The 104,184-nt window shown below is 71.7% G+C and carries 94 protein-coding genes, 2 tRNA genes, 1 other RNA gene and 1 riboswitch (1 of these 98 cut by a window edge); of the genes, 32 read left to right on the forward strand and 65 right to left on the reverse strand.

Annotated elements, in window-relative coordinates; all coding sequences use genetic code 11:
• On the forward strand, positions 1–170 hold the 3' portion of the coding sequence (locus ACWCSV_RS15820; RefSeq protein ID WP_451142488.1) for a heme-degrading domain-containing protein. It extends 316 nt beyond the left edge of the window; only the last 170 of its 486 coding nucleotides appear in the window; its start codon lies beyond the left edge, outside the window; it ends in the stop codon at positions 168–170.
• A gap of 83 nt (positions 171–253) precedes the next feature.
• Here ACWCSV_RS15820 and ACWCSV_RS15825 read toward each other — a convergent pair whose 3' ends face one another.
• The 5 genes from ACWCSV_RS15825 to ACWCSV_RS15845 all read right to left on the reverse strand — a co-directional run bounded on the left by ACWCSV_RS15825 (position 254) and on the right by ACWCSV_RS15845 (position 4,581).
• Positions 254–1,114, reverse strand: a complete 861-nt coding sequence (locus ACWCSV_RS15825) for a fumarylacetoacetate hydrolase family protein (protein WP_451142490.1) — start codon at positions 1,112–1,114, stop codon at positions 254–256.
• A 203-nt stretch (positions 1,115–1,317) separates the two neighbouring features.
• On the reverse strand, positions 1,318–2,088 hold the full coding sequence (locus ACWCSV_RS15830) for a YidC/Oxa1 family membrane protein insertase (RefSeq protein WP_451142492.1): 771 nt from the start codon (positions 2,086–2,088) through the stop codon (positions 1,318–1,320).
• 241 nt (positions 2,089–2,329) lie between these two features.
• Complete coding sequence (locus tag ACWCSV_RS15835; protein ID WP_451142494.1) at positions 2,330–2,689, reverse strand: DUF6412 domain-containing protein; 360 nt, start codon at positions 2,687–2,689, stop codon at positions 2,330–2,332.
• A 207-nt stretch (positions 2,690–2,896) separates the two neighbouring features.
• Positions 2,897–4,426, reverse strand: a complete 1,530-nt coding sequence (locus tag ACWCSV_RS15840; RefSeq protein ID WP_451142496.1) for a sodium:solute symporter family protein — start codon at positions 4,424–4,426, stop codon at positions 2,897–2,899.
• Positions 4,423–4,581: a DUF3311 domain-containing protein gene (locus ACWCSV_RS15845; protein ID WP_327180007.1), complete on the reverse strand. Its 159-nt coding sequence runs from the start codon at positions 4,579–4,581 to the stop codon at positions 4,423–4,425. Before ACWCSV_RS15845 ends, ACWCSV_RS15840 begins: the two co-directional genes overlap by 4 nt.
• Before the next feature lie 366 nt (positions 4,582–4,947).
• Between ACWCSV_RS15845 and ACWCSV_RS15850 the strand changes: the two genes are divergently transcribed.
• Both ACWCSV_RS15850 and ACWCSV_RS15855 read left to right on the forward strand, forming a co-directional pair.
• The gene (locus ACWCSV_RS15850) at positions 4,948–5,955 is read left to right on the forward strand and encodes an SEC-C metal-binding domain-containing protein (protein ID WP_451142498.1); all 1,008 of its coding nucleotides are present in this window, start codon (positions 4,948–4,950) and stop codon (positions 5,953–5,955) included.
• Positions 5,956–6,144: 189 nt separating this feature from the next.
• Positions 6,145–9,282 carry a DUF3427 domain-containing protein gene (locus ACWCSV_RS15855; protein ID WP_451142500.1) on the forward strand — a complete coding sequence of 1,046 codons (3,138 nt, stop codon included), beginning with the start codon at positions 6,145–6,147 and terminating at the stop codon, positions 9,280–9,282.
• A 78-nt stretch (positions 9,283–9,360) separates the two neighbouring features.
• On the opposite strand, the gene ACWCSV_RS15860 is transcribed toward ACWCSV_RS15855, so the two are convergent.
• Positions 9,361–10,368 (reverse strand): YDG/SRA domain-containing protein, encoded by a 1,008-nt coding sequence (locus ACWCSV_RS15860; RefSeq protein ID WP_451142502.1) that lies wholly within the window; start codon positions 10,366–10,368, stop codon positions 9,361–9,363.
• 180 nt (positions 10,369–10,548) lie between these two features.
• Between ACWCSV_RS15860 and ACWCSV_RS15865 the strand changes: the two genes are divergently transcribed.
• The gene (locus ACWCSV_RS15865) at positions 10,549–10,941 is read left to right on the forward strand and encodes a hypothetical protein (protein ID WP_451142504.1); all 393 of its coding nucleotides are present in this window, start codon (positions 10,549–10,551) and stop codon (positions 10,939–10,941) included.
• A gap of 359 nt (positions 10,942–11,300) precedes the next feature.
• Positions 11,301–11,774 (forward strand): peptidoglycan-binding domain-containing protein, encoded by a 474-nt coding sequence (locus tag ACWCSV_RS15870; protein ID WP_451142506.1) that lies wholly within the window; start codon positions 11,301–11,303, stop codon positions 11,772–11,774.
• On the opposite strand, the gene ACWCSV_RS15875 is transcribed toward ACWCSV_RS15870, so the two are convergent.
• On the reverse strand, positions 11,753–12,469 hold the full coding sequence (locus ACWCSV_RS15875; protein WP_451142508.1) for a TetR/AcrR family transcriptional regulator: 717 nt from the start codon (positions 12,467–12,469) through the stop codon (positions 11,753–11,755). The genes ACWCSV_RS15870 and ACWCSV_RS15875 overlap by 22 nt on opposite strands.
• Positions 12,466–14,001, reverse strand: coding sequence for an MFS transporter (locus ACWCSV_RS15880; RefSeq protein WP_451142510.1), 1,536 nt, complete (start codon positions 13,999–14,001; stop codon positions 12,466–12,468). The genes ACWCSV_RS15875 and ACWCSV_RS15880 overlap by 4 nt, the downstream gene beginning before the upstream one ends.
• 222 nt (positions 14,002–14,223) lie before the next feature.
• Here ACWCSV_RS15880 and ACWCSV_RS15885 point away from each other — a divergent pair, with 222 nt between their 5' ends.
• Positions 14,224–14,526 (forward strand): hypothetical protein, encoded by a 303-nt coding sequence (locus ACWCSV_RS15885; protein ID WP_451142512.1) that lies wholly within the window; start codon positions 14,224–14,226, stop codon positions 14,524–14,526.
• Between the two features lie 93 nt (positions 14,527–14,619).
• Here the strand turns inward: ACWCSV_RS15885 and ACWCSV_RS15890 are convergent, their stop codons facing one another.
• Positions 14,620–16,035, reverse strand: a complete 1,416-nt coding sequence (locus tag ACWCSV_RS15890; protein ID WP_451142514.1) for a DUF445 domain-containing protein — start codon at positions 16,033–16,035, stop codon at positions 14,620–14,622.
• A 389-nt stretch (positions 16,036–16,424) separates the two neighbouring features.
• Between ACWCSV_RS15890 and ACWCSV_RS15895 the strand changes: the two genes are divergently transcribed.
• Positions 16,425–17,603 carry an SGNH/GDSL hydrolase family protein gene (locus ACWCSV_RS15895; protein ID WP_451142660.1) on the forward strand — a complete coding sequence of 393 codons (1,179 nt, stop codon included), beginning with the start codon at positions 16,425–16,427 and terminating at the stop codon, positions 17,601–17,603.
• Positions 17,604–17,666: 63 nt separating this feature from the next.
• Here ACWCSV_RS15895 and ACWCSV_RS15900 read toward each other — a convergent pair whose 3' ends face one another.
• The 4 genes from ACWCSV_RS15900 to ACWCSV_RS15915 form a co-directional block, all read right to left on the reverse strand.
• A complete protein-coding gene (locus ACWCSV_RS15900; protein ID WP_451142662.1) occupies positions 17,667–18,377 on the reverse strand; it encodes a DUF1707 SHOCT-like domain-containing protein in 711 nt (236 codons plus the stop codon).
• A gap of 69 nt (positions 18,378–18,446) precedes the next feature.
• Positions 18,447–19,436 carry an ABC transporter ATP-binding protein gene (locus ACWCSV_RS15905; RefSeq protein ID WP_451142664.1) on the reverse strand — a complete coding sequence of 330 codons (990 nt, stop codon included), beginning with the start codon at positions 19,434–19,436 and terminating at the stop codon, positions 18,447–18,449.
• 155 nt (positions 19,437–19,591) lie between these two features.
• Positions 19,592–20,395, reverse strand: a complete 804-nt coding sequence (locus ACWCSV_RS15910; protein ID WP_451142666.1) for an ABC transporter permease — start codon at positions 20,393–20,395, stop codon at positions 19,592–19,594.
• A gap of 172 nt (positions 20,396–20,567) precedes the next feature.
• Entirely contained in the window at positions 20,568–21,368 is an 801-nt protein-coding gene (locus ACWCSV_RS15915) for an ABC transporter permease (RefSeq protein WP_451142516.1), read from the reverse strand.
• A gap of 190 nt (positions 21,369–21,558) precedes the next feature.
• On the opposite strand from ACWCSV_RS15915, the gene ACWCSV_RS15920 reads away from it, so the two are divergent.
• Entirely contained in the window at positions 21,559–24,123 is a 2,565-nt protein-coding gene (locus tag ACWCSV_RS15920; protein WP_451142518.1) for a transglycosylase domain-containing protein, read from the forward strand.
• A gap of 82 nt (positions 24,124–24,205) precedes the next feature.
• Here ACWCSV_RS15920 and ACWCSV_RS15925 read toward each other — a convergent pair whose 3' ends face one another.
• From ACWCSV_RS15925 to ACWCSV_RS15935, 3 genes are all read right to left on the reverse strand, one after another.
• Complete coding sequence (locus tag ACWCSV_RS15925; RefSeq protein WP_266704822.1) at positions 24,206–24,526, reverse strand: DMT family transporter; 321 nt, start codon at positions 24,524–24,526, stop codon at positions 24,206–24,208.
• 39 nt (positions 24,527–24,565) lie between these two features.
• Positions 24,566–24,632, reverse strand: a riboswitch (guanidine-III (ykkC-III) riboswitch).
• Positions 24,633–24,683: 51 nt separating this feature from the next.
• Complete coding sequence (locus tag ACWCSV_RS15930) at positions 24,684–25,025, reverse strand: GroES family chaperonin (RefSeq protein ID WP_266704824.1); 342 nt, start codon at positions 25,023–25,025, stop codon at positions 24,684–24,686.
• Positions 25,026–25,172: 147 nt separating this feature from the next.
• Complete coding sequence (locus ACWCSV_RS15935; protein ID WP_451142520.1) at positions 25,173–25,505, reverse strand: DUF3618 domain-containing protein; 333 nt, start codon at positions 25,503–25,505, stop codon at positions 25,173–25,175.
• Positions 25,506–25,633: 128 nt separating this feature from the next.
• Between ACWCSV_RS15935 and bcp the strand changes: the two genes are divergently transcribed.
• From bcp to ACWCSV_RS15960, 5 genes are all read left to right on the forward strand, one after another.
• Positions 25,634–26,101: a thioredoxin-dependent thiol peroxidase gene (gene bcp, locus ACWCSV_RS15940; RefSeq protein ID WP_451013424.1), complete on the forward strand. Its 468-nt coding sequence runs from the start codon at positions 25,634–25,636 to the stop codon at positions 26,099–26,101.
• A gap of 173 nt (positions 26,102–26,274) precedes the next feature.
• Positions 26,275–27,771, forward strand: a complete 1,497-nt coding sequence (gene proP, locus ACWCSV_RS15945; protein WP_451142522.1) for a glycine betaine/L-proline transporter ProP — start codon at positions 26,275–26,277, stop codon at positions 27,769–27,771.
• A gap of 155 nt (positions 27,772–27,926) precedes the next feature.
• On the forward strand, positions 27,927–28,550 hold the full coding sequence (locus ACWCSV_RS15950; RefSeq protein ID WP_451142524.1) for an HNH endonuclease: 624 nt from the start codon (positions 27,927–27,929) through the stop codon (positions 28,548–28,550).
• On the forward strand, positions 28,547–29,386 hold the full coding sequence (locus tag ACWCSV_RS15955) for an HNH endonuclease signature motif containing protein (protein WP_451142526.1): 840 nt from the start codon (positions 28,547–28,549) through the stop codon (positions 29,384–29,386). The genes ACWCSV_RS15950 and ACWCSV_RS15955 overlap by 4 nt, the downstream gene beginning before the upstream one ends.
• Before the next feature lie 13 nt (positions 29,387–29,399).
• Positions 29,400–29,474, forward strand: a tRNA-Leu gene (locus ACWCSV_RS15960).
• A gap of 55 nt (positions 29,475–29,529) precedes the next feature.
• Here ACWCSV_RS15960 and rdgB read toward each other — a convergent pair.
• The 4 genes from rdgB to ACWCSV_RS15980 all read right to left on the reverse strand — a co-directional run bounded on the left by rdgB (position 29,530) and on the right by ACWCSV_RS15980 (position 32,059).
• Complete coding sequence (rdgB, locus tag ACWCSV_RS15965; protein WP_327176006.1) at positions 29,530–30,132, reverse strand: RdgB/HAM1 family non-canonical purine NTP pyrophosphatase; 603 nt, start codon at positions 30,130–30,132, stop codon at positions 29,530–29,532.
• Between the two features lie 117 nt (positions 30,133–30,249).
• A complete protein-coding gene (locus tag ACWCSV_RS15970) occupies positions 30,250–30,639 on the reverse strand; it encodes a hypothetical protein (RefSeq protein WP_451142529.1) in 390 nt (129 codons plus the stop codon).
• A gap of 170 nt (positions 30,640–30,809) precedes the next feature.
• Positions 30,810–31,556, reverse strand: coding sequence for a ribonuclease PH (gene rph, locus ACWCSV_RS15975; RefSeq protein WP_451142531.1), 747 nt, complete (start codon positions 31,554–31,556; stop codon positions 30,810–30,812).
• 269 nt (positions 31,557–31,825) lie between these two features.
• Positions 31,826–32,059, reverse strand: coding sequence for a PTS glucose/sucrose transporter subunit IIB (locus ACWCSV_RS15980; RefSeq protein WP_266704842.1), 234 nt, complete (start codon positions 32,057–32,059; stop codon positions 31,826–31,828).
• A gap of 215 nt (positions 32,060–32,274) precedes the next feature.
• On the opposite strand from ACWCSV_RS15980, the gene ACWCSV_RS15985 reads away from it, so the two are divergent.
• Together ACWCSV_RS15985 and ACWCSV_RS15990 are read left to right on the forward strand one after the other, a co-directional pair.
• Positions 32,275–33,534 carry a PTS transporter subunit EIIC gene (locus ACWCSV_RS15985; RefSeq protein WP_451142533.1) on the forward strand — a complete coding sequence of 420 codons (1,260 nt, stop codon included), beginning with the start codon at positions 32,275–32,277 and terminating at the stop codon, positions 33,532–33,534.
• Positions 33,535–33,664: 130 nt separating this feature from the next.
• The gene (locus ACWCSV_RS15990) at positions 33,665–34,576 is read left to right on the forward strand and encodes a DUF7916 family protein (protein WP_451142535.1); all 912 of its coding nucleotides are present in this window, start codon (positions 33,665–33,667) and stop codon (positions 34,574–34,576) included.
• Positions 34,577–34,625: 49 nt separating this feature from the next.
• Here the strand turns inward: ACWCSV_RS15990 and ACWCSV_RS15995 are convergent, their stop codons facing one another.
• Complete coding sequence (locus ACWCSV_RS15995; RefSeq protein WP_451142537.1) at positions 34,626–35,378, reverse strand: MBL fold metallo-hydrolase; 753 nt, start codon at positions 35,376–35,378, stop codon at positions 34,626–34,628.
• Between the two features lie 237 nt (positions 35,379–35,615).
• Here ACWCSV_RS15995 and ACWCSV_RS16000 point away from each other — a divergent pair, with 237 nt between their 5' ends.
• Positions 35,616–36,125, forward strand: coding sequence for a type II toxin-antitoxin system PemK/MazF family toxin (locus ACWCSV_RS16000; protein WP_451142539.1), 510 nt, complete (start codon positions 35,616–35,618; stop codon positions 36,123–36,125).
• Between the two features lie 151 nt (positions 36,126–36,276).
• Here the strand turns inward: ACWCSV_RS16000 and ACWCSV_RS16005 are convergent, their stop codons facing one another.
• The 7 genes from ACWCSV_RS16005 to clpS all read right to left on the reverse strand — a co-directional run bounded on the left by ACWCSV_RS16005 (position 36,277) and on the right by clpS (position 41,422).
• A complete protein-coding gene (locus ACWCSV_RS16005) occupies positions 36,277–37,227 on the reverse strand; it encodes a PLP-dependent cysteine synthase family protein (RefSeq protein ID WP_451142541.1) in 951 nt (316 codons plus the stop codon).
• Positions 37,227–37,505 (reverse strand): MoaD/ThiS family protein, encoded by a 279-nt coding sequence (locus tag ACWCSV_RS16010; protein WP_451142543.1) that lies wholly within the window; start codon positions 37,503–37,505, stop codon positions 37,227–37,229. Before ACWCSV_RS16010 ends, ACWCSV_RS16005 begins: the two co-directional genes overlap by 1 nt.
• A 93-nt stretch (positions 37,506–37,598) precedes the next feature.
• Positions 37,599–37,727, reverse strand: coding sequence for a putative leader peptide (locus ACWCSV_RS16015; protein WP_451142545.1), 129 nt, complete (start codon positions 37,725–37,727; stop codon positions 37,599–37,601).
• Between the two features lie 201 nt (positions 37,728–37,928).
• The gene (locus ACWCSV_RS16020; RefSeq protein ID WP_451142547.1) at positions 37,929–38,351 is read right to left on the reverse strand and encodes a Mov34/MPN/PAD-1 family protein; all 423 of its coding nucleotides are present in this window, start codon (positions 38,349–38,351) and stop codon (positions 37,929–37,931) included.
• 197 nt (positions 38,352–38,548) lie between these two features.
• Positions 38,549–39,979, reverse strand: a complete 1,431-nt coding sequence (locus ACWCSV_RS16025; protein WP_451142549.1) for an amino acid permease — start codon at positions 39,977–39,979, stop codon at positions 38,549–38,551.
• 492 nt (positions 39,980–40,471) lie between these two features.
• Complete coding sequence (locus ACWCSV_RS16030; protein WP_451142551.1) at positions 40,472–41,056, reverse strand: DUF2017 domain-containing protein; 585 nt, start codon at positions 41,054–41,056, stop codon at positions 40,472–40,474.
• A gap of 48 nt (positions 41,057–41,104) precedes the next feature.
• Positions 41,105–41,422 (reverse strand): ATP-dependent Clp protease adapter ClpS, encoded by a 318-nt coding sequence (gene clpS / locus ACWCSV_RS16035; RefSeq protein ID WP_327176020.1) that lies wholly within the window; start codon positions 41,420–41,422, stop codon positions 41,105–41,107.
• A gap of 80 nt (positions 41,423–41,502) precedes the next feature.
• Here clpS and ACWCSV_RS16040 point away from each other — a divergent pair, with 80 nt between their 5' ends.
• Entirely contained in the window at positions 41,503–42,831 is a 1,329-nt protein-coding gene (locus ACWCSV_RS16040) for a nicotinate phosphoribosyltransferase (protein ID WP_451142553.1), read from the forward strand.
• 127 nt (positions 42,832–42,958) lie between these two features.
• On the forward strand, positions 42,959–43,546 hold the full coding sequence (locus tag ACWCSV_RS16045; RefSeq protein WP_451142555.1) for an isochorismatase family protein: 588 nt from the start codon (positions 42,959–42,961) through the stop codon (positions 43,544–43,546).
• A gap of 52 nt (positions 43,547–43,598) precedes the next feature.
• Here the strand turns inward: ACWCSV_RS16045 and ACWCSV_RS16050 are convergent, their stop codons facing one another.
• Positions 43,599–43,943 (reverse strand): hypothetical protein, encoded by a 345-nt coding sequence (locus ACWCSV_RS16050; protein WP_451142557.1) that lies wholly within the window; start codon positions 43,941–43,943, stop codon positions 43,599–43,601.
• A gap of 123 nt (positions 43,944–44,066) precedes the next feature.
• Positions 44,067–46,415 carry an immune inhibitor A domain-containing protein gene (locus ACWCSV_RS16055; RefSeq protein WP_451142668.1) on the reverse strand — a complete coding sequence of 783 codons (2,349 nt, stop codon included), beginning with the start codon at positions 46,413–46,415 and terminating at the stop codon, positions 44,067–44,069.
• Positions 46,416–46,831: 416 nt separating this feature from the next.
• Between ACWCSV_RS16055 and ACWCSV_RS16060 the strand changes: the two genes are divergently transcribed.
• Positions 46,832–47,119 carry a hypothetical protein gene (locus tag ACWCSV_RS16060; RefSeq protein ID WP_451142559.1) on the forward strand — a complete coding sequence of 96 codons (288 nt, stop codon included), beginning with the start codon at positions 46,832–46,834 and terminating at the stop codon, positions 47,117–47,119.
• A gap of 55 nt (positions 47,120–47,174) precedes the next feature.
• Here the strand turns inward: ACWCSV_RS16060 and ACWCSV_RS16065 are convergent, their stop codons facing one another.
• On the reverse strand, positions 47,175–47,843 hold the full coding sequence (locus ACWCSV_RS16065; protein WP_451142561.1) for an RDD family protein: 669 nt from the start codon (positions 47,841–47,843) through the stop codon (positions 47,175–47,177).
• Positions 47,844–47,981: 138 nt separating this feature from the next.
• Complete coding sequence (locus ACWCSV_RS16070) at positions 47,982–49,475, reverse strand: RDD family protein (protein ID WP_451142563.1); 1,494 nt, start codon at positions 49,473–49,475, stop codon at positions 47,982–47,984.
• A gap of 213 nt (positions 49,476–49,688) precedes the next feature.
• Between ACWCSV_RS16070 and ACWCSV_RS16075 the strand changes: the two genes are divergently transcribed.
• The gene (locus ACWCSV_RS16075) at positions 49,689–50,180 is read left to right on the forward strand and encodes an SsgA family sporulation/cell division regulator (protein ID WP_451142565.1); all 492 of its coding nucleotides are present in this window, start codon (positions 49,689–49,691) and stop codon (positions 50,178–50,180) included.
• Positions 50,181–50,203: 23 nt separating this feature from the next.
• Here the strand turns inward: ACWCSV_RS16075 and ACWCSV_RS16080 are convergent, their stop codons facing one another.
• Positions 50,204–51,580: an FAD-binding oxidoreductase gene (locus ACWCSV_RS16080; RefSeq protein WP_451142567.1), complete on the reverse strand. Its 1,377-nt coding sequence runs from the start codon at positions 51,578–51,580 to the stop codon at positions 50,204–50,206.
• 97 nt (positions 51,581–51,677) lie between these two features.
• Here ACWCSV_RS16080 and ACWCSV_RS16085 point away from each other — a divergent pair, with 97 nt between their 5' ends.
• Entirely contained in the window at positions 51,678–53,423 is a 1,746-nt protein-coding gene (locus ACWCSV_RS16085) for a tetratricopeptide repeat protein (protein WP_451142569.1), read from the forward strand.
• Positions 53,424–53,450: 27 nt separating this feature from the next.
• On the opposite strand, the gene ACWCSV_RS16090 is transcribed toward ACWCSV_RS16085, so the two are convergent.
• The 3 genes from ACWCSV_RS16090 to hppD form a co-directional block, all read right to left on the reverse strand.
• Positions 53,451–54,869 (reverse strand): endonuclease/exonuclease/phosphatase family protein, encoded by a 1,419-nt coding sequence (locus ACWCSV_RS16090; RefSeq protein WP_451142571.1) that lies wholly within the window; start codon positions 54,867–54,869, stop codon positions 53,451–53,453.
• Positions 54,870–55,008: 139 nt separating this feature from the next.
• Entirely contained in the window at positions 55,009–55,824 is an 816-nt protein-coding gene (locus ACWCSV_RS16095; RefSeq protein ID WP_451142573.1) for a DUF4097 family beta strand repeat-containing protein, read from the reverse strand.
• Positions 55,825–55,964: 140 nt separating this feature from the next.
• On the reverse strand, positions 55,965–57,110 hold the full coding sequence (gene hppD, locus ACWCSV_RS16100) for a 4-hydroxyphenylpyruvate dioxygenase (RefSeq protein WP_451142575.1): 1,146 nt from the start codon (positions 57,108–57,110) through the stop codon (positions 55,965–55,967).
• Positions 57,111–57,244: 134 nt separating this feature from the next.
• Here hppD and ACWCSV_RS16105 point away from each other — a divergent pair, with 134 nt between their 5' ends.
• The 5 genes from ACWCSV_RS16105 (at position 57,245) to ACWCSV_RS16125 (ending at position 61,611) form a co-directional block, all read left to right on the forward strand.
• Positions 57,245–57,718: an Lrp/AsnC family transcriptional regulator gene (locus ACWCSV_RS16105; RefSeq protein WP_451142670.1), complete on the forward strand. Its 474-nt coding sequence runs from the start codon at positions 57,245–57,247 to the stop codon at positions 57,716–57,718.
• A gap of 18 nt (positions 57,719–57,736) precedes the next feature.
• Positions 57,737–58,384 carry an ABC transporter permease gene (locus tag ACWCSV_RS16110; protein WP_327176034.1) on the forward strand — a complete coding sequence of 216 codons (648 nt, stop codon included), beginning with the start codon at positions 57,737–57,739 and terminating at the stop codon, positions 58,382–58,384.
• Positions 58,377–59,642, forward strand: a complete 1,266-nt coding sequence (locus ACWCSV_RS16115; protein ID WP_451142577.1) for a betaine/proline/choline family ABC transporter ATP-binding protein — start codon at positions 58,377–58,379, stop codon at positions 59,640–59,642. The genes ACWCSV_RS16110 and ACWCSV_RS16115 overlap by 8 nt, the downstream gene beginning before the upstream one ends.
• Positions 59,639–60,514 carry an ABC transporter permease gene (locus ACWCSV_RS16120; RefSeq protein WP_451142579.1) on the forward strand — a complete coding sequence of 292 codons (876 nt, stop codon included), beginning with the start codon at positions 59,639–59,641 and terminating at the stop codon, positions 60,512–60,514. Before ACWCSV_RS16115 ends, ACWCSV_RS16120 begins: the two co-directional genes overlap by 4 nt.
• Positions 60,515–60,672: 158 nt before the next feature.
• Entirely contained in the window at positions 60,673–61,611 is a 939-nt protein-coding gene (locus ACWCSV_RS16125; RefSeq protein ID WP_451142672.1) for a glycine betaine ABC transporter substrate-binding protein, read from the forward strand.
• Positions 61,612–61,861: 250 nt separating this feature from the next.
• Here ACWCSV_RS16125 and ACWCSV_RS16130 read toward each other — a convergent pair whose 3' ends face one another.
• The 5 genes from ACWCSV_RS16130 to ACWCSV_RS16150 all read right to left on the reverse strand — a co-directional run bounded on the left by ACWCSV_RS16130 (position 61,862) and on the right by ACWCSV_RS16150 (position 68,748).
• On the reverse strand, positions 61,862–62,650 hold the full coding sequence (locus ACWCSV_RS16130; RefSeq protein WP_451142581.1) for a S16 family serine protease: 789 nt from the start codon (positions 62,648–62,650) through the stop codon (positions 61,862–61,864).
• A 146-nt stretch (positions 62,651–62,796) separates the two neighbouring features.
• Positions 62,797–63,441, reverse strand: coding sequence for an IclR family transcriptional regulator (locus ACWCSV_RS16135; RefSeq protein ID WP_451142583.1), 645 nt, complete (start codon positions 63,439–63,441; stop codon positions 62,797–62,799).
• A gap of 611 nt (positions 63,442–64,052) precedes the next feature.
• Positions 64,053–65,834: a DEAD/DEAH box helicase gene (locus ACWCSV_RS16140; protein ID WP_450773887.1), complete on the reverse strand. Its 1,782-nt coding sequence runs from the start codon at positions 65,832–65,834 to the stop codon at positions 64,053–64,055.
• 215 nt (positions 65,835–66,049) lie between these two features.
• Positions 66,050–67,576, reverse strand: a complete 1,527-nt coding sequence (locus ACWCSV_RS16145; RefSeq protein WP_451142585.1) for an MFS transporter — start codon at positions 67,574–67,576, stop codon at positions 66,050–66,052.
• Between the two features lie 182 nt (positions 67,577–67,758).
• The gene (locus ACWCSV_RS16150) at positions 67,759–68,748 is read right to left on the reverse strand and encodes a LysR family transcriptional regulator (protein ID WP_451142587.1); all 990 of its coding nucleotides are present in this window, start codon (positions 68,746–68,748) and stop codon (positions 67,759–67,761) included.
• A gap of 127 nt (positions 68,749–68,875) precedes the next feature.
• Here ACWCSV_RS16150 and ACWCSV_RS16155 point away from each other — a divergent pair, with 127 nt between their 5' ends.
• The gene (locus ACWCSV_RS16155) at positions 68,876–69,856 is read left to right on the forward strand and encodes an alpha/beta hydrolase fold domain-containing protein (RefSeq protein WP_451142589.1); all 981 of its coding nucleotides are present in this window, start codon (positions 68,876–68,878) and stop codon (positions 69,854–69,856) included.
• A 352-nt stretch (positions 69,857–70,208) separates the two neighbouring features.
• Positions 70,209–70,280, forward strand: a tRNA-Cys gene (locus ACWCSV_RS16160).
• A 153-nt stretch (positions 70,281–70,433) separates the two neighbouring features.
• Here the strand turns inward: ACWCSV_RS16160 and ACWCSV_RS16165 are convergent.
• The 7 genes from ACWCSV_RS16165 to ACWCSV_RS16195 form a co-directional block, all read right to left on the reverse strand.
• A complete protein-coding gene (locus ACWCSV_RS16165; RefSeq protein WP_451142591.1) occupies positions 70,434–72,779 on the reverse strand; it encodes a xanthine dehydrogenase family protein molybdopterin-binding subunit in 2,346 nt (781 codons plus the stop codon).
• The gene (locus ACWCSV_RS16170) at positions 72,776–72,943 is read right to left on the reverse strand and encodes a hypothetical protein (protein ID WP_451142593.1); all 168 of its coding nucleotides are present in this window, start codon (positions 72,941–72,943) and stop codon (positions 72,776–72,778) included. Before ACWCSV_RS16170 ends, ACWCSV_RS16165 begins: the two co-directional genes overlap by 4 nt.
• Positions 72,940–74,937, reverse strand: coding sequence for a 2Fe-2S iron-sulfur cluster-binding protein (locus ACWCSV_RS16175; protein WP_451142595.1), 1,998 nt, complete (start codon positions 74,935–74,937; stop codon positions 72,940–72,942). Before ACWCSV_RS16175 ends, ACWCSV_RS16170 begins: the two co-directional genes overlap by 4 nt.
• Positions 74,934–75,830 (reverse strand): FAD binding domain-containing protein, encoded by an 897-nt coding sequence (locus tag ACWCSV_RS16180; protein WP_451142597.1) that lies wholly within the window; start codon positions 75,828–75,830, stop codon positions 74,934–74,936. Before ACWCSV_RS16180 ends, ACWCSV_RS16175 begins: the two co-directional genes overlap by 4 nt.
• A 424-nt stretch (positions 75,831–76,254) precedes the next feature.
• On the reverse strand, positions 76,255–77,943 hold the full coding sequence (locus tag ACWCSV_RS16185) for a beta-N-acetylhexosaminidase (protein ID WP_451142599.1): 1,689 nt from the start codon (positions 77,941–77,943) through the stop codon (positions 76,255–76,257).
• A gap of 197 nt (positions 77,944–78,140) precedes the next feature.
• Positions 78,141–78,428, reverse strand: a complete 288-nt coding sequence (locus ACWCSV_RS16190; protein WP_026250415.1) for a DUF3039 domain-containing protein — start codon at positions 78,426–78,428, stop codon at positions 78,141–78,143.
• Positions 78,429–78,458: 30 nt separating this feature from the next.
• Positions 78,459–79,019, reverse strand: a complete 561-nt coding sequence (locus ACWCSV_RS16195) for a YqgE/AlgH family protein (protein ID WP_451142601.1) — start codon at positions 79,017–79,019, stop codon at positions 78,459–78,461.
• A gap of 283 nt (positions 79,020–79,302) precedes the next feature.
• On the opposite strand from ACWCSV_RS16195, the gene murA reads away from it, so the two are divergent.
• Positions 79,303–80,643, forward strand: coding sequence for a UDP-N-acetylglucosamine 1-carboxyvinyltransferase (murA, locus tag ACWCSV_RS16200; protein ID WP_450773880.1), 1,341 nt, complete (start codon positions 79,303–79,305; stop codon positions 80,641–80,643).
• A 288-nt stretch (positions 80,644–80,931) separates the two neighbouring features.
• Here murA and ACWCSV_RS16205 read toward each other — a convergent pair whose 3' ends face one another.
• From ACWCSV_RS16205 to ACWCSV_RS16250, 10 genes are all read right to left on the reverse strand, one after another.
• Positions 80,932–81,213 (reverse strand): HU family DNA-binding protein, encoded by a 282-nt coding sequence (locus ACWCSV_RS16205; protein ID WP_003968811.1) that lies wholly within the window; start codon positions 81,211–81,213, stop codon positions 80,932–80,934.
• A gap of 401 nt (positions 81,214–81,614) precedes the next feature.
• Positions 81,615–83,051, reverse strand: a complete 1,437-nt coding sequence (locus ACWCSV_RS16210; RefSeq protein ID WP_451142603.1) for a malic enzyme-like NAD(P)-binding protein — start codon at positions 83,049–83,051, stop codon at positions 81,615–81,617.
• A 475-nt stretch (positions 83,052–83,526) separates the two neighbouring features.
• A complete protein-coding gene (locus ACWCSV_RS16215) occupies positions 83,527–85,941 on the reverse strand; it encodes a HelD family protein (protein WP_451142605.1) in 2,415 nt (804 codons plus the stop codon).
• A 120-nt stretch (positions 85,942–86,061) separates the two neighbouring features.
• Entirely contained in the window at positions 86,062–86,625 is a 564-nt protein-coding gene (locus ACWCSV_RS16220) for a GNAT family N-acetyltransferase (RefSeq protein WP_451142607.1), read from the reverse strand.
• A 43-nt stretch (positions 86,626–86,668) separates the two neighbouring features.
• Entirely contained in the window at positions 86,669–87,811 is a 1,143-nt protein-coding gene (locus tag ACWCSV_RS16225) for a uroporphyrinogen-III synthase (RefSeq protein ID WP_451142609.1), read from the reverse strand.
• A 156-nt stretch (positions 87,812–87,967) separates the two neighbouring features.
• Positions 87,968–89,299: a nitrate/nitrite transporter gene (locus tag ACWCSV_RS16230; RefSeq protein ID WP_451142611.1), complete on the reverse strand. Its 1,332-nt coding sequence runs from the start codon at positions 89,297–89,299 to the stop codon at positions 87,968–87,970.
• Positions 89,300–89,445: 146 nt separating this feature from the next.
• Positions 89,446–90,912 (reverse strand): acyltransferase family protein, encoded by a 1,467-nt coding sequence (locus ACWCSV_RS16235; protein WP_451142613.1) that lies wholly within the window; start codon positions 90,910–90,912, stop codon positions 89,446–89,448.
• Complete coding sequence (locus tag ACWCSV_RS16240; RefSeq protein ID WP_451142674.1) at positions 90,909–93,044, reverse strand: glycosyltransferase; 2,136 nt, start codon at positions 93,042–93,044, stop codon at positions 90,909–90,911. The genes ACWCSV_RS16235 and ACWCSV_RS16240 overlap by 4 nt, the downstream gene beginning before the upstream one ends.
• 63 nt (positions 93,045–93,107) lie before the next feature.
• A complete protein-coding gene (locus tag ACWCSV_RS16245) occupies positions 93,108–93,749 on the reverse strand; it encodes a hypothetical protein (protein ID WP_451142615.1) in 642 nt (213 codons plus the stop codon).
• A 220-nt stretch (positions 93,750–93,969) separates the two neighbouring features.
• Positions 93,970–94,941, reverse strand: a complete 972-nt coding sequence (locus ACWCSV_RS16250; protein ID WP_451142617.1) for a LysR family transcriptional regulator — start codon at positions 94,939–94,941, stop codon at positions 93,970–93,972.
• Positions 94,942–95,024: 83 nt separating this feature from the next.
• On the opposite strand from ACWCSV_RS16250, the gene ACWCSV_RS16255 reads away from it, so the two are divergent.
• The gene (locus ACWCSV_RS16255; RefSeq protein WP_451142619.1) at positions 95,025–96,371 is read left to right on the forward strand and encodes an MFS transporter; all 1,347 of its coding nucleotides are present in this window, start codon (positions 95,025–95,027) and stop codon (positions 96,369–96,371) included.
• 153 nt (positions 96,372–96,524) lie between these two features.
• The gene (locus ACWCSV_RS16260) at positions 96,525–97,775 is read left to right on the forward strand and encodes an alginate lyase family protein (protein WP_451142621.1); all 1,251 of its coding nucleotides are present in this window, start codon (positions 96,525–96,527) and stop codon (positions 97,773–97,775) included.
• A gap of 245 nt (positions 97,776–98,020) precedes the next feature.
• On the opposite strand, the gene ACWCSV_RS16265 is transcribed toward ACWCSV_RS16260, so the two are convergent.
• The 6 genes from ACWCSV_RS16265 to ftsE all read right to left on the reverse strand — a co-directional run bounded on the left by ACWCSV_RS16265 (position 98,021) and on the right by ftsE (position 102,759).
• Positions 98,021–98,623: a gamma carbonic anhydrase family protein gene (locus ACWCSV_RS16265; protein ID WP_451142623.1), complete on the reverse strand. Its 603-nt coding sequence runs from the start codon at positions 98,621–98,623 to the stop codon at positions 98,021–98,023.
• A 164-nt stretch (positions 98,624–98,787) separates the two neighbouring features.
• Positions 98,788–99,174: a transfer-messenger RNA gene (gene ssrA, locus ACWCSV_RS16270) on the reverse strand.
• Between the two features lie 166 nt (positions 99,175–99,340).
• Positions 99,341–99,829, reverse strand: a complete 489-nt coding sequence (smpB, locus tag ACWCSV_RS16275) for an SsrA-binding protein SmpB (RefSeq protein ID WP_327176063.1) — start codon at positions 99,827–99,829, stop codon at positions 99,341–99,343.
• Between the two features lie 18 nt (positions 99,830–99,847).
• Positions 99,848–101,035, reverse strand: coding sequence for a S41 family peptidase (locus tag ACWCSV_RS16280; protein ID WP_451142625.1), 1,188 nt, complete (start codon positions 101,033–101,035; stop codon positions 99,848–99,850).
• A gap of 68 nt (positions 101,036–101,103) precedes the next feature.
• Positions 101,104–102,021, reverse strand: a complete 918-nt coding sequence (ftsX, locus tag ACWCSV_RS16285) for a permease-like cell division protein FtsX (RefSeq protein WP_451142627.1) — start codon at positions 102,019–102,021, stop codon at positions 101,104–101,106.
• A gap of 48 nt (positions 102,022–102,069) precedes the next feature.
• The gene (gene ftsE / locus ACWCSV_RS16290) at positions 102,070–102,759 is read right to left on the reverse strand and encodes a cell division ATP-binding protein FtsE (protein ID WP_358760345.1); all 690 of its coding nucleotides are present in this window, start codon (positions 102,757–102,759) and stop codon (positions 102,070–102,072) included.
• Between the two features lie 412 nt (positions 102,760–103,171).
• Between ftsE and ACWCSV_RS16295 the strand changes: the two genes are divergently transcribed.
• Positions 103,172–103,369, forward strand: a complete 198-nt coding sequence (locus tag ACWCSV_RS16295) for a hypothetical protein (protein ID WP_451142630.1) — start codon at positions 103,172–103,174, stop codon at positions 103,367–103,369.
• Between the two features lie 249 nt (positions 103,370–103,618).
• Here the strand turns inward: ACWCSV_RS16295 and ACWCSV_RS16300 are convergent.
• Positions 103,619–104,184: LPXTG cell wall anchor domain-containing protein (locus tag ACWCSV_RS16300; RefSeq protein ID WP_451142632.1), on the reverse strand; the 566-nt coding region annotated here is incomplete at its 5' end.

The following is a 104,184-nucleotide window of genomic DNA, read 5'->3' on the forward strand; positions in this document are numbered from 1 at the left end:
CCTCCCGTCTGCCGCTGGGCACGTACGCCGCGCACGGCGGCTCGTTCCCGATCACCGTCGACGGTGCGGGCGTCATCGGCACCGTCACCGTCTCGGGCCTCCCCCAGGCCGAGGACCACGCCCTGGTGGTCCAGGGACTCGAGGAGTTCCTGGCCACGCTGGAAGGCTGAGCCGGACCCGTATCCGTGACTACGCCCCGGGGGCTCCGCGCATCGACAGCCGCGCGGGGCCCCCGGGGCGTTCGTACGGCGTGTTACGCGTCCTTCAGCACCTGGCGCTGGCGCCCCAGGCCCTCGATCTCGAGCTCGACCACATCGCCCGCCCGCAGGTACGGCTTCGGGTCCGGGTGGCCCATCGCGACGCCTGCCGGGGTGCCCGTGTTGATCACGTCGCCCGGGTAGAGGGTCATGAAGTGGCTGAGGTAGCGGACGACCTCGCCGACCGGGAAGATCTGCTCGGCGGTGGTGCCGTCCTGCTTCAGCTCGCCGTTGACCCAGAGCTTCAGGGGCAGCGCCTGCGGGTCGGGGATCTCGTCGGCGGTCACGAACCAGGGGCCGAGCGGGTTGAAGGTCTCGCAGTTCTTGCCCTTGTCCCAGGTGCCGCCGCGCTCGATCTGGAACTCGCGCTCGGAGACGTCGTGCGCCGTGGCGTAACCGGCGACGTGCTCCAGCGCCTCCTCGGCCGAGTCGAGGTAGCGGGCGGTGCGGCCGATGACGACCGCGAGCTCGACCTCCCAGTCGGTCTTCACGCTGTTGCGGGGCACGAGGACGGTGTCCTCGGGGCCGACGACCGTGTCGGGCGCCTTGAAGAAGAGGATCGGCTCGGCGGGGATCTCCGCGCCGGTCTCCTTCGCGTGGTCGTGGTAGTTCAGCCCGATGCAGATGATCTTGCCGATGCGGGTGAGCGGCGCCCCGGTCCGCAGCCCCTCCGGGTCGAGCTCGGGCAGCGAGGCGGGGTCGGCCGCGGCCGCGCGCACCCGGTCGAGCCCGTGCTCGTCGGCGAGCAGCGCACTGTCGATGTCGGGGACGACCCCCGACAGGTCGCGCAGTGTTCCGTCCTCCGCGAGCAGAGCCGGACGCTCCGCTCCCGCCGTGCCGACTCGAAGCAACTTCACGGGTGCCACTCCCTGGGTAGAGATGCCTGGGTGGAGATGGGTAACGGTCGCACGAGGTGCGACCGGCCGGCAGCCGAAACCGCACCCGCGCAGCCCGTTCTCACTTGTCCAGACTGCAAGACATCCGATCACTTGGCAAGGTGCGCCCAGTCCCTGGACGCAGCTCGGACCGCATGATCCCATGCAGGAATTGACTTCAAGGGTCAGACGACGGAGGCCATCGCCGCTCCGGCGGCCGGTGCGTCGCGGTAGAGGTAGGCCCTTTCGATCGCGGTCCAGGTGGTGCTGGTGACGACGTACAGGGCCGCCGCGAGCGGCACCACGGCCACGGTGAAGAGGGTGAAGAACGACATCAGCGGCATCACCTTCGCCATCGCGCCCATGCCCGGTACCGGCTGCCCGTCCGGGCCGGTGGTGGGAGTCACCGGGTTGAGGGCCATCTGACGCTTCGTACGCCGGTAGTTGAAGGTGGCCACGACCGCGACGATCGCGAAGAGGCCGAGGTAGACCAGCCCCTGGCCGCCGAAGAGGCCGCCCTCGGCGAGGGCGTGGTGCCAGCGCTCTCCGAGCGGCGCCCCGAAGAGCTGGTGACCGAGGAGTTCGTTGGCGTCGCCGCCGATCCGCGTGCTGGAGAAGAGGTGGTACAGCAGGAAGAACGCGGGCATCTGGAAGAGGCTCGGCAGGCAGCCGGAGAGCGGCGAGACCTGCTCCTCCTTGTGCAGCTCCATGAGCGCCTTCTGCATGCGCTCGGGGTTCTTGCCGTGCTTCTTGCGGAGCTCGGCGATCTGCGGCTGGAGGCGCGTACGGGCCTTCTGCCCGCGCGCGGCGGCCCGCGACAGGGGGTGCACGGCGAGCCGCACGAGGGCGGTGAAGAGGATGATCGCCGCGGCGGCGGACGCGGACTGGAAGAGCGGGTGGAGCAGGTCGGCGAACGCGCCGACCAGGCTCGCGAAAGCGGACATGAACGCGGACATGGGGAGCCCTCCGAGGGGTCTCGTCGTGCCGGTGAGGTGCGGAGTCGGAACGCGGGGCGTTCGGCGCGGGCACGGCGGCATGCCGGCGCGCGCGGGTACGGACGCGGCGCGGGGACTTCGTACGGGATCGGCGGACGGGACCGACGGGACGGGCACCCGTGGAGGGGTGCGTCCGCGTCGGGACCGGAGGCCCGGAGGCCCGGGGTTTCCGAAGTTCCTGATGCCCGAAGGGGCGGAAGCCTTACGCGGCGGCCGTGCGGAGCACGGCACGCCCGGGTGCGCGGGGGCGGGTGCGCCCCTTGGCGTCAGGATCGCGCTGCGGCAGGAACGCGGTGCGTCGCGCCCGGTCCCGCAGCGCGGTACGGACCCGCGTCCGGAGTACGGGCACGGCGCAGCGCGCGCTGATCACCGAGCAGGCGAGGAGCGCGGAGCCCGCCGCGGCGGTGGCGGCGAGCGCGACGGCCGCGGAGAGGCTGCCACCCTCGGTGAGGAGGATCTCGGCGACGAAGAGGACCAGCAGGCCCGCGGGCCGGAGCAGGCGCGCGAAGGAACCGCGGAGACGACCGGGGTGCGTGCAGGTGCTCGGGTACGCGTCGCTCATGTCTCCTCCTGTCCCGCCGCTCGTGCCGCTCGTGTCTCCGGTTCCGGGGGTCCGCCGCCGGACACTTCGCGGCCACGGACCTCTCCAGCCGTTATACACGATGACCTGGATCACACCGGGCGGCCGGAGGGGGGCCGGTGCGGGGCCGGAGGGGGGCGGTGCGGGCCCCCTCCGGCCCCGGAGCGGCTCACCCGGCCCCGGAGCGGCTCACCCGGCCCCGGCGGACGCCTCCAGGTGCGGCCCGGTCCCGCCGTCGGTCCCGTCGCCGATCTCGTCGCGGGCGAGCACCTCGTCGTCCGGCCGCTCGTCCCGGTCGCGCGGCCCCGCGTACGTCACCGCCAGCGCGACCGCCAGGTTGGCCGCCAGCGCGACGAGCCCTGCGTTCACGCCCCACACCGGGTCGTTCCCGTTGAAGACGAGCACGCAGACCACCGCGACACCGACCGCGAGTCCGCTGAACGCCCCGGTGAAAGTGAGCCGCCGCCACACCAGCGCCAGCAGCACCATCGGGAGCAGCTGCGCCATCCCCTCGTACGAGATGAGCGAGAGCCGCACGAGGGTGTTGGGCGCGGTGTAGGTGAGGAGCAGCGCGAGCCCGCCGGCCACCACGACCACGATCTGCGCCGCCCCCTTCTGCCGCTGCTGCCAGCGGGGGACCAGGGAGAGCACGCTGCGCCCCCACATCGTGCCGATGACCAGCATGAAGACGGCCATGGGCACGATCGAGGAGAGCGCGGCGGCGACCCCGATGACGCCGACGGCCCAGGCGGGCAGCGAGTCGGTGACGAGCTTGAAGAGGGCGAGGTTCGAGTCCGCCCCGACCAGCCCCGGTACGACGAACAGTGCGGCCATGCCGAGCAGCATTGGGACGAAGAGCAGGACGTTGTAGGCGGGCAGCCACATGGCGTTCCGCCGCAGGACGTCCGCGTTCCGGGCGCCGAGGTACCCGGCGACGGTGGTCGGGAAGATCACCACGGTGAGCGAGTTCAGGAACGACGTACTGATGAACCACGCCTCGCCGAGCCCGCTGTCCCCGTGCCCGGGGAACGTCAGCCAGTCGCTCTTCTCGGTGACGAGCCGGTCCAGAAAGGGGCCGTACCCGTCGAAGTAGTGGAGCGGTACGTAGAACGCGAGGAAACCGAGGGTCCCGATGACCATGACGTCCTTCAGCACCGACACCCAGGCGCTGCCGCGCAGGCCGCTGACGACGACGAAGCCGGTGGTGACGGCGAAGGCGATGAAGTAGGCCCAGTTGAGGCTGATCGCGCCGTAGGAGATCGTCGAGACGACCACGCCCATGCCGGTGATCTGGAGCTGGATGTACGGCAGCAGGAAGACGGTCGCGAGGACGGCGACGAGCGCGCCGAGCCAGGGCCGCCGGAAGCGGTGGGCGACCATGTCGGTGATCCCGACCAGGCCGTGCCGGCGCGCGTACCCCCAGAGGGTGGGGCCGACCAGGTACCCGAGGGCGTACCCGCAGGACATGTACGCGACGACGTACAGCACGGGCGCGCCGTAGTTGTAGCCCCAGCCGGCGGCGCCGAGGTAGCTGAAGCTGGTGTAGCCCTCGCCCGCCATCAGCACCCAGATGAAGACGGCCCCGAGGCTCCGCCCGCCCACGGACCACTCGGCCAGCCCGCCCCCTCCGCCCCCGCGCCCGCGCAGGGCGAGCAGCCCGAGCGCGACGGTGAGCACCATGAAGCCGGCGAAGACGGAGGTGGCGACGACGGCGTTCACCGGCGGTCCCCCCGCCGGGTCAGCCAGACGGCGACGGGCGTCAGCAGGGTCGCGCCGAGCATCCAGAGGAAGAGGAACGGCAGCCCGAACACGACGGGCTCCACCCGGTTCACCCACGGCAGGGCCCCCAGGTACAACACGTACGGGACCAGCAACCACCACACCTGCGGACGTCTTCTCAGCACCCGGGGACTTTACCGCCGCCCGGGTCCGGGGCCGGGGGCACGTCCCGGCGCGTCCGGGGTCTCCCGGTGCGTCCGGGGTCTCCCGGTGCGTCCGGGGCGTCCCGGGGGCCTGGGGCCGGGAGCCGGAGGGCCGTACTCGGGTACGGCCCCGGTACGACCCTGCTACGGCCCCGGCGGGTGTCCCCCGTGCGCGCCCGCTGTGAACCGGCTGTGCACCCCTCGCGTACCCGGTACGTACCCCTGGCGTACCCCCTGCGCACCCCTGTGTCCAGGCGCACTCCGGCCCCCTCGCCGGTTGCTCCCGCAGGCCCTCCCCGCCGCAGTACCGTGTGTGACATGCGCCCCGACACGCCTGCCGAGCACATCACCGAAGCCGAGCGACTGCTGCGCACCGCGGTGCGCTACCCGGAGGACCGCGAACCGCTGCTCCTCCAGGCGGCGGCCCACCTGGAACTCGCCGGCGAGCGCGCCCGCGCGGCGACCCTCTACGACGATTTGCTCACCGCCGAGGACGTTCCCGCCGAGGACCCCCACCTGGTGAAGGCCCTCAAGGCCGCCAACCTCTGGGAGTACGGGCACGAGGCCGAGGCCCGCGCGATCATCGAGGGCCTGCGCGTCGCGGCCCCCCGCGCGGCGGGACCGTGGACCATCGCCGCGGAGACCCTGGAGGCGCACGACGAGCTGGAGGCCGCCCACGACCTCTTCTCGACCGCGCTGGCCCTGCTGCTGACGCCGGGCGAGGAAGTCCCGTACGCCACCCAGTCCCTGCTCACCGGCCGCCACCGCGTCCGCCGGCTGCGCGGCTCGGAGCACGACGACTGGGACCGGCTCGCCGACACCCTGCACACGGCCGAGGTCCCCCTCGACGAACTGCACGACCCGAAGCGGCTCTGGTCCCTCGGCTCCTCGGACCCGGGCGAGCTGAAGGCGGAGATCACCCGCCTCCGCGCCGAGCTGGGCGTCTACCGAACGGCCCTCTCCCGCCCCTTCCCGGTCGCCGTCCTGCACTGGCCCGCGACCGAGCTGGCCGAACTCCTCGCCGCGTACCCGGCCCTGGCCGCCGAGTACCCCGACCACCCCGGCCACCTGACCGCGGTGGAGAACGCCCTGCGCGACCTCCACGCGGCCGGCACCGCCAACCTCGGCATCGTCACCGGCACCATCCCCTCCTACGAGGCCTTCGCCGCCTCCGAGGCCACCACCCCCGCCGACCCCGACCTCCTCCCCCTCTACGCCACCACCCTCGCCGCCCGAGGCCGAGCCCTCCCCTGGCCCCCGGCCAGGTCGGCGGCGTGCTGGTGCGGGTCGGGGGACGTGTACCGGGAGTGCCACGGGGTGGGGTGAAGCGACTCGGTCCCCACGACAGGCATACATACGGCAGACGAAAGGCGCGGGCACCCCAGCGAGGGGCCCGCGCTTTCGCATACGCGCCCGCGCGCGGCCTCTTCCGGCAACCATGGCTCACTCAGACCGTGTCAGCCCTGCTTGATACAACTACTTCGGTAGTGAGCCACGAGACAGGGGAAGTCGACCGTGCCCAAGGATTTCTCGGAGGCAGCTCCGGTGGTGGGGTTGTACGAAACGCTCATCACTCGACGCCTAGCGCAGCGCATCGGAGAGCTTGAAGCTTCCGGACACCGTTCCGTTGAAGCGGAGGTGGGCCAGGAGTCAGTACCGCATGTCCTCACCAGACACATCGCCACGACGGTTCGACAGGTGCTCCAGGGCTTGACGCCCACGGAGCAGGTCATCGCAGCAAACCACATACTTGAATCACTCAACTCCATTGAGGGCGCCGCCCCGTGGATCGATCTCGTCACGGACGGACCGCGGCAGTTGCTTGCAGTTGCCGAGCAAACGGCTCCGGGCGTCTACTCCATCCGCCCTGCTACGCCTCTGTCAGACACTGCTCTGATCACCAATGCACCCGAAGACCCCAGTCTTGGCTTCGAGTTGCGATCCGAGCTCGCCACCGCGGATCGCGTCGACCTCCTCTGCGCCTTCGTGAAGTGGCATGGCCTCCGTGTCCTTGAACAGGCACTGACCACAGCGCATCAGCGTGGGGTGCCCATCCGTGTTCTCACCACTACCTACATCGGCGCCACGGAACGACGAGCGCTCGATCGACTGGTCCGCGACTTTGGCGCGGAGGTGAAGGTCAACTACGAACTGCGCTCCACACGCCTCCACGCGAAAGCCTGGCTGTTCCGTCGAGAAAGCGGCTTTGACACGGCCTACGTCGGCAGCTCAAACCTCTCCAAGGCGGCGCTACTCGACGGCCTCGAATGGAACGTACGCCTCTCCTCCGTCGCCACCCCGGCCGTCCTTCGCAAGTTCGAAGCGACGTTTGACGCCTACTGGAGCGAGCGCTCCTTCGAAACGTACAACCCCGACGAGGACGCACAGCGGCTGGATGAAGCCCTGTCGCACGCCAGTGGATCGACCGAGCCTGCGCGCAACACCATCTCGCTCTCGGGGCTGGAAGTACGGGCCTACCCGCACCAGCGCGACATGCTCGAACGCCTCGAAGTAGAACGCACCGTGCATGATCGGCACCGCAATCTGCTAGTAGCCGCAACCGGCACAGGCAAGACCGTCATGGCTGCGCTCGACTACAAGCGATTGCGTCAACAGCTAGGGCGCGACCCTCGCCTTCTGTTCGTTGCCCACCGTAAGGAGATCTTGGAACAGTCTTTGCGCGTCTACCAAAATGTTCTGGTTGACGCCAACTTCGGTGAGCTCTGCTACAGCGGCGAGATCCCCGAGGACTGGACCCATGTCTTTGCTAGCGTCCAGTCACTCACTTCACAGCGGCTTGACCAACTAGACCCGGCCCACTTCGATGTCATCGTCATTGACGAGTTCCACCACGGCACGTCACCCACTTACCGACGGATCCTCGATCATTTCACCCCGAGCGAACTTCTCGGCTTGACTGCTACTCCCGAGCGCATGGACGGCCTCACCATCCAGGACGTCTTTTTCGATGGGCGGATCGCGGCGGAGATGCGCCTCTGGGAGGCGCTAGAGAACAACCTCCTCAGCCCCTTCCACTACTTCGGCATCACGGACAATACCGATATGACCGCCGTCGCATGGAAGGCCGGGGCGTACGACCGCGGCTCGCTTGGCGACTTGTTCACCGGCAACGAAGCCCGTGCTCGCCTCGTCGTTCAGGCAGTGAAGGACAAGGTCACCGACCCCGGAAGCATGCGTGCTCTTGGGTTCTGCGTGACGGTCTCACACGCACATTTCATGGCCGACTTCTTCCGGCGGGCAGGCCTCAACGCAGTTGCCCTCTCCGGGGAGACGTCGCGCGAGGAGCGCAAGAGAGCACTTGATGGGCTGCGTTCTGGCTCACTGCAGATCATCTTCTCCGTAGACCTCTTCAACGAAGGGCTCGACATCCCCGATGTGGATACCCTTCTCCTGCTGCGACCCACCTCTAGCGCGACTGTCTTCCTGCAACAGCTAGGCCGAGGCCTGCGCAGAACTGAGGGCAAGGCGGTGCTCACCGTTCTGGACTTCATCGGCCAACACCGCAAGGAGTTCCGATTCGAAGAACAGTTCCGGGCACTAACTAACCTGACACGCAACAGGCTTCTGCACCACGTTGAGCAAGACTTTCCCCAACTGCCGTCCGGTTGTCAGATCATCCTGGAGTCAAAGGCCAAGGATTTGATCATTGACAACATTCGCAACCAAATCTCTGTTAACGTCACGCACCTAGCACGCGAGGTGGCTTCGTACGCGGAGCCCCGCCTTGCGGGATACCTGCGCGAGAGCAGGCGCGAGATCAAGGAGTTGTACCGCGGCAACGGCAACTCCTGGACAGGACTTCTGCGTAGAGCTCACCTGCTGCCCTCAGATGGCCCAGAGGGTGAAGCTTCGCTCCTCAAGCGCGTCACCGCCTTCCTCCACATCGACGATCCGCTGCGGGCCCAGGCGTACTCGACGCTGCTCGCCGAAAGCCCGCCTAAATATGCCGAAATGACAGAGCAGGAGCAGGCGTTCGCTCGTATGCTTTTCTTCTCCCTGTGGCCGCTCGGCGGTGGATTTGCAAGCTACCAGGAGGGATTTGATGCCCTCAGCGACCAGCCAGCATTCCGTAGCGAGGTTTGCCAGGTATTGGAGCACGTTCTCGACCGGGTTGATCATGTTCCGATCCCCCTGTTTGGCACCCACAGCAGCCTCCCCCTCGCCATTCACTCCTCGTACAGCCGCGAGGAAATACTGCCCGCTCTGGGACAGTCGACAATGGGCGGATTCATGCCCGGAAACTTCCGCGAAGGCGTCAAGTGGTGCGAGCGCATCGCTACCGACGCATTGCTCATCACTCTAGAGAAGGATGAGAAGGACTTCTCACCCGAGACACGCTACAAGGACTACGCGTTGAATGACTTCCGATTTCACTGGGAGTCCCAAAACCAAACATCGGAAACATCACCCACCGGCATCCGATATCAAAAGCACAAGGAACTCGGAACTCAGGTACTACTCTTCGTGCGCCGCTACAAGAAGACTGATATCGGTGGACCGCAGCCCTGGATGCTACTGGGCCCCGCCGAATACATCGAACACACCGGCAGCAAGCCCATGGGCATCGTTTGGAAACTGCGTCATGAGATTCCTGCCGATGTGCTGACTTATTCGGCGATCGCGGCGGGGTAATTGAGCTTCCCGCCTATCCTCTGGCGGATCGATTCCCACCAACCGATGAATCGATCCGCTAGAGGATATCGATAATTCTCAGAAAATCCGTCCCGCGGCAGTTTCATCCTCGACACCCCAGCGACGACGATGTGCACGGACGAATCTTTCCCGTATGCGATGTTCAGGAACTTGCCAGAGAGGAGCACTACGGGGAGTTCCGGTCGCCGGGAATCGATCTATAACCGAGAGATCATCGGTGAGGTACAGGGCGCCTCGATCAAACCGGACATGGCAGTTCGGGCAGAGACACAGCACATTTCCCTCAACGTCAGGACCGCCATCGGGACCACCAAGAGCGTGTATGTGCGCGCCCTCTGCGTAGCTCTTCCCCCCTTCCCCTACGGCCAGGGAGAGACGGCAGACCTGACAGGCGTAGCCGTGCCATGCTTTCACCCGTCGCGCGACCTCGCTGTCGCGAACGATTCTTTCGACCGTAGTCGTACGCCTCCGGACTGGACCCTCCACCCGTTCCTCAGCCTGCCCCCGCCTCTCGCCAGGCCCTTGGTCGGCGTCGGCCAGGATGACCCGGAGTTGATCCTCAAGGGGAATCACCTCCTGTCGGGCAGACGGAAGTCGCCGAAGCAGGAACCGGCAGATCATAAAGCCCGCCCTGCCGGTTTCATCCCACTTTCTTACGATCTCATACAGACCGTCATAGCGATAACCATTTAGAGGTGAGTAATCCTTTTCACCAGAACTACCCCTGATAACACGAATAGGGTGCCCCGCGATAAAGCTCTCACTAAGTCCGGCATTACCCGGCTTAGTCCAGTCCTGGTCTGAAGTCTGCTGCCGCGAGTCCCGGGTTCGCCCACCGACGCCCGTGTACGTGATCTCGTCCCAGGCATCGACATCATCCTCGTACCCATTGTTAAGAACGATCGCGTCTGCCTGAACTCGCCCGTGTTTGTCCCGACCCCAGGAGATTCCATCCTCTTCAACCTTGTGCAGTTTGACTGCTTTAACTTCCTTACGCGAAGCGAAGAGAGCACCCGGCTCAACCCCGTCCACGTGTCCAAATACGGGCCTGTATTGCTGCTTCATGCAGCCATATTGCCGAGAGCCATCTCGGGGCAAGTTGAATTCCACACATCGAGACGCACACCGCTAGCCGGTCGGATCCCCCTGTCCGCTGCGGCCGCCTGACCAGCACAAGGCTCCAGGCGAAGCCTTCAGCAGGGAATCCGATGGCCCCGCCCCCGACCCCCATGCTGCACTGCCGACATGACCCTGATGGTGAGCGTGTTCGTGCTGGACGACGCCGGCGAGTCGCACGTGCTGGACACCCCCGAGGACTGTTCGGACCTGGCAGGGCCGGAGGTGTGGCGGACGAGCGTCTGGGCGTCGGAGGCGGTACGGGAGCTCGGGGCGCGGTTCTTCCCCGCGCTCGCGGAGGGGTGGCTCGTGGCGCAGCCCGAGGAGGTGGCCGAGCTGCTGGACGAATGCGCGCTGCTCCGGGGGAGCCTCGTGTCCGTCGCGGGCCGGAGGGCGGAGGAGGAGACGGCGAGGGACGTGCCGCTCGCCGACGCGGTACGGAGCATCGGGGACCGGCTGGCGAACGTCGAGGATGCATGCCGGCGGGCCCTGGCGGTCGGCGGGGGCGTCCTCGTCTGGTGAGAGAGCAAGCGGATGAGGGCAGGTGGGAGCGCGGCCGTAACCGGAATCCGGTGGCCCGAGCCGCCCCGGCCCCGCGCCCCGCCCCGCCCCCGCCCCTGGCTCCCCGTCCCCGCACCGCCCCCGGCGCCCCGCCCGGCGTGCGCGGCCCCCGCACAGCCCCCGCGTGGCCCGTGCGCCTCCCGGCGCGCCGCCGCACGCCCTGCCCGCCGCGCTCACCTGTGGTTACGTTGATGGACGCACCGCGGACCGCCGGGGCTCCATGTGGGGAGTCCGGTCCGGATCGCGGCGCGTGCTCCACCGGGGCGGCTGTTGTGGCCGGTCCGTGGGAGCCCGGCGTACCCCGAACCGGAGGTTCCGGCATGACCGTCTCCCGTACCGCCGCCTCGCCCCTCCCCTCCTCCCCGGAGCCCCCGAAGCTCCCGGAGCCCCTGACGCCTCTGAAGCGGCGCGTCGTCGCCCTCGCGGGGGCCGCCGCGCTGACGTTGGGGGCCCTCGCGGTCGCGCCCGGGGCCTCCGCCGCCTCACCGGAGACGGCCGCGCCCGCCGTGGCCGCCGTGCCGGGCGGGTGCGCGTACACCGCGACCTCGAACCGGCCGGTGCTCCGGGCCGGCAGCAGCGGGGCCGCGGTGAAGCAGGCGCAGTGCCTGAGCAACGTGTGGGGAGGGCTGGTGCCGAAGCTGGACGTCGACGGGAAGTTCGGGGCCGCCACCCAGGCGAAGGTCAAGTGGATCCAGGGGTGCCACGGGCTGCCGGAGGACGGCGTGATCGGTGCCCGGACCTGGGAGGCGCTGTACTACCCGGTGCCCGACTGCTACGACCCGTATCCGGGCTGATCCCGGTCCGCACCCCCACCCGCACCCGTCCCCGTCCCCGTCCCCATCCCCGCCCCCGTGAGCAGGGCCTGGAGCGCCGGCGCGTAGAGGTCCGCGAGGCGCTCCGGGGTGGTGCGGGAGCCTTCCCCCTCGGGGTGCAGGCTCAGGGCGGCGCCGAGGCCGATGAGCTGGCCCGCGGCGAGTTCGGCGCGCAGTGCGCCGTCGGGTCCGGGGAGCCGGGCGGCCAGCCGCTGGGTGACCTGCTCATGGAAACGGTGGCGCAGCAGGACGCGTTCGTCGCGGTTGCCGAGCGAGAAGACCACCCGCAGGAACGGGTCGGTGCCGTAGGCCCGGCGGCGGCGGACGAGGGTGAGCACCATGTGCCGGCCCAGCCGGTCCAGCGGGGCGTCGAAGATCGCGTCGGCCTCGGGGCCGAAGTCGGCGACGGCGCCGAAGAGCTCGTCCTTGCGGCCGAAGTGCTTGATCACCAGGGACGGGCTCACTCCGGCGTCGGACGCGATGCCGCGGATGGTGACCTCGGCGTACGGGTTCCGCATGAAGGCCCGCCGGGCCGCCAGCAGGATCGCCGCCCTGCCGGTACCGGAGTCCGGCGCCCCGGACACATCGGACGCCCCGGACACGTCGTGCGCCCCTGGTGACCTGTGCGAACCGTGCGATCCCGGCGGTACGGCGTGCGCTGCGGCCCGGCCGGTCATGCGCCCTCCTGGATGGCTCTGGCCGGCGCACCTGCCTTCCGGTCCGCCCGCTTCTTCGTCCCTGCGACCGTACCCGCCTTCGCGCGGCCCGCTCCCGGCAGCAGCAGGGTGACCAGCAGCGCGAGCAGGGCCGCGGCCCCCGCGATCACGAAGACCAGCTGGTACGCGTGGAGCGTCGGCGCGGTGAGTCCGCCGGCCCGGAAGGTCACGTTGCTCAGTACGGCGGCGACGGCGGCGCTGCAGAAGGCCTGGCCGACCGAGCGCATCAGGGTGTTCAGGCCGTTCGCGGCGCCCGTCTCGCTGACCGGTACGGCCCGCATCACGAGGGCGGGGAGCGCGGAGTAGGCGATGGCCGTGCCCGACGCGACCACGGTCGCACCGGCCACGATCGTCCAGAGGCTGTGGCTGGTGAAGTAGCGGACCCCGTACCCGACGGCGATGATCACCGAGGCCACCGCCAGGCTGACCTTCGGCCCGTACGCGGCGGAGATGCGCGCCGACACGGGCGACAGCAGCACCATCGCGACCCCGCCGGGCAGCAGGCAGAGCCCGCTGACGACGATCGACGCGCCGAGCCCGTACCCGGTGACCTTCGGCTCCTGGACCATCTGCCCGGTGACCAGGGAGTTCGCGTAGAAGGCGAAGCCGATGAGGAGCGCCGCGAGGTTGGCATGGAGGACGGCGGGGCGGGCGGAGACCCGGAGGTCGACCATCGGGCTCGGTGAGCGGAGTTCGTACGCGCCCCAGAGCAGCCCGGTCAGTACGGCGGCCACCAGGAGGCCGAGGGTGAGCGGGGAGGTCCAGCCCCAGTCGCCGCCCTGGGTGACGGCGAGCAGCAGGCAGACGAGTACGGCGGCGAGCCCGAGCCCGCCGACGGCGTCGAAGCGGCCGCGGTTGCGCACCGGTGACTCCGGTACGAAGAGCAGCACCAGCACGAGGTCGAGCAGGGCGATCGCGCCCGAGACCCAGAACATGGTGTGCCAGTCGAAGTGCTCGACGACGAACGCGGCGACCGGTACGCCCACCGCGGCGCCGATGCCGAGGGTGGAGCTCATCAGGGCGACGGCGGGCAGGACGCGTTCCGGGGGGAGTTCGTCGCGCAGGATGCTGATGCCCAGCGGGACGACGGCGAGCGCCGCGCCCTGGAGCGCGCGGCCCGCGATGAGGACGCCGATGTGGGAGCTGATCGCGCAGAGCACCGAGCCGGCGAGGAGCGAGCAGAGCGAGGCGAGCAGGACGCGCCGCTTGCCGTACATGTCGCCGACGCGGCCGAGGACCGGGGTGAAGACCGCGCCGGTCAGCAGGGTGATGGTGACGAGCCAGCTCGCGGCGGACGGAGTGGCGCCGGTGAGTTCCGGGATGTGCGGCAGCAGCGGGACGACGAGCGTCTGCATGACCGCGACGACCACGCCGCAGAAGGCGAGGATGCCCATGGCCAGGCGCGGGGACGACGGTGTTCCCGCGTCCCGGCCGGCCGCGGGGGTGGTGGGCCGGGCGGGCGTCGGGGGCGGGGTGGGTATGTCCGCTGGCATACGTGCTCCGGGAACGGTGAGGGCGCCGGAAGGCGGTGAGGGCGGCACGCCCGGTGGGTGCACAGGCGTTCACCTTCAGGGTAAACGCCTGTGCACCCCCCTGTCCCCGGGGTCCGTGGATCGGGCACGTATCGGCGCGTTAGCCTCGGAATCCCCCGGACGCCGACGCGGGACGCGTCGCGACGGGGCTCGGACGACAACACGAAAGCGAAGGTGCCTGCCATGGCGAAGATTCCGGCAGCGGCAGTGGCGGCGAGCGGTCTCGTCGGCGGTTACGGGGTGGCCCGGTGGACCCGGAAGCGCCCCCTGGGCGGCGCCGCGCTCGCCGTGGCCGGGGCGGTCGCCGCGTACGAGTGGAACCGGACGGCAGGCCCCCGCGCCGCCACCGGCCTGACCACGGCGTACGTCGCCGCCTTCGCCGGATCGCACGTGCTCGCCAAGAAGCTCGGCGCCTGGCCCGCCGTCCTCACCGTGGCCGGCGGGGTCGCCGCCGCGTCCTGGGCGGTCACCCGCCGCGCGGCCTGAGGGACGCAGGATGCCGGGCGGGAGCACGAAACCCGCCCGGCACCGGAGCCCCCGCCGCGCCCGGGGTCTCGCGTTCGATCCGGACGAGGGGCCCTATCCCCCCAGCGCCCGCGACACCGTGTAGATCGCGAGTCCGGCCAGCGCGCCGACCACCGTGCCGTTGATCCGGATGAACTGGAGGTCGCGGCCGATGTGGGCCTCGATCTTCTTCGAGGTCTGGTCGGCGTCCCAGCCCGCGACGGTGTCGCTGATCAGCGAGGTGATCTCGGTGCGGTACGTGGTGACGACATAGGCCGCCGCGTCCTCCAGCCAGCCCTCGATCTTGTCCTGGAGCCGCTCGTCCGTGGCGAGGCGGGCTCCCAGCGACATCAGCGAGGCCCGCGCGCGCAGGCGCAGTTCGCTCTGCTCGTCCTCGGCCGCCGTGATGATCATCGTACGTACGGAGGACCAGGCGGAGGCGATCACGTCCTGCACCTCGCGGCGCCCCAGGATCTCCGACTTCAGCCGCTCCACGCGTTCCCGGGTGTCCCGGTCCGTCTGGAGGTCGGCGGCGAAGTCCGCCAGGAACGTGTCGATGGAGTCGCGGGCCGGGTGGCCCGGCATGTCCCGCATCTCCGTGACGAACCGCAGCAGCTCCTTGTAGACCCGCTCCCCCACGCGCTTGTCGACGAACCTCGGCGTCCAGCCGGGCGCCCCGCCCTGCACCGCGTCCATCACCGCGTCGCCGTGCAGGACCAGCCAGTCGTGCGCGCGGACACAGACCAGGTCCACGACCCTGCGGTGACCGCCGTCGGCCACCACCTTCTCCAGCATCTTCCCGAGCCCGGGGCCGATCTCCACCGCGTCGGCCCGCCGGGTGATCGCCTCCCCGACGATGGCCTGCACATCGGCGTCCCGCAGCACGGTCAGCGCCCCGCGCAACGCGGTCGCCAGCTCGGCGGTGACCCGGTCGGCGTGCACCGGCTCCGCGAGCCAGGCGCCGACCCGCCCGCCGATGCCCAGCGCGTGGATCCGGCCGCGGACCACGTCGGCGGAGAGGAAGTTCTCGCCGACGAACGACCCGAGCGAGGCCCCCAGCTGGTCCTTCTTCGTGGGAATGATCGCGGTGTGCGGGATGGGCAGGCCGAGCGGCCGGCGGAAGAGGGCGGTCACGGCGAACCAGTCGGCGAGCGCACCCACCATGCCCGCCTCGGCCGCGGCGGCGACGTAACCGGGCCAGCCGCCCACTCCCGCGTTCTTCGCCCAGGTGGCGAGCGTGTACACGAGCGCGACCAGCAGGAGCAGCCCGGTCGCGGTGGTCTTCATCCGGCGCACCCCGCGCCGCTTCTCCTCGTCGGCGGCGGTGTACGCGAACGAGGCCAGAGGTGCGGCGGCCCGCCCGGCGCCGCGCGGAGCCCGTGCCGTACGGTCGGAACCCGGCGGAGTGTCCGGGCCCACCGCAGCGCCCGGACCGACCGGGGCGTCCGGACCCGCGGGAGTGTCCGGGCCCGCGGGAGCACCGGCACCCACCGGAGCGTCCGGATCCGGGTCTCTGTCGTGTTCCGGCCCCGTGCTCGCGCCCGGTTCATTACGATCCACCGCGTCCCGCCTCGCTTTCCTGCCGTGCTCCGGTCCGCCGTGCGCCCGGTCCCGTACGACCGCGCCACCCGTTCACGTACACGTCTTCCCCCGTCGTACGCATTGTCCCCACTGTCCTACTCCCGGGCCGCCCGTCCAGTTCCCGGCGGCCCGTCGCGCACCGTTGCCCCGGGATTCCGGGCCGAGCAGGAGGAGCCGTACCGCACATGTCCAGGGTCGTCCACAGTGACCAGGCCGGGCCGGGCCCCGGCCCCCGCGAGCCCGGCGGGAGCGCCGGGCCGGGCGCCCGGCGGCGCAGGCGCGTCCTGCTCCTGGTCCTCGTGACCGCCACCGCCGTACTCGCCGCGGCCCTCGCCGTCGGCACGGCACGGCTCACCGGCCCCCGCGACACCGGGCTGCGGGCGGCCGGCCGGCACCCGGCCGGCGACGAGCCCTCCGGCGCGAGCGGCCGGTGGGTCGCCACCTGGACCGGGGCGCCGGTGCGCGCCGCCCCGGACACGGCGGACGACCTGGCGGGCACGACCGTACGCAACTCCGTGCACAGCAGTACCGGCGGCGAGGCGGCGCGCATCACCCTCTCGAACCTCTTCGGCACCGGTCCGCTGGTGGTCGACCGGGCGCGGGTGAACTCCCGCCCGGTGACCTTCGGGGGCGCGGGGAAGGTCGCCGTCCCGGCCGGCGGCCGGGTCGTGAGCGACCCCGTGCGGACGAGGATCGCGGCCGACTCGAACCTGGTGGTGTCCTTCCGTACGCTCACCACCGGCGGGCACATCACCCAGCACCCGGCCGCCTTCCAGACCTCGTACCTGGTCCGCGCCCGCACCACCTGGCCCGTCCAGGACTGGCGCTATCTGACGGCCGTGGACGTGTTCAGTACGACCGCCTCGGGCACGGTCGTGGCGTTCGGCGACTCGCTCACGGCGGGCAGCGGCTCCACGCCCGGCGCCAACCGGCGCTGGCCGGACCTCCTGTCCGACCGCCTGAAGGGCCGCTGGGGCGTGGCCAACCAGGGCATCTCGGGGAACCGCCTGCTCTCCGACGGCCGGGGCGGCATCGCGGGCACCACCCGTTTCTCACGCGACGCGCTGGGCGTCGCCGGCGTGCGCACGGTGATCGTCGCGCTCGGCATCAACGACGCCCAGACCGCCGCCGACCACCTGGACCCGCAGCGGGTCGTGGACGCCCTGCGCCGCCTCACCGCCCAGGGCCACGCCCGGGGGCTGCGGGTGATCGGGGTGACGCTGACGCCCTTCGAGGGCATCGGCAACTACACGCCCGCCCGCGAGGCCATCCGCCAGGAGGTCAACGAACAGATCCGGGCCGGAGGGGTGTTCGACGGGTACGTGGACTTCGACGCGGTGGTCCGCGACCCCGCCGTACCGCAGCGCATCCGGGCCGACTACGACAGCGGCGACCACCTGCACTTCAACGACACGGGGTACCGGTCCCTCGCCGACAGCATCGACCTGGGCCTGCTGACCGGCCCCCCGAAGGGATAGCTTCGCGCGGCCGGACCTGACCCGGCAACGGCACGAGCGCCCGCACCGGCACCCGCACGCACCTCAGCGCACGTCCTTGCCGCCTCCGGGCTCCTGCGCCTCACCCGGTCCGCCCACCGGCCGGGGAGCTTCCGCCCGGCCCACCGTGTCCGCCGCCGCCTTCGCCCCGGCCTCCTTGCGGCGGCGGCGCTCCGCCCTGCTCCACTTGCGTTCCACGCCGACGCCGCCCATCAGCGCGAAGCCGGTGACGGTCACCCTCGGCGCATCGGGGGCGGGTTCGCCCTCATCCTTGGACCGCTCGTCGAACCCGCCCATGAAACCGGTCCCGTTGACCCGCACATGGACGTCCGGCGGCACGGTGACGCCCATCCCGCCCATGATCGCGACGCACCGGATCGTCACCTCACGCTCCGCGAAACGCGCCTCGCGCAGATCGACGACCCCGCCGCCCCACATCACGAACGAGGTGAACGTCCGGCCGACGGTCCATCGCCCCTTGCGGCTGAAGCCGCCCCAGAAGGCGAACCCGCCCGTCGACGTCGGCTCCCCACCGATCCGCTCCGACCACGCCGTCACCGCAGCGCCGCCCACGTCCGGCAACGGCGCTCCGGAGACCGGAAGGTCACGGACGAGCGGTGTCAACTCGCCCCGGGTGCGCGCCGTATAGGCCGACTCGAGCCGCTGCTCGAACTCCGCCATGTCCAGGCGGCCTTCGGCCATGGCGTCCCGCAGGATCTCCGCGATCCGTTCCCGCTCGGCGTCGGAGGCGCGCATGTCGGGGAGTTCGCTCGTCATGACGCACACCCTATGCACGGCGCGCACCACGGACCAGAGCCCCCGGCGCTACGCGGCGGGGTGCGGCCCCGCCGCATACATCCGCGCGATCACGTCCTCGATGTCGGGCTCCCGTACCGAGAGGTCCTTCAGCGGGTACTCCGCCGCGATCCGCGCCACCAGCGGGGCCACCGAGGCGCCGGCCGGGAGCGCCAGCCACTGGCGCGGCCCCTCCGTCTTCAGTACCCGTGCCCGCAGCGCCCCCTCCGACTCCACGGCGATCGGCGGGAGTTCGCGCTCCAGGTCCACCACCAGCACGCGTTCGCTCCCGCCCGCCTCGTGCAGCCCGGCGAGCGCGCCGTCGTACATCAGCCGGCCGTGGTCGATCACCATCACCCGGCGGCACAACTGCTCGATGTCGGTGAGGTCGTGGGTGGTGAGCAGCACGGTGGTGGACCGCTCCTCGTTGAGGTCCTTGAGGAACTGCCGCACCTTGGTCTTGGAGATGATGTCGAGCCCGATCGTCGGCTCGTCCAGGTACAGCACCTCCGGATCGTGCAGCAGCGCCGCCGCGATGTCGCCGCGCATCCGCTGCCCGAGGGAGAGTTGCCGCACCGGCTTGTCCAACAGGGCAGCCAGATCGAGGAGTTCGACGCACCGGTCTAGGTTTTCGCGGTACCGCACGTCCGGGATGCGATACATGCGGTGCATCAGCCGGTACGAATCCTTCAGCGGCAGGTCCCACCAGAGCGTGGTGCGCTGCCCGAACACCACCCCGATGCGGTGCGCCAGCCGGGTGCGCTCCCGGGACGGGTCGACGCCCGCGACCCGCAGCCGGCCGCCGCTCGGGGTCAGGATTCCGGTGAGCATCTTGATCGTCGTCGACTTGCCCGCACCGTTCGGGCCGATGTACCCGACCATCTCACCGCGCGCCACCCGGAAACTGAGACCGTCCACCGCGCGCACCTCGCGCCGCTCGCCCCGCAGGAAGCCCGTCCTGCGGCGCACCCGGAAGACCTTCTCCACCCCGTCCAGTTCGATGAACGAGTCGTCGGCCACCGGAGCCCGTAGGTCCTCCGCCACCGCCTCGCCCGCCGCCGTCCCCACCGTTGCCACACCCGTGCCCGCGTCCCGCGCCATGCCCGTACCCGCTCCCGTCTCCACGCCCGAACCCATCGCCGTAACCCCGCCCCCGCTCCCGTCCCGGCCACCGGTCAACTTCCCGTGCTCCGGTACGCCCGCAGCCCCGTGCGCCACGCCGTCCCGGCAAGCAGCCCGCACCCGGCCGCCACCAGGGGCGACAGGAACGCCGCCCACGGGGGCATCGCCACCGGGTAATCCCGCCCCAGTACGTACAGCGCGGGCAGCCAGCTGACGAAGGCCAGCGGCACGACGAACGTCACCCCGCGCACCAGCTCCCGGGCGAAGACCGAGGGCGGGTACTGCAACAGGGTCTGGCCGCCGTACGTGAAGGAGTTCTGCACCTGCGCCGCGTCCTGGGCGAAGAACTGGACGGCCGACCCTCCGACGTAGACGGCCCCGAAGAACGCCCCGCCGCTCACCACCGCCAGCGGCACCAGCAGCACCTTCAGCGGGGTCCAGTCGATGTCGAGGGCCGCCAGGGCGTACCCCAGCACCATCAGTCCCTGGACGATGCGCCCCACCCGGCGCAGCGCGAACCGGTCGGCCGCCACCTGCACCAGCACCGGCACGGGGCGCACCAGCAGCGTGTCGAACGTGCCGTCCCGCACCCGCGCGCCGATCCGGTCCAGGGACCCCAGCAGCAGGTCGGCCAGCCCGAACGCGGTCGCCGCCATCCCGTACAGCAGGGCGATCTCCGGCAGGGAGTAGCCGCCCAGCGCGTCGACGTGGCCGAACATCAGCATGATGGTGACGAAGTCGAAGACCGTCGCGAGGAAGTTGCCGAGCGTGGTCATCGCGAACGACGCCGGATACGCCATCGTCGAGCGGATCCACATCCCCGCGATGAGCCGGTAGGCGCGGACCCCCTCGACCAGCGGTGACCGCTCGCCGGGGCCGGGCCGGGCGGTGGCGCCGGGCCGGTCACAGGCGCCGGGCCCCGCGGAGGCGCCCGGCCCCGCCGCCCGTCCCGTACGCACGCCCCCGTCCGTACCGCTGTCCCCGTCCGCACGACCGCTGCCGCCGTCGCCGCCCGGGACGAGCACCGTGTCAGCCACCCTGCACCACCACTCTCCGCGTCGCGACGGACTGGAGCACCCGGCCCGCCATCAGCAGGACCAGCGCCCAGCCGGCCTGGAAGGCGAACGCTCCCGCCAGGTCCCACCCGGTGCGCTCGCCGAGGAACACGTCGGCGGGTACCTGGAGGAACGCCGACCACGGCAGGGCCCGCGCGACCTCGCCCAGCAGCCCCGGGAACAGGTTGAGCGGCAGCAGCATCCCTGAGAAGAACAGCCCCGTCAGCCAGCTGATCTGGAGCACCCCCGCCCCGTCCATCAACCAGAACGCGGCCAGTGCGACGAGGAAGCGGACGGCGAAGCTGACCACCACCCCGAGCACCACCGACACCAGGAACGCCGGCCACGTCCAGGGGGAGACGGGCAGGGCCAGGTCGAAGGCGAGCGCGCCGATCGTCATCGGTACGACGCCGCGCCCCAGGAAGTTGAAGGCGGCCCGGCCCAGGTCCCCGGCCAGATACCAGCACTGGAGGTCGGCGGGCCGGTAGAGGTCGATCGCGATGTCACCGGTGCGGATGCGCTCCATCAGGTCGTCCTCGAATCCGCCGCCCATCAGCGAACACGTCATCAGCAGCGCCTGCCCCAGCCAGACGTAGGTCAGCGCCTGCGCGGTGTCGTAGCCACCGAGGTCCGGCCGCTCCGACCAGAGCGCGGTGTAGGTGTACGCGATGATGAAGCCGAAGACGGTGTTCGTGAAAATCCCCGCCATCGTCGCCATCCGGTACGTGGCATGCCGGCGGAACCCGCCCGCCGCCACCACGGCATAGACCCGCACGTCTCTCCCCCTCCCGGCACCAAAGCGGCCGACAGTAGCCCAGCTCTCCGGCTCCCGACGACCGCTTTTCCGGGGGCGCGCGCGGCATCCGGCGGGGCGTACCGGGGCGCAACCAGGTGCGTTCCGAGGGTTATCGACACGAAAGGGGCAGTATGGGAGAACTGTCCGCGGCCGAGGAGTCTTCACCGACATGAGCGACGAGCCAGAGCGCTGGGCCCCCCGGGACCCCTCGGGGGAACCTTCCGGACACGAGGACGCCGCGCCCGCAGGGGAGGAACACCCTGACGGAACACCGGACGGAACACCGCACGGACCTCCGCCGGGAACCCCGCACGGCAGAGCCGCGGAGAAGCGCGCGAAGCGCGCGAAGCGCGCGAAGCGCCCCAGGCGGAAGGGCTGGCGCCGCCTCGTACCGACCTGGCGGATGGTGCTCGGGGCCGTACTGCTCGTCGCCGTCCTGCTCGTCGGCGGTTTCATCGCCGGGTACCAGCTCGTCGACATCCCCGCCGCGAACTCCAGCGCCACCGCCCAGAGCAACGTCTACCTCTACCGCGACGGGGCGGTCATCGCCCGCGACGGCGACGTCAACCGGGAGAACGTCCAGCTCGCCCAGGTCCCGAAGGACGTCCAGCACGCCGTGCTCGCCGCCGAGGACCGCAACTTCTACTCCGAGCGCGCCGTCGACATCAGCGCCATGGTCCGCGCCGCCTGGAACACCGTCACCGGCAAGGGCAAGCAGGGCGGTTCGACCATCACCCAGCAGTACGTCAAGAACTACTACCTGGGCCAGGAGCAGACGGTCGTCCGCAAGGCCAAGGAGTTCTTCATCGCGATCAAGCTGGACCGCGAGCAGACCAAGGACCAGATCTTCGAGGGGTACCTCAACACCAGCTACTTCGGCCGCAACGCGTACGGCATCCAGGCAGCGGCCCAGGCGTACTACGGCAAGGACGTCACCGACGTCGGCGTCGCCGAGGGCGCGTACCTCGCCTCGCTCCTCAACGCCCCCAGCGCGTACGACGTCGTCGCCCACCCGGAGAACAAGCCGGCCGTGCTCGCCCGCTGGAACTACGTGCTCGACGGCATGGTCAAGGAGGAGTGGCTCGGCGCCTCCGCGCGCGCGGCGCTCACCTTCCCGGCACCGGACGGGGCGAAGGCCTCCACCGGCCTCTCCGGACAGCGCGGTTACCTCGTCAACGCCGTCAAGGACTATCTGACCGGCCACGGGATCGTGGCCGAGGAGACCCTCGCCACCGGCGGCTACCGGATCACCACCACCCTGGAGAAGGAGAAGCAGGACGCCTTCGTGGACGCCGTCGAGGAGAACGTGACCTCCCGGACCGACGACAGCCGGGCGGCCGACCGAAACGTCCGCGTCGGCGGCGCCTCCATCGACCCCGCCACCGGCAAGGTCGTCGCCCTGTACGGCGGGATCGACTACACCCGCCAGTACGTCAACAACGCGACCCGCCGCGACTACCAGGTCGGCTCCACCTTCAAGCCGTTCGTCTTCACCGCCGCCGTCGCCACCGACGCGACCACCCAGGACGGCCGCCGGATCACCCCGAACACCCGCTACGACGGCACCAACGAGCGCCCCGTCCAAGGGCGCCAGGGCGACACCGGGTACGCCCCCGCCAACGAGGACGACGTCAGCTACGGCTCCATCACCGTCCGCGAGGCCACCGACAAGTCCGTCAACGCGGTGTACGCGCAGATGGCCGAGGACGTAGGCCCGCAGAAGGTGAAGGAGACCGCGATCGACCTCGGCGTCCCCGAGGACACCCCCGACCTGACGGCCTCCCCGTCCATCGCGCTCGGCCCGGCCACCGCCAGCGTGCTCGACATGACCGAGGCGTACGCGACCCTCGCCAACCACGGGCGGCACGGCACGTACACCCTGGTGGAGAAGGTCACCAAGGACGGCCGGAACGTCTCGCTGCCCGACCGCACCACCCGGCAGGCCGTCAGCCGGCAGGCCGCCGACACCACCACCGCGATCCTGCGGAGCGTCGTCGAGGGCGGCACCGGTACGGCCGCGCAGGGCGCGGGCCGCCCCGCCGCCGGGAAGACCGGCACCGCCGAGGAGGACAAGGCCGCCTGGTTCGCCGGCTACACCCCCGACCTCGCGACCGTCGTCGCCGTCATGGGCCAGGACCCGGACACCGGAACGCAGGAGTCCCTGTACGGAGCCCTCGGCCAGTCCCGCGTCAACGGCGGCGGCGCCCCCGCCGAGACCTGGGCCGACTACACCGCGGCCGCCCTCGAAGGCTCCGAGGTGCGGGATTTCGACCTGGACCTGGCGGAGGGCAGCGACGAGCCCGACCCCTCCGAGGAGGAATCAGCGCCCAGCGACCCCGACTCCCCGTCCGACACCCCGAGCGGCGACACCCCCACCACCCCCGCCGGCACCACCCCGGCCACCCCCGGCCCGACCGCCACCGGCGGCACCACGGGCGGCGGCCCCACCGGCGGCTCCCCCACGAACGGCGGCAACGCGAACGGCACCGGCGGGAACACCGCGAACGGCGGGACCGGGAACGGCGGCAACGGCAACGACACCGGCGGTACGAACGGCGGCGGCACCGACGCGGGCACCGCCGAAGGCGGCGGGGAGACCGGCAGCACCGGGGAGACAGGCGACGGCGGCGGCCCCACCGGGGACGGCAGCACCGGCGGCGGCCTCACCGAGGGAGCCCGGGGGCCGGGCCGGGGGCCGGGCCGGGGCCCGGACTTCCCGTATCCCTGGCGGTGAGGCCGGCCGGACTTAGGCGGGGCCAGGCCAGGACGGCCGGAGATGTTCAGAGCCCCGGGACCGCTCAGTGCCCCGAAGTGGCTCAGTGCCCCGAAGTCGCCTTCAGCCCCACCACGGACACCAGCAGCAGGCAGACGAAGAAGATCCGCGCGGCGGTCACCGGCTCGTGCAGCACCACCATCCCGAGCACCGCCGCACCGGCGGCCCCGATCCCCACCCACACGCCGTAGGCCGTACCGATCGGCAGCGACTTCGCCGCCTGCGCCAGCAGCAGCATGCTGGCCACGATCCCGAGGACGGTGAACACGCTCGGCCACAGCCGGGTGAACCCCTCCGCGTACTTCATACCGATCGACCAGCCCACTTCGAGCAGGCCGGCAATGATCAAGAGAACCCAGGCCACGACGGCCACCTCCGACGACAGACACACGGAACAACACGGACCGCGTCGTCTTTGCCTTGCCCGGTACGGCGCGTCTCGTCGGGTCGTTCCACCGTAGCAACAAACGCCGTGGGGCCCGGTGACGGGAGTCACCGGGCCCCACCACGACGGACAGCGCCTACAGGTACAGCCCCGTCGAATCGACCGAGCCCTCGAAACGGTCCGCCGCCACCGCGTGCAGGTCCCGCTCCCGCATCAGTACGTACGCCACGCTCCGCACCTCGACCTCGGCACGGTCCTCGGGGTCGTACAGCACCCGGTCCCCGGGCTCGACCGACCGCACGTTCTGGCCCACGGCCACCACCCTGGCCCAGGCCAGCCGGCGGCCCACCGCGGCCGTCGCGGGAATCAGAATGCCGCCGCCGGACCGGCGCTCGCCCTCCGGCGAGTCGGACCGGACCAGCACACGGTCGTGCAGCATGCGGATGGGCAGCTTGTCGTCCTGGGTGTTGTCGCTCACGCCCCGCAACCTACCCGCCGGGCAACCGCCCGTACGCCGTAGGGGTACGTCCACCCGCTTCCGCGCCGCGACGCGTATCCTCCCGCGCCACCGGGGCGACCACCGGGCGGCCGGCCTCTTCGGACCGGCCACGCCCGGCCCAGGCCGTCACCGGCGCCGGCGGCCCTTCGGGCGCCGCGTCGACACGACCAGCAGACCCACCACACCGACCGCGAGCAGCGCCACCGGCACCACCCGCTCCAGCCGCGGCGAACCGTCCTCCGCCACGAACCGCGCCTTCACGTCCGAGACCGAACGATTCACCGCGACGTACGCGCGGCCCGCCGTACGGTCCACCTTCTCGGCGACCATGGCCTTCGCGTCACCGATGATCGTCTTCGGGTGCACCCGCACCCCGATCTCGTCGAGGACCACAGCCAGCTGCTCACGCCTGCTGATGATGTCCGCCTCGATCTGCGCAGGGGTCCTCGTATCCGACACTGCGCCGCCTCCGTGGTGGTCGTCCGGTAAACCTTCATCGACAGTCTGTCAGCTCGACCGCCCGCACACCCGGCGGCACCCCTATTACGCTCGGTCGCGTACACCCCACGCGCCACCCGAGGAGAACCATGAGCGAGCGCCTCCAGCCCGGCGACACCGCCCCCGCCTTCACCCTTCCGGACGCCGACGGCAAGGACGTGTCGCTCGCGGACCACAAGGGCCGCAAGGTGATCGTCTACTTCTACCCCAAGGCCCTTACCCCCGGTTGCACCAAGCAGGCCTGCGACTTCACCGACAACCTGGACCTGCTGACCGGTGCCGGATACGACGTCATCGGCGTATCGCCCGACAAGCCGGAACTGCTCGCGAAGTTCCGCGAGCAGGAGAACCTCAAGGTCACCCTGGTCGCCGACCCGTCCAAGGAGGTCCTCGCGGCCTACGGCGCGTACGGCGAGAAGCAGAACTACGGCAAAACGGTGACGGGCACCATCCGCTCCACCTTCGTCGTCGACGAGCAGGGCCTGATCGAACACGCCTTCTACAACGTCCGGGCCGCCGGACACGTTGCGAAGATCATCAAGGACCTCAAGATCTGACACCCCGCCCGGGCGCCCACCCGCCGACAACCCCGCGCGGAAACTCGCAGGAACCGGCAGGAACCTGTCACGATGCTGTGAGGGACCTCGCAAAAACCCCGTGAATCGGTTTGCGACCGCCATGACCGCAAAGAAGCCCTCCTTGGAACATCCTCCGAGGAAAGGACCCGGCCATGGCGGCCACCGAACCCCACCAGGCGGCCGACCCCGACGCGGTCAGGCGCCACCCCATGCTCTTCCGGGCCGTCCGGAAACGCCAGAACCCCAGACTCCGGCGCACCGACATCACCGTCACCGACGACCAGGCCGTCAAGCGCGCGGTGAAGGCGGCCTCGCTCGGCAACGCCATGGAGTGGTTCGACTTCGGCATCTACTCCTACCTCGCCGTCACCCTGGGACACGTCTTCTTCCCGTCCGGGAACGACACGACCCAGCTGCTCTCCTCCTTCGCGACCTTCGCCGTGGCCTTCCTCGTCCGGCCGCTCGGAGGCATGTTCTTCGGCCCGATGGGCGACAAGGTCGGCCGCAAGAAGATCCTCGCCCTCACGATGATCATGATGGCGATCGGCACCTTCGCCATCGGCCTCATTCCCTCGCACGGAACGATCGGCATCTGGGCGCCCGCCCTGCTGATCCTCTTCCGCATGCTCCAGGGCTTCTCCACCGGCGGTGAGTACGGCGGCGCGTCCACCTTCATCGCCGAGTACGCCCCCGACAAGCGCCGCGGCTTCTTCGGCAGCTTCCTGGAGTTCGGCACCCTCGCCGGATACGTCGGCGCCGCAGGCCTGGTCACCGCGCTCTACGCACTCCTCGACACCGGCCAGATGGAAAGCTGGGGCTGGCGCATCCCCTTCCTGGTCGCGGGCCCCCTCGGCCTCGTCGGCCTCTACCTCCGCCTCCGCCTCGACGAGACCCCCGCCTTCCAGAAGCTGGAGGGCGGCGCCGCCCACGCGTCCGAGGCCGCCGACAGCGTGGAGACCACCGCCAAGGGCGACCTCGCGAAGATCTTCCGCGACTACTGGCCGACGCTGATCCTCTGCATCTGCCTGGTCGGCGCGTACAACATCGCCGACTACATGCTCCTCTCGTACATGCCGACGTACCTCTCCGACGAACTCGGCTACAGCGAGACCCACGGACTGCTGATCCTGCTCGTGGTGATGGTCGTCCTCATGCTGCTCATCAGCCAGGTCGGCAAGCTCTCCGACCGCTTCGGCCGCAAGCCGCTGCTGATGGCGGGCATGCTCGGCTTCCTGGTGCTCTCGCTGCCGTCGTTCCTGCTGATCCGGCAGGGCAGCATCCCGGCCATCACCATCGGCATGCTCATGCTGGGCCTCTCGCTGCTCTGCATGCTCGGCACCATGTCGGCGGCCCTCCCGGCCCTCTTCCCGACCAACGTCCGGTACGGCTCGCTCTCCGTCGGCTACAACCTCTCCGCGTCGATCTTCGGCGGCACGACCCCCCTGGTCATCACCGCCCTGATCAGCTGGAGCGGTACGAACCTGATGCCCGCGTACTACGCGATGGCCGCCGCCCTGGTCGGCGTGATCTCCGTGGCCTGCATGAAGGAGACCGCCAACAAGCCCCTCGACGGCTCCCCGCCCTCGGTGGAGACCCCGGAGGAAGCGGCGGAGCTCGTCCACGCGCAGTCGCCGGACCCGAAGTTCTGAGACAGATCCTGCGCGGAAGGGCTCGCATCGCTTCGACCGGTCGAAGCGATGCGAGCCCTTCCCCATCTCATCGCATTGCGGACGTGACTGTCCGATTACCGGTTCGTTGCTCCGTACGAGGCCGCGAACGCGCGGCCGGACGGGGAGGAAGAGAGATGCCGGTCCGTTACACCCGCGAGCTGCTCGAAGAGGCGGCGCGCGAGACGACCAACTGCGACGACGCGGTGCGATGGTGCGGCAGCACACCGACGCCGGGGAGCAGGCGCTACCTACGGGCCAGGATGGTCGAGGCCCGAATCGACATCTCCCACTTCGTCGACACCCGGGTGCGCCACACGGAGGAGACCCTGCGCGAGTCGGTCGCCTGCTCCAGAAGCGTGGCGGAGGTCGTTCGCCGGCTTGGCATCAATCCGGTGGGTGGCAACCATGCGCACATCAGCCGCCGGATCACCGCCCTCCGCATCGACACATCACACTTCTCGAACGCGACCCGGCGTCGGCCGAAAGGCGCCGCAAGAAGCACGCTGACTCTGGGATCTCCGTCGGACGGCAGGGTCCCCGGCGCAAGGCTGCGCCGGGAACTGCTCCGGACCGGTATCGCCGAGTCGTGCGCCGTGTGCGGCACCGGCATCGAGTGGAACGGCAAACCGCTACGACTGGAGGTCGACCACAGGAGTGGGGAGTGGTGGGACAACCGTCCGGAGAACTTGCGCCTGATCTGCCCGAACTGCCACGCGGTCACGGACACCTATCGGGGACGCAGGCGGCGGTCGGCGTGAGCGACCGGAACAGGTACCCCCGCGAAACCCTGGCCCGGACAGCAGCCGCCTCCACCAGCCTCGTCGACATGCTCGGTCGATTGGGCGCCCCGCTCGGCAGCAGGCCGCTCCGCTACGTGCGGGGTCGCCTGACGCACTACGGAATCGACACGTCCCACTTCGCCGAGGTCCCTCTGCCGGTACGCGAGAGGCGGACGTACACGAAGGAACTCCTGGAAGAAGCCGCATCGCATTCGCACAGCATCCGGGAAGTGCTGGAATACATGCGGATCCCTCCCAGCGACGGCCCCTACGACTACATCCGGAAGAAGCTCGGGCGACTGGGGATCGACACTTCGCACTTCACCAGCGGCCGTGGACACCGCAGGCCTCTCGCGTCCCGCAGCGAACTGACCTCCGCTGTCGCTGAATCCAAGAGTGTGGCCGAGGTACTGAGACTTCTCGGCCACACGGACAACGGCGCCGTCCGCGCCCGTCTGAAACGGAACCTCGACGAGTACGGCCTTTCGACTGCCCACTTCACCGGGCAGGGGCACACTCGAGGGACCCGCTCCCCCTACCGCAGGAGCACATCCGAAATCCTGGGGCGCAAAGAGCCCGGGTCTGCCCGGACCCGGACCTCGCTGCTGCGTCGCGCGCTTGATGACATCGGAGTCTCACGCACGTGCTCCGCATGTGGCCTCGGTGACACCTGGCAGGGCAAGCGTCTCACCCTGGAGATCGATCACATCAACGGTGACCGCTTGGACGATCGCCGCGAGAATCTGCGCTACCTGTGTCCGTCATGTCATAGCCAGACCGAAACATTCTCGAATCGGCGAAGCCGCACCCAGTAGAGTAGCGAGGCGCGGGCCCGTACCCCAGCTGGCAAGAGGGCGCCGGTTTAGGTCCGGTGTGTCGTGGGTTCAAATCCCACCGGGCCCACCCACAGCGAGTGGCTGTCACCTTGGATTCAAAGGTGACAGCCACTCCGCGTATGTCAGCCCACCAGCTCCCGCACCACCGGTGCCAGCGCGCGGAACGCCTTGCCGCGGTGGCTGATGGCGTTCTTCTCCGCCGGAGTGAGCTCCGCGCAGGTACGCGTCTCGCCCTCGGGCTGGAGGATCGGGTCGTAGCCGAAGCCGTGCGCACCGGCCGGGGCGAAGCGGAGGGTGCCGGGCATGCGGCCCTCGACGACGCGTTCCGTACCGTCCGGGAGGGCGAGGGCGGCGGCGCAGGCGAAGTGGGCTGCGCGGTGCGGGGTGTCGATGTCGCCGAGCTGGGCGAGGAGCAGGTCGAGGTTGGCCTGGTCGTCGCCGTGCCGGCCGGCCCAGCGGGCGGAGAAGATGCCGGGGGCGCCGCCGAGGACGTCGACGCAGAGGCCCGAGTCGTCGGCGATGGCCGGGTGGCCGGTGGCCTTGGCCAGGGCATGGGCCTTCAGGAGTGCGTTCTCGGCGAAGGTGACGCCGGTTTCCTTGACGTCCGGGATCTCGGGGTACGCGTCCGCGCCGACGAGTTCGTGGCTGAGGCCGGCGTCGGCGAGGATGGCGTGGAGTTCGGTGATTTTCCCGGCATTGCGGGTGGCGAGGATCAGGCGGGTCATGGATCGATTGTCACTCCTCGCCGTCGCGGAGGAGTCCCCGGCCCTCGCCGTCGCGGAGGAGTCCCCGGCCCTCGCCGTCGCGGAGGAGTCCCCGGCCCTCGCCCCCGTCTCACCCGCTCAGGGTGAGCAGACCTTGCCGATCTCGCCGGCGGCGTCGGTGACCGGGCCGATGTCGGGGGTGGTGTCGCCCGCCTCGATGGAGGCGCGGACCTGGCCGACTCCGGCCTGGAGGTCGTCGACGGCCTTGCCGAGGTCGGCGTTGTCGGTGGTGTCCTTGAGCTTGCCGAGTTCCTGGTCGATCCGGTCGAGCGACTCGGAGGCCTGGGTCACGTCTCCCGAGGCGTTGGAGACGGCCTGCTGGAGGTTGCCGACGCTGGTGGCGATGGCGTCGGCGGTACGTACGCAGTCGAGGGCCTTGTCGACGGCGCCGCATCCGGCCGCCGCGGTCAGGGTGAGTGCTGCGGCGGCGACGGCGAGTGCGGTGCGGTGGTGGCGGCGCAGAGCCATGGTGCGGTCCCTCCCCGGGGTCGTCGCATGGAACGGTCGTCCGATGGACGGGTCGTCACATGGAACGGTCGTCACATGGACGGGCGCACGGTTCGACCCGTGCGCCCGTGTCTGTGAGGACGCTGTGCGGTGCGTTCTTGGTTGCTTCTTTACCCGGGGAAGGGTGGGCGTTACGCGCCCGGGGTGCCGAGGGTGCGGGCGAGCGCCTCGTTCTGGAAGGCGGCGAGGTCGGCGCAGCCGGCGGTGGCGAGGTCGAGGAGGGCGTTGAGTTCGTTGCGGTCGAAGGGCTCGGCCTCGGCGGTGCCCTGGACCTCGACGAAGCGGCCGTCGCCGGTGCAGACGACGTTCATGTCGGTCTCGGCGCGGACGTCCTCCTCGTAGCGGAGGTCGAGGAGGGGGGTGCCGTCGACGATGCCGACGCTGATGGCGGAGACCGTGCCGGTGAGGGGCTTGCGGCCGGCCTTGACGATCTTCTTGCCCTGGGCCCACGTGATGGCGTCGGCGAGGGCGACGTAGGCGCCGGTGATGGCGGCGGTGCGGGTGCCTCCGTCGGCCTGGAGGACGTCGCAGTCGAGGACGATGGTGTTCTCGCCGAGGGCCTTGTAGTCGATGACGGCGCGCAGCGAGCGGCCGATCAGCCGGCTGATCTCGTGGGTGCGTCCGCCGATCTTGCCGCGGACGGATTCGCGGTCGCCGCGGGTGTTGGTGGCGCGGGGGAGCATGGAGTACTCGGCGGTGACCCAGCCTTCGCCGCTGCCCTTGCGCCAGCGCGGTACGCCTTCGGTGACGGAGGCGGTGCAGAGGACTTTGGTGTCGCCGAAGGAGACGAGTACGGAGCCTTCGGCGTGCTTGCTCCATCCCCGTTCGATGGTGACGGGGCGGAGCTGGTCGGGGGTGCGGCCGTCGATGCGAGACATGGCGTCGACTTTATCCGTTGGCGGGGGCGGGTCCGTTCGGGTGCGGTGGGGCGCCGTTCGGGTGTCGCCGCGGCGTGGCGTGCGGGGGCCCGGGTGTCCGTGCGGGACGGGACGCGCGGGCGGGTGGGGGGCGTCTCGGTACGGGACGGGGTGCCGGCGGGTGCCGGGTGCGGACCGGTCGGGGGCCGGCACCCGGCGGGGGTGGTGCGGGTGGTGGTGACAGGGGGCTGGTGTCAGCCGGTCACGCCGTCACGCAGCCGGTCATGCCGTCACATCATGTCTTCGATGTCGGCCGCGATGGGGTCGGCGTCGGTGCCGATGACGACCTGGATCGCGGTGCCCATCTTGACGACGCCGTGGGCTCCGGCGGCCTTGAGGGCGGCTTCGTCGACCTTGCTGGGGTCGTGGACTTCGGTGCGGAGGCGGGTGATGCAGCCTTCGACCTCGTCGATGTTCTCGATACCGCCGAGCCCGGCGACGATCTTCTCAGCCTTGCTGGCCATGTCCTTCTCCCTGTCGCAGCGTGCGGACCCACCATGGGTCCGCTTTGTCACGCTAACGCACGGTTGGCCCAACTTCACGGGCGCCCGGTCGGGCCATCGCCAAGGATGACGCTCACCGGTGCTCCGCCCTCGGGACGGGCTCCGTACCGTCCGCGCACCTGGCCCGAGCCGGCTGCGACGACCGCCGAACGTGACCGTGTTCCGGGAGGATGCCGATGAGTACGACCGCGGCTGCGGGTCCGCAGCCAAAGTGGTGGAACGGCCCGGTTTCGGGTCTGCAGAAGATCGGCCGGAGCCTTCAGCTCCCGGTGGCCGTGCTTCCCGCGGCGGGTCTGCTGGTCAGCCTCGGCAACCTGTTCGACTCGTATCTGAACGGCCGGTTCTGGGACAAGACGTCCAAGGTCCTGCTCAACGGTGGTTCGGCGATCCTGGACGGCACGGTGGGCCTGCCGCTGCTGTTCTGCATCGGTGTGGCGATCGGTTTCGCGAAGAAGGCGGACGGCTCGACCGCCCTGGCGGCGGTGGTCGGCTTCCTGGTCTACCGGGGCGTGCTGTCGGCCTTCCCGGTGGACGGCTCGGTGACCGACAAGGCGCCGGACGGCGTCCCGCAGAACCCGGGTGTGCTCGGCGGCATCCTCATCGGGCTGCTGACCGCGGTGGTCTGGCAGCGGTACCACCGTACGAAGCTGGTGGACTGGCTCGGGTTCTTCAACGGGCGCCGGCTGGTGCCGATCCTGATGGCGTTCCTCTGCGTGATTCTCGGTGTGGTCTTCGGCCTGCTCTGGCAGCCGGTGGGTGACGCGCTGACCTGGTTCGCCAAGCAGCTGATCGACCTCGGCGCGTGGGGTGCGGCCATCTTCGGCTTCGCCAACCGCCTGCTGATCCCGATCGGCATGCACCAGTTCCTGAACACCTTCTTCTGGTTCCAGGCGGGCGACTTCACGGGCGCCGACGGCAAGACGGTGCAGGGCGACATCTCGCGGTTCTTCGCGGAGGACCCGACGGCGGGGCAGTTCACCTCGGGCTTCTTCCCGATCATGATGTTCGGCCTGCCGGCGGCGGCGTTGGCCATCGCGCACACCGCGCGGCCGGAGCGCCGCAAGGAGGTGGGGGGCCTGATGCTGTCGGTGGCCCTGACCTCGTTCGTGACGGGCGTGACGGAGCCGCTGGAGTTCTCGTTCATGTTCGTCGCGCCGCTGCTGTACGGCGTGCACGCGATCCTGACGGGCGTCTCGATGGGTGTCACCTGGGCACTCGGGGTCCACGCGGGCTTCAGTTTCTCGGCCGGTCTGATCGACCTGGTCGTCAACTGGCATCTGGACACGAAGCCGTGGCTGCTGATCCCGATCGGGCTCTGTTTCGCGGTGATCTACTACGTGGTCTTCCGGTTCGCGATCGTCAAGTTCAACATCCAGACCCCTGGGCGGGAGCCCGAGGAGGTGGAGAAGGAGATCGAGCGGGACATCACGAAGTAGCGCCGCCCGCACCCGAGGCCCCCGGACCGCCCTGCGCGGTCCGGGGGCCTCACCCGTTGCCGCACCCCACTCCACCTGCCCGGCGCGGGCATTTCACCCCATTTGCCCCCATGCGGCTTAGGCTCCTTCCATGACTTCTCCGACGCCCCGCATCCTCGATCTCGACCGTGACCGGCTCGCCGCCCTGCGGGGTCGGAGGCTGACCGCCTCGGTGGCCGCCGCCGAGGGGCGGACGATGGTGGCCGAGGTGTTCGCGGACCGGGCGGTGCTCTCCGCCCACCCCGGCGACAACGGCGTCCACAACGCCGAGTTGATGGCGGCCTTCGGCGCGGACATCGTGGTGCTGAACCTGATCGAACGCGCCTGGGACGGGGAGCGGCTGGTGCTCCCGGCGCTCGGCGCGTTCACGTCGATCGCGGAGCTGGCGGCGTACATCGGGCGGCCGGTCGGGATCAATCTGGAGCCGGGGGACGTGCCGGAGATCCGGCGCGCGAAGCCGGAGTTCGCGAAGCGGCTGGTCGGGATGGGGGCGGCGATGCTCTGCCTGACGGCGAACCCGGGGACCGGTGGTTCGTACGAGGGGCTGGCGCGGGTGACCGAGGAGCTGCGGAAGGGGCTCGGTGACGAGGTGGCGCTCTGGAGCGGCAAGATGCACCACGCGGGCCATCCGGAGCGGCTGACGGCCGCGCGGCTGACGGCGCTGGTGGAGGCGGGTGCGGACGGGGTGGTGCTGCCGCTGCCGGGGACGATGCCGGGAGTGACGAGGGAGCTGGCGGCCGAGGCGGTGGCGGCGGTGCAGGACGCGGGGGCGGTGGTGATGGGGGCGATCGGTACGAGCCAGGAGGGCGCGCACACGGACGTGGTGCCCCAGCTGGCCCTGAACGCCAAGGAGATCGGGATCGACGCCCATCACATCGGGGACGCGTTCCTGCCGGGGATGGGCGATCCGGAGCTGCTGTACGCGTACTCCGTGGCGGTCCGCGGGCGGCGGCACACCTGGAACCGGATGGCCCTGAGCGGCCGTGGCAGCCGGAGATCCTGAGCCCCTGCCCGTGCCGATACCGGGGGCCGGACGAGGGCCGGGCGCCGGCTCAGATCTCGTAGACGGCGCCCGGCACGGCGAGTTCGACGGGGCCCGCGTAGACCTCGCGGGCGTCCTCGATGTTGCGTTCGGCGTCGGTCCACGGCGGGATGTGGGTGAGCACCAGCCGTCCGGCGCGGGCGCGGGAGGCGCACTCCCCGGCCTCGCGCCCGTTGAGATGGAGGTCCGGGATGTCCTCCTTGCCGTGGATGAACGATGCTTCACAGAGGAACAGGTCGGCGTCCTCGGCGAGTTCGTCCAGGGCCTCGCAGGCTCCGGTGTCGCCGGAGTAGGTGAGGGAGCGGCCGCCGTGCTCGATCCGGATGCCGAAGGTGTCGACGGGGTGGCAGAGCTTCTCCGTGCGGACGGTGAAGGGGCCGATCTCGAACCAGCCGGGCTTGAGCGTGCGGAAGTCGAAGACCTCGCCCATGGCGCGCTCGTGCGGGGTGTCGGCGTGGGCGGTGGTCAGCCGGCGCTCGGTGCCCTCGGGGCCGTACACGGGGAGGGGGGCGGGGCGGGTGCCGTTGTTCGGGTAGTAGCGCACCACGAAGTACGCGCACATGTCGATGCAGTGGTCGGCGTGCAGGTGGCTGAGGAAGACGGCGTCGAGGTCGTATAGGCCGACGTGGCGCTGCAGCTCGCCGAGGGCGCCGTTGCCCATGTCGAGGAGCAGCCGGAAGCCGTCGGCCTCTACGAGGTAGCTCGAACAGGCGGATCCCGCGGACGGGAAGGAGCCGGAGCAGCCGACGACGGTGAGCTTCATGGAGCGTGGACCTCCGGGACGTGGCCACGGTGCGGCGGGTGGGTTCGGGGGGTGCGGGTCTGTCGAGCGTAAGGCGGGAATCTCCTGGTCGCTCCTCTGCGGCCTGCCGTTGTGGGGGAACTCACCTGTGCTGTCACCGGTTCGATGGAAGCCGGGGGACTTCGGGCGTGCGCCCGTTCGTACGGGGGTGGTTCCGGTGCACGGCGGTGGCGGGGCGGGCGCCGGTACGGTCGGGGGATGGAAACGTACTGGTGGGTGATTCTGGCCGTGCTGGTCGTGCTGGCGCTGCTGGCGTCGGTGGTGGACGGCCGGGGCCGGAGTGGTGCGCGGCGCCGGGGTGGCGAACGGGGTACGGGGCGCCGTACGGGTGCGCGTCCGGGTGGCCGCACCAGGCCGCCGGGCCGTCCGTCGGGCCCGGGGCGGCGCGGTGGGACGGGCCGGGTCCCGGAGCCGGGTGAGATCTGGTGGGCCGAGGTGCCGTACGAGGACGGGCCGGGGTCGAAGGACCGGCCGTGCCTGGTGCTGTCGGTACGGGGCGGCCGGGCGGTCGTCGCGAAGATCACCAGCAAGCACCACGAGGAGCGGCCGGGGGTGATCGCGCTGCCGGACGGGACGGTGGGGGACGCGCGCGGGCGGCGGAGCTTCCTGGAGACGGACGAGCTGCGGGAGGTCGCGGTGGACGGCTTCCGGCGCCGGGTGGGCCGGGTGGACGCGGAGCTGTGGGGGCGGGTGCGGGGGCTGGGGTGAGTTCCGGGGCGTACGCGGGTTCCGCGAGGGGCCCGGATGCGCCGGTACGCGGGCTGCGCCGGTACGCGGGTTGCGCGAGGGCCCGGGTACGCGGAACGCCGACGCCCCGGGGTGCGGGCGTCGGCGTCGCGGGGACACGGTGCCGGGGCGGTCAGGCCCAGAGCTGGCCGTGCAGGGTCTCGATGGCGGCTTCCGTGGTCGGGGCCGTGTAGACGCCGGTCGAGAGGTACTTCCAGCCTCCGTCCGCGACGACGAAGACGATGTCCGCGCTCTCCCCCGCCTTGACGGCCTTCTGGCCGACGCCGATGGCCGCGTGGAGGGCGGCACCGGTGGAGACACCGGCGAAGATGCCTTCCTGCTGGAGGAGTTCGCGGGTGCGGGTGACGGCGTCGGCGGAGCCGACCGAGAAGCGGGTGGTCAGCACCGAGGCGTCGTACAGCTCGGGCACGAAGCCCTCGTCGAGGTTGCGGAGCCCGTAGACGATGTCGTCGTAGCGGGGCTCGGCGGCGACGATCCTGACGTCGGGCTTCTGCTCGCGGAGGTACCGGCCGACGCCCATGAGGGTGCCGGTGGTGCCGAGGCCCGCGACGAAGTGGGTGACGGACGGGAGGTCGGCGAGGATCTCGGGTCCGGTGGTGGCGTAGTGGGCGCCCGCGTTGTCCGGGTTGCCGTACTGGTAGAGCATCACCCAGTCGGGGTGTTCGGCGGAGAGCTCCTTGGCGACCCGGACAGCCGTGTTGGAGCCGCCGGCCGCCGGTGAGGAGACGATCTCGGCGCCCCACATGGCGAGCAGGTCGCGCCGTTCCTGGGAGGTGTTCTCCGGCATGACGCAGACGATGCGGTAGCCCTTGAGCTTGGCCGCCATGGCGAGCGAGATGCCGGTGTTGCCGCTGGTCGGCTCCAGGATGGTGCAACCGGGCTTCAGGCGCCCGTCCTTCTCCGCCTGCTCGACCATGTGGAGCGCGGGGCGGTCCTTGATCGAGCCGGTGGGGTTGCGGTCCTCCAGCTTGGCCCAGATCCGGACGTCGTCGGAGGGCGAGAGCCTCGGCAGACGGACCAGGGGCGTGTTGCCCACGGCCGCCAGCGGGGAGTCGTACCGCATCAGCGCATGCCGCCGGCGACGGCCGGGAGAATGGTGACGCTGTCGCCGTCGCTGAGCTTGGTCGCGATGCCGTCGAGGAAGCGGACGTCCTCGTCGTTGAGGTAGACGTTCACGAACCGGCGGAGCTGCTCGCCGTCGACGATGCGCTCACGGATGCCGTTGTGCCGGGTCTCCAGGTCGTTGAAGAGCTCGGCGAGGGTCTCGCCACTGCCTTCGACCGCCTTGGCGCCGTCGGTGTAGGTGCGAAGGATGGTCGGGATGCGGACCTCGATGGCCATGGCGTGGGCTCCTGTCGGAAGCGGGGTGGCGTGGCGCGCGTTTCAGCACCCGCGCGGGTGGTGGTACGTGGGGTGGGGCACCCGGGCCGTGACTCAGGCCGTGGGCCCGGTGGGCAGGCGGCGACCGGGACAGATCGCACTGGAAAGCCTGCACAGGTCGACGTGCAGCCGCGCGACGAGCAGTGCGCCCGGCGTCATTTCGCTCACGTCATGGGGAACCATGCGGTCATCGTATCGATTCCCGTTCGGGAAACCCGAGTGTGATCTCACATGACGGAACAAGACCGTTCAGTATGCGGACTTCTGGCTCTGGGGCGCCCTCGTCGGCGGCGCCGGACGCGCACGGGCGGCGGGGCCCGGTGGGGCCCGCCGCCCGTGGCTTCCGGTGTGCCGCCTGCCGTGCGCGGGTCCGGGTGCGCCCGCTCAGTACGCCGCGACGATCTCCACGTCCTCCTCCGTGATCACACCGTCCACGATGCGGTACGAGCGGAACTGGAACGGGCCCGCCTCGTCGGTGTCGGCGGTGGAGACGAGGACGTAGTGGGCCTCCGGCTCGTTGGCGTACGTCACGTCGGTGCGCGAGGGGTAGGCCTCGGTCGCGGTGTGCGAGTGGTAGACGACGACCGGCTCCTCGTCGCGGTCGTCCATCTCGCGGTAGAGCTTGAGGAGGTCGCCCGAGTCGAACTCGTAGAACGTGGGCGAGCGGGCGGCGTTGAGCATCGGGATGAAGCGCTCGGCGCGGCCCGTGCCGGCCGGTCCCGCGACCACGCCGCACGCCTCGTCGGGGTGGTCGGCGCGGGCGTGCGCGACGATCTGGTCGTACAGGGCCTGGGTGAGGGTCAGCATGGCGCCCAGGATAAGCAGGCGGGTCCCGGCCCACCGAGGTGCGGTGGGCCGGGGCCCGGCCGGGCGGCCGCCGGGGCCGTTGGGGCGGCCGGGCGGCTCGTGGGAGAGATGGTCCTGGGGTGCGGCGGCGGTACGCACCGCGCACGGTGGGGTGTTGGGGCCGGGCGCCCGGGGGCGGCTTCGCGCGGGCCGCGGGGTCAGCGTTTGGCGAAGGCCGCGTTCTGCGGGTCGCGCGACCTGAGCGCCAGATAGGAGACGCCGAGGAGGAGTGCCCAGAACGGGGCGCAGTACAGCGAGATCCGGGTGTCCTTGTCGACGGCCATCATCACGACGACCACGCCGATGAAGGCGAGGGCGAAGCCGCTGGTGTACGGGGAGCCGGGGGCCCGGAACGCGGAGTGCGGGAGTTCGCCGCGGTCGGCGCGGGCGCGGTAGCGGAGCTGGCAGACGAGGATCATGATCCAGGCCCACATGCCGGAGATGGTGGCGAAGGAGACGACGTAGGTGAACGCCTGCCCGGGCCACTGGTAGTTGACCCAGACGCCGGCCAGCATGAGCGCGGCCGAGAAGGTGGTGCCGACGAGCGGGGTGCCGCTGCGGGTGAGCCGGGTGAAGGCGCGCGGGCCCTGGCCGTTGAGGGCGAGGTCGCGGAGCATCCGCCCGGTGGAGTACATCCCGGAGTTGCAGGACGACAGGGCGGCGGTGAGGACGACGAAGTTGACGATCCCGGCACCGACGCCCAGGCCCATCTTCTGGAAGGCGGCGACGAACGGGGAGACGCCGGGCTCGAATTCGGCCCACGGCACCACCGACAGGATCATGATCAGCGCGCCGACGTAGAAGACGGCGATGCGCCAGGGCACCGTGTTGATCGCCTTGGGCAGCACGGTCTTCGGGTCCTTGGACTCCCCCGCGGTGACGCCGACCAACTCGACGGCGAGGAAGGCGAACATGACGATCTGCAGGGTCATCAGGGTGCCGCTGATGCCGTGCGGGAAGAACCCGCCGTCGGACCAGAGATGGGTGACGGAGGCGGTTTCCCCGGCGTCGGAGAAACCGAGGGTGAGAATTCCGGCGCAGATGAGGATCATGCCGAGGATGGCGGTCACCTTGACCATCGAGAACCAGAATTCGAGCTCGCCGAACACCTTCACGGAGATGAGGTTGACCCCGTACAGCACGAGGGTGAAGAACAGCGCGGAGACCCACTGCGGGATGTTGAACCAGTAGGTCATGTACTGGGCGCCCGCGGTCACTTCGGTGATTCCGGTGACGACCCAGAAGAGCCAGTAGGTCCAGCCGGTGACGAATCCGGCGAAGGGGCCGACGAATTCGCGCGCGTACTCCGAGAAGGAGCCGGACACCGGCCGGTACATGAGGAGTTCGCCGAGGGCGCGCATGATGAAGAAGATGACCAGGCCCGCGACGGCGTAGGCGAGGATCAGGCTGGGCCCGGCCTTGGCGATGGCCTTGCCCGCTCCGAGGAAGAGCCCGGTGCCGATGGCTCCGCCGATCGCGATCATCTGGATCTGGCGGGCGCCCAGGCCGCGCTGGTATCCCTCGCCGTCTCCGTGGGCGCCGGCGGCTTCCCGCTCCGGCTGCCCGCTGTCGACCTCTGCGGATGTCATGGTGCTGCGCCTTTCTCCACGACGGGCCGCGGCCTTGTGGGGCCGTGGACCGTGTCCTGTTCCCCCCGGAATTGAGATGGAGTGCCGCCGGCGGTCGGCCGGCGGACAGCGCCCCCGGGAAACAGGGATGGCGCCCCCGGTGGTCGTGAAGATCTATCACGGCCATCTCGGGGCACCCTCGGACATTCTGTGGCGCAGACCACAGGAAAAAGCGGACAAGGGTTTTGGGCCACTGCAAAAGCGGCCGTCCGGGTGACAGGATCGTTACCCGGATTTGAGGCTTTTCTGAGCCACTGGTCGCACGACGCGTGAGCCACCGGCCGCACGACGCGCGACCCATCGGCCGCACGGTGCGTGGCACACCGCCGCACGGTGGGCGGCACACCGCCGCACGGTGGGCGGCACACCGCCGCACGGTGGGCGGCACACCGCCGCACGGTGGGCGAGCGCCGCCGCTCGACGCGCGGCGCACCGGTCGCGGTCAGGGCACCGTCAGGACATCAGGGTTTCGACGAGCGTCTCCTGAAGGGCGCCGAGCCAGAGGTAGGCGAGGACCATCGGCTTGCGCGGGTCGCTGTCGGGGAGCCGGTAGAGGGAGCCTTCCTGGCCCTGGTCGTCGTCGCCGACCTCGAGCCGGGTGCCGATGGTGAGGCGCAGGTCGTTGAGGGCGCCGAGCCACTGGCGGGACTCGTCGGCGGTGAGGCGGAGTTCGCCGCTGCCGTCCTCGTCGGTGGTGACGGAGTCGAGGGAGCGCACGACGGCGAGGGCGTCCTCGCGCTTGCGGGCGCGCAGGTCGATCTCGGTGAAGCGGCGGAACTCGGAGGAGGCTTCGCGCAGTTCCTTGTCGTCGTTGCCGTACGCGTCGGGGAAGAGGCGGGCGAGGGCGGGGTCGGCGGGCGGTTCGCTGGGGCCTTCGGCGAAGAGGGCGGCGAGCGGGTCCGAGCCCTCGGCGGCCTGGTCCCCGGGGCCGACGAGTTCGAGCAGCTGGACGGCGAGGGAGCGCAGGATGGAGATCTCCACCTCGTCGAGCGCGACGGCCGCGCCGCCGTCGGGGGTGGCCTCGAAGTGGCCGGCCATGGGTTCTCCGTTACTGGGGCGGGGGCGTGGGGCGGGCGGCGTACGGGGTCAGTTGCGGTCCTGGGTGAGGGTGGCCCAGAGTCCGTAGCCGTGCATGGCCTGGACGTCGCGCTCCATCTCCTCGCGGCTTCCGCTGGAGACGACGGCGCGGCCCTTCTGGTGCACGTCGAGCATGAGTTTGTGGGCCTTGTCCTTGGAGTAGCCGAAGTACGCCTGGAAGACGTACGTCACGTAGCTCATGAGGTTGACCGGGTCGTTGTGCACCAGCGTCACCCAGGGGACGTCGGGCTCGGGGACGGCGAAGGTCTCCTCGGCCGACTCTGGACGTTCGATCTCTACGGGGGAAGCGACGCTCACCCCTCCCATGCTGCCACTCGACGGGTCACCGCGCACAAACGGACCCCACATCTCGTCACTCTGACGAGATGTGGAGTAGCATCCCGGTCATGAACTCAGCGGACCTGGGGCGGCGGGTCGGAGTGCCGTCGACCGCACTCTTCACCGACCAGTACGAACTCACGATGGTGCAGGCGGCCCTCAAGGCCGGCACGGCCGACCGGCGCTCCGTCTTCGAGGCGTTCACCCGGCGGCTGCCCGAGGGGCGGCGGTACGGCGTCCTGGCGGGGACCGGGCGGGTGCTGGACGCCGTGGAGAACTTCCACTTCGACGACGAGATGATCGCGTTCCTGCGCCAGCAGGAGGTCGTGGACGAGCCGACCCTCGAATGGCTGGCGGGCTTCCGCTTCAGCGGTGACATCTGGGGCTATCCGGAGGGCGAGGTCTACTTCCCCGGCTCGCCGGTGCTCCGGGTGGAGGGCTCCTTCGCGGAGTGCGTGCTGCTGGAGACGGTCGTGCTGTCGATCCTGAACCACGACTCGGCCATCGCCGCCGCCGCGTCCCGGATGTCGGCCGCCGCCGGCGGCCGGGGCCTGATCGAGATGGGGGCGCGCCGTACGCACGAGCTGGCGGCGGTCGCCTCCGCCCGCGCCGCGTACGTGGGCGGCTTCCACACCACGTCCGACCTGGCGGCGGGCTTCCGCTACGGCATCCCGACCGTGGGCACCAGTGCGCACGCCTTCACCCTGCTGCACGACTCCGAGCGGGACGCCTTCCAGGCACAGGTGGAGTCGCTGGGCCGGGACACCACGCTGCTGGTGGACACCTTCGACGTGGCCGAGGCGGTCCGTACGGCCGTGGAGGTCGCCGGACCCGAGCTGGGCGCCGTGCGGATCGACTCCGGGGACCTGCTGCTGGTCGCGCACCGGGTGCGGCAGCAGCTGGACGAGCTGGGCGCGACGGAGACGAGGATCGTGGTCACCTCGGACCTGGACGAGTACGCCATCGCCTCGCTGGCCGCCGCCCCGGTGGACGCGTACGGGGTGGGGACGCAGCTGGTCACCGGCAGCGGCAGTCCGACCTGCTCGATGGTCTACAAGCTGGTGGCGCGTGCCGCGTCCGCCGATCCGGCCGCTCCGCTGACGCCGGTGGCGAAGAAGTCGCTGGGCGCGAAGTCGTCGATGGGCGGGCGCAAGTGGGCGGCCCGCCGCCTCGACGCGCAGGGTGTCGCCGAGGCCGAGGTCGTCGGCACCGGTCCGGTACCGGCGGAGCTGGCCGGCCGGCAGCTGCTGGTGGAGCTGGTGCGGGGCGGCGAGGTGGTGGCCCGGGAGTCGCTGGAGGCGGCCCGCGAGCGGCACATCGCGGCACGCGCGGCGCTCCCGATGTCGGCGCTGCAGCTGTCCCGGGGCGAGCCGGTGCTGCCGACCGAGTACGTCTGAGCCCCTCTCCGGCAGGCGATCGGTCCGTACCGGAGGGTACGTACGCCTCCCGCGTCCGCCCGGGATTCCCTAGGCTCGGTACCACCCCCCGCCCCGCCATCCGCTCCCCCACCGAAGGACACCCGCCATGCACCGCGCGTTGATCGTCGTGGACGTTCAGAACGATTTCTGTGAGGGCGGCAGCCTCGCCGTCGCCGGTGGTGCCGACGTGGCCGCCGCGATCACCGACCTGATCGGTGAGGCTCAGGCCGGCTACCGCCACGTGGTGGCCACCCGTGACCACCACGTCGACCCGGGCGACCACTTCTCGGCCACGCCGGACTTCGAGCACTCGTGGCCGGTGCACTGCGTGGCGGGTACGGAGGGTGTGGGGTTCCACCCGAACTTCGCGCCCGCCGTGGCCTCCGGGGCGATCGACGCGGTGTTCGACAAGGGAGCGTACGCGGCGGCGTACAGCGGTTTCGAGGGGCTCGACGAGAACGCGGTGGGGCTGGCGCAGTGGCTCCGCGACCACCAGGTCACCGAGGTGGACGTGGTGGGCATCGCCACCGACCACTGCGTGCGGGCGACCGCGCTGGACGCCGCGCGCGAGGGCTTCGCCACGCAGGTGCTGCTCGACCTGACGGCGGGTGTCGCGGCGCCCACCACCGCGCGGGCCCTGGACGAGCTCCGCGCGGCGGGTGTGGTGCTGTCGGGCGAGCCGATCGTCGCCTGACGGGCCTGACGGGCCTGACGGGCCTGACGGGCCTGACGGGCCTGACGGGAGGCTACGCGGCGGGTCTGGCCGGGCCCGGGTGTCCGGCCGGGCCCATCAGGGCGCGGATGGGGTGCCAGAGCTCCTGGGCGGCCTGTGGGGCCTCCCGCCAGAGCAGGCCGTCCGGGTGGTGCAGCACGGCGGTGATCTCGTCCGGGGTGGGCGGCTGGCTGTTGCCCCGGAGGTAGACCGCGCGCAGTCCGAGGTTGCGCAGCCGGGTGAGGGCGCGGGCCCGGTTGGCCGCGTGGACGAGTATCCGTACGGGGGCGCCGGGACGGGCCCCGTGGGGCGGACGGGCCAGGGTGAGTGCCACCACCACCGAGCCGTCCGGCAATCTGCTGAATCCTCCGCCTGCCATGGTTCGCGCTCCCCCGTGAGACGTCGTGTCAATAAGGATCGGAATAAGAGGCACCTAAACACGATCGGCCGTCGCCCGCTAGAGGGCGACGGCCGATCATGCTCTGACCTGCGGTGATGCGAATTACTTGGTCGAGGGGCCGACCTTCACGGTGATCGTCGAGCCGTTGAGCGGCTCGTTGACGATGGTGAGGCGCGTGTTGGTGTCAGAAACCTTGACGCTTCCGGTCGGGTTCTCCGCGTACCAGTAGGTGCCCTTGTGGTCGTCGAAGACCGGGACGCCGAGGGTCGGCTTGATCTTCAGTGCCACGTCCGCGTTGTGGAGCGTGAAGCCCTGGTTCGGGTACCAGCTGAACGGGGCGTCGAACGGCTGGATCTTGTTGCGCAGGATCGTTCCGTCGGTCCACTTCAGCGGCTTGGCGTGCGAGTCGACCGGCAGGATGAGGCCCTGGCCCGGGTGGGCGGAGGTGTTGTTGTCCGCCTGCGAGGTGTCCCACAGCCAGACCATCAGGCCGTTCTGGTACGAGTAGTGCTCGACCCAGTCCGGACGGGTGGTGGTGAAGCCGAAGTTGTACGGGCCGACCTTGAGGGTCTCGTCGTACGAGGTGTACTGACGGTTCTCGGCGATGTAGTACTGCGGGTAGTCGTTGGTGAACGACGCGCCGATCCGCGAGAAGCCCTTCGACGTCCAGCCGTTGTCGTCGCCCTCGGCGTCGTCCGAGAAGATGACGGCACCGTCGGCGCTGATGGTGAGCGCGTCGGCGGTGAAGCCCTTTCCGGCCACTCCGCCGTCGGAGGCGTAGCGGAAGCGGAGGTCGATCTTCTTGCCCGCGTAGGCGTCGAGCGGGTACGAGAGCTTCTTGTACACGCCGGACGCGTCGGTCAGGGCCGGCTTGTCGCTGGCGTCGCGCGGCAGCTCCTTGCCGTCGGCCGTGCCGTCGATCGCGGTCCAGTTGGCGCCGCCGTCGGTGGACACCTCGGTGTAGAGGTAGTCGTACTCGGCCTCGATGTCGTACCAGCCCGAGAGGTCGAGCGAGGCGGACGTCTTGCCGGTCAGGTCGACCGAACGGGTCAGCGTGTTCGACAGGTTGTCGCCGCTGCCGCTCCACCACTGCTTGCTGCCCTGGGCGGGCGTGACGACGGAGGTCGTGACCTCCTTGTCGGGGAGGTTGACGACCAGGGCCTGCTTGTTGGCCGTGTTGTACTCCGAAACGCCCAGCTTGTGCGTGGAGTTGGTCGCCGCCTTCGCCGTGGCGTAGTCCAGCCAGCCGAGCTGCAGCTTGTCCCAGGCGGTCATGTCGCCGGGGGTGTCGCCGATCTCGCCCTGGCCGCGTCCGAGCCAGGAGCCGGCCGACATCAGGGACCAGAAGCCGACCGAGTTCTCGCCGCCGCCCGAGGTGTCGTAGAGGTCCGGCAGGCCGAGGTCGTGGGCGTACTCGTGGGCGAAGACGCCCAGTCCGCCGTTCTCGGGCTGGACGGTGTAGTCGCCGACCCAGATGCCGGTGTCGCCGATCTGCGCGCCACCCGCCTTGTTGCCGGTGGGGCCGGTCGCCCCGGCGTTGGTGCCGTACGCGTACCAGCGGTGCGCCCAGATGGCGTTCTCGCCCTGGACACCGCCGCCCGCCGACTCGTCCTCGCCCGCGTGGACCATCTGGAAGTGGTCGATGTAGCCGTCGGGCTCGTTGAAGTTGCCGTCGGCGTCGTAGTCGTAGCGGTCCCACTGGTCGTACTGGGCCAGGTCGGCCTTGATCTGCTCCGTGGTGGAGCCCTTGGCCTTCTGGTCCGCGGCCCAGGCGTTGACACCGTCGCGGACGGCGTCCCACACGCTGGCGCAGCTGCTGGCGCCGCAGTAGTTGGAGCCGTAACGGGCCTCGTTGTACGGGATCTTGACCCAGTCGGAGACCTCGCCGTTGACCGAGTAGCGGCCGGAGGAGGTCTTCTCGTAGTACTTGGTCAGCGAGTTGGAGGTCGCGCTGGTGCCGAAGTACAGCTCCTGGAAGTGCGCCTGGTTGTAATCGGCCTGCCAGGCGGTGCTGTTGTCCTTCTTCGGGTCGGGCTTGGCGATCTGGTTGTGCGACGGACCGGGCGTGCCGCCGTACTTGACGACCGGCGCCTCGGGACCGGAGCCGTCCGGGTCGAACATGGTCGTGTTGTCCACCTGGTCGCCGAACTCGACCAGGATGGTGAAGATCTTGTCGGTCTTCTCGCGGCCGAGCTCGACGTACTTCTTGTCGTCGAGCTTGACGACCTTGGAGCCGGCGCGGTCGGTCACCTTCTTGTCGCCCGAGATGACCTGTTCCAGCGCAGCCTGGCGTTCGCTGTTCTGCTTCTCGCTGAACGGGCCTTCGAGGTTGTGCTCTTCGGCCTTCTCCGGAGCCGGGTCGTGGCTCTTCACGACGGGCGCGCCCGTCGGTGCCGACTGCGCCGCCTGCGCGACGAAGAACGTCGACGCGGTGGCCGCGCTCGCGGCCATGGCCACGACGACTGCGGCGGCGCGGAGGCCGCTTCTCTTACTGGTCACCTGATGTCCTCCCCGGGCGTTCGCGGACGCGGCCAGGGGGTGACTGGGGGCCGCGCGCACGTGGACGCGTCACAAGTGACGACATTCGATCGGAGTTGCTGGAGAAAAGACAGATCTTGACTTGTACCGGCCAAGTGCACTATGCAGGAGCCGCCTTCCGGTATCCGGACAATCACAGTTCGGCCAACCGGCGCGTCCTGAAGCCGCATCGGCACATGTCGTGAGCCAATGCGCCCCCCGTGCACCGGCGTCGGTGTGAGGCAAGGCTTATCCGCCTCCCTCACGGGCATCCACCGTCCAGGCCCTCCGGGGCCGTCCCGCCGCGTGGGCGGGCCCCTCATCCGACGACTTCCAGGACGGATACCGCCATGCCGCGTCCGACTGCCGCACAACTCGTCTACGGGTGCGCCACCGTCGTCCTCGTCGCCTTCGCCCTGCTGCTGCTCACCGGCGCCTCGTCGGCCGCCGAGGTGGGCGTCGTCTGCCTCGCGGCACTGGCGCTGGGCGTGCTGGTGGCGGTGGCCGTCCCCGCGCCCCGCTGGGGTCGCGCACCACTCCCGGCCGGCGCGACCCGCCCGTACCGGGCACCCGCCCGCGTCTCCCGGGAGAGCGGCACCGCCGCCGAGGAGCGCGTCGGCGGACACGCGCGGCGCTGACCTCCCGCGCACCCGCCGCCCGCATGCGGGCACCCGCGCACGCCCGGCGCACCGCTCAGCGGACACTGACCACGACCGTCTTGGCCGCCTTGTCCTGCAGGCCCTGCCGGTACGGCTTGTCGGTGAACATCAGCACGATGTTGATGAGCCACCACAGGCACGGGCAGCACAGGAGCGCCGGGAGCCAGAGCACGACCGCCCGCATCAGCGAGGCGTTGGTGGAGGGCACGCTGCCGTCGCTCAGCATCGCGACGCGCAGCTTCAGCAGCCTCTTGCCCGGGGTGCGGCCGTCCTTGTGCGTGAAGTAGGTGTCGTACCCGACATAGCAGACCAGCGCGATCAGTGACCAGATCAACTGGTGCCCGCTGTACGTGTTGGTGACGGCGTTGCCCACGTCGCTGTCGCCGTTGTCGGAGGTGACGTCGACCGCGCCGCCGAAGGGCAGCGAGATCAGATAGAGCGGGATCGAGATGATCAGGAAGTCGATCAGCCGCGCCAGGATGCGCGTGCCCTGTGCGCCCAGCGGCGGCATCCCCGCGAGCGGGTCCGCACCGCCGTACGGGCCGCCGCCGTACGGCCCCGGGTCGTAGGGCGGCGGAGGCGGGGGCGGGGGTGGTGCGCCGTCGTACGGCGAGCCCGACGACGGCGGGGGGTCCTGCGGCTTCTTGAGGAACGGATCGTCGTCCTCGGGCGGCTGGCCGGGCGTCGGCGCGTCGTTGCTCATGCGGGCAGTGCACCCCGCCGGGCACGGCCCCGCAACGGCTCAGGTGCTTTCGAGTGACGAACCGTCAGCCGACGGGACCGGTGACGGCCGGCCCCGCCGCGGTCCCCGGTCCGTCACCCGGCCGTACGTGACGGCCGGTCAGCCCGCGACGAAGGTACGGGCCGCCTTGTCGTGCCAGCACTGGCGCCAGGGCCGGTCGAACAGGCACCACGCGGCGTCGAGCACCCCGATCACCAGCAGCCCGAGGAGACCGTGGACGAGCCAACGGCGTACCGCCGCCCCGAGAGTGGGCGCGTCCTGCGACTCGACGTCGCGGACCTGGATGCCGAGGAGCTTCTTGCCGAGCGTCCGGCCCCACTTCGCGGTCGGCAGCGCCTCCAGCAGGAAGCCGACGACGAGGAACGCGACGAGCACCCCGCCGAGCTGCCCGGTGGTGGTGGAGTCCAGCAGATGGACCGTCACCGTGCGGCCGGAGAGCTTCGCGGCCTCGATCTTCGCGTCCATGTGGTCGATCGCCGCGGTGACCAGCGGGAACCCGGCCGCGCCGACGAGCGCGCCCAGCACCACCGAGTCCACGACCCGGGCCACGAGCCGACGGCCGAGCCCGGCGGGCCGGCCCGCCGACTGGGCGCGGGCCATCTGCTGGAACGGGTCGTCCACCGGGGGCTTCCACGGCACGACGGGCGGCTCCGCCGCCTGCGGCCCGGCCGCGCCGGGTCCGCCGTAGGGCCCGGAGCCGGCGGCGGGCGGCGCGGGCTGCTGTGCCGCCTGCTGCGGCTGGTACGCCTGCGGGGCCCGCTGAGCCTGAGGCTGCGGTTGGTACGCCTGTGGAGCCTGCTGGATCCGGGGCGCCTGCTGCGCCTGGGGTCCCTGCTGGGCCCAGGAGGTGGCGCCCTGTCCGGGGCCGGCCGGGGCGCCCTGGGCGCGGAAGGGGTCGCGTACCGGTGCGGCGGCCTGGTGCCGCGCTGGCTGCGGCGGCGCGGCCTGCGGCGGCGCGGCCTGGTGCGGCGGGGGCCCGGCGGGCGACGGTGCGCCGGAGCGGGCGTCGGGCGCGGCGTGGACCGGGCCGTCGTGGCCGCCGTCGCGCCCGGCGGGCAGCGCGGCCGGTGCGGCACCGTGCGGCAGAGCCGGGCGGCGCGGGTCCGGGCCCGGCTCGACGGCGCGCGGATCGGTTCCGCGGGCGCCCTGGCCGGGTACCTGGGCCTCTCCCGGGCCACCGCCCCAGGAGACGCGCCGGTCGGGGTCGTTGCCGAAGCCGGCCTGCCGGGCCGAGTCGGCCTGCCAGGCGGAGGCGGGCTCGGGCTGGTGGGCGCGCTCGACGGGGAGGCCGCCGGGGTGGACCGGGGCCTGCTGGGACGGGTCGAACCGGGCTGCGGCGGCGGCCTCCTGGGCCGCTTCCTCCTCGTCGAAGAAGACCGGACCGGTCTCCTCCACGGGGGCGGCGGCCCCGTGGTGCGCCTCGGCGGGCGCCCCCGCGGCGGAGGCGTTCACGTCCTGCCCCGGTGCGGGGCGGCTCGTCCCGGGAACCCACGAAGCGCCGTTCCAGTAGCGGACGTAGCCGGGGATGGAGGGGTCGGGGTAGTACCCCTCACGGGGGCGTTCGTCACCGGGTGCCGGAGTTGGCGCGCTCATCAGCGGGTCCCGTATCTCTTCGTAGCCGCAACACAAGAGTCAACATCTATCAGACCACCGCCTTCCCCCGGGCCGGTCCTGGTGTTTGGGCCACTTTCAGGTCGCTTCGAGATTTTCTCTTCAAGTCGCGTCATCGCGGACGGGGAGCGCGCTCTCTCCTTGTGCGGGCCGGTCGCGGGACCGGTCCCTGGGCATCGAAAGGTCGTGCATCTCATGCGCAACGTCGTGGAACGTGAGCTGGAACTGAAGCTGGTCCTGTCGCCCGAGCGCTCCATTCCCGTACCCGCCCGGTTGACGTACCGGGCGGACGACCCGTACGCCGTGCACATCGTCTTCCACGTCGGCTCGGAATCCCCGGTGCACTGGACGTTCGCACGGGAGCTGCTGATCGAGGGGGTGTTCCGCCCCTGCGGGCACGGGGACGTGCGGATCTGGCCGACGAAGGTCGGACAGCGAGACGTCATCTGTGTCGCGCTGAGCTCCCCGGACGGCAACGCCCTGCTGGAGGTTCCGTCCGCGTCGGTGTCGGCGTGGCTGGAGCGGACCCTCACCGTGGTCCCGCCGGGCACGGAGAACGACGGCCCCTGGGGGGAGTTGCTCGACCGGGAGCTCGCCGAGCTGCTCTCCCCGCTGCCCGCCGAGGACCTGTGGCTCGCCGACCCGTTCGGCCCGGACGACGCGCCCCAGGACTCCAACGAGGCGTGAGTCCCGTGGTCGGGGAGAGCGGTTCAGAAGAGCTTGCCCGGGTTGAGGATGCCGAGCGGGTCGAAGGCGGCCTTGATCCCGCGCTGCAACTCGATTCCCACCGGCCCGAGTTCCCGGGCGAGCCACTCCTTCTTGAGGACACCGACGCCGTGTTCGCCGGTGATGGTGCCGCCCAGTTGGAGACCGAGCGCCATGATCTCGTCGAAGGACTCGCGGGCCCGGCGGGACTCGTCGGGGTCGGCGGGGTCGAAGCAGACGACGGGGTGGGTGTTCCCGTCGCCCGCGTGGGCGCAGACGCCGATGGTGAGTCCGTACTTCTCGGCGATGGCGGCGGTTCCCTCGATCATCGCGCCGAGCCGCGAGCGCGGCACGCAGACGTCGTCGATCATCGTGGCGGGCTTGACGGTCTCCAGCGCGGTCAGCGACATCCGGCGTGCCTGGAGCAGGAGTTCGGACTCGGCGACGTCGTCGGCGGGAACCACTCCGGTGGCACCTGCCTCGGTGCAGAGCGCGCCGACGGCGGCGAGGTCGGCGGGGGCGTCGGGCGTGTCGAAGGCGCAGAGGAGGAGCGCCTCGGTGGATTCGGGCAGGCCCATGCGGGCCATCGCGTTCACCGCGCGGACCGTCGTACGGTCCATCAGTTCGAGGAGTGACGGGGCGTGTCCCCGTTCCATGATCCGGCAGACGGCGTCGCAGGCCGCCGTCGCCGAGGGGAACTCCGCCGCGAGCACGAGTTGGCGCGGCGGCTTGGGGCGGAGGGCGAGGACGGCCTTGACGACGATGCCGAGGCTCCCCTCGGAGCCGACGAAGAGCCGGGTGAGGTCGTATCCGGCCACGCCCTTGGCGGTGCGGCGGCCGGTGGTGAGGAGGCGCCCGTCGGCGAGGACGACGTCGAGGCCGAGCACGTACTCGGCGGTGACGCCGTACTTCACGCAGCACAGGCCGCCGGAGGCGGTGCCGATGTTCCCGCCGATGGTGCACATCTCCCAGCTGGAGGGGTCCGGCGGGTAGGAGAGGCCGTGTTCGCCCACGGCACGGGAGAGGGTGGCGTTGACGACGCCCGGTTCGACGACGGCGATGCGGTCGACCGCGCTGATCTCCAGGATCCGGTCCATCTTCACCAGGGAGAGCACCACGCATCCCTCGGAGGCGTTGGCTGCGCCGGAGAGGCCGGTACGGGCGCCCTGCGGCACCACCGGTACGCGCAGCGCGTGCGCGGTGCGCATGACGTGCTGGACCTGTTCGACGGTGCGTGGGAGCACGACCACCAGGGGCGCTCCGGCGTCGCAGAAGCTCGCCATGTCACGCGCGTACGAGGCGGTGACGTCGGGGTCGGTGAGGAGGGCCTCGGCGGGCAGGCCCGCCCGAAGCCGTGCGAGGAGATCGTCCCGGTGGTCCATGCTTCCACCCTGGCACCCGGCGGCCAATGGTGTGAACCCGTCTGCGGCGGCTGTTCCGGTGAGCGGTGTGCTCTTCGTACTGACGCAAAGTGATCGTATGGATGTCATGCCGCAGCAGGACCCGGATCCCCGCACGATGCCGTCCGTCCCTCCCCACCCGCACGACGGGCCCGGGTGGGAGGAGCCGCCCGAGGGCGGGCCGCCCCGGGACCCTGCCGACGGGGGCCCGCCCCCCGACGGCCCCGAGGTGCAGCCCCCTCCCCCCACCCTGCGTACCTCGCTGCGGCGGGCCGCGGTCGGGGCGGTGGCCGCCGGGGTGCTGGTGGCGGGCGCGCTGGTGGCCGTACCGGAGGACGCCCAGCCCCCCGCCGCTGCACCGGGGGCGGCGGACCGGGCCCGGTCGGCGGCGACGGCCGGGGCGCCGGCCTCGCTCTCCGACCTGACGGCCCTGATCGGCGACCGGCAGAGCTGGGTGCGGAGCCACCCGGCGGACGCCCCGGCCTGGGCGGCGCTCGGTTCGGCGTACGTGGAATGGGCCCGGCGCTCCGCGGACTTCGGGTACTACCCGCGCGCCGAGCAGGCCCTGAAGCGCTCGCTGGCGGCTGAGCCGGGCGACCGCGGCAACGGCGCGGCCTGGGTGGGACTGGCCGAACTCGCCGACGCCCGGCACGACTTCCTGGCGGCGAAGAAGTGGGGCGAGACGGTCCGGGACCGCGCGCCCGCCACCTGGACGGTGTACCCGGCGCTGATCGACGCGTACAACGGGCTCGGCGACTACGAGGCGGCGGGCACGGCCACCGAGAAGTTCGCCGCCCTGCGCAAGGGCGCGCCCGCCCTGGGCCGTACCGCGGAGCTGTACCGCGACCGGGGCTGGCGCGAGGACGCGCTCGCCACCGCGCAGGAGGCCGCCGACCGCTCCGTCACCCCCGCGCAGAAGGCGGAGGCCCTGCACCGCCTCGGCGACCTGGCCCGTGAGCGCGGCGAGGCCGGGGAGGCGTTGGCCCAGTACGACGCGGCGCTCCGCATCGACCGGGGCCACAACGCCTCGCTCGCCGGCCGGGCCCGCGCGCTGACCGCCCTGGGCCGCACCGACGAGGCGATGGCGGAGTACCAGCGGGTGCTCCAGCGCCTCCCGCGTCCCGAGTACGCCCTCGAACTCGCGGAGCTGTACGAGTCGTCGGACCTCGACGGGGACGCCGCCAGCCAGTACGCGACGTTCCTGAGGATGGCCGCGGCGGCGGAGCGGAACGGCGTGGACGAGACGCTGCCGCTGGCCCGTTACGAGAGCGACCACGGCGACCCGGAGGCGGCCGTGGCGCGGCTGCGCGCCGCGTGGGAGGGGCAGCGGCGCGGCTCGGAGGTCGCGGACGCGCTCGGCTGGGCGCTGCACCGGGCGGGGCGTTCGGAGGAGGGCATGGAGTTCGCCCTGAAGGCGGCCGACAGCGGGCTCCGCAGCGCCTCGTACGCGTACCACCTGGGCGTGATGGAGGCCGAGTCGGGCGATGCCGGGGCGGCCCGCCGCCATCTGGAGGAGGCCCTGCGCACCGACCCGGCGTTCTCGCCGCTGGATGCCCCGGCGGCCCGGCGGGCGCTGGACAAACTGGGCGAGCCGGCCGGGGGCGGCCCGCAGGACCTGGGGGCCGCACCGGACCCGGACCCGGATCCGGACCCGGCAGCGGCGGCCCCCGAGCCGCAGCGCGAGGCGCCCGCCGAGCCCCCGGCGCCGGCCACACCCGCGGCTCCGGAACCGGCACCCGCTCCGGTACCGGCCGCTTCCGCCGCCCCGGCACCGAAGGCGTCCGCCGTGCCCGTCGCGCCGGAGAAGGGGGCCCCGGCGGCGTGACGCGCGACGGCGGACGCCGGATGGCGGTCAGTTCGCGTCGGCGGCGACCCAGAAATAGCAGTTCGACGTGATCGCGGAGTCGTGGGTGGCGTCGCTCGAACGGACTCGCCATCCGTACCGGTAGCCCGGTTCGAGGGCCGGTACCTGGACCGAGACGGTGCCCGACCCGGTGACGGACGCGCTGGCCGACCCGGCCTCGCCCATCACGATGGGCTGCGGCCGGGTCTGGTCGGAGCTGTTCCAGATCGAGAACTCGCCGTGCACCGGGGCGCCGGGGTCGGTGTGGCCGACGTACGCCTGGAGCTTCGGGGTCCGGGTGGACAGGGTGCCGACCGGCGCGCCGTAACAGCCGGTGGAGGCGGGCACGTCGGCGGCCGGAACGGTCGTCATGGCGCCGGGGAGCATCGGGACGTCGGCACCGGCGAGTCCGCCGTAGAGGGGGGCGTGGTCGGAGAGGCCCGAGGGCATCAGGGTGGTCGCGTAGTCGGCCCGGTCGGCCATCTGGGTCCAGGAGTCGCAGTTGGCGAACCCGGCCGTGGAGAAGATGTAGTCGAGCTTGATCGGGGTGTACGTCACCGCGTCGACCTTGCCGTCGGAGCCCGTGGCGGAGCGGGAGTAGAACGTGGGTTCGTTCGCCGCCTCCCCGGCCGTGTGGACCTCGGCGTCGCACTCGGCGAAGCGGTCGTAGAGGGGCTTCAGGTCACCGGTGGGCGAGCCCTGGTACGCGCTGTTGAAGTCGCCGCCGACCACGAGGTCGGTATCGCCCGCGACCACGCCCAGGACGGTGGCCACCTCGGCGCTCAGGTCCGCCTTGCCAGCGGGCATGTGCAGCCCGCACACGCGGGATTTCCAGCCGTCGACCCGCACACAGAGCATCTTCGACTGGCTCGACGCGGACGAGCGCGGGGCGAGTTCGGTGATCGTGGTGCCGGTGATGTGGCCCTTCACGGCGACCGCGATGCCCAGGGTGCCGTGCAGGTCGCCCCGGCAGTCGGTGCGCCCGTCGGGCCGCTCCATCGGGGCGACGGCGAACTCCCACAGCGGGCTCCTGGGCGCCTCGTCGCCGACCAGGGCCTTCTTGAGCAGATCGAGATGGCTGTCGCCCTGCGGCGAGTCGAAGCAGATCTCCTGGAGCAGCAGCGCGTCGATGTCCCTGCGCTGGGCGGCCTTGGCGATGGTGTCCGCCTTGAGGGCGGCGTACGGGCGGAACGGGCAGTAGCCCGCGTCGAGCGGGGTGGCACCGCCCGCCTCGCCGCAGACGTTCCAGGTCATGACCCGGAGGGGCTGGGTGGTGGCGGCGGGCGTGGAGGTGACGGCGGTGGCGGCCTCGGAGACCGTCCGGGGCGCCGCGGACGCCGGGGCCTCGTGCTGTCCCCCGGTGACGCCGAGGACGGCGAGCAGGAGCAGCACGGTCAGGGTTCTCAGCAGCACGGCTGTGCGGGACATACGGGCGGCTCCAGCGGTTCGGTCAGCGCGCAGCGGCGCGGACGGAGTGACGTGAACCTCCGCATCCTGCCACTGGACCGAACTCTCAACTCCACTTCCGCACAGGGGAGTAGACCCGCACGGCGCGGCAGGCGCCCGGTCAGTCGCGGCCGGCGGTGGCGTCGCCGTTGACGGTGGTGAGCGTGAGGGCGGGTCCGGCCGCGTCGGTGGTGGTGGGCACGGTCACCGAGGTGGTGCCGTTGCGGGTGGTGGCGGTGACGCGGTAGGCGGGGGCGCTGTGCGGCAGCGACACCCGGACCGAGCCGTTGGTGGTGGCGGCGGTGAGCGGGGACGGTGCGGTGGTGCTGGTGAGGGTCACGTCCCCGTTGACCGTCCCGGCGTTCAGCCGGCCGGAGCGCAGGTCCCCGGCGCGTACGGAACCGTTGCGGGTGGTGAGCCGGACGGTGGCGCCGTCGCGGCCGGACCGTACGACGGTCACGTCCCCGTTGACGGTGGTGAGGTCGAGCGGCGCGGCGACCCCGGCCACGTCGATGCCCGCGTTCCGGGCGGTGACGGTGACGGAGGCGAGGGCGGGCACGTCGACCACGGGCATCCGGGGGCACGTCCCGCCACCGTCGCGGTCGTCGCCGTCGCCGTCCCTGTCGTCACCGTCCACGTCGCCGTCACCGTCCGCGTCGTGGCAGGTCAGGTCGAGCACCCAGGTGTCCCCCCGGTGCGACCAACGGGCCCCCACCTGCGGGTCGGTGACGGCGTGCTTCCCGTCGGCCGGGCGGAGCCGCACCCCGTTCTCCGTGGTGATCACCAGCCGGGCGTCCCCGCCGAGGTCCGGGGCGGTCACGGCGTCGTCGGGGTGCGTACGGAAGTCCCCGTCGTGCCCGTCGCACGCGGCGAGGAGCGGGAGAACCACCAGCAGGGGGGCCAGGCGGCGTACCGTCCGGGAGGAAGTGGCGTTCATGGTGGCCGTCTTCCCCGGGACGGGCGGTCCATGACGCGGGACGGGCCGGCCATGACGCGGCGGAGCCCGCACCCCGGCCGGAGGTGCGGGCCCCGGCGTACCTGATCCACCGGTGTACCGGCGTCGTACCGGCGTACCGCTCAGAGGTTTCCGCGCCGCTCCTGCTCGCGCTCGATCGCCTCGAAGAGGGCCTTGAAGTTGCCCTTGCCGAAGCCCATCGAGCCGTGCCGCTCGATCATCTCGAAGAAGACGGTCGGCTTGTCCTGGACCGGCTTGGTGAAGATCTGGAGCAGGTAACCGTCCTCGTCGCGGTCGACCAGGATCTTCAGTTCGCGCAGGGTCTCCACCGGGACGCGGGTCTCGCCGGCCCATTCGCCGAGGGTGTCGTAGTACGAGTCGGGGGTGTCGAGGAACTGCACACCGGCGGCGCGCATCGCGCGGACGGAGGCGACGATGTCGTTGGTGGCGAGCGCGATGTGCTGGACGCCGGCGCCGCCGTAGAACTCCAGGTACTCGTCGATCTGCGACTTCTTCTTCGCGACGGCCGGTTCGTTGATCGGGAACTTGACCTTCAGGGTGCCGTCCGCGACGACCTTCGACATCAGGGCGGAGTATTCGGTGGCGATGTCGTCGCCGACGAACTCCTTCATGTTGGTGAAGCCCATGACCTGGTTGTAGAAGGCCACCCACTCGTTCATCCGGCCGAGTTCGACGTTGCCGACGCAGTGGTCGACGGCCTGGAAGGTGCGCTTCGCCGGGGGCTGGACGATCGGGTCGGCGGCGGCGAAGCCGGGGAGGTAGGGGCCGTCGTAGCCGCCGCGCTCGACGAGGGTGTGGCGGGTGGTGCCGTACGTGGCGATGGCGGCGAGGACGACCGTGCCGTGCTCGTCCTTGAGCTCGTGCGGCTCGGTGATGCCGCGCGCACCGTGCTCGACGGCGTACGCGTACGCGGCGCGGGCGTCGGGGACCTCGATGGCGAGGTCGATCACGCCGTCGCCGTGGGCCGCGACGTGCTCCTCCAGGAAGGTGCCCCAGTCGGTGGACGCCTTCACGACGGAGGTGAGGACGAAGCGGGCGGAGCCGTTGGTCAGGACGTAACTCGCGGTCTCGCGGCTGCCGTTCTCCGGTCCGGAGTAGGCGACCAGCTTCATGCCGAAGGCCGTCGAGTAGTAGTGCGCGGCCTGCTTGGCGTTGCCCACGGCGAAGACGACCGCGTCCATTCCCTTCACCGGGAAGGGGTCGGCCTGCCGGGCGGTGTCGGGCGTGGTGTGCAGAGTCTCTGTCATGGTCCGAGGCTCCCCTCGCGCGGCAAGGTGCGCAACAGTTGGCGTTTTCGCTGCACAATCCGTCCAGTGAGACGCCAGTATGGGCGGGCTGTCTGTACATGATGACCATCACATCCGAAGGGCCGGGACGCACCGTGGGGATCGACCGTCTGGACGGGGACTTGATCGTGCTGCTGGCCCGGGAGCCCCGGATCGGGGTGCTGGAGGCGTCCCGGCGGCTGGGGGTGGCGCGCGGCACGGTGCAGGCGCGCCTCGACCGCCTTCAGTCGAATGGAGTCATCCGGGGGTTCGGGCCGGAGGTGGATCCGGCGGCGCTCGGGTACCCGGTCACCGCCTTCGCGACGCTGGAGATCAAACAGGGTCAAGGCGTCGACGTACGGGCCCACTTGGCCGGTGTACCGGAGGTGCTGGAGCTGCACACGACGACCGGGCACGGGGACATGCTGTGCCGGCTCGTGGCGCGTTCGAACGCCGATCTTCAGCGCGTCATCGACCGGGTTGTCGGTTTTGATGGCATCGTCCGGGCCTCCACGGCGATCGTCATGGAGAACCCCGTCCCGCTGCGCGTCATCCCGCTCGTGGAGCAGGCCGCGAGGGACACCGACTGATCCGAGGGAGTGCGTCGCTTGAGCTTCTGGGAGTACGTGACGACCCGGCACCAGCAACTGCTCACCGACGCCTTCCAGCACGTCAGCGCCGTCTTCCAGTGCATGGTCATCGCGACGGTGCTGGGGGTGGTGATCGGGGTGGTCAGCTACCGCAGTGGCTGGGGCGGTTCGTTCGCCATCACGTCGACGGCGACGATCCTGACCATTCCCTCGCTGGCGGCGATCGGTCTGCTGATCCCGCTGGTCGGGCTGGGTGTGGCGCCGACCGTGATCACCCTGACGATGTACGGGCTGCTGCCCATCGTCCGTAACTCGATCGTGGGGCTGCGCGGGGTGGACCCGTCGCTGGTGGACGCGGCGAAGGGCATCGGGATGTCGCGGATCGCGCGGCTGTGCCGGGTGGAGCTGCCGCTCGCCTGGCCGCCGATCCTCACCGGCATCCGGGTCGCCACCCAGATGCTGATGGGCATCGCCGCGATCGCCGCGTACGCCTCGGGTCCCGGGCTCGGCAACGAGATCTTCCGGGGCATCGCCTCGCTGGGCAGCGCCAACGCCATCAACCAGGTCCTCGCCGGCACGCTCGGCATCGTCATTCTCGCGCTTCTCTTCGACGCCGCGTACGTGCTGCTCGGGCGGCTGACCATTCCCAGGGGGATCCGTGTCTGAGACCGCTGCCGACGCCACCGCCGAGCCGGACGCGGCGGCCGAGACCTCCGGGGCGACGATCCAGCTGGAGAACCTGACCAAGCTGTACCCGGGCAACCCGAACCCGGCCGTGGAGAACGTCTCCATGGACATCAAGGCGGGCGAGACGGTGATCTTCGTGGGCCCGTCCGGCTGCGGCAAGTCGACCACGCTGAAGATGATCAACCGGCTGATCGAGCCGTCTTCAGGCCGGATCCGGATCGGCGACGAGGACGTCACGGACATGGACCCGGTGAAGCTGCGCCGGAAGATCGGGTACGCGATCCAGTCCTCCGGGCTCTTCCCGCACATGACGGTCGCCGACAACATCGCCCTCGTACCGAAGATGGTCGGCTGGTCGAAGCGGAAGGTGAAGGACCGGGTCGAGGAGATGCTCGACCTGGTGGGGCTCGACCCCCGGGAGTTCCACGGCCGCTACCCGCGCCAGCTCTCCGGCGGCCAGCAGCAGCGCGTGGGCGTGGCGCGGGCTCTCGCCGCGGACCCGCCGGTGCTGCTGATGGACGAGCCGTTCGGGGCCGTCGACCCGATCACCCGCGACCACCTCCAGGACGAGCTGATCCGGCTCCAGCACGAGCTGCACAAGACGATCGTGTTCGTCACCCACGACTTCGACGAGGCGATCAAGCTCGGCGACCGGATCGCGGTGCTGCGGGAGCGTTCGCACATCGCGCAGTTCGACACCCCGGAGGCGATCCTCACCAACCCCACCGACGACTTCGTCTCCGGCTTCGTCGGGGCGGGCGCGGCGCTGAAGCGGCTCAACCTCACCCGGGTCCGGGACGTGGTCGTCGCCGACTTCCCCACGGTGACGGTGGACGACCCGCTCCAGGACATCTTCAACAAGCTGCGCAGCGGTCCGCACAACGAGCTGCTGATGCTGGACCGCAAGAACCGCCCGTACAAGTGGCTGCGGCGCGGCGACCTGATGCGGGCGCGCGGTTCGCTCGCGCGGGCCGGGCAGCTGGTGCACGACACGGTGACCCGGGACGCCACGCTGCACGACGCGCTGGAGGCGGTGCTCACCGACAGCGGGGGGCGGGCCGCGGTGACCGGGCGGCGCGGGGAGTTCGTCGGGGTGGTGGACATGGGCACCCTGATGGACAACGTGCAGGAGCTGCTGGAGGCGGACCGGCTCACGGCGATGGAGCACCAGCACCAGCTGGAGGAGCTGCGCAGCCATCAGACGGAGCAGGAGCTGGAGGGGGGTGGCGGCGCATGAGCCCCAGCAGCCGCCAGGACCGCGACTCGTCCGGCCGGGACCGGGTTCCGGCCCGGCCGCCGGGTGAGCACGACGTCAAGGGGGTGGCGTTCCGGGACGAGGAGAGCGAGCCGCCCCCTCCCCCGGCGCGTCCGCCGCGCCGGATCACCTGGCAGAAGCTGGTGGTGCTGCCGCTGGTGCTGGCCGCGGTGCTGGTGGCGACGTACTTCTGGATCAACACCATCACCCTGGACTCCATCGCGGAGAACTCGATCGCGGGCGACACGGTGGAGCTGCGCTGGTGGCAGCACGTGCGGCTGACGGCGATCTCGACGTTCTGGGTGCTGATCATCGCGATTCCGCTCGGCATCGCGCTGACCCGCAGGGGCCTGTCGCGGTCCGCTCCCCTCTTCACCGCGATCGCCAACATCGGCCAGGCCACCCCGGCGATCGGTCTGCTGGCCCTGCTGGTGATCTGGCTGGGCATCGGGCCGTCCACGGCGATCACCGGCATGGTGATCTACGCGGTGCTTCCGGTGCTCTCCAACACGGTGGCGGGGCTCAAGTCGATCGATCCGACGCTGGTGGAGGCCGCGCGGGGCATCGGGATGTCGGGTACGGGGACGCTGGCGAAGGTGGAGCTGCCGCTCGCCGTCCCGCTGATCCTGGCGGGGGTGCGGACGGCACTGGTGCTGAACGTGGGTACGGCGACGCTGGCCACGTTCGGCGGCGGAGGCGGGCTCGGCGACCTGATCACCTCGGGCATCCAGACGCAGCGCATGCCGGTGCTGGTGCTGGGGTCGGTGCTGACGGTGGTGCTGGCGCTGCTGGTGGACTGGCTGGCCTCGCTGGTGGAGCTGGTGCTGACGCCGCGCGGACTGGAGGCACCGTGAGGACGCGGGCGGGGTCCGGGCTCGCGGGGTCCGGGAAGGTGGCCGGGTACGGGTTCGTGGCGTCCGGGGCCGCGGGGCGCGGGGTCGCCGGGTCCGGGTTCGCGGGGCGCGGTGGGCGCGGGGCCCGTCGCCGGCGTACCGCGGCGGTCGGGGCCGTACTGCTGGTGCTGGCACTCGCCGGGTGCGGGCTGAAGAGCGGGTCGCCGATGGCGGACGAGGTGGAGCCGGGTTCGGTGGGCGCGGGCGAGCCGCTGAAGGGCGCCTCGCTCACGGTCACCTCGAAGAACTTCAGCGAGAACATCATCCTCGGCCAGATGATCGGCCTGGTCTTCAAGGCGGCCGGCGCCGAGGTGCTGGACCGCACCAACCTCCCGGGCTCGATCAGCGCCCGCGAGGCCATCGTGCAGGGTGACGCGGACGCGATGTACGAGTACACCGGCACCGGCTGGATCACCTACCTGGGCAACGCGGAGCCGATCGACGATCCCGAGGAGCAGTGGAAGGCGGTACGCGACGCCGACCGGCGCAACGGGGTGACCTGGCTCCCCCAGTCGACGCTCAACAACACCTACGCGCTCGCCATCAGCCGGAAGAAGAACGCGAAGTACAAGCTGAAGGACCTGTCCGACGTGGCGGCGCTGGCGAAGAAGGACCCGTCGGCGGTGACGGTCTGCGTGGAGAACGAGTTCGCCTCCCGCGACGACGGCCTGCCCGGGATGGAGAAGGCGTACGGGATGTCCCTGCCCGCCGCGAACATCCGCAAGATGGACGCCGGGATCATCTACACCCAGGTGTCCAAGTCCGACTCCTGTCTGCTGGGCGAGGTCTTCACGACCGACGGCCGGATCAAGGCCATGAATCTGGACGTGCTCGCCGACAACAAGCACTTCTTCCCGAACTACAACGCGGCGCCGGTCATCCACACCGCGACCTTCGACAAGTACCCGGTGATCGCCGACCTGTTGGACCCGGTGAGCGCGAAGCTCACGACCGAGGTCGCCCAGGAGCTCAACGCCAAGGTGGACGTGGAGGGCGCGGACCCGCACACGGTGGCGCTGGAGTGGCTGGTGGAGGAGGGGTTCATCAAGGAGGGGTGAGGGGGCGGCGCCCGTACATGCAAAGGCCCGTTGCGGAGACTCTTCGCAACGGGCCTCCGTGCGTCTGGGCCACGCACCCGTCGAGAGCTACCGCGGCCGGGTCGCCGAGGACGCCGAAGGCTCGGCGCCGGTCCACGCCCGCGTCCGCCTCTTCCCGCTCGGGGAGTGACCGTGGCCGGGGGGAAGCACCAACCGGGTTCCGCGCCGCCCCCCACGCGTCGGCGCACCCCGTTCGCCGCCGTTCTCGTACTCAGCAGCTGGGGACGCTCGCGCCGCGGTCCAGGGCGTCGAGCGCGGACACGGCGCCCTTGAGGGTGGTGACCGGGATCAGCTTCAGCCCCTTCGGGAGCTCCGCCGTCGCGGCGCCGCACTCGGCCTTGGGCACGAGGAAGACGGTCGCGCCGTCCCGCCGGGCGGCCTGGGTCTTCAGGGAGACCCCGCCGACGGCGCCGACCGTGCCGTCCGCCGCGATGGTGCCCGTACCGGCGACGGTGCGGCCACCGGTGAGGTCGCCGCCGGAGCCGTTGCCGTCGAGCTTGTCGATGATGCCGAGGGCGAGGAAGAGGCCGGCGCTGGGGCCGCCGATGTCGCCGAGATCGAGGGAGAACGTCATCGCCCCCTGCTCACGGTCGAGGTAGTTGAGGGCCGCGTCGACGGCGACGTCCTGGGACTCCTTCATGTCGTTCAGGTTGTGCTGCTCGATCTGCTTCACGGAGCCGCCGGTCGGGTAGACCGAGTCGCGCGACATGACCGCCCGGTCGGTGCGGAACCAGCTGTCGACCAGGTCGCCGATGCGTACGTCCGCGGTGGGCCCGGTGGCGACGATCGTCGTCATCCGCAGTTGGCCTTCGGTGGTACGGGTGGGCGCGCCGGTGATGGTGATCACGGGCTTCCCGTCGGCCTTGCCGAGGACGTTCGCCGTGGTGCCCGGCTGGGCCAGCGTGAACGGCAGCGGGGCGAGGGCGGCGGTCCCGAACAGGGCGAGCACCGGCAGCGCGCAGAGCGCGAGGGTGCGGGGGCGCGTAGGACGAAGGGGCACCCGGCCAATCTATCGGTCGGTGTGCCCCCTCCCGGGCGCCGGGCCCGGAGGCCCGGCGGGTGCGGGCGGCCGGGCCGCCGCGCCCAAACCGTACGAAACCGAAGGATCGTGAACCTGTCAGTAATAAGGCGTCGTCGAGGAGCCTCTCATCTCAGGGCGTCGGCGACCTCGCGGGCCGCGTCCAGCACCCGGGGGCCGACCCGCTCCGGGATGCAGTCCGCGAGCATGACCACGCCCACGCTGCCTTCCACTCCGGAGACCCCGACCAGCGGTGCCGCGGCGCCGCTCGCGCCCGCTTCCAGCTCCCCCTTGGTGAGGGTGTAGCCGGGGTGGTCGACGACGGTGCGCTGCCGTGCGGAGAGGATGGCCCGCCCCGCGGCGCCCTGGTCCAGGGGGTGACGGAAGCCGGCCCGGTACGCGACGTGGTAGTCGGTCCAGGTGGGCTCCACGACGGCGACGGCGAGCGCGTCCGAGCCGTCGACGAGTGTGAGGTGGGCGGTGGCCCCGATGTCCTCGGCCAGCGAGCGCAGCGCGGGCAGCGCCGCCTCGCGTACGAGGGGGTGCACCTGGCGCCCGAGGCGCAGCACGCCGAGTCCGACCCTGGCCCGGCCGCCGAGGTCGCGGCGTACGAGGGTGTGCTGTTCGAGTGTGGCGAGCAGGCGGTAGACGACCGTGCGGTTGACGCCGAGCCGGTTGGACAGCTCGGTGACGGTAAGCCCGTGGTCGGTGTCGGCAAGCAGTTTGAGGACACGTAGTCCTCGGTCGAGTGTCTGGGAAGTCTCCGCGGTCACAACCCGTCCCCTCCGAGGGTGAGCGACGGCGGCCGGCTCCACGCACACACGACGCCGGTCCCAGCGGCGACGCACGGAGAGGCCGCCGGTCTGGCCTGGCCGTCCCGCGATTCCACCTTCGCCCGGGGGCGCGGTGCGTACGGGTACGGCCTGGTGCCGGCTGCGCTCCGCGGCGACGTTGCCACGGGGCGTTCACATATGTTCGGACAGTAGCGACGCAGTCCGCTGAGCGGAAGACCTCGTCCAGAATCCGGTCCGCTGGCGCTCCTCCCCCGCATAACCGCCGGTCAGCGCGAGACCGTCCGGAAACCGGACGTCTACGCGCGTCCAGGTCGCACGACGCGGAGCGTGACGACGGGCACCATTGGTAAACCGGCGTTAACAGTACGTAACAAAAAATCATGCTTCGCTGAGGCTACGTAGGCCGTACTCGGCCATGCGTGTGCCCTCCTTCTCGGCCATGCGCGGCGCCGGACCGCAGCGCGCCCGAGGGCATCCCGCCGGACGCGCCGGGCCCGAACTGCCGTACGACGGCGGCCCGGTGCCCCGGCGGAATCCTCCGCCGGGGCACCGGGCCGCACGCACCCGTCACGCGGGAAACCCCCGGACGGTCACTTCATCCGGGTCGCCCACTCCTGGACCTTCTTGATCCGGTCCTGGATCTGCCCCGCCGTCGCCTCCGCGCTCGGCGGTCCGCCGCAGACCCGGCGCAGCTCGGTGTGGATCACACCGTGCGGTTTGCCGCTCTGGTGGGTGTAGGCGGAGACCATGGTGTTGAGCTGCTTGCGCAGGGAGAGCAGCTGCTTGTGGGTGACGACCGGGCGGGCCTCGGCGGGCTTCTCCAGGAGGTCGGCCTCGGCGGCGGGCTTCGAGCGGCTGTGCGCGATCTGCCGGGTCTGCCGCCGCTGGAGCAGCAGCTGCACCTGGTCGGGTTCCAGGAGGCCGGGGATGCCGAGGTAGTCCTGCTCCTCCTCGCTGCCGGGGTGGGCCTGCATGCCGAATTCGGCACCGTCGTAGAGCACCCGGTCGAAGACGGCGTCGGACTCCAGCGCCTCGAAGGGCAGCTGCTCCTCGGTCTCCTCGTCCTCCAGCCGTTCGGCGTCGGCGAGGAGTTTGTCCTCCTCCGCGAAGGGGTTCTCCTCGTCGCTGCCCTTCTTCGGCTTGTCGAGGACGTGGTCGCGTTCGACCTCCATCTCGTTGGCGAAGTCGAGCAGCATCGGGATGGTGGGGACGAAGACGGAGGCCGTTTCGCCGCGCCTGCGGGACCGTACGAAACGGCCTACCGCCTGGGCGAAGAAGAGCGGGGTCGAGATCGTCGTCGCGTAGACGCCGACCGCCAGGCGGGGGACGTCGACGCCCTCGGACACCATGCGGACGGCGACCATCCAGCGCGAGTCGTCCGCGCTGAACTTGTCGATGTTCTTCGAGGCGGCCTTCTCGTCGGAGAGGACCACGGTCGGCTTCTCGCCGGTGACGGACTTGAGGATCTTGGCGTAGGCGCGGGCCGACTCCTGGTCGGTGGCGATGACCAGGCCGCCGGCGTCCGGGATGCCCTTGCGGACCTCGGTGAGCCGCTTGTCGGCGGCGGTGAGCACGTTGGGGATCCAGTCGCCGGTGGGTGACAGGGCGGTGCGCCAGGCCTGCCCGATGGCGTCCTTGGTCATCGGTTCGCCGAGACGGGCGGCGATCTCGTCGCCGGCCTTGGTGCGCCAGCGCATGTTGCCGCTGTAGCTGAGGAAGATCACGGGGCGGACGACGCCGTCGGCGAGGGCGTTGCCGTAGCCGTACGTGTAGTCGGCGGAGGAGCGCCGGATGCCGTCGTTGCCCTCCTCGTACGTCACGAAGGGGATCGGGTTGGTGTCGGAACGGAACGGGGTGCCGGTGAGCGCGAGCCGCCGGGTGGCGGGGTCGAACGCCTCCTGGCAGGCCTCGCCCCAGGACTTCGAGTCACCGGCGTGGTGGATCTCGTCGAGGATGACGAGGGTCTTGCGCTGCTCGCACCGGTTGCGGTGCAGCATCGGGCGTACGCCGACACCGGCGTACGTCACGGCGACGCCGTCGTACTCGCGGCTCAGCGGCCCGGCGCTGTACTCCGGGTCGAGCTTGATCCCTATCCGCGCGGCGGCCTCCGCCCACTGCTTCTTGAGGTGCTCGGTCGGCGCGACGACGGTGACCTGCTGCACGACGTGGTGGTGGAGCAGCCACGAGGCGAGGGTCAGCGCGAAGGTGGTCTTTCCGGCGCCGGGGGTGGCGACCGCGAGGAAGTCGCGCGGCTGCTCCTGGACGTACCTCTCCATGGCGCCCTGCTGCCAGGCTCGCAGCTTGCCCGCGGTGCCCCAGGGGGCGCGGCCGGGAAAGGCGGGTGAGAGGTGGTGGGAGGCGGTAGTAGTCACGGTCTCCGGTTCGGGTCTCTCGGGTACGTGGGGTGCTGCCGGTACCGCCCGGGACACCCGGTACGCGATACGACAACCGGGCCACCTTACCGGGGGGCCGGGCGGAACCCCGTACGAACGAGGCGTGGTTCGGGCCGGTTGAGACGCTCTTCACAACCGGCCCGGCGGGTGCCCGCGGAGCTCGGACGGCGCGCGGAGGCGGATGCCCGCGGAGCTCAGGCGGCGCGCGGAGCCCGTACCCGGGTCGCCACCCAGGCCCCCACCAGGGCGACCGCCGCCATGGGCAGGAAGACCGCCGCGAAAGCCCCCGGGTGGGACGCCGAGGCGCCGGCTTCCGCGGTGTCGTGGACGGCGCCCACCGCGCCGCCGCCGAGCGCCGCGAAGGCCGCGCCGCCGATCGCGAGGAGCAGGACGTTGGAGAGGCCGTCGGAGATCTGGAGGGCGGCGGAGTTGGCGCCCGCCTCCTGCGGGGTGGAGAGTTTGAGCATCATCACGCTGGTCGAGGCGATCACCATGCCCATGCCGAAACACCCGACCGCCCAGGCGGCGGCCACGGTCCAGGCGGGCACGGAGTGGATCAGTACGGAAGGCGCGGCCAGGATCGCCACGGTCACCATGAGCATGCCGACGAACATCAGCCGCTCCCGGTGCGGCTCCATCCGGGGCCGGGACTGGATGAACGAGCCGAGCGCCCAGGTGCCGCCGCCCGCCGCGAGCGACAGCCCGGCCATCGTCGGGCTCAGCCCGCGCTGGGTCACCAGCATCAGCGGTACGAAGGACTCGGCGGCGATGAACGACCCGGCCGAGACCCCGCGCAGCAGCACCACGGCGGGCAGCCCGCGTACGGCGCGCGCGGTGCCGGTGGGCAGCAGCCCCCGGACGGCGGGGACCAGCAGCGCGATCCCCGCGACGGCGGGCAGCAGAGCGAACCAGTCCAGTTCCTGCCCGGCGTACTGGAGCAGCCCCGCGCCCGCCGAGACGCCGAGGGCGAGCCGGATGCGCCGGCGGTCGAAGGGCTGCGCGCCCTCGGCCTCGTCCGCCGGGCCGGAGGCCCTGCGCCGGATCGCGGGCAGCGCGAGGGCCAGCGGGAAGACGATGAGGACCGGGATGCCCGTGAAGACCCAGCGCCAGCCGAGGTGCTCGGTGACGGTGCCGGAGGCGAGCGGCCCCACCACGGAGGGGATCACCCAGCTCGCGGCGAAGGCAGCCATGATCGCGGGGCGCAGGCGCTCCGGGTAGGCGCGGCCGACGACGACGTACAGCGCGACGATCACCAGTCCGCCGCCGAGCCCCTGGACGGCCCGGCCCGCGATGAACATCCACATCCCGGTCGCGCCGCCGGAGAGCAGCAGTCCGGCGGCGAAGGCACTGATCCCGGCCGCGAGGGGGCCGAGCGGCCCGCTGCGGTCGGCCCACTGCCCGGAGAACACCATGGCGAAGAGGCTGGTGGTGAAGTACGCGGAGAAGGCGAAGGCGTACAGCGGGACCCCGTGCAGCTCGCGCGCGGCGACGGGCATCGCGGTGCCCACGGCGGTCGCCTCGAAGGCGATCAGCAGGACGACGGAGACGATCCCGATGCTCAGGGCGCGGTAGGTCCGGCCCAGCACGCCCTCGGTGGAGTCCCCCGCGCGGTCCCCGGCCCCTCCGGTCCGCGCGCCCGTGGCCAGGACGTCGGCGGGTATGTCGTCGGCGGGCAGGGCGGCGGGCGCGACATCGGCGTCGCGCGGGTCCAGGGCGGTCATCGCACCAGGGTAAGGGGCAAACGCCCGGTTGATCCCTGTCGCAGGGAGGGGGCGGGGTGGTCCGATGGTCGTAGGTCTCCCGTTCGGACCGGGCTGGACCGGGGAGCGGGGCCGGCCGCCGTGCGTCGGATCCCGCCGGGTCAGGGAGCGGGGCCGGCCGCCGTGCGTCGGACCCCGCCGGGTCAGGGAGCGGGATCCGGTGCCGTGCGCGGCGGGGCGGAGGAGGAGGTCGGGGACGGCTCGGCGAGGACGCCGCGGACCGCGTCACGCAGCCAGCGCTGGGCGGGGTCGTTGTCGAGACGGGGGTGCCAGCTCATGTGGTAGCGCAGCGGGGGGATCTCCTGCGGCGCGGGCAGGATGCGCAGCGCGGGGTCGGAGGCGTGTTCGGCGGCGATGCGGTGAGGGAGGGTGGCGACGAGGCGGGTGCCCGGTACGGCCAGGGGGGCCACGGAGTGGTACGGCACGGACAGGCCGGCCGTACGTGGCCTGCGGAGCTGGTCCAGCAGATCGTCGACCGCGGTCTGCCGGCCCCCGACGGTGGCGACGATCACGTGCCTGGAGGAGAGGTAGTCGTCCAGGGTCAGTCCCGGTCCGTGGGCCGGTCCCGGTTCGTGGGCCGGTCCCGGTTCGTGGGCCAGTGGGTGGTCGTGCGCCATGACGCACATGAACCGGTCGTCGAACAGGTGCTCGCTGCGCAGGCCGGGTGAGGGCTTCCTGGTGGCGTAGAAGAGCAGGTCCACGAGGCCGTGGTCGATGTCCTCGAAGACGCCGTCGTGCCACCTGCCGAAGTCCAGGGTGGAATGCGGCGAGTCCCGGAAGACGCGCCGGCAGAGGGCCGGGACGAAGACCGAGGCGTAGTCGGTCCCGGCGATCCGGAAGGCCTCGGCCGCGTCCGCCGGTTCGAAGGTCTCCGGTGCGAACAGCGTCTCCAGCCGTGGCATGACCCCGCCGAGCTGACGCTGGATCCGTTCGGCGCGCGGGGTGAGCCGGTAGCCGCCCGGCGTGCGGACCAGCAGTTCGTCCCCGAAGGCGTCCCGCAGCCGTTGCAGGGCCCGGCTCATCGCCGGCTGGCTCGTCCCGGCCAGCTCGGCGGCACGGGAGACGTGCCGCTCCGCCAGCAGAGCCGCCAGGGGGCCGAGCAGGTTCAGGTCGGTCCGCTCGATATGCGTCATGCGCATATTCTGTATGCCAACGATTCATTGGACAAATAGTTCCGGCGTGGCGAAGGGTGGTACCGACGAGAGGTCGTCGCAGCGTGCGACAGAACGCCGCGACGACTCGCACACACAGGGAGCGGACATGACGGATACGTCGCGCGACGGGCACGGCGTCGCCACGGTGACCGGCGGATCGAGCGGCTCGACGGGCGGGGCCATCGAGTCCGGGTCCCGGCTCGCCGCCGTCGTCGACCTGCTGCGCACCTCCCCGCTCGACCTGGGCGGTGACCCGCGCAGGATGCGGCTCGTCTTCGACGAGATGATCGCCTCCCATCCCGTCCCCGCGGACGTGCGGACCACGGCGGCCGGCCTCGGCGGCGTGCCCGCCCTCACGGTCACCGCGGGCGACGGCGATCCTTCGGGGACGGTGCTGTTCTTCCACGGCGGCGGCTACGCCCTCGGGTCCGCCGCCGCGAGCGTCAACCTGGCCGCCGACATAGCCCGCCGCTCCGGCACCACCGTGCACACGGTGGACTACCGGCTCGCACCGGAGAACCGCTTCCCGGCAGCCGTCGACGACGCCCTCGCCGCCTACCGCGGGCTGCTCGAACGCGGTGTCCCGGCCGGGACGATCGCGGTGAGCGGCGAGTCCGCCGGCGGAGGACTCGCCCTGGCCCTGCTGGTCGCGGTCGAGGAGGCCGGGTTGCCGCAGCCGGCGGCGGCCGCCGTTCTCTCCCCCTGGGTGGACCTCACCCAGTCCGGCCGCAGTCACGAGACCAAGGCCTCCTTCGACCCGGCCCTGACCCGGCAGGCGCTGACCATCCGTGCGGACGACTACCTCGCGGGCGCCGACCCCCGCTCGCCCCTCGCCAGCCCCCTCTTCGCCGGTCTGCGGGGACTGCCCCCGCTGCTCATCCAGGCCGGAACCCACGAGGTCCTCCTCGACGACGCGCTCCGGCTGGCCGCCAGGGCCGCGGACGACGACGTGGCGGTCACCTTGCAGACGTTCCCGGGCGCGCCCCACGTCTTCCAGGGCTTCGCCGCCGTCCTCCCCGAAGGCGCGCGGGCCCTGGACGACGTCGCAGCCTTCCTGCGGAGCCACCTCGGCGGCCGGCCGGCCTGACCGGGAAGCGGTCGCCCCCCGAAGCGGCGGAAGCGACCGGCCGGCGCCCAGCGCCTCGGCCGGGGCTCCAGGGCGCGGAGCGCCGAAAGGGGCCGGGCGGGGCCAGGTGGGCCCGGCAGGGCCGGGTGGGGCCAGGTGGGGCCGGCAGGGCCGGGTGGGGCCGGGTGGGGCCGGCAGGGCCGGGTGGGGCCGAGTTGGGGCCAGGTGGGCCGGACGGGGCCAGGTGGGGCCGGCAGGGCCGGGTGGGGCCACTGTGAACGGCGTATGGCAGTCGCATTGCGGGCCCGTCGAACCCCTTGAGCCCGCCGCCCCGGGCCCGTACGGTCGTGACAACACCGAGGCACCACACCTCGGCCGTGTGCCCGAGAGGTTCAGGGGCTCGACTGCAACTCGAGTTACACCGGTTCGAATCCGGTCACGGCCTCAAGAAGAACGCGGCGCTCGCGCCGTACGGAACACGGCGGCGGCCGTCCCCATGGTGCGGGGACGGCCGCTTTCGCGTGCTCCGGGCACGCGCCGGTCCGGCCCGCCCCCACACCGGAGCGCGGGACGGGCCGGACGGGGGACGGCGGCGGCCTCAGCCCTTCGGTGCCGCCGCCACCGCTGCCTGCGGCCGGACCGGGAGGCGGTTGATCGGGCGGCCGGTCGCGGCGCGGACGGCGGCGGCCACCGCCGCCGGGGAGGTGACCACCGGCACCGCCGAGACGGGCTTGGCGCCGAAGGGGGCGACCACGTCGCGCTCCTCGACCAGCTTCACGATGCGGATGTCCGGGGCGTCCAGGGCCGTCGGCAGCGCGTAGCCGGTGAGGTCGGGGTGGCGGACCAGGCCCTTGGCGGTGCGGAGGTTCTCGGTGAGCGCGGCGCCGATGCCCTGGGTGACGCCCGCCTCGATGCGCGCGGCGAGCTGGGCCGGGTTGAGGACCCGGCCGACGTCCTGGGCCACGGCCATCTCGACGACCCGGACCGAGCCGAGCTCGATGTCGACGTCGACCACCGCGCGGACCGCGCAGAACGCGAGTCCGACGAAGGCGTCGCCCTGGCCGGATTCGTCCAGCGGCTCGGTGGGGTGCGGGCGGCACTGGGCGGTCGCCCAGAGCTCCTTGCCGTCCAGCGCCTCGGTGACCGTGGTGGAGAGCACCCCGTCGTACGAGGTGATCTTGCCGTCGGCGATCTGGAGGAGCTCCACGGACATGCCGAACTTGTGCGCCAGCGGCTGGAGAAGCTGGGTGCGGACCATCTTCGCGGCGCGCTCCACGGCCCCGCCGGAGACCCAGGTGTGGCGGCCGTGGGCGGCCGGTCCGGCCGGGGGCTGGTCGGTGTCGACGGAGGCGACGTGGACCTCTTCGACGCCGAGGGTCTCCTGCACGATCTGGCGGGCGAGGGTGGTGAAGCCCTGGCCGGTCTCGACCGCGGCGCAGAGCACGGTCGCGACGCCGTCGTGGACGCGGACGGTGGCGGTCGAGACCTCGTCGGTGCCCTCCGCCCCCAGCATGTGGACCATGCCCAGCGCGTAGCCGACACCCCGGCGGACGGCTCCGGGCTCGCCGGCGCCCTCCGGGCCGCCCGGCAGCAGCCACTCCTCCTCGGGGGTGTCCTTGGGCAGCGTGGGCAGCGGGAAGTTCCGTACGGCTTCGAGGAGTTCGGCCACCGGGGCCGGGCAGGTGACGGTCTGGCCGGTGGGCAGGATGTCGCCGGTGGAGAGGGCGTTGCGGGCCCGGATCTCGGCGGGTTCAATGCCCAGCTTGGCGGCCAGCTTGTCCATCTGGCCCTCGTACGCGGCGCACACCTGCATCGCGCCCTCGCCCCGGACGTGTCCGGAGGGCGGGTTGTTCGTACGGACGGCCCAGCCCTCGATGAAGGCGTGCGGGACGACGTACGGTCCGCAGGCGAACGCGACGGCCGCCGCGAGGGATTCGGAGGACGCGTCGGCGTACGCCCCGGCGTCCAGCAGGATCTGGGCCTCCACCTTGACCAACCGGCCTTCGGCGTCCGCGTGGTGGCGGTAGCGCAGCAGGGTCGGGTGGCGGTGGGAGTGGCCGAGGAAGGACTCCTCGCGGGTGGCGGCGAGTTTCACCGGGCAGCCGGTGCGCAGGGCGAGCAGGCCGAGCGGGATCTGGAAGCCGGGGTCCTCGCGGTCGCCGGTCGCCCCGGGGACGCCGGTCACCACGACCCTTACCCGGTCCGGTTCGAGGCCGAAGCAGGCGGCGGCGAGGTCGCGGTCGGTGTGCGGGTCGGTGGAGGCGGTGTACAGCTCGACGCCGCCGTCCGGCCGGGGCACGGCGAGTCCGGCCTCGGCGCCGATGGGCGCGGGGTCCTGGCGACCGATGCGGTAGAGGCCGTCCACGACGACCTCGCCGGTGGCCTCGGGGTCGCCGTAGCGGAGCGGGATGTGGCGGACGAGGTTGCCGTCGGGGTGGAGCGGTTCGGCCTCGAACGCCTTCTCCGGGTCGGTGACGGGCTCCAGGACCTCGTACTCGACGGCGATGGCGGCGGCGGCGAGGCGCGCGGTGTCCGGGTGGTCGGCGGCGACGGCGGCGATGGCCTCGCCGTGGTGGCGCACCAGGTCGGAGGCGAAGACCGGGCGGTCCACGACGTGGCGGCCGTAGAGGGACTCGCCGGGAATGTCCTGGTGGGTCACGACCGCGCGCACCCCGGGCATCTCGGCGGCGGCCGTGGTGTCCACGGACACGATCCGGGCGTGCGGGTGCGGAGACCTGAGCACGGCCGCCCAGAGCAGGCCCTCCGCCCAGAGGTCGGCGGCGTACGGGAAGGTGCCTTCGGCCTTCGCCCGGACGTCGGCGTGCGGCAGCGAGGCGCCGATGCCGAGTACGGGCGCCTCGGGGCCGGGGGTGCCGGACGCGCCGTCGGTCCGGGGCAGGGTGGTGCTGGTCGCGTTGGCCGCGGTGGCCGCGTCGCTGGTCACGCCGCCTCCTTGTCGTTCGCTCCGCCGCGGCGGCGGCTGGGGGTGCCGGTGACGATGACCTGAGGGCCGGCGTCGCGGTGACGCCGGTACGCCGGGCGCGCGTCCACCGAGGTGGACGCGCGGAGACCGGTACGGACGGACGGGGAGGGGGCGGCGGGGCTCACCGCGCGTCTCCCTGGTGCGGCGGGGCCTGGACGCCACCGGCGCCGGGTGCCGCCTGGTGCGGGATGCGCGCCTCGGCGGCCTCCGGGGCACCCGCGGCCGCCTCGGCGCTCGCGGCGCGGGACGCCACGACGTCGCGTACGGCGTCGAGCACGCCCCGGTAGCCGGAACAGCGGCAGAGGTTGCCGCAGAGCGCCTGGCGCGTCTGGAGCTCGCTGGGGGCGTGGTTGCCCTCCAGCAGGTCGTGGACGGTCATGGCCATGCCGGGGATGCAGAACCCGCACTGGACGGCTCCGCACTTCGCGAGTGCGCGCTGCACGTCGGAGGGTTCCCCGTCGACGGCGAGCCCCTCCACCGTCCGGACCTCGCTGCCGGCGGTGGTGGCCGCCGGGACGAGGCAGGAGGCGACGAGACGGCCGTCGACCTGGACGTTGCAGGCACCGCACTCGCCCTGCGAGCAGCCGTCCTTGGCGCCGGCCAGACCGAGCCGCTCGCGGAGCACGTAGAGCAGCGACTCGCCGATCCAGGCGTCGGCGACCGGGCGGTCGACGCCGTTGACGTGCAGGACGTACGAGGCGCTCGGGTGCTCGCTCGCCGGCGGTACGGCCTCCGGCGCGGGCAGGGCCCCCTCGGCGGCGAACCTCTCGGGCGCGAACTCCGCGGCCGGGACGGGGACTTCGCCCTCGGCCGGGGCGGGGTGCGAGCCGCCGTCCGGCGCGTCCGGGGCTCCCGGCGCGTCCAGGGCCTCCGCGCGGTCGGGGCCCCCCGGGGCTTCGGGGGCGGCCTCCGGCGCGGTTGCGGGTCCGTCCCCGGCCTCCGCCACGTCCGCCTCCGGGGCGTCCGGTACGGGGGTGCCGGCCGCGTCCACCGGCTGCCCGTCGGGCAGTTCGGCGTCCGGTCCGGGGTCCGCCCCGGAGTTCGGCTCCGCGTCCGCCGTGGACGCCGGGGCGGGGTCCTGCTCGAACTCCGGCTCGAACTCCGGCGTCGGCTGCGGCTCCTGCCGCGGCTCCGGCACGAGCGCCTGTTCCGCCGCGGGCTCCGGCGCGGGCTCCGGCGCGGGCTCCGGCTCCGGCGCCTGTTCCGGTACGGCGAACTCCTGGGTCGCCCAGGGCGCGGGCGCACCTCCCGGCAGCGTGGCCGGCGGGGTGGTGCCGGTGTACCACTGGTTCAGGGCCGGGGATGCGGCGAACTCCCCCGACTCGTCCGGCAGTTCTCCGTCGGCGACCGGGATCGTCCACTGTCCGGTGTGCCCGACGGGGTCCGCGTGCCCGGTGTGGTCCGCGCGCCCGGAGAGGTCCACGTGCCCGGTGTGGTCCGCGTGCCCGAGGTGCTCGGCGTGCGCGGGGTGCTCCGCGTGCCCGGAGAGGTGCACGTGCCCGGTGTGGTCCGTGTGCCCGAGGTGGTCGGTGGTGTCGTCGTGGACCTGGCCGCCGCCGTGCTCGCCCTCGTAGGGCCGCTCCTCGTAGGGCTGCGCGTAGGCGCCGGGCGCGGTGTACGGCGGGTACCCCTCGTGGCTCGGGGCCGTGTCGTAACCCGAGGGCACCCCGTAGGCCGAGGCGCCGGTCCCGTCCGCCCCCTCCGCGCCGCCGAAGTTCCACTGCGCGGTGTGGTGCCCGGTGGAGTGGGTCTGCTCGTACGGGGCGTACGGGCTCTGCTGGTTCGGGTCCGGCCAGTGCACCGCGTCGGGCGCGCCCGCACCGTCCCGCGGGTGCTGTGCGTCCGGGTGGTCCTGCTGCGGCCGCGCGTTCCAGCCGCCTCCGGCGGCCGGGTCGTGACCGGCGGCGGGCGTCAGCGGCAGGATCATCGGCGGTACGTAGCCGTGGCCGGGGGCGGCCAGCGGGGCGTCGGCGAGGTCCTCCGGCGACAGGTGGACGAAGGCCGTCGCGTCGGCGTCGTACTCGCCGCTCTGGCGCGTCGGCTGCCAGGACCCGTAACGCGGCTCGGGGTCGTACTCCCCCTGCTGTCCGTGCTGTTGGGGGTTTTCCTCGTTGGTCACGACAGTGCCCTCCCCAGCGCGCGTCGGGCCAGCGCGGCGACGGTGCGCCGCAGGTGCAGAACGGCGGGTGGCAACGGTGGTGGCGCCTCCCCTTCGGCCGACGGTACCTGGTCCGGGATGCAGGCCGCGGCGACGTACTCGCCGAAGGCGGCGAGGGCGTCGGGGGCCAGACCGCGCGCCCCGTCCCAGTCGATCAGCGAGGCGATCCACCGCTCGGCCTCCAGCGGGCGCAGCGGCATCGGCGCGATGGCACCGACCGCGCACCGCACTCCGCGGCGGGCCGGGTCGAGCACGATCGCGACGGACGCCATGGCCCGGCCGGGTCCGGTGCGGCCGGTGGCCTTGAGGAACACCTGCGGGGCGTGCAGCAGCGGTACCCGGACGAAGGCGATCAGTTCGGCGGGTTCGAGCAGTTCGCGCCCGGCGAGCAGGTAGGAGACCGGCATCTCGCGGCGGCGGCCGCCGGGTCCCGCGATGACCAGTTCCGCCTCGAGGGCGGCCAGCACGGGCAGGGTGTCGCCGCTCGGCGCCGCGCTCGCGATGTTGCCGCCGAGGGTGCCGGCGTTGCGGATCTGGGGCGGACCCGCGGCGCGTGCGGAGGCGGCGAGCGCGGGGATCAGCGCGGCGAAGTCGGGGCGGCCCATGCGGGCGTGGGTGAGGCCGGCGCCGAGGAGGGCGTGGCCGTCCTGGTAGTTCCAGCCACGCAGCTCGCTGATGCGGCCGAGTCCGACGAGCCCGGAGGGGCGCAGCAGCCCCTGGTTGACGGCTGCCATGAGGTCCGTGCCGCCGGCCACCGGGACCGCGGCGGGCATGGCGCCGAGAGCCGCCACAGCCTCGTCGATCGATGCAGGCATTGTCACCGACTGCGTCGCCTGCGGTGCGTGCGTGGTCAACCCAGCTGCCCCTTCCCGGTGTCCAGGCCCTCCGGCCCGTTCCGCCGTACGGTACGTGCTCACAGCCCGGACGTGGCAACTCTGGCACATCTTCCGGCAGGTCCGGCGCGAGGGTCCACGAAGGTTGTATCCGTCACCGAACGGACCGAAAATCCTGGTTCGTACTACTTCGGTACGGGGTGCGAATGGCCACTCCTCGGCGCGTCGTGGACGGCCGGACGCGGGGGCGCGGAGAACCGTTCGTCCCTGACGGCACGCGGTGCGGGACGGTCCGGGCCGGTCCGCCGGCTCCGGGCCGAACGCAAAGTTTCGGCCAACTCGCGCATCGCCCGGACCGCGTCCGAATCGGTCCTCCGGCGCTCCCGTACGGCCGGACCACCCCCGGATTCCGCCGGACCGGGGGCGGAATCGGGGGCGGGCGGAATCACACGACCGGGGGTGCGCCTTCGAGGGGGTGGCCGCCGATTCCGGGGCGGCGCTGCCACGGCAGCGGGCCGCCCGGCGGGCGGTAGCCGACGCCCAGGGCGTCCAGGCGGGCATAGTGCGTGTCCATACGGGCGGTGAATCCGGCGAAGTCGCGGGCGGCGGGGGCGGGCAGTTCGGTCCAGGCGACCTCGGCGAGGGCGGCGAGGCGCGGGTAGACCTGGTAGTCGACGCGGGCACGGTTCTGCATGACCTCGGTCCAGGCGTTGGCCTGGGTGCCGAGGACGTGCCGGGCGGCCTCCTCGGAAAGGCCCGGCGGCACCGGCTCGAAGCGATAGATGTCCTCCAGGCTGCGGACCCAGCCGATGGGGATCGGTTCGTCGGGGCCGCCGTCCTGCCGGTAGTCGAGGTAGACCTGCTGCACCGGGCACATCACCACGTCGTGGCCGGCCTCGGCGGCGGCGACGCCGCCCGCGTACCCGCGCCAGGAGGAGACGGCCGCGCCCTCGGCGAGCCCGCCCTCCAGGATCTCGTCCCACCCGATGAGCCGGCGGCCCCGGGCGGTGAGCCAGCGGTCGAAGTGACGGATGAACCAGGACTGGAGGCCGTCCTCGTCGCCGACGCCGAGTTCCTCGATCCGGGCCTGCGCGGCGGGGGACGCCTTCCACTCGTCCTTGGGGCACTCGTCGCCGCCGACGTGCACGAAGGGCGAGACCTCGGCGGGGAAGAGGTCCAGGATCTCCTCGAACACGCCCTCGTAGAACCGCAGCACGGCCTCGGTGGGGGCCAGGACGTGGGTGCTGACGCCCCAGCGGTCCCAGGGCGTGAGGGCGGCGGTGTCGGTGACGTCGGTGTTGCCGAGCTCCGGGTAGGCGGCGATGGCGGCCTGCGAGTGACCGGGGATCTCGATCTCGGGGACGACCCGGATGTGCCGCTCGGCGGCGTACGCGACGATCTCGCGGATGTCGTCCTGGGTGTAGAAGCCGCCGTACGGGGTCTCGTCCCAGAGGTCGGAGGAGCGGTGGCCGTACTTGGTACGGGACCGCCAGGCGCCGCGCTCCGTGAGACGCGGGTGGCGCTTGATCTCGACGCGCCAGCCCTGGTCGTCGGTGAGGTGGAAGTGGAAGACGTTCAGCTTGTGCGCGGCCAGCAGGTCGAGGTGGCGCAGCACGTCGTCCTTGGGCGTGAAGTGGCGGGCGACGTCGAGCATGAAGCCGCGCCAGGCGAAGCGCGGGGCGTCCTCGATCTCGACGGCCGGGACGGCGGGCCGGGCGCCGGGGGCGACGGGGGCGCGGCGGAACGCCCCGGGGCCGAGGAGCTGACGGAGCGTCTGGGCGCCGTGGAGGACCCCGGCGGGGCCGCCGCCCGCGATCGTCACGCCGGTCGCCGCCCCGGCGGTCAGCCGGTACTCCTCGGGCTCCAGCGTGGGGTCGGTGACCAGCTCCACCGCTCCGGGGCCGCCGCCCTGCCCCGGGGCGAGCGGGAGACCGAAGGCCGCGCCGAGGGTGGAGCGCAGCAGGCGCTCGGCCGGCCCGGCGCCGGGGCCGGCGGTGAGGGTGGTGGCCGTGTCCAGGACGAACGGGGCGTCGCCGCCCGTGCGGACGCGGCGGGGCGCCGGCACGAGGCCGAGGGCCGTGACCGTGTCGGCGGGCGCGTCCGCGCCCGCCGGGGAGAACGTGTCCGTGTGCATGGGGCGCATCCTTCATCACACCGGCCGGAAACGGAACCATTGGTCCGGACCAGGAGGAGAGGCGCGGCACACCGACGCGGACTCCGGGGGACGGCCGCCGGGCACAGCGGATCCCCGTGCCGCACGCCTCGGCGCGGCACGGGGATCCGGTGCTCTCCGGGGTACTCGACGGGGACGGGGAGGACCCGGCCGCCGGGCTACTTCTTGTCCTTGCCGCCCTTGTCCTTGTCGCCGCCGGCGCCCATGGACTCGTAGATCTCCTTGCACATCGGGCAGACCGGGTACTTCTTGGGGTCGCGCCCCGGCACCCAGACCTTCCCGCACAGCGCGACCACGGGGGTGCCCTCCAGGGCACTCGCCATGATCTTGTCCTTCTGGACGTAATGGGCGTAGCGCTCGTGGTCGCCGTCGCCGTTCGACACCTGCGGTGTCGGCTCTACGAGGGTCCCCGTACCTGCCCCGCGCTCGGGCTCAAGAGTGCTCATAGGCGCCAAGGGTACTGAAGAGCGCGGCCGTCAGTTCAGCGAAGGGTCGTCCGGATACGTTGCGATCATGGCCAGTTCGCTGCGCTGGCGCCGCAGGACGGCGCGCCAGAGCTTCTCCGGGTGCGGGGAGGCGACGTCGCCGGGCTCCGAATCGACCACGTACCAGGCGCCTTCGTCGAGCTCGGTCTCCAGCTGGCCGGGGCCCCACCCAGCGTATCCGGCGAAGATCCGGAGCGAGCCGAGGGCCGCCGCGAGCAGTTGCGGCGGGGTCTCCAGGTCGACCAGGCCGATCGCGCCGTGCACCCGGCGCCAGCCGAGCGGGCCCTCGTCACCGGGGATCACGGCCACCCCGAGCGCGGAGTCGAGCGAGACGGGGCCGCCCTGGAAGACCACGTCCGGCGCGCCCGACAGGCCGGCCCAGGGTTCGAGGATGTCGCCGACCTCCACCGGGGTCGGGCGGTTGAGGATCACGCCGAGCGACCCCTCCTGGTCGTGGTCGAGGAGGAGCACCACCGCGCGGTCGAAGTTCGGGTCCGCGAGAGCGGGTGTGGCCACCAGCAGCCGGCCTGTGAGGGAGGACACCTCGGTCATGGGGAAATGATCCCGCATCCCGGGCCCGCGCGGGGGCCAACTCGTCCGGCCCGTGCCGCGGCCGGGCGGCACGGATCGGGCGCGCGGGGGCACGGGGGAGCGCACGGGCCGGGCCGGCACGGGCCGGCCCCGGGACGGTGACGCTGCGCGAGGCCGGACGTGCGGAGCGTGTCGCGACGGAATCCCTGCGCCGGTACACGCCGCATCGCCTGCCGACAGGGGGGTAGGAGCCGATTACCCTTTTCTTCGGCCCCCTGCCCGACCACTTCGGAACGCGAGATTCATGACCGGCACAGACGATGTCCTGCTTGTCCACGGCGGCACCCCGCTGGAGGGCGAGATCCGCGTCCGAGGCGCCAAGAACCTGGTGCCCAAGGCAATGGTCGCCGCTCTGCTCGGCAGCGGTCCCAGCAGGCTGCGCAACGTCCCCGACATCCGTGACGTGCGGGTCGTCCGGGGTCTGCTGCAGCTGCACGGCGTGACGGTGCGCCCGGGTGAGGAACCGGGCGAGCTGGTCCTGGACCCGACGCACGTCGAGAGCGCCAATGTCGCCGACATCGACGCCCACGCGGGCTCGTCCCGCATCCCGATCCTCTTCTGCGGCCCGCTGCTCCACCGCCTCGGCCACGCCTTCATCCCCGGGCTGGGCGGCTGCGACATCGGCGGCCGGCCCATCGACTTCCACTTCGACGTGCTGCGCCGCTTCGGGGCGACGATCGAGAAGCGGGCGGACGGCCAGTACCTGGAGGCCCCGCAGCGGCTGCGCGGTACGAAGATCCGGCTGCCGTACCCCTCGGTGGGCTCCACCGAGCAGGTGCTGCTGACGGCCGTGCTCGCCGAGGGTGTCACCGAGCTGTCCAACGCGGCCGTGGAGCCGGAGATCGAGGACCTCATCTGCGTACTGCAGAAGATGGGCGCGATCATCTCCATGGACACCGACCGGACCATCCGGATCACCGGTGTCGACAAGCTCGACGGGTACACCCACCGGGCGATCCCGGACCGCCTGGAGGCGGCTTCCTGGGCGTCGGCGGCGCTGGCGACCGGGGGCAACATCTACGTGCGCGGCGCCCAGCAGCGTTCGATGATGACCTTCCTCAACACCTTCCGCCGGGTCGGCGGGGCTTTCGAGATCGACGACGAGGGCATCCGCTTCTGGCACCCGGGCGGCCCGCTGAAGGCCATCGCACTGGAGACGGACGTCCACCCGGGCTTCCAGACCGACTGGCAGCAGCCGCTGGTGGTGGCGCTCACGCAGGCGACCGGCCTCTCCATCGTCCACGAGACGGTGTACGAGTCCCGCCTCGGCTTCACCTCCGCGCTCAACCAGATGGGTGCGCACATCCAGCTGTACCGCGAGTGCCTGGGCGGTTCCGACTGCCGCTTCGGCCAGCGCAACTTCCTGCACTCCGCGGTCGTCTCCGGCCCGACGAAGCTCCAGGGCGCGGATCTGGTCATCCCGGACCTGCGCGGCGGCTTCTCGTACCTGATCGCGGCGCTGGCGGCCGAGGGCACCTCGCGGGTCCACGGCATCGACCTGATCAACCGGGGCTACGAGAACTTCATGGAGAAGCTCGAGAAGCTCGGCGCCAAGGTCGAGCTGCCCGGCGGTTCGCTGGTCTGACCCGCCCGATCGACGCAAGCCCGCCGCCCCGGCCCCCGCTCCGACGGGACCGGGGCGGCGGGCTCTCCGCGTACGTGGCCCGTACACACACCCGGCCCGGGGAACGCCCCAGGCGCCCGCTGCGGCGCACGGGAGGCCCTGACGGCCCTCCGGGGCCCGGAGAGGGGCCCGCGGGCCCGTACGGGCGGGTGTGGGCGGTTCCCGCCCGCTCGCGCGAGTAGGCGGGGCGCATATGCCGGAGGGCGGCCACCCTGGTCCGGGTGACCGCCCTCCGACGCGCCTGGGGACTTACTTGCCCTTGGCGGCTTCCTTGAGCTTGGAGCCCGCGGAGACCTTCACGCTGTAGCCGGCCGGGATGTTGATCGGGTCGCCGGTCTGCGGGTTACGAGCGGTGCGAGCGGCACGGTGGGTGCGCTCGAAGGTCAGGAAGCCGGGGATGGTGACCTTCTCGTCGCCCTTGGCGACGATCTCACCGACGGTCTCGGCGAGCGCGGCCAGCACGGCGTCGGCGTCCTTGCGGGTCACCTCGGCACGGTCGGCCAGGGCGGCCACCAGCTCACTGCGGTTCATGTTGTTACTCCCGTGTTCTTCTTGCCTGTGAGGCGTGAGATCGAAGCCGATGCTGCCAGGGCCCTCTGACAGTCCCCGGACCCGGGTCTGATGTCAGACCCTCGCGCCCGATTACGCATCCTGCCCCCACCTGCGGCGGGAAAGCCAATCCGGAACCCTCCGGTGTCACACGGAAAGCGTCACGGTCCGTCGATGGTCACGTTCCGTCGACTTCCTGGAGCGGTGCGCAGCGGATGCGGAGCCCGGGCGATGATCGACCGTGTACCCGCTGCCCGCAACCCTAAAGGCGCGTTTGGGACACCGCGACCCGCGACGCGCCGTACGGCGCGTACCGGGAGAAGCGCGGCACCGCGCGCGGAGCCCGGGCCGGGGCGCCGCGCGCGGGTGGTCGCGCGGGAAGGTCAGAGCTGTCCGGCGGGGGCGGACTCGGTGACTCCGGCGGCCTTGGCGGCGGCGCGCACGGCGCCGGCGACGGCCCCGGCGACCTTGTCGTTGAAGACGGACGGGATGATGTAGTTCGCGTTCAGCTCGTCCTCGGCGACGACATCGGCGAGGGCCCCGGCGGCGGCGAGCATCATCTCGGTGTTGACGGTGCGCGACTGGGCGTCGAGGAGGCCGCGGAAGACGCCCGGGAAGACCAGCACGTTGTTGATCTGGTTCGGGAAGTCGGAGCGGCCGGTGGCCACGACCGCCGCCGTCTCGCGGGCGACCGTCGGGTCCACCTCGGGGTCCGGGTTGGCGAGCGCGAAGACGATCGCACCGTCCGCCATGGCGGCCACGTCGTCGCCGTCCAGGACGTTGGGGGCGGAGACGCCGATGAAGACGTCCGCGCCGACGACGGCCTGCTTGAGGGTGCCGGTGACGCCCTCCGGGTTGGTGTTGTCGGCGATCCAGCGCAGCGGCGAGTCGGGCTGCGCGGCGACCAGGTCCTCACGGCCCGCGTGCACCACGCCGTGGATGTCGGCGACGACCGCGTGCTTGACGCCCGCGGCGATGAGGAGCTTCAGGATGGCCGTACCGGCCGCTCCCGCACCGGACATGACGACCCGTACGTCACCGATCCCCTTGCCGACCACGCGCAGCGCGTTGGTGAGGGAGGCGAGCACGACGATGGCGGTGCCGTGCTGGTCGTCGTGGAAGACGGGGATGTCGAGGGCCTCGCGCAGCCGGGCCTCGATCTCGAAGCAGCGCGGCGCGGAGATGTCCTCCAGGTTGATGCCGGCGAAGCCGGGGGCGATGGCCTTGACGATCTCGACGATGGCGTCGGAGTCCTGGGTGTCCAGGCAGATCGGCCAGGCGTCGATGCCGGCGAAGCGCTTGAAGAGGGCGGCCTTGCCCTCCATGACCGGGAGCGCGGCCATCGGGCCGATGTTGCCGAGGCCGAGGACGGCGGAGCCGTCGGTGACCACGGCGACGGAGTTGCGCTTGATGGTCAGGCGGCGGGCGTCCTCGGGGTTCTCGGCGATCGCCATGCAGACGCGGGCCACGCCCGGGGTGTAGATCATCGAGAGGTCGTCGCGGTTGCGGATGGGGTGCTTGGACGCCATCTCGATCTTGCCGCCGAGGTGCATCAGGAACGTACGGTCGGAGACCTTGCCGAGCAGGACGCCGTCGATGGCCCGCAGGCCCTCCACGATCTCCTCGGCGTGCGCGGTGGAGGAGGCCGCGATCGTGACGTCGATCCGCAGCTTCTCGTGGCCGGAGGCGGTCACGTCGAGGCCGGTCACCGAGCCGCCGGAGGACTCCACGGCCGTGGTGAGCTGAGAGACCGCGGTGCCGCTCGCGGGCACCTCCAGCCGGACCGTCATCGAGTACGAGACGCTGGGCGCCGTTGCCATGGCCGTGTCCTTCGCTTTCCTGAGCTTCATTGCTTCTGCGGCGGGGGCGAGCCCCGCACGCGCCCACGATCGTCGCACCTACTGGCGGGTAGCCGGTAACCACTGCCGCAGTACGAAAGATCACTTCCGTGATGCGAGAGGCGGCGGAGCGGGAGTCGTGGATGCTCCCGCACGTCCCGCGCAAAGCAGAACAGGCCCGCGCCACCGTGAGGTGACGCGGACCTGTCTTCTGCGTGAGCGGCACCGACCCGCCATGCTCGCCTCGCGGCAAGAGGTCGCTCGTAGCGACGAAGGTTGGGCCCGGGGGCTTGGATCGAGCCGGTGCCGACACCAGGCTAACAAACACCCGTGAGAAGTGATTCCCCCGCAGCGGGTTGACTCTCGCGGTTCGTGTTCCGGCGGGTGTCCGGGGCGCCGCACGGGTCCCGCCGGGGCGCCGCACGGCGGCCCCGGAACCCGTGCGGCGCCCGGCCCGTCAGTCCCGCAGCAGGTCCGGCACCCCGTCCTCGTCGGGCAGGTCGGCGGCGGCCGAGATCACCGTCAACTGCTGCGTCGCCCGGGTGAGGGCCACGTACAGCACGCGCAGTCCGGCGGGGGACTCGTCGGCGATCTCCGCCGGGGAGACCACCACCGTGGCGTCGTACTCGAGGCCCTTGGCCTCCAGGCTGCCGAGCGCCACCACACGCTCCCCCAGGCCGGCCAGCCACTCCCGGGCCTGGACGCGGCGGTTCATCGCCACGACGACACCGACGGTGCCGTCGACCTGGTCGAGCAGCCGGCGGGCCTCCTCGCGGACGGAGTCGGCGAGCTCCTGGTCGCCGACGGTCGCGAAGCGCGGTTCGATTCCCGTGGAGCGGACGGCGGACGGCGACTCCATGCCGGGCATGGCGAGCGCCAGCACCTTCGCCGCCAGCTCGGCGATCTCCGCGGGGTTGCGGTAGTTCACGGTGAGCGTGAAGCGGCGGCGGGGGCGGTTGCCGAGCGCCTCGTCGCGGGCGGCGGCGGCCTCGTCCGGGTCGGACCAGGAGGACTGCGCCGGGTCGCCGACGATGGTCCAGGTGGCGTGCCGGCCCCGGCGCCCGACCATCCGCCACTGCATCGGCGTCAGGTCCTGCGCCTCGTCGACGATGACGTGCGCGTACTCGGTGCGCTCCTCCGCCAGGCGTTCGGCCCGCTCGCGGCGGGTCTCCTCGCGCTGCGGCATCAGCTCCTCGAGGCCGGAGAGCTGGTCGAGCGGGTCCAGGTCGCGCTTCTTGCGGGGCCGCGCCGGGGCGCCGAGCAGGGCCTGGAGCTCGTCGAGGAGCGCCACGTCGTGCACGGAGAGGGGGCCCTGGCCGTCGGCGCCCAGGCGCTTGAGGGAGCGCGAGAGCCGGCGTACCTCGCCCTGGTTGAGGACACGGCGGGACCAGCGGGCGAGCCGCTTCTCGTCGGCCATCGCGGCGAGCACCCCGCGCGGGGTGAGCTCGGGCCACCAGGCGTCCAGGAACTCGAGGAACGGGGTCTCGGTGGAGACGTCGTCGTCGAAGGAGGAGCGGAGCTCGGCGGCGAGTTCGGGGTCGGTGTAGCGACCCCGCCCGGAGGACTTGCTCCAGAGCGCGTCGAGCAGCAGCTTGCGGGCGCGCGGGCGCAGCAGGTTGACGGGGGCGGAGCCGCCCAGCGCGTTGTGGCGGATGCGCTGGAGTTCGTCGGCCTCCAGCTCGACGCGGGCGCCGAAGGCGACGACGCGCAGCCGGGTGGGGGTCGCGGCTCTCGCGCCGCCGGGTGCGGCGGCGGGTGCCGTCGCTCCGTCGCCGCCGTCGCCGTCGCCGAAGGAGAGCTGGCCGTCCTCGCGGGGCGCGGTGCGCGGTGCGGGCTGGTCGAGGGCGCCGCGCGAGGCCTTGCGGAGCACCTGGAGCATCCGGGAGGAGCCCTTGATGCGGGCCACGGCGGGCTCGTCGTAGGTGGTGGCGCCCGCGACGCCGGCGGCCTCGTCGGAGAGGGAGCCGACCGCGCGGATGGCGACCTGCCCCTCCTCGCCGAGGGAGGGCAGCACGCCCTCGGTGTAGGCGACGAGCAGCGGGGTCGGCGAGACGATCAGGATGCCGCCCGCGTACCGCCGCCGGTCCTGGTAGAGGAGGTACGCGGCGCGGTGCAGGGCTACGGCGGTCTTGCCGGTGCCGGGGCCGCCGGTGACCTCGGTGACGGAGGCGGCGGGGGCGCGGATGACGAGGTCCTGCTCGGCCTGGATGGACGAGACGATGTCCCGCATGGTGTGGCTGCGGGCCTGGCCCAGCGCGGCCATCAGGGCGCCGTCGCCGATGACGGGCAGCTTCTCGCCGTCCAGGTACGCCGTCAGCTCGGGGCGCATCAGGTCGTCCTCGACGCCGAGGACGCGGCGGCCCCGGGAGCGGATGACGCGGCGGCGCACGACGCGCCCGGGGTCCTTGGGCGTGGAGCGGTAGAACGGCGCGGCGGCCGGGGCCCGCCAGTCGATCACCAGCGGCGAGTAGTCGGCGGCGAGCACGCCGATCCGGCCGATGTGGAGCGTCTCGGCGATGTCCGCCGTGTCGTCGGGGCGTACGGCCCCGTCGGCGGGCTCGACCGAGGTGAAGGCGCCGTCCGGTCCGCGTTCGCCGTCCTTGCCGAGGAGCAGGTCGACGCGGCCGAAGAGGAAGTCCTCGAACTCGCTGTGCAGCCGGTTGAGGTGAATGCCCGCCCGGAAGACCTGGGCGTCCCGTTCGGCGAGGGCGCCGGGGGTGCCGACCTGGCCTCGCTTGACGGCGTCGTGCATGAGGAATTGAGCCTCGTCGATCTTCTCTTCGAGGCGGTCGTAGACCCGGTCCAGATGATCCTGTTCGACACCGATTTCCCGGTCCCGCAGAGAATCGACAGCGGCATCCTGCGCGGCCACCGAGGCCCCTTTCTGACGTGCGTTGGGCAGCCGTCAACCGTACGCGACGGGGGGCCGGTGCGCATCAGGCGGGGCGCCCCGATCGCGTACGGGGACCCGGTCGGACGAGGGCGCGCCGGATCAGAGCGTCGGGGGGTTGTCGTGCAGGAGCCGCTGGAAGAGCCGGTGGGTGCGCCATTCCCCGTCGATGTACAGGAATCCGGGGGCCTCGCCGAACTCCTCGAAGCCGTTCTTGGTGAGCACCCGCTGGGAGGCGGTGTTGTACAGCAGGGTCCCGGCCTCGACCCGGTGCAGCCCGAGTTCGTCGCGGGCGAGGTCGCAAATCCGGCCGACCGCCGCGGTCGCGAGGCCCCGCCCGGTCTCGGCCACGTCGACCCAGTAGCCGAGGACCCCGCTGTGGAAGGCGCCGAGGGCTATGCCGGAGAGGGTGAAGTTGCCGACCGCGCGGTCCTCGCCGTCGACGATCACCCAGGCGCCGGCCCGGCCGGCCTCGCGGTCGGCGAGGATGCCCGAGAGGCGCTGGGCCTGGCCTTCGGCGGTGTAGAAGATCTCGGGGCGCACGGGTTCGAAGGGCGCCATGTACGTGCGGCTGCGCAGCAGCGCCCCGGCGAGCGCGGGGGCGTCGGAGGCAACGGTCGGGCGCAGGAATCTGTCGGCGGTGAGCGGGTGCGGTGCGTCGTTCATCCCGGCACGCTACCGTCCCGCCGGACACCGTCCGAGCGGGGGCTCAGTCGCCGTACTTGCTGTCGGCCGCCGGGTCCAGGGCCAGCCGGTAGCCGCGCTTGACGACCGTCTGGATCAGGCGGGGCGAGCCGAGGGCGGAGCGCAGCCGGGCCATCGCGGTCTCCACCGCGTGCTCGTCGGTGCCGGTGCCGGGCAGGGCCCGCAGCAGGTCGGCGCGGGAGACCACCCAGCCGGGGCGGCGGGTCAGGGCGTGCAGCAGGGCCATGCCGGCGGGCGGTACGGGGCGCAGCGCCCCGTCGACGAGGGCGGCGTGGCCGCGGACGGTCACCTGGTGGCCGGCGATCGGCAGGGTGCGGGAGCGGGCGGGGAGCTGGGCGCAGAGGAGCTGGACGAGCGGGCCGAGGCGGAAGCGTTCGGGCTGGACGGTCTCGATGCCGCGGGCCTGGAGCGGCAGTGCGGTGACGGGGCCGACGCAGGCGACCAGCAGGTCGTCGTGGAGGGCGCCGAGGACCTCGGGGGCCATGCCGCGGGTCCGGGCGCGGTCGAGGAAGGAGGCGGCGGCGGGGGCGCTGGTGAAGGTGATCGCGTCGAGGCCGCGGGCGGCGGTGAGGTCGAGCATCCGGTCGAGCGGGGCGATGTCCTGCGGCGGCATCCAGCGGTAGACGGGGACGTCGATGACCTCGGCGCCCGCGGCCCGGAGGGTGTCGGCGAAGCCGGGGAGCGGTTCGCCGTGCAGCTGGAGGGCGACGCGGCGGCCGTCCACGCCCTCGCCGAGGAGGCGTTCGAGCACCTCGGCCATGGACTCGGAGGCGGGTGACCAGGCTTCGGTGAGTCCGGCCGCCCGGATGGCGCCCTTGACCTTGGGGCCGCGCGCGAGGAGTTCGACGCCGCGCAGCCGTTCCAGCAGCCGGTCGCCGATGCCCCAGCCGTCCGCCGCCTCCACCCAGCCCCGGAATCCGATGGCGGTGGTGGCGACGACGACGTCGGGGGCGTGGTCGATGAGTTCCCTGGTGGCGGTGAGCAGTTCGCTGTCGTCGGCGAGCGGCACGATCCGCAGGGCGGGGGCGTGCACGACCTGGGCGCCCCGGCGCCGGAGGAGCGTACCGAGCTCCTCGGCACGGCGGGCGGCGGTCACTCCGACCGTGAAGCCCGCGAGGGGGCCGTGCGTCGCTTCGTCTTCCTGCATGGCGTGTTCTACCCGGCTCTCGTTCCCGCGGTCGCTGCCGCTGTGCGGTGGACCGAGCCTGCCAACCCCGCGTGACAGGCTCGGTTCCCCCGTATTTCCCGCCCGTTACGTCGTACGACGCCTGGTGGTCGCCCCCGGAGGGCGTCTGACAGGTTCTCAGACCTCGGCGAGGCCGAGCGGGGCCTGGGCGGGGGCCGCCACCGGGCGGCGAAGGTATACCGCCCAGGTGAGGACGGAGCACACCGCGTAGAAGGCGAGGAAGGACCAGAAGGCGGCCGTACCGGCGCCGGAGGCCTGGAAGGACTGACGGAACGCCAGGTTGATCGCGAGCCCGCCGACGGCGCCCACGGCGCCGATGAGGCCCATGGCCGCCCCGGAGAGCCGCCGTCCCTCGGCGGCCGCCGCGTCGCCGCGCAGGCCCCGGGCGACCGCCTTGGCGTGGAAGATGCCCGGGATCATCTTGTACGTGGAGCCGTTGCCGAGTCCGGAGAGGACGAACAGGGCGATGAAGCCGACGAGGAAGAGCGGCAGCGACTCGGTGCCGGAGGCGTGCACGACGACGCCGGTGGCCGCCGCCATGGCCACGAAGTTCCCCAGGGTGATGCGGGCGCCGCCGTGCCGGTCGGCGAGCCGGCCGCCGAGGGGGCGGATCAGCGAGCCGAGCAGCGGGCCGATGAAGGTGAGCGAGGCGGCCTGGAGCGGGGTGCGGCCGAACTGGGTCTGGAGGACCAGGCCGAAGGCGAAGCTGAACCCTATGAAGGAGCCGAAGGTGCCGACGTAGAGGACCGCCATGATCCAGGTGTGCGCCTCGCGGACCGCCTGCTTCGCGGCCCCGGTGTCGTTCCGTACGGGGGCGAGGTTGTCCATGTACCGGGCGGCGCAGAGCGCGGCGAGGACGATGAGCGGGACGTACACGCCGAGGACGATCCGGGGGTGGGTGGCTCCGGCGGTGCCGATGACCAGGAGGCCGATGAGCTGGACGACGGGGACGCCGACGTTGCCGCCGCCCGCGTTGAGGCCGAGTGCCCAGCCCTTCTCGCGGAGCGGGAAGAAGGCGTTGATGTTGGTCATCGAGGAGGCGAAGTTGCCGCCGCCGATCCCGGCGAGTGCGGCGACGGCCACGAAGGTGGCGTACGAGGTGCCGGGCTCCATCACCGTGAACGCGACGGCGGTCGGCACCAGCAGCGAAAGGGCGCTGATCACCGTCCAGTTGCGGCCCCCGAACCGGGCGACGGCGAAGGTGTACGGGACCCGGACGACGGCCCCGACCAGGGTGGCGGTGGAGATCAGGAAGAACTTCCCGGCCGGGTCGATCCCGTACTCCGGTCCCATGAAGAGGACCATCACCGACCAGAGGGACCAGACGGAGAAGCCGATGTGCTCGGAGAGGACGGAGAACCAGAGGTTCCGGCGGGCCACCCGGCGGCCCCGCTCCTGCCAGAAGGTCTCGTCCTCCGGGTCCCATTGCTCGATCCAACGGCCAGCCATCACGCGCCTCCACAAGGGGTCGGGGTGTTGCTCCCGACGCTAGGGAGTGCGCGTTTCCGCGCGGTGCCGTGAGGTGACCGGTGCGCAACCTTGCTCTCACCGGGCCGCGGGGGGCCCGGTGAGAACGGAGGTGCCGTGCCCGGCGGTCAGTGCCGGTGGTGGCCGCCGCCGGCCGCCGCCGTCGCCGGTACGGGGGTGGGCCTGGCGGGCTTGCCGGAGGGCCAGAGCCGCGGCCTGCGCTTCGCCGCGACGTCCTCCACCCAGCCGAAGGCCAGGATCGCGAGCCCTATCAGCGGCCAGATCAGGATGAGGCTCAGCCCGGTGTAGAGGCCGTCCGCGTACGGGCCGAGGTGCTCGTCGACCCAGCCGATCCTCCACATCTGGTCTATCAGCGGCACGGTCGCCATGAGCAGCAGGTTGTGCCATATGTAGATCGTCACGGCACGGTTGTTGGCGAGCGTGACGAGCCCGTCGTACGGGGCGAGGCGGCCGGGCAGCTTCTCCCAGGACGGGGCGTACTGGAGCAGGATCAGGCAGAACCCGAAGGACCAGGTGGCCTGGGCGAGCGGGATCTCGTCGAGGTTCCAGCCCTCGTCGGTGAGGTGCCCGGAGGCCCACCAGATGCCGAAGCCCATGATGATCGCGGCCGAGGAGACGGCGAGGTAGCGCGGGACCTGCTTGAGCAGTCCGTCGTGGTGCGCGAAGCCGAGGATCCAGCAGGAGGCGAACACCGTGAAGTCCACGACGCCTTCGCCGGTGGCGCCCGGGATGGTGACCAGGCCGGTGCCGAAGACCGCGGTGAGGCCGATCGGCGCGAGCATCGTCACCCAGGGCAGCTTGCGGAACGCCTTGAGCAGCAGCGGGGACGCGATCACGAACCAGAGGTAGGCGCGGATGTACCAGAGCGGTCCGGCCGCCTGGTCGGCCCAGCTGCTTTCGAACCAGCCGCCATCGGAGCCGCTCACCTCGGGGTACGGCGGGGAGCCCACCGGCAGGAGGTAGCTGCCCAGGCGGATGAACCACCAGAGCCCCTCCTCCTTCACGGGCTTCCAGCCGAGCCAGAGCATCGTGGGCAGGGCGAAGGCGGAGAACAGCCACATGGGGGGCAGCAGGCGCCGCACCCGGCTGCGGATGACGCTCCAGGCGGGGCGGGCCAGCGAGCGGGCCATCAGCGACCCGGCCAGGGTGAACATCACGCCCATGGACGGGAAGAGGACGGTCAGCCAGGCCCAGCCGAAGAGGTGGTAGACCACCACGCGGACCAGGGCGACGGAGCGCAGCACGTCCAGGTAGCGGTCGCGGGCCGGCCGCTTCGGGGCGGCCTCCCCGGCGCTCCCGGCGTTCCCGGCTTCGGGTGCCTCCGGCACGGCCGGTCCCCCGGCGTGGCGCCCGTGGTGCGGGGCTCCGTCACCCGGGTACGTAGCGCCGTCACCCGGGTACGCGGCGCCGGAGCCGTCGCCGAGGTAGCTGCCGGGGCCCGTGGCGTACGGCAGCGAGGGCGCGGGGGTTCCGGGCGCCCGGTGGGCCTGCGGGGGGCGGCGGTGTGCCGCGGGGGCGGGGACGCGCAGCCGCGCGGTGTCCTCGCCCCTCGGGGTGGGTTCGTTCCAGCTCATCCGACGGTCCTCCGGTGGTCGGCGCCGACGGCGGCACGCGCTCCCGGTGCCGCGCCGGGGGCGTCCAGCACGCCGGTGCGGCGCAGCTTCTGCCAGCGCAGCCGGCCGCCGGTGAGGGCGGTGATCCAGGACTGGAGCAGTACGACGTACATGAGCTGCCGGTAGAGGATCTGCTGGAGCGGCAGGGAGATCAGGTGGGTCATGCGTTCCTTGTCGAGCCGGAACGCGTAGGCGGCGCAGATGACCTGGACCAGCAGCACGCCGAACCACGCGGCGACGGTCTTGCCGGTGGGGCCGAAGATCAGGCCGTACACCAGGAAGACATCGATGAGCGGGGCGAGCAGCGGGGCGACCACCATGAAGAGGGAGACGAACGGCAGGCCGACGCGGCCGAAGCGGCCGGAGTGGCCGCGGTCGAGGACGGCGCCCCGGTGCTTCCAGATGGCCTGCATGGTGCCGTAGGACCAGCGGTAGCGCTGGGACCACAGCTGCTGCACGGACTCCGGTGCCTCGGTCCAGGCGCGGGCGTTCTCCGAGTAGACGACGTCCCAGCCGTCGCGGTGGAGGGCCATGGTGATGTCGGTGTCCTCGGCGAGGGTGTCCTCGCTCATGCCGCCGACCCGGTCCAGCGCGTCGCGGCGGAAGGCTCCGACCGCGCCGGGGATGGTGGGCATGCAGCGCAGGACGTCGTACATCCGGCGGTCCAGGTTGAAGCCCATCACGTACTCGATGTGCTGCCAGGCGCCGATCAGCGAGTCGCGGTTGCCGACCTTGGCGTTGCCCGCCACCGCGCCGACCTTGGGGTCGGCGAAGGGCTGCACCAGCTCGCGGACGGTGGACGGCTCGAAGACGGTGTCGCCGTCCATCATCACGACGATGCCGTAACGGGCGTGCGCGATGCCGTTGTTGAGCGCGGCGGGCTTGCCCGCGTTCTGCTGGCGCACCACGCGGACGTTGGGCAGCCGCATGTCCTCGACGATGTCGGCAGTGCCGTCGGTCGAGCCGTCGTCGATGACGATGACCTCGATCGGGTGGTCGCTGGCCATCAGGGAACGGACGGTCGCCTCGATGCACTTGCGCTCGTTGTACGCGGGCACGAGCACCGACACGGGCTGGGTGACGGGCTGGTCGCCCCAGCGGAAGTTGCGGCGGCGGACCCGGCGGGCGTGCACGAAGGAGAGCAGCAGCATCAGGCCGAAGCGGCCGATGACGAGGACGCCGACCACGGAGAGGCCGGCCACCAGGACGCCGGTGACGTCCTCGGAGAAGCCGACGGCGGTGACGAAGATCTTGCCCTTCCAGAGCGCGGCGCCGCTGACCGGGGTGAGCGCGCTCGGGGCACCGAGGGCGGTGGTCAGGTTGGTGAACTCGTACCCCTCCTCCTGCATGGAGGGCAGGAAGCGGTCGAGCGCGGCGAGCGTCTGGGAGCGGTTGCCGCCGGAGTCGTGCATCAGGACGATGGCGCCCTTGCCGTGCTTGGGCGTGGCGTTCTTGATGATCGTCCGGACGCCGGGGCGCTTCCAGTCCTCGCTGTCGGTGTTGTTGACGACGGTGAGGTAGCCGCGACTGCCGATGTACTGGGCGACGGGCCAGGACTTGTCGTCCATCGCGTCGGCGAACGAGGAGTACGGCGGCCGGAACAGGGAACTGTGCACACCGGCGGCGCCCGCGAGGGCGAGCTGGTTCTCGGAGAGCTCCCAGTCGATCCGGCTGGTGGACTGGTAGGAGAGGTCGGGGTGGTTGAAGGTGTGCAGGCCGACCTCGTGGCCCTCGTCCACCATCCGCTTGACGAGTTCCGGGTAGCGGGAGGCCATGGTGCCGGTGACGAAGAACACGCCGTGGGCGTGGTACTCCTTCAGCTTGTCCAGCACCCGGGGAGTCCACTCAGGGTCCGGGCCGTCGTCGAAGGTCAGCACGATGTGGTGGTCGGGGATGCGGACCGAGGTGGCGGGCTCGGTCTTCGACCGGGCGTCGATGACGGGGCCGCCGTCGAGGATGTGCTCGGGTACCTGGTCGGTGCCGACGGGGTTGCGGACGCGGTGGTCGGCGGCGATCTCACTGTTCACGTAGCCGCGCAGCACGAGCATCGCGAGCAGAGCCACCAGAAGCAGGAACGGCAGGAGATAGCGCAGCGGCAATCGACGCTTGGCCTTCGCCTTGCGGCGACTCCTGACCAGCGGTGCGGGCTGAGTCATTTACGAGGTGCTGCTTTCTGCTGGTGCAGTCGGGTCGGTGACGGGGTCCGTCGGATCCACGGGCGTGACCGGCGGATCGACCGGATCCGTGGTCGCTGCGTCGGTGGGCGGCGCGGAGACCGAGGCCGGCGCGGAAGGCTTGGTGCTCGTTCCGCCGCTGCTCGCGCCCGATCCGGCCGGCCGGCCGGTGGTGGAGCTCGCGGCGGGGTTCACGGCGGACGACGGGGCGACGGAGGTGCTGGTCGACGGGCCGGTACCGGCCGGGTCGGCGTTGCCCGTGGCTCCGGCGTCGGGCGTCGGACCGGTGGTGGCGCCCGGGTCGGTGGCGCCGGAGACGCCGGCCGGGCCGGAGGGGTCGGCGGAGGGCGCGTCCGCGTCCTTCTCCTTGTCCCCGCCCTTCTGCTGCTCCTGGCTGGTGAGCGGCAGCCACGGGGCCGCGGAGCTTCCGCCGAGGAGTGAGAGGACGAGGATGGTGGCGAAGGCGGCGCAGCCCAGGGCCACCAGCCAGCCGGCCCGTCGGAAGTTCTTGCTCCGGCGGCCGCTCTCGTCCACGAAGACGGGGCCGTCCGAAGCCTCCTGCGTTCCGGGTTCGGCCTTGAGCTCGGAGAGCTGACGTCCCAGCCCGTCCAGCTGGATCGTCACGTCATGAGGCTCATGGCTGTGCCCGGTCCGGGTGCCTTCTCGCCAATTTTCCACAGGTGTACGCACATCCCCCACTCAATGATTCCGGCACACATGAATGACTGGTTTCATGCCGTCGGACTGGGTCCCCACCCCGTCCGCGCACCACGTTCCCCATGTGCCCGGACTGATGAATGTAGCGCACGCCGCTGACGCCAATGTCCCCGGATCGGGTTGTTCTTCACCCCTGGGACGCCATCGCCGCGGCGTCCGCTTCGGGCAGCCAGGAATCAGGTGGACGCACCATCCACCCTTCTGACGACTGAAGTTGAACAGCTGCGGTACGGAGTGCGTCCAGACCCGGGTGCCGCATCCCCTTCCGGTGGACCAGCAGGAGCGGGGAGAGCGGGACGGGGCGTACGAGGGGGCGGAGCACGGTACCCGGAAGCGGAGGAAATCCGACAACTGCGAGCACCGGGTGCCCCGTCTTGGCCATGATCCGTTGAAATTCGGCCACTCCTACCGCAAGCGGAGTGGGCGGTGCCAGATGGATGCCCCACTCTTCGAAAAGAAGAGCGGCAAGGCCGGTCCACTCCAGCGTGCGCGCATTGCCCGCCCCGGCGTAGACGGTTTCCCCGGCCAGGTCGGCGAGGGCGACGACCTCGCGTGCCGCGAGAGGATGAGCGGACGGCAGCAGGACGGCCATCGGCTCGTAGCGCACCGGCAGCGTGGTCAGCCCGGCGCGGACGGCGGGGTCGAGGCCGCCGGCCCGGCCGAAGGAGGCGTCCAGCCGCCCGGCGAGGATCTCGCCGGCGGCCCAGGTGAGACCGGACTCGAACCGCGCCATCAACTCGCACTCCGGGGCGAGTTCGCGCGCCCGGTCGAGCACCCGGGCGGCGGTCATCCCGTCCGTGTTCAGGTCCACGAGGAGCGGCCGGGCCGCCGCGTCGGCGAAGGCGGCCCCGAGGGCGGCGTGCGCGTCGAGCACCCGGCGGGCGTGCGGGACCAGCCGTTCGCCGTCCGGGGTGAGGACGACCTGCCGGGTGGTACGGACGAACAGCGCGGTCCCGAGCAGCCGCTCCAGCCTGCGGATGTCCCGGCTCAGCGCCTGCTGGGCCAGGTAGAGGCGGGCGGCGGCCCGGGTGAAGTGCAGGTCCTCGGCGACGGCGAGGAAGGCGCGCAGCAGCCGGGGGTCGAGGTCGGGGACGGTCACCGGGGGAATCTACAACACAGGTGCGTCAATCGGCCCGGGACCGGTGTTGGACCGGCGGGCGGTGCGCGGCCGAGGCTGTCGGAGTGCCGAACCCTGCTCCCACCACCGCCTCCCGTCCTTCCGCGCCCTCCTCCTCCCCCATATCCGCGGGGCCCGACGGGTCCCACTCCACCCGGCCCACGGCGCCCGACGCCTCACCCACCCCCACCCCTGCCCCTGCCCCTGCCCCTGCCCCTGCCCCCCGCAACGCGTACCTGCGGCTGCTGCGCACCCCGGGTGCCCGCGCCTTCACGGCGGGGAACCTGCTCGCCCGGCTGCCGATCGGGATGTTCAGCGTCAGCGCGGTGCTGATGATCGCCGGGTCGCGCGGCTCGTACGCCCTGGCGGGGGCGGTGACGGCGACGGGGCTGGTGGCGACGGCCGTGGTGGCCCCGCTGACGGCCCGGCTGGTGGACCGCTACGGCCAGGCCCGGATCGCGGTGCCCGCTACCGCCCTCGCCGTGTCCGGCTCGCTCGCCCTGGCGCTCTGCGTCCGCCTGGGCGCCCCCACCTGGACCCTCTTCGCCGCGTACGCGGCCACGGCCACCGCCCCCAACACCGGCGGGATGTCCCGGGCCCGCTGGTCGCATCTGCTCCGGAACGACCCGGCCGCGCTGCACACCGCCAACTCCTTCGAGCAGGCCGCCGACGAGCTCTGCTTCATGCTCGGCCCGGTCCTCGCCGCCACGCTCTGCGGGGCCCTCTTCCCGGAAGCGGGCACGGTCACCGGGGCGGTGCTGATGATGGCCGGCATCCTGATCTTCGCCGCCCAGCGCTCCACGGAGCCGCCGGTGGCTCCCCGTACCGTGCGGACGCGCTCGCCGTTCCGCTCCCCCGGCATGCCCGCGCTGCTCGCCGTGTTCCTGGCGACGGGCGCGGTCTTCGGCACGATGGAGGTCGTATCGATCGCGCACGCCGGGGGTGCCGTCCTCGCCCTCCAGGCGACCGGCTCCTGCGTGGCCGGGCTGCTCTACGGAGCGCTGCGTCCGGCCCGCGACCCCGGCGGCCGGCTGGCGCTCTGCCTCGCCGCGATGACCGCGCTGATGTGCCTGCCGCTGCTCGCGGTGGCCACCACCGGCTCGCCGCTCATCCTCGGGCTCTGCCTGCTGGCGGCGGGCGCGGCGACCGCGCCGACCATGGTGACCGGCATGACGCTCGTACAACGCCTGACCCCTGCCACCCAGTTGAACGAGGGCATGACCCTCGCGGTGACCGCCCTGCTCGGCGGTGTCGCCGCCGGTTCGGCAACCGGCGGCTGGCTGGTGGAACACGCGGGCACGGTCGCGGGGTATGCCGCCCCCGCCTGCGCCGCCGGACTGGCGTTCGCGGTCTCGGCCGTGGGTACGGGACGGGCCGGCCGGGCGGGACGCGCCGGGGCCGCCACCGGATGACCCGGGAACCCCGTCCACGTACATGAACACGGGATGAGCTGGGGCTCTCGCGCACGGTCTTGACGGCTTCCTGGTCTGTACCTATGGTCACCGGCCAGCAGGCGTGTTCAACCCCCAGAGCTTCGTTCACGTACGAGAACGGATGGCCTCCACATGCCAGTCACCCCCGCGCTCTCCCCCACCCCCGCACCCGGCTCCCCGATCCGCCGCCGCCCCCTGCGCCCAGGGCTGCTCCTCACCGTGGCCGCGGCGACGGCGGCGCTCGTCGTCGGCTTCCTCTCGGGTCCCGCGGCCCCGCGCGCCGAGGCGGCGCCCACCACCTTCACCCACCCGGGAGTCACCGTCTCCCGGGGGCAGTTGGACTTCGCCCGCACCCAGGTCAACGCCGGGGCGCAGCCCTGGAAGGGCGCGTACGACCAGATGATCGCGAGCGGCTACGCGAGCCTGAGCCGCACAGCAAAGCCCCGCGCGACCGTCGAGTGCGGTTCCTACTCCAACCCCAACAACGGCTGTACGGACGAGCGCGAGGACGCGATCGCCGCGTACACCGACGCCCTCGCCTGGTACATCACCCGCGACGAGCGGTACGCGAAGAAGTCCATCGAGCTGATGGACGCCTGGTCGGCGACGATCACCGGCCACACCAACAGCAACGCCCCGCTGCAGACCGGCTGGGCGGGCTCCTCCTGGCCCAAGGCCGCCGAGATCATCAAGTACACGTACACCGGCACCTGGGCCAACTCCGCACGGTTCTCGACCATGCTGCGGAACGTCTATCTGCCACAGCTCATCAACGGCTCGAACTCCAACGGCAACTGGGAGCTGTCGATGATGGAGGCCGCGGTGGGCATCTCCGTCTTCCTGGAGGACAAGACCTCCTACGACAAGGCCATGGCGAAGTTCCGCACCCGTACGGCGGCCTACGTCTACCTCGCCTCGGACGGCGCGGTGCCCAGGACCGTGCCGAGCCAGAACCTCGACACCACGGCGAAGATCGTCGCCTACTGGCAGGGCCAGTCCACCTTCGTCACCGGGCTCACCCAGGAGACCTGCCGCGACTTCACGCACACCGGGTACGGCATCTCGGCCATCTCGCACATCGCGGAGACCAGCCGCATCCAGGGCCAGGACCTCTACGGCACGGACGTCGGCGAGCGGCTGCGCCAGGCCCTCGGCTTCCAGTCCAAGTACCAGCGCGGCGAGGCCGTCCCGAGCTGGCTCTGCGGCGGGTCCCTGAACCTCGGCCTCGGCCCGGTCACCGAGGTCGGCTACAACGCCCTCCACAACCGTCTCGGCATCGCGATGACCAACACCCAGGCCCTGACCGAGCAGAACCGCCCGGCCGGCAGCAACAACCTCTTCGTGGCCTGGGAGACCCTGACCCACGGGGACAACCCGAACTGATCGGGGGGCTCACGGCTGGTCCGGCCGGTCCGGCGGGTACCTCACCCGGACCGGTCGGCCCGCCATGGAGGTTTACACCGGATGCCCGGCACCCAGCCGGGCCACCGCGGCGGAGAACCCGGCAGGGTCCGCTGGGGTGGGCTTCACGAACCACCGCCTCCGGCGGCCGGGACGATGTCGGCGAGCCGCGGCGAGCGCCCCGAGTCCCGCCGATTCGCTGACGCACGTCGCGGACATCGTGGGGCTCACACCTCACGGTCGTCGCGATGGCGCCCCAGGGCGCGGCCGAAGCGTTCCGAGACCGCGGGCATGATGCTTTCGCCGTCCGCGGGCCTGTCCAGCCCGAAGACGTAGCCGGGGAAGTCGAGTTCCTTCTGCACCGCCCAGATCGCCTCGTGTTCCTGCGGCGGAAGCACCTGGACCGGGTCGCCGACGGCGATCCAGCCGATGGGCACCGTCGTGTCCGGGGGCAGCACGGTGCGCAGGTGCACGATTCCGTTGATCCGTACCTCGGATCGGGTGCCTATGCGGGCCCCGTTGAAGACCCGGCTGCCGGCCGCCAGGAACACCTCGTCCTCGGCCGTGCACCCGGTCAGGTACGAGCCGGGGCCGACCAGGACCGAGCGTCCCAGCAGCAGGGGGTCCCGGCGGGTGCCGCGCAGGACCGCGTTCTCCATGACGATGCATCCCTCGCCGAGTTCCACGGCCCCGCCCTCGGCGGTCAGTACCGCGCCGAACAGAACCCGGCAGCCGGGACCGACGCGTACGTCCCCGCAGAGGGTCGCCGTCGGGGCCACATAGGCCGAGGGGTGCACGGTGGGCGACATGCCTTCATGGTCGATGAGCATGTCCGGGATCATGCAGCACGTGGTTCGCCACGGCCAGGACTTTTCGCCGGCCGGGACGGAATCAGCCATCGACGAGCGGCGCGCTTCCTGCATGAGAAAAGAGAAGGAACGCGAAAAAGCCTCTGCCCCGCGAGCGGACTCGCGGGGCAGAGGCTTACATGGGGTGGTGGAGATGGCGGGAATCGAACCCGCGTCCAACGGTGCGGAACCAGGGCTTCTCCGAGTGCAGTTCGCTACGCTTTTCTCGGCCCCGGAGGTCACGCGAACAAGCCTCCGACAGGCTCAGTCACTGTTTGATTTCCTTCTGGGCCCCGTGACCGGGCTCAGAAGTTTAGATCCCTAGTTGATGCCAGGATCCGGGTCGGGATCACCCCCGGGCTGACACTCCGCAGAGTCTTCGCTAGCTGCTAATTAGGCAGCGAGAGCGAAGGCGGAGGAATCGCGCTTGGAATTGGCGATTATTGTTTGCGACATATGGTTTACGAGATCATTGCCGCTTCCTCGACTCGCTTCCCCTGCTTCGACATCCGCTGTCGAAACCGATCATCCCCATGTTGATTTTTCAAAACGCACACCCTCGCTGGGGTGCACGGCCCATCGTACGTGACCAACGCCGGACCATGCCAGCGTATTCCCGCCGGTCATCCTCCCGTCTGCCCCGGACCGCGCCCCACGAACCCGCGGGGGGCCCGGAGCCGGCCGGCCGGCTCCGGTGGCTCAGGCGCTGCGCTGCCGCCGGCGGGCCGCCGAGATGGCGCGGTTGGTCTCGCGGGTGTCCTGCTTCTCGCGGAGCGTCTGGCGCTTGTCGTACTCCTTCTTGCCCTTGGCGAGCGCGATCTCGACCTTGACCCGGCCGTCCTTGAAGTACAGGGCGAGCGGGACGATGGTGTGCCCGGTCTCCTTGGACTTCGACTCCAGCTTGTCGATCTCGGCCCGGTGCATCAGCAGCTTCCGCTTGCGCTTCGCCGCGTGGTTGGTCCACGTGCCCTGCACGTACTCCGGTACGTGGATGTTGTGCAGCCACGCCTCGTGCTGGTCGATCTGGACGAAGCCGTCCACCAGCGAGGCCCTGCCCATCCGCAGGGACTTCACCTCGGTCCCCATGAGCACGAGCCCGCACTCGTAGGTGTCGATGATGTGGTAGTCGTGCCGCGCCTTCTTGTTCTGCGCGATCATCTTGCGCCCGGTGTCTTTTTCTTTGGCCATAGTGCGGTCATTTTCGCACTACGACCCACCCCCGAGGCCACTCAATACCGTCTCGGCCCGTTCCAGGGCCCCCGTACCCACCACCAGGTCCGGGGTGATGCCCCGGCCCTCGACCCCGCGGCCGCCCGGTGTGCGGTACTGCCCGACGGTCAGTTCCGCCACCACGCCGTCCGACAGCTCGCTCGGCATCTGCACCGAACCCTTGCCGAAGGTGGGCGAACCGACCGTGACCGCGCGGCCCCGGTCCTGGAGGGCGCCGGTCAGCAGCTCGGCGGCGCTCATCGTGCCGCCGTCGACGAGCACCACGAGCGGCCGGGTCGTGTCGCCGCCCGCGTCCGCGTACAGGGCCCGCTGCGCCCCGTGCACGTCGTACGTGGCGACGAGGCCGCCGTCGAGGAAGGCGGAGGCGGCGACGACGGCCTCGCCGACCAGGCCGCCGCTGTTGGCGCGCAGGTCGAGGAGGATCCCGGCGTCGCCGGGGGCGGACCGCACCGCGTCGCGGATCTCGCCGCCCGCGCCCCGGGTGAAGGCCGTCGCCTTGATCAGCACGGTGGAGGTGGGGGCGGTACCGAGCCGGCGCACGGTGACGGGCTCGGTGGTGAGCCGGGCGCGGCGCAGGAACTCCGTGCGGGCGCGGCCGTCGCGTTCCACGCCGAGGACGACGGAGGACCCGGCCTTCTCGTCCGTACCGTCGCCGCGCAGCCGGGCCACGACCTCGGCGACGGGGCGTCCCCGGGTGCGGGTGCCGTCGACGGAGGTGAGTACGTCGTCGGCGCGGATGCCCGCACGGTCGGCGGGGCCGCCGGGTTCGACCCGGGCCACCCGCACCCGCCCGTCGGCGGTGCGGCGGGCGGAGAGGCCGACGCCGGTGTACGAGCCGTCGAGGGCCTGCTCGAACTCCTCGTACTCGCGCTCGTCGTAGACCGCGCCCCAGCGGTCCCCGCTGCGGCTGACGAGTTCCTCGGCGGCCTGGGTGGCGGACTTGCCGTCGGCGGCGGCGCCGGCCGCGACCGCCGCCAGCTCCTGGCGGTCCACGGGAGCGGAGGAGGAAGCGGACGGGCGGGCCGTCGGGCGGGGGCGGGCGGGCTCGTCGCGCGGCAGCGATCCGGTGGCCGCACCGGTGGCGAGCACTCCCGCGAACACCAACGACAGGGCAGCCCCGCGGCGCAGGCCGCGGGGCCCGTACCGGTACAAGGGCCCCTGCATGGCAGCGAGTCTAGGACAAACCCCCTGGGCCGCACGGGCGCTTCCCCGCGCGGCCCAGGGGGCGCATGTCACACCTTGAGGTACTTGCGGAGCGCGAACAGCGCGGCGACGGCGGGCATCAGAAGCCCGATCGCGAGGACCAGCGGCAGTTTGGTGATGACCGCGTCCCAGCCGATGAAGTCGATCAGGTTCAGCTTGCTCTGCAGGGAGAGGCCGGCGTCGATGAGGAAGTAGCGGGCCGCTATCAGCAGAACACAGGCCAGCAGACCGCCGATCAGCCCGGCGAAGGCCGCCTCCATGATGAACGGCATCTGGATGTAGAAGCCCGAGGCGCCGACGAGCCGCATGATGCCGGTCTCGCGTCTCCGGCTGAACGCCGACACCCGCACAGTGTTGACGATCAGCATCAACGCGATGACGAGCATCAACGCCATGACGAACAGGGCGGCGACGTTCATGCCGTTCATCAACTCGAAGAGGTTGTCCAGGATCGATCTCTGGTCCTGGACGGACTGCACCCCGTCACGGCCGGCGAAGGCGGTGGCGACGACCTTGTACTTCGTCGGGTCCTTGAGCTTGACGCGGAAGGACTCCTGCATCTGGTCGGGCGTGATGTTGCCCGCCATCTGCGTGTCGCCGAACTGGTCCTGGTAGTGCTTGTACGCCTCGTCGACCGTCTCGAAGGTGACGGTGTCGACGGCCGCCATCTTCTTGAGGTCGGTCTCGATCTCCTTCTTCTGCGCGTCGGTCACGGCGCCGTTGGAACACTTCGGCGTGTCCTGGGCCTCGTCCTTGTTGCACAGGAAGATGGAGACGTTGACCTTGTCGTACCAGTAGTCCTTCATCGTGCTGACCTGCTCGCGGAGCAGCAGCGCGCCGCCGAACAGGGCGAGCGAGAGGGCGACGGAGACCACCACGGCGAAGGTCATCGTGAGGTTGCGCCGGAGACCGACGCCGATCTCCGACAGGACGAACTGGGCGCGCATGGCGTCCTTTCAGTGCTCGATGCTCAGATGCTCAGTGCTGGGGGCCGCTCAGTGCTGGTAGCCGTAGACGCCGCGCGTCTGGTCCCGCACGAGGCGTCCCTGTTCCAGCTCGATGACGCGCTTGCGCATCTGGTCGACGATGTTCTGGTCGTGGGTCGCCATGATCACGGTGGTGCCGGTCCGGTTGATCCGGTCCAGCAGCTTCATGATGCCCACGGAGGTCTGCGGGTCGAGGTTGCCGGTCGGCTCGTCCGCGATCAGCAGCATCGGCCGGTTGACGAACGCCCGCGCGATGGCGACGCGCTGCTGCTCACCACCGGAGAGCTCGCCGGGCATGCGGTCCTCCTTGCCGCCGAGGCCCACCAGATCGAGCACCTGCGGCACGGCCTTGCGGATCTCACCGCGCGGCTTGCCGATGACCTCCTGCGCGAAGGCCACGTTCTCGGCGACGGTCTTGTTGGGGAGGAGGCGGAAGTCCTGGAAAACCGTGCCCAGTTGGCGGCGCATCTGGGGCACCTTCCAGTTGGACATGCGGGCCAGGTCCTTGCCGAGCACATGGACCATGCCCTGGCTCGCGCGCTCCTCACGGAGGATCAGGCGCATGAAGGTGGACTTGCCGGAGCCCGAGGAGCCCACCAGGAAGACGAACTCGCCCTTCTCGATGTCGAGTGAGACATCGCGCAGTGCGGGGCGGCTCTGCTTCGGGTAGGTCTTCGAGACGTTGTCGAATCGGATCACGGAGGCACCATGGTCGGCCGGGAGTATGTGTGCGTGACCCTACGCGAATGCTTCCCGACCGCGCAGGCGGCGTCTACGGATGGGTGATTTATGCCGGAACATGAGCCGGAACGCGTCGACTCGGGCCCGCCCGCCGGAACGCGCGGACGCCCTCCGCACCCCCGTCGGAACGGTGCGTGACCGGACCGCACGGCCACCCCTTCCCCCACCCCGCACGGCACCCGTTCCGGCACTCCCCGGCGGGCCGCGCCGAAAGACGCCGGAGCTGGCACAGTGGTAGGGGGAACGGTCACGCTCCCCGGAGCGTTGTGCGGACGGACAGCCGGCCGGTCGTGCGCAGAGCGATCGGGCCTGCACAGAACGGCCGGTCGACGGCCCAGGACGATTCCGCCGCGCGGGAGGAGGAGTGCGCATGACCTACGACAGACTGGTGTGCGCGAACTGTGCGGCGCCCGTGAACGAGGGCCGCTGCCCCGTCTGCCGCGCGAGCCGCGAGCGCCTGCGCCGACAGGACCAGGGCCCGCTCGGCGGGATGAACCCGACGGTGCTGATCGCCCTGCTCGTGGTGCTGGTGTGCGCGGTGGCGCTGCTGGCCCAGCAGGTGGGCTAGCTCCGGCAGCCCCGCCCCCCGTAGCTCCGAGCCCCGCCGGACGTCGCCCGGAGCCCCGCCGGACGTCGCCCCGAGCCCCGGCCGGAAGGCGCCCATGAGGCGCTTGTACGGCTCCGAGGGGCGTCGCACTCCTCCCCGCCGGGATCGAGGGCCCGAGGGGCCCCGTTCGCGCGTGAGGGCCCGGGGAGCGGTGAAGCTCTCCCCGGGCCCTCAGCGGTGTCCCCTTGGCGCTGCCTTGGAGCCGGTGGCTCAGACGGCGGTGCGACCGGCCGCCAGACGCGGCAGGAAGCGGAAGCCGATGCCGCCGGCGATCATCGTCGCGGCGCCGAGCAGCAGGAAGGTGGTCTCGGCCGCACCGGTCTCGGCGAGCTCGTCCTTGCCCTTGCCCTGCTCGACCGGCTTGTTGCCGACGCTGTCCGTGTCGGTGTTGTTCGACTCGACGCACTCGGCACCGTCGAGGGTGACGGTGCAGGTCTCGTCGCCACCCGTGGACGAACCACCGGTCGAGCCGGTGGAACCGGTCGAACCGGTGGAGCCGGTGGAGCCGGTGCCGCCCGTCGAGGTCGAGCTGCTGCCCGACGTCTCGGTGCCACCGCTGGTGACCGAGGACTCGGTGCCACCGTTGGTGACCGAGGACTCCGCGCCACCGTCCGTGACCGAAGACTCCGCGCCACCATCGGTGACCGAGGACTCCGCGCCACCATCGGTGACCGAGGACTCCGCGCCACCATCGGTGACCGAGGACTCCGCGCCACCATCGGTGACCGAGGACTCCGCGCCACCATCGGTGACCGAGGACTCCGCGCCACCGTCCG

The organism is Streptomyces sp. NPDC001770 (assembly GCF_053596135.1).

Excerpts from the sequence above, each read along its gene's own strand:
- ACWCSV_RS15995 (WP_451142537.1), bottom strand. The coding sequence starts at position 35,378 with ATGAAGCTCACCGTCGTCGGCTGCTCCGGCTCCTTCCCGTCCGCGGGA.
- ACWCSV_RS15900 (WP_451142662.1), bottom strand. The coding sequence starts at position 18,377 with ATGCGCGCCTCCGACGCCGAGCGGGAACGGATCGCGGAGATCCTGCGG.
- ACWCSV_RS16000 (WP_451142539.1), top strand. The coding sequence starts at position 35,616 with ATGGAAACGTACTGGTGGGTGATTCTGGCCGTGCTGGTCGTGCTGGCG.
- ACWCSV_RS15835 (WP_451142494.1), bottom strand. The coding sequence starts at position 2,689 with ATGAGCGACGCGTACCCGAGCACCTGCACGCACCCCGGTCGTCTCCGC.
- ACWCSV_RS16190 (WP_026250415.1), bottom strand. The coding sequence starts at position 78,428 with ATGAGCACTCTTGAGCCCGAGCGCGGGGCAGGTACGGGGACCCTCGTA.
- ACWCSV_RS16295 (WP_451142630.1), top strand. The coding sequence starts at position 103,172 with ATGACCTACGACAGACTGGTGTGCGCGAACTGTGCGGCGCCCGTGAAC.
- ACWCSV_RS15970 (WP_451142529.1), bottom strand. The coding sequence starts at position 30,639 with ATGGCTCTGCGCCGCCACCACCGCACCGCACTCGCCGTCGCCGCCGCA.
- ACWCSV_RS16235 (WP_451142613.1), bottom strand. The coding sequence starts at position 90,912 with ATGAGCTGGAACGAACCCACCCCGAGGGGCGAGGACACCGCGCGGCTG.
- ACWCSV_RS16045 (WP_451142555.1), top strand. The coding sequence starts at position 42,959 with ATGCACCGCGCGTTGATCGTCGTGGACGTTCAGAACGATTTCTGTGAG.
- ACWCSV_RS15830 (WP_451142492.1), bottom strand. The coding sequence starts at position 2,088 with ATGTCCGCGTTCATGTCCGCTTTCGCGAGCCTGGTCGGCGCGTTCGCC.
- rph (WP_451142531.1), bottom strand. The coding sequence starts at position 31,556 with ATGTCTCGCATCGACGGCCGCACCCCCGACCAGCTCCGCCCCGTCACC.
- ACWCSV_RS16280 (WP_451142625.1), bottom strand. The coding sequence starts at position 101,035 with ATGCAGGGGCCCTTGTACCGGTACGGGCCCCGCGGCCTGCGCCGCGGG.
- ACWCSV_RS16230 (WP_451142611.1), bottom strand. The coding sequence starts at position 89,299 with ATGGCTGGCCGTTGGATCGAGCAATGGGACCCGGAGGACGAGACCTTC.
- ACWCSV_RS16205 (WP_003968811.1), bottom strand. The coding sequence starts at position 81,213 with ATGAACCGCAGTGAGCTGGTGGCCGCCCTGGCCGACCGTGCCGAGGTG.
- bcp (WP_451013424.1), top strand. The coding sequence starts at position 25,634 with ATGAGCGAGCGCCTCCAGCCCGGCGACACCGCCCCCGCCTTCACCCTT.
- ACWCSV_RS16120 (WP_451142579.1), top strand. The coding sequence starts at position 59,639 with ATGAGCCCCAGCAGCCGCCAGGACCGCGACTCGTCCGGCCGGGACCGG.
- ACWCSV_RS16005 (WP_451142541.1), bottom strand. The coding sequence starts at position 37,227 with ATGCGGTACGACTCCCCGCTGGCGGCCGTGGGCAACACGCCCCTGGTC.
- rdgB (WP_327176006.1), bottom strand. The coding sequence starts at position 30,132 with ATGACCCGCCTGATCCTCGCCACCCGCAATGCCGGGAAAATCACCGAA.
- ACWCSV_RS16060 (WP_451142559.1), top strand. The coding sequence starts at position 46,832 with ATGCCGCGTCCGACTGCCGCACAACTCGTCTACGGGTGCGCCACCGTC.
- ACWCSV_RS16145 (WP_451142585.1), bottom strand. The coding sequence starts at position 67,576 with ATGACCGCCCTGGACCCGCGCGACGCCGATGTCGCGCCCGCCGCCCTG.
- ACWCSV_RS15980 (WP_266704842.1), bottom strand. The coding sequence starts at position 32,059 with ATGGCCAGCAAGGCTGAGAAGATCGTCGCCGGGCTCGGCGGTATCGAG.
- ACWCSV_RS15920 (WP_451142518.1), top strand. The coding sequence starts at position 21,559 with ATGAGCGACGAGCCAGAGCGCTGGGCCCCCCGGGACCCCTCGGGGGAA.
- smpB (WP_327176063.1), bottom strand. The coding sequence starts at position 99,829 with ATGGCCAAAGAAAAAGACACCGGGCGCAAGATGATCGCGCAGAACAAG.
- ACWCSV_RS16195 (WP_451142601.1), bottom strand. The coding sequence starts at position 79,019 with ATGACCGAGGTGTCCTCCCTCACAGGCCGGCTGCTGGTGGCCACACCC.
- ACWCSV_RS16185 (WP_451142599.1), bottom strand. The coding sequence starts at position 77,943 with ATGCACACGGACACGTTCTCCCCGGCGGGCGCGGACGCGCCCGCCGAC.
- ACWCSV_RS16025 (WP_451142549.1), bottom strand. The coding sequence starts at position 39,979 with ATGACATCCGCAGAGGTCGACAGCGGGCAGCCGGAGCGGGAAGCCGCC.
- ACWCSV_RS15880 (WP_451142510.1), bottom strand. The coding sequence starts at position 14,001 with ATGCCAGCGGACATACCCACCCCGCCCCCGACGCCCGCCCGGCCCACC.
- ACWCSV_RS16010 (WP_451142543.1), bottom strand. The coding sequence starts at position 37,505 with ATGGCCATCGAGGTCCGCATCCCGACCATCCTTCGCACCTACACCGAC.
- ACWCSV_RS16055 (WP_451142668.1), bottom strand. The coding sequence starts at position 46,415 with ATGGCCGCGAGCGCGGCCACCGCGTCGACGTTCTTCGTCGCGCAGGCG.
- ACWCSV_RS16050 (WP_451142557.1), bottom strand. The coding sequence starts at position 43,943 with ATGGCAGGCGGAGGATTCAGCAGATTGCCGGACGGCTCGGTGGTGGTG.
- ACWCSV_RS16220 (WP_451142607.1), bottom strand. The coding sequence starts at position 86,625 with ATGAACGACGCACCGCACCCGCTCACCGCCGACAGATTCCTGCGCCCG.
- ACWCSV_RS16080 (WP_451142567.1), bottom strand. The coding sequence starts at position 51,580 with ATGGACCACCGGGACGATCTCCTCGCACGGCTTCGGGCGGGCCTGCCC.
- proP (WP_451142522.1), top strand. The coding sequence starts at position 26,275 with ATGGCGGCCACCGAACCCCACCAGGCGGCCGACCCCGACGCGGTCAGG.
- ACWCSV_RS16075 (WP_451142565.1), top strand. The coding sequence starts at position 49,689 with ATGCGCAACGTCGTGGAACGTGAGCTGGAACTGAAGCTGGTCCTGTCG.
- ACWCSV_RS15860 (WP_451142502.1), bottom strand. The coding sequence starts at position 10,368 with ATGAAGCAGCAATACAGGCCCGTATTTGGACACGTGGACGGGGTTGAG.
- ACWCSV_RS15870 (WP_451142506.1), top strand. The coding sequence starts at position 11,301 with ATGACCGTCTCCCGTACCGCCGCCTCGCCCCTCCCCTCCTCCCCGGAG.
- ACWCSV_RS15850 (WP_451142498.1), top strand. The coding sequence starts at position 4,948 with ATGCGCCCCGACACGCCTGCCGAGCACATCACCGAAGCCGAGCGACTG.
- ACWCSV_RS16265 (WP_451142623.1), bottom strand. The coding sequence starts at position 98,623 with ATGCTCATCGACCATGAAGGCATGTCGCCCACCGTGCACCCCTCGGCC.
- ACWCSV_RS16015 (WP_451142545.1), bottom strand. The coding sequence starts at position 37,727 with ATGGTTCCCCATGACGTGAGCGAAATGACGCCGGGCGCACTGCTCGTC.
- ACWCSV_RS15990 (WP_451142535.1), top strand. The coding sequence starts at position 33,665 with ATGACTTCTCCGACGCCCCGCATCCTCGATCTCGACCGTGACCGGCTC.
- ACWCSV_RS16260 (WP_451142621.1), top strand. The coding sequence starts at position 96,525 with ATGCCAGTCACCCCCGCGCTCTCCCCCACCCCCGCACCCGGCTCCCCG.
- ACWCSV_RS16225 (WP_451142609.1), bottom strand. The coding sequence starts at position 87,811 with ATGCAGGAAGACGAAGCGACGCACGGCCCCCTCGCGGGCTTCACGGTC.
- murA (WP_450773880.1), top strand. The coding sequence starts at position 79,303 with ATGACCGGCACAGACGATGTCCTGCTTGTCCACGGCGGCACCCCGCTG.
- ACWCSV_RS15985 (WP_451142533.1), top strand. The coding sequence starts at position 32,275 with ATGAGTACGACCGCGGCTGCGGGTCCGCAGCCAAAGTGGTGGAACGGC.
- ACWCSV_RS16210 (WP_451142603.1), bottom strand. The coding sequence starts at position 83,051 with ATGGCAACGGCGCCCAGCGTCTCGTACTCGATGACGGTCCGGCTGGAG.
- ACWCSV_RS16085 (WP_451142569.1), top strand. The coding sequence starts at position 51,678 with ATGGATGTCATGCCGCAGCAGGACCCGGATCCCCGCACGATGCCGTCC.
- ACWCSV_RS16150 (WP_451142587.1), bottom strand. The coding sequence starts at position 68,748 with ATGACGCATATCGAGCGGACCGACCTGAACCTGCTCGGCCCCCTGGCG.
- ACWCSV_RS16030 (WP_451142551.1), bottom strand. The coding sequence starts at position 41,056 with ATGGCCGGCCACTTCGAGGCCACCCCCGACGGCGGCGCGGCCGTCGCG.
- ACWCSV_RS15865 (WP_451142504.1), top strand. The coding sequence starts at position 10,549 with ATGACCCTGATGGTGAGCGTGTTCGTGCTGGACGACGCCGGCGAGTCG.
- ACWCSV_RS15950 (WP_451142524.1), top strand. The coding sequence starts at position 27,927 with ATGCCGGTCCGTTACACCCGCGAGCTGCTCGAAGAGGCGGCGCGCGAG.
- ACWCSV_RS15885 (WP_451142512.1), top strand. The coding sequence starts at position 14,224 with ATGGCGAAGATTCCGGCAGCGGCAGTGGCGGCGAGCGGTCTCGTCGGC.
- ACWCSV_RS16065 (WP_451142561.1), bottom strand. The coding sequence starts at position 47,843 with ATGAGCAACGACGCGCCGACGCCCGGCCAGCCGCCCGAGGACGACGAT.
- ACWCSV_RS16040 (WP_451142553.1), top strand. The coding sequence starts at position 41,503 with ATGAACTCAGCGGACCTGGGGCGGCGGGTCGGAGTGCCGTCGACCGCA.
- ACWCSV_RS15875 (WP_451142508.1), bottom strand. The coding sequence starts at position 12,469 with ATGACCGGCCGGGCCGCAGCGCACGCCGTACCGCCGGGATCGCACGGT.
- ACWCSV_RS16020 (WP_451142547.1), bottom strand. The coding sequence starts at position 38,351 with ATGCTGACCCTCACCCAGGCCCTGTACGACCAGATCGTCGCGCACGCC.
- ACWCSV_RS16155 (WP_451142589.1), top strand. The coding sequence starts at position 68,876 with ATGACGGATACGTCGCGCGACGGGCACGGCGTCGCCACGGTGACCGGC.
- ACWCSV_RS16070 (WP_451142563.1), bottom strand. The coding sequence starts at position 49,475 with ATGAGCGCGCCAACTCCGGCACCCGGTGACGAACGCCCCCGTGAGGGG.
- hppD (WP_451142575.1), bottom strand. The coding sequence starts at position 57,110 with ATGACAGAGACTCTGCACACCACGCCCGACACCGCCCGGCAGGCCGAC.
- ftsX (WP_451142627.1), bottom strand. The coding sequence starts at position 102,021 with ATGCGCGCCCAGTTCGTCCTGTCGGAGATCGGCGTCGGTCTCCGGCGC.
- ACWCSV_RS16090 (WP_451142571.1), bottom strand. The coding sequence starts at position 54,869 with ATGTCCCGCACAGCCGTGCTGCTGAGAACCCTGACCGTGCTGCTCCTG.
- ACWCSV_RS16095 (WP_451142573.1), bottom strand. The coding sequence starts at position 55,824 with ATGAACGCCACTTCCTCCCGGACGGTACGCCGCCTGGCCCCCCTGCTG.
- clpS (WP_327176020.1), bottom strand. The coding sequence starts at position 41,422 with ATGGGAGGGGTGAGCGTCGCTTCCCCCGTAGAGATCGAACGTCCAGAG.